General features: G+C 36.3%; 107 protein-coding genes, 1 tRNA gene, 2 pseudogenes and 1 riboswitch (1 of these 111 running past the window's edge). Of the genes and pseudogenes, 48 read left to right on the top strand and 62 right to left on the bottom strand.

Annotated features, from left to right (window positions below; translation table 11 throughout):
* Both B5X53_RS06475 and B5X53_RS06470 read left to right on the top strand, forming a co-directional pair.
* Positions 1-268: the 3' portion of a hypothetical protein gene (locus B5X53_RS06475; protein WP_143533243.1), read on the top strand. 50 nt of this gene lie to the left of the window's left edge; 268 of the gene's 318 nt are visible here — the last part of the coding sequence; the start codon falls outside the window, past its left edge; its stop codon occupies positions 266-268.
* 45 nt (positions 269-313) lie between these two features.
* Positions 314-2,653: a TonB-dependent receptor gene (locus tag B5X53_RS06470; RefSeq protein WP_079712420.1), complete on the top strand. Its 2,340-nt coding sequence runs from the start codon at positions 314-316 to the stop codon at positions 2,651-2,653.
* A 109-nt stretch (positions 2,654-2,762) separates the two neighbouring features.
* On the opposite strand, the gene B5X53_RS06465 is transcribed toward B5X53_RS06470, so the two are convergent.
* The 5 genes from B5X53_RS06465 to msrA all read right to left on the bottom strand — a co-directional run bounded on the left by B5X53_RS06465 (position 2,763) and on the right by msrA (position 5,731).
* On the bottom strand, positions 2,763-3,005 hold the full coding sequence (locus B5X53_RS06465; protein ID WP_079712419.1) for a hypothetical protein: 243 nt from the start codon (positions 3,003-3,005) through the stop codon (positions 2,763-2,765).
* Between the two features lie 135 nt (positions 3,006-3,140).
* Positions 3,141-4,034 (bottom strand): YihY/virulence factor BrkB family protein, encoded by an 894-nt coding sequence (locus B5X53_RS06460; RefSeq protein WP_079712418.1) that lies wholly within the window; start codon positions 4,032-4,034, stop codon positions 3,141-3,143.
* 197 nt (positions 4,035-4,231) lie between these two features.
* Positions 4,232-4,540 (bottom strand): hypothetical protein, encoded by a 309-nt coding sequence (locus B5X53_RS06455; protein ID WP_079712417.1) that lies wholly within the window; start codon positions 4,538-4,540, stop codon positions 4,232-4,234.
* 44 nt (positions 4,541-4,584) lie between these two features.
* Positions 4,585-5,181 carry a GTP cyclohydrolase I FolE gene (gene folE, locus B5X53_RS06450; RefSeq protein ID WP_079712416.1) on the bottom strand — a complete coding sequence of 199 codons (597 nt, stop codon included), beginning with the start codon at positions 5,179-5,181 and terminating at the stop codon, positions 4,585-4,587.
* A gap of 7 nt (positions 5,182-5,188) precedes the next feature.
* The gene (gene msrA, locus B5X53_RS06445) at positions 5,189-5,731 is read right to left on the bottom strand and encodes a peptide-methionine (S)-S-oxide reductase MsrA (RefSeq protein ID WP_079712415.1); all 543 of its coding nucleotides are present in this window, start codon (positions 5,729-5,731) and stop codon (positions 5,189-5,191) included.
* A gap of 135 nt (positions 5,732-5,866) precedes the next feature.
* Between msrA and B5X53_RS06440 the strand changes: the two genes are divergently transcribed.
* The 9 genes from B5X53_RS06440 to B5X53_RS06400 all read left to right on the top strand — a co-directional run bounded on the left by B5X53_RS06440 (position 5,867) and on the right by B5X53_RS06400 (position 16,738).
* Positions 5,867-8,305, top strand: a complete 2,439-nt coding sequence (locus B5X53_RS06440) for a DUF5916 domain-containing protein (protein WP_079712414.1) — start codon at positions 5,867-5,869, stop codon at positions 8,303-8,305.
* A gap of 141 nt (positions 8,306-8,446) precedes the next feature.
* Positions 8,447-9,121, top strand: coding sequence for an ABC transporter ATP-binding protein (locus B5X53_RS06435; protein WP_079712413.1), 675 nt, complete (start codon positions 8,447-8,449; stop codon positions 9,119-9,121).
* Between the two features lie 5 nt (positions 9,122-9,126).
* Complete coding sequence (locus tag B5X53_RS06430; protein WP_079712412.1) at positions 9,127-9,891, top strand: TIGR02757 family protein; 765 nt, start codon at positions 9,127-9,129, stop codon at positions 9,889-9,891.
* Positions 9,892-9,951: 60 nt separating this feature from the next.
* Positions 9,952-11,163 carry a sensor histidine kinase gene (locus B5X53_RS06425; protein WP_079712411.1) on the top strand — a complete coding sequence of 404 codons (1,212 nt, stop codon included), beginning with the start codon at positions 9,952-9,954 and terminating at the stop codon, positions 11,161-11,163.
* A gap of 67 nt (positions 11,164-11,230) precedes the next feature.
* A complete protein-coding gene (locus tag B5X53_RS06420) occupies positions 11,231-12,433 on the top strand; it encodes a sensor histidine kinase (RefSeq protein ID WP_079712410.1) in 1,203 nt (400 codons plus the stop codon).
* Between the two features lie 43 nt (positions 12,434-12,476).
* On the top strand, positions 12,477-14,402 hold the full coding sequence (locus B5X53_RS06415) for a BatA domain-containing protein (RefSeq protein ID WP_079712409.1): 1,926 nt from the start codon (positions 12,477-12,479) through the stop codon (positions 14,400-14,402).
* Between the two features lie 55 nt (positions 14,403-14,457).
* The gene (locus tag B5X53_RS06410; protein ID WP_079712408.1) at positions 14,458-15,708 is read left to right on the top strand and encodes a dihydroorotase; all 1,251 of its coding nucleotides are present in this window, start codon (positions 14,458-14,460) and stop codon (positions 15,706-15,708) included.
* A 43-nt stretch (positions 15,709-15,751) separates the two neighbouring features.
* Positions 15,752-16,078: a DUF4870 domain-containing protein gene (locus B5X53_RS06405; protein ID WP_079712407.1), complete on the top strand. Its 327-nt coding sequence runs from the start codon at positions 15,752-15,754 to the stop codon at positions 16,076-16,078.
* Positions 16,079-16,738: an alpha/beta hydrolase gene (locus B5X53_RS06400; RefSeq protein WP_079712406.1), complete on the top strand. Its 660-nt coding sequence runs from the start codon at positions 16,079-16,081 to the stop codon at positions 16,736-16,738.
* Here B5X53_RS06400 and B5X53_RS06395 read toward each other — a convergent pair.
* Positions 16,735-17,235: a hypothetical protein gene (locus tag B5X53_RS06395; protein WP_079712405.1), complete on the bottom strand. Its 501-nt coding sequence runs from the start codon at positions 17,233-17,235 to the stop codon at positions 16,735-16,737. The two genes, B5X53_RS06400 and B5X53_RS06395, sit on opposite strands and share 4 nt — an antisense overlap.
* Position 17,236: 1 nt before the next feature.
* On the bottom strand, positions 17,237-17,998 hold the full coding sequence (locus B5X53_RS06390; protein ID WP_079712404.1) for an MBL fold metallo-hydrolase: 762 nt from the start codon (positions 17,996-17,998) through the stop codon (positions 17,237-17,239).
* Positions 17,999-18,104: 106 nt separating this feature from the next.
* Between B5X53_RS06390 and B5X53_RS06385 the strand changes: the two genes are divergently transcribed.
* The gene (locus B5X53_RS06385) at positions 18,105-19,565 is read left to right on the top strand and encodes a nicotinate-nucleotide adenylyltransferase (protein WP_079712403.1); all 1,461 of its coding nucleotides are present in this window, start codon (positions 18,105-18,107) and stop codon (positions 19,563-19,565) included.
* A gap of 125 nt (positions 19,566-19,690) precedes the next feature.
* Here the strand turns inward: B5X53_RS06385 and murA are convergent, their stop codons facing one another.
* From murA to B5X53_RS06370, 3 genes are all read right to left on the bottom strand, one after another.
* The gene (murA, locus tag B5X53_RS06380) at positions 19,691-21,007 is read right to left on the bottom strand and encodes a UDP-N-acetylglucosamine 1-carboxyvinyltransferase (protein WP_079712402.1); all 1,317 of its coding nucleotides are present in this window, start codon (positions 21,005-21,007) and stop codon (positions 19,691-19,693) included.
* A gap of 16 nt (positions 21,008-21,023) precedes the next feature.
* Positions 21,024-21,671: a DUF4290 domain-containing protein gene (locus B5X53_RS06375; RefSeq protein ID WP_079712401.1), complete on the bottom strand. Its 648-nt coding sequence runs from the start codon at positions 21,669-21,671 to the stop codon at positions 21,024-21,026.
* Positions 21,672-21,952: 281 nt separating this feature from the next.
* Complete coding sequence (locus tag B5X53_RS06370) at positions 21,953-22,246, bottom strand: DUF493 family protein (protein WP_079712400.1); 294 nt, start codon at positions 22,244-22,246, stop codon at positions 21,953-21,955.
* Positions 22,247-22,330: 84 nt separating this feature from the next.
* On the opposite strand from B5X53_RS06370, the gene B5X53_RS06365 reads away from it, so the two are divergent.
* The 5 genes from B5X53_RS06365 (at position 22,331) to B5X53_RS06345 (ending at position 26,863) form a co-directional block, all read left to right on the top strand.
* Positions 22,331-22,864 (top strand): AAA family ATPase, encoded by a 534-nt coding sequence (locus tag B5X53_RS06365; RefSeq protein ID WP_079712399.1) that lies wholly within the window; start codon positions 22,331-22,333, stop codon positions 22,862-22,864.
* 10 nt (positions 22,865-22,874) lie between these two features.
* Positions 22,875-24,776 carry a RecQ family ATP-dependent DNA helicase gene (locus tag B5X53_RS06360; RefSeq protein ID WP_079712398.1) on the top strand — a complete coding sequence of 634 codons (1,902 nt, stop codon included), beginning with the start codon at positions 22,875-22,877 and terminating at the stop codon, positions 24,774-24,776.
* Positions 24,776-25,723: a methionyl-tRNA formyltransferase gene (gene fmt, locus B5X53_RS06355; RefSeq protein WP_079712397.1), complete on the top strand. Its 948-nt coding sequence runs from the start codon at positions 24,776-24,778 to the stop codon at positions 25,721-25,723. The genes B5X53_RS06360 and fmt overlap by 1 nt, the downstream gene beginning before the upstream one ends.
* Before the next feature lie 185 nt (positions 25,724-25,908).
* Positions 25,909-26,181: an HU family DNA-binding protein gene (locus B5X53_RS06350; RefSeq protein ID WP_006990442.1), complete on the top strand. Its 273-nt coding sequence runs from the start codon at positions 25,909-25,911 to the stop codon at positions 26,179-26,181.
* Positions 26,182-26,302: 121 nt separating this feature from the next.
* A complete protein-coding gene (locus B5X53_RS06345) occupies positions 26,303-26,863 on the top strand; it encodes a YqgE/AlgH family protein (protein ID WP_079712396.1) in 561 nt (186 codons plus the stop codon).
* Here the strand turns inward: B5X53_RS06345 and B5X53_RS06340 are convergent.
* Positions 26,860-27,705: an aminotransferase class IV gene (locus B5X53_RS06340; RefSeq protein WP_079712395.1), complete on the bottom strand. Its 846-nt coding sequence runs from the start codon at positions 27,703-27,705 to the stop codon at positions 26,860-26,862. The genes B5X53_RS06345 and B5X53_RS06340 overlap by 4 nt on opposite strands.
* 51 nt (positions 27,706-27,756) lie before the next feature.
* Positions 27,757-28,146 carry an START-like domain-containing protein gene (locus B5X53_RS06335; RefSeq protein ID WP_079712394.1) on the bottom strand — a complete coding sequence of 130 codons (390 nt, stop codon included), beginning with the start codon at positions 28,144-28,146 and terminating at the stop codon, positions 27,757-27,759.
* A 182-nt stretch (positions 28,147-28,328) separates the two neighbouring features.
* On the opposite strand from B5X53_RS06335, the gene B5X53_RS06330 reads away from it, so the two are divergent.
* Positions 28,329-28,405 (top strand) — tRNA-Met (locus B5X53_RS06330).
* Positions 28,406-28,762: 357 nt separating this feature from the next.
* Positions 28,763-29,164, top strand: coding sequence for a hypothetical protein (locus tag B5X53_RS06325; RefSeq protein WP_079712393.1), 402 nt, complete (start codon positions 28,763-28,765; stop codon positions 29,162-29,164).
* Between the two features lie 297 nt (positions 29,165-29,461).
* On the opposite strand, the gene B5X53_RS06320 is transcribed toward B5X53_RS06325, so the two are convergent.
* The 10 genes from B5X53_RS06320 to B5X53_RS19135 all read right to left on the bottom strand — a co-directional run bounded on the left by B5X53_RS06320 (position 29,462) and on the right by B5X53_RS19135 (position 36,515).
* Complete coding sequence (locus tag B5X53_RS06320) at positions 29,462-29,917, bottom strand: DoxX family protein (RefSeq protein WP_079712392.1); 456 nt, start codon at positions 29,915-29,917, stop codon at positions 29,462-29,464.
* A 51-nt stretch (positions 29,918-29,968) separates the two neighbouring features.
* Positions 29,969-30,535 carry a Crp/Fnr family transcriptional regulator gene (locus B5X53_RS06315; RefSeq protein ID WP_079712391.1) on the bottom strand — a complete coding sequence of 189 codons (567 nt, stop codon included), beginning with the start codon at positions 30,533-30,535 and terminating at the stop codon, positions 29,969-29,971.
* A gap of 158 nt (positions 30,536-30,693) precedes the next feature.
* On the bottom strand, positions 30,694-32,085 hold the full coding sequence (locus tag B5X53_RS06310; protein WP_079712390.1) for a serine hydrolase domain-containing protein: 1,392 nt from the start codon (positions 32,083-32,085) through the stop codon (positions 30,694-30,696).
* Between the two features lie 77 nt (positions 32,086-32,162).
* Complete coding sequence (locus B5X53_RS19145) at positions 32,163-33,341, bottom strand: transposase (protein WP_198550768.1); 1,179 nt, start codon at positions 33,339-33,341, stop codon at positions 32,163-32,165.
* An 18-nt stretch (positions 33,342-33,359) separates the two neighbouring features.
* The gene (locus B5X53_RS19140; RefSeq protein WP_198550767.1) at positions 33,360-33,734 is read right to left on the bottom strand and encodes a transposase; all 375 of its coding nucleotides are present in this window, start codon (positions 33,732-33,734) and stop codon (positions 33,360-33,362) included.
* 208 nt (positions 33,735-33,942) lie between these two features.
* Positions 33,943-34,698, bottom strand: a complete 756-nt coding sequence (locus B5X53_RS06300) for a DJ-1/PfpI family protein (protein ID WP_079712389.1) — start codon at positions 34,696-34,698, stop codon at positions 33,943-33,945.
* A 4-nt stretch (positions 34,699-34,702) separates the two neighbouring features.
* On the bottom strand, positions 34,703-35,143 hold the full coding sequence (locus B5X53_RS06295) for a carboxymuconolactone decarboxylase family protein (protein WP_079712590.1): 441 nt from the start codon (positions 35,141-35,143) through the stop codon (positions 34,703-34,705).
* Positions 35,144-35,206: 63 nt separating this feature from the next.
* Positions 35,207-35,779: a Crp/Fnr family transcriptional regulator gene (locus tag B5X53_RS06290; RefSeq protein WP_079712388.1), complete on the bottom strand. Its 573-nt coding sequence runs from the start codon at positions 35,777-35,779 to the stop codon at positions 35,207-35,209.
* A gap of 50 nt (positions 35,780-35,829) precedes the next feature.
* Positions 35,830-36,255, bottom strand: coding sequence for a site-specific integrase (locus tag B5X53_RS19610; protein ID WP_394365766.1), 426 nt, complete (start codon positions 36,253-36,255; stop codon positions 35,830-35,832).
* On the bottom strand, positions 36,252-36,515 hold the full coding sequence (locus tag B5X53_RS19135; RefSeq protein WP_157822124.1) for a hypothetical protein: 264 nt from the start codon (positions 36,513-36,515) through the stop codon (positions 36,252-36,254). The genes B5X53_RS19610 and B5X53_RS19135 overlap by 4 nt, the downstream gene beginning before the upstream one ends.
* A 96-nt stretch (positions 36,516-36,611) precedes the next feature.
* Here B5X53_RS19135 and B5X53_RS06280 point away from each other — a divergent pair, with 96 nt between their 5' ends.
* The 4 genes from B5X53_RS06280 to B5X53_RS06265 all read left to right on the top strand — a co-directional run bounded on the left by B5X53_RS06280 (position 36,612) and on the right by B5X53_RS06265 (position 42,512).
* On the top strand, positions 36,612-36,935 hold the full coding sequence (locus tag B5X53_RS06280) for a hypothetical protein (RefSeq protein ID WP_079712386.1): 324 nt from the start codon (positions 36,612-36,614) through the stop codon (positions 36,933-36,935).
* Positions 36,936-37,533: 598 nt separating this feature from the next.
* On the top strand, positions 37,534-37,953 hold the full coding sequence (locus B5X53_RS06275) for a hypothetical protein (protein ID WP_101023122.1): 420 nt from the start codon (positions 37,534-37,536) through the stop codon (positions 37,951-37,953).
* 376 nt (positions 37,954-38,329) lie between these two features.
* A complete protein-coding gene (gene rlmF / locus B5X53_RS06270; RefSeq protein WP_079712384.1) occupies positions 38,330-39,289 on the top strand; it encodes a 23S rRNA (adenine(1618)-N(6))-methyltransferase RlmF in 960 nt (319 codons plus the stop codon).
* Between the two features lie 931 nt (positions 39,290-40,220).
* The gene (locus tag B5X53_RS06265; RefSeq protein ID WP_079712383.1) at positions 40,221-42,512 is read left to right on the top strand and encodes a sensor histidine kinase; all 2,292 of its coding nucleotides are present in this window, start codon (positions 40,221-40,223) and stop codon (positions 42,510-42,512) included.
* A gap of 52 nt (positions 42,513-42,564) precedes the next feature.
* Here the strand turns inward: B5X53_RS06265 and B5X53_RS19130 are convergent, their stop codons facing one another.
* From B5X53_RS19130 to B5X53_RS19605, 11 genes and pseudogenes are all read right to left on the bottom strand, one after another.
* The gene (locus tag B5X53_RS19130; RefSeq protein ID WP_198550766.1) at positions 42,565-42,753 is read right to left on the bottom strand and encodes a hypothetical protein; all 189 of its coding nucleotides are present in this window, start codon (positions 42,751-42,753) and stop codon (positions 42,565-42,567) included.
* A gap of 11 nt (positions 42,754-42,764) precedes the next feature.
* Entirely contained in the window at positions 42,765-42,962 is a 198-nt protein-coding gene (locus B5X53_RS19125; RefSeq protein WP_198550765.1) for a hypothetical protein, read from the bottom strand.
* Positions 42,963-43,846: 884 nt separating this feature from the next.
* Positions 43,847-45,190: a Gfo/Idh/MocA family protein gene (locus B5X53_RS06255; RefSeq protein WP_079712382.1), complete on the bottom strand. Its 1,344-nt coding sequence runs from the start codon at positions 45,188-45,190 to the stop codon at positions 43,847-43,849.
* Between the two features lie 17 nt (positions 45,191-45,207).
* On the bottom strand, positions 45,208-46,188 hold the full coding sequence (locus tag B5X53_RS06250; RefSeq protein ID WP_079712381.1) for a formylglycine-generating enzyme family protein: 981 nt from the start codon (positions 46,186-46,188) through the stop codon (positions 45,208-45,210).
* Between the two features lie 41 nt (positions 46,189-46,229).
* A complete protein-coding gene (locus B5X53_RS06245) occupies positions 46,230-46,916 on the bottom strand; it encodes a 3-keto-disaccharide hydrolase (protein WP_079712380.1) in 687 nt (228 codons plus the stop codon).
* A gap of 101 nt (positions 46,917-47,017) precedes the next feature.
* Entirely contained in the window at positions 47,018-48,874 is a 1,857-nt protein-coding gene (locus B5X53_RS06240) for a RagB/SusD family nutrient uptake outer membrane protein (protein WP_198550764.1), read from the bottom strand.
* A gap of 28 nt (positions 48,875-48,902) precedes the next feature.
* The gene (locus tag B5X53_RS06235; RefSeq protein ID WP_079712378.1) at positions 48,903-52,169 is read right to left on the bottom strand and encodes a SusC/RagA family TonB-linked outer membrane protein; all 3,267 of its coding nucleotides are present in this window, start codon (positions 52,167-52,169) and stop codon (positions 48,903-48,905) included.
* A 296-nt stretch (positions 52,170-52,465) separates the two neighbouring features.
* The gene (locus B5X53_RS06230) at positions 52,466-55,852 is read right to left on the bottom strand and encodes a VCBS repeat-containing protein (protein WP_101023120.1); all 3,387 of its coding nucleotides are present in this window, start codon (positions 55,850-55,852) and stop codon (positions 52,466-52,468) included.
* 40 nt (positions 55,853-55,892) lie between these two features.
* Positions 55,893-56,708 carry a 3-keto-disaccharide hydrolase gene (locus B5X53_RS06225; protein WP_079712377.1) on the bottom strand — a complete coding sequence of 272 codons (816 nt, stop codon included), beginning with the start codon at positions 56,706-56,708 and terminating at the stop codon, positions 55,893-55,895.
* Positions 56,709-57,875: 1,167 nt separating this feature from the next.
* Positions 57,876-58,328 (bottom strand): annotated as a pseudogene (locus B5X53_RS06215) (phage integrase SAM-like domain-containing protein); the annotation flags it as partial.
* Between the two features lie 210 nt (positions 58,329-58,538).
* Positions 58,539-58,691, bottom strand: coding sequence for an Arm DNA-binding domain-containing protein (locus B5X53_RS19605; protein WP_079712373.1), 153 nt, complete (start codon positions 58,689-58,691; stop codon positions 58,539-58,541).
* Between the two features lie 280 nt (positions 58,692-58,971).
* Between B5X53_RS19605 and B5X53_RS06200 the strand changes: the two genes are divergently transcribed.
* On the top strand, positions 58,972-59,634 hold the full coding sequence (locus tag B5X53_RS06200; protein ID WP_079712372.1) for a haloacid dehalogenase type II: 663 nt from the start codon (positions 58,972-58,974) through the stop codon (positions 59,632-59,634).
* Here the strand turns inward: B5X53_RS06200 and B5X53_RS06195 are convergent.
* Positions 59,631-60,068: a hypothetical protein gene (locus B5X53_RS06195; RefSeq protein WP_101023119.1), complete on the bottom strand. Its 438-nt coding sequence runs from the start codon at positions 60,066-60,068 to the stop codon at positions 59,631-59,633. The genes B5X53_RS06200 and B5X53_RS06195 overlap by 4 nt on opposite strands.
* Positions 60,069-60,342: 274 nt before the next feature.
* Here B5X53_RS06195 and B5X53_RS18875 point away from each other — a divergent pair, with 274 nt between their 5' ends.
* Together B5X53_RS18875 and B5X53_RS06190 are read left to right on the top strand one after the other, a co-directional pair.
* Positions 60,343-60,555, top strand: a complete 213-nt coding sequence (locus tag B5X53_RS18875; protein WP_101023118.1) for a hypothetical protein — start codon at positions 60,343-60,345, stop codon at positions 60,553-60,555.
* A 149-nt stretch (positions 60,556-60,704) separates the two neighbouring features.
* Positions 60,705-61,661 carry an aldo/keto reductase gene (locus B5X53_RS06190; protein ID WP_079712370.1) on the top strand — a complete coding sequence of 319 codons (957 nt, stop codon included), beginning with the start codon at positions 60,705-60,707 and terminating at the stop codon, positions 61,659-61,661.
* A gap of 179 nt (positions 61,662-61,840) precedes the next feature.
* Here B5X53_RS06190 and hisS read toward each other — a convergent pair whose 3' ends face one another.
* Positions 61,841-63,211, bottom strand: coding sequence for a histidine--tRNA ligase (gene hisS / locus B5X53_RS06185; RefSeq protein WP_079712588.1), 1,371 nt, complete (start codon positions 63,209-63,211; stop codon positions 61,841-61,843).
* A 168-nt stretch (positions 63,212-63,379) separates the two neighbouring features.
* Between hisS and B5X53_RS06180 the strand changes: the two genes are divergently transcribed.
* Both B5X53_RS06180 and B5X53_RS06175 read left to right on the top strand, forming a co-directional pair.
* Positions 63,380-64,627, top strand: coding sequence for an ABC transporter permease (locus B5X53_RS06180; RefSeq protein ID WP_079712369.1), 1,248 nt, complete (start codon positions 63,380-63,382; stop codon positions 64,625-64,627).
* A 133-nt stretch (positions 64,628-64,760) separates the two neighbouring features.
* Entirely contained in the window at positions 64,761-65,216 is a 456-nt protein-coding gene (locus tag B5X53_RS06175) for a hypothetical protein (RefSeq protein ID WP_079712368.1), read from the top strand.
* A 95-nt stretch (positions 65,217-65,311) separates the two neighbouring features.
* Here B5X53_RS06175 and B5X53_RS06170 read toward each other — a convergent pair whose 3' ends face one another.
* The 4 genes from B5X53_RS06170 to rpsF all read right to left on the bottom strand — a co-directional run bounded on the left by B5X53_RS06170 (position 65,312) and on the right by rpsF (position 67,141).
* On the bottom strand, positions 65,312-65,788 hold the full coding sequence (locus B5X53_RS06170; RefSeq protein ID WP_079712367.1) for a DUF6495 family protein: 477 nt from the start codon (positions 65,786-65,788) through the stop codon (positions 65,312-65,314).
* Between the two features lie 247 nt (positions 65,789-66,035).
* Positions 66,036-66,485 (bottom strand): 50S ribosomal protein L9, encoded by a 450-nt coding sequence (rplI, locus tag B5X53_RS06165; protein WP_079712366.1) that lies wholly within the window; start codon positions 66,483-66,485, stop codon positions 66,036-66,038.
* 12 nt (positions 66,486-66,497) lie between these two features.
* Positions 66,498-66,797, bottom strand: coding sequence for a 30S ribosomal protein S18 (gene rpsR, locus B5X53_RS06160; RefSeq protein WP_075327082.1), 300 nt, complete (start codon positions 66,795-66,797; stop codon positions 66,498-66,500).
* 2 nt (positions 66,798-66,799) lie between these two features.
* Entirely contained in the window at positions 66,800-67,141 is a 342-nt protein-coding gene (gene rpsF, locus B5X53_RS06155; RefSeq protein WP_079712365.1) for a 30S ribosomal protein S6, read from the bottom strand.
* A gap of 353 nt (positions 67,142-67,494) precedes the next feature.
* Here rpsF and B5X53_RS06150 point away from each other — a divergent pair, with 353 nt between their 5' ends.
* Positions 67,495-68,208, top strand: coding sequence for a LytR/AlgR family response regulator transcription factor (locus tag B5X53_RS06150; protein WP_079712364.1), 714 nt, complete (start codon positions 67,495-67,497; stop codon positions 68,206-68,208).
* A 315-nt stretch (positions 68,209-68,523) separates the two neighbouring features.
* Here the strand turns inward: B5X53_RS06150 and B5X53_RS06140 are convergent, their stop codons facing one another.
* The 6 genes from B5X53_RS06140 to nadC form a co-directional block, all read right to left on the bottom strand.
* Positions 68,524-68,769, bottom strand: a complete 246-nt coding sequence (locus B5X53_RS06140; protein ID WP_079712587.1) for a ribbon-helix-helix domain-containing protein — start codon at positions 68,767-68,769, stop codon at positions 68,524-68,526.
* A gap of 87 nt (positions 68,770-68,856) precedes the next feature.
* Entirely contained in the window at positions 68,857-71,310 is a 2,454-nt protein-coding gene (gene priA / locus B5X53_RS06135) for a replication restart helicase PriA (protein ID WP_079712363.1), read from the bottom strand.
* Between the two features lie 80 nt (positions 71,311-71,390).
* Complete coding sequence (locus B5X53_RS06130) at positions 71,391-71,828, bottom strand: DUF2147 domain-containing protein (RefSeq protein WP_079712362.1); 438 nt, start codon at positions 71,826-71,828, stop codon at positions 71,391-71,393.
* Between the two features lie 12 nt (positions 71,829-71,840).
* Positions 71,841-72,404, bottom strand: coding sequence for a chalcone isomerase family protein (locus tag B5X53_RS06125; RefSeq protein WP_079712361.1), 564 nt, complete (start codon positions 72,402-72,404; stop codon positions 71,841-71,843).
* 26 nt (positions 72,405-72,430) lie between these two features.
* The gene (locus B5X53_RS06120; protein ID WP_079712360.1) at positions 72,431-73,348 is read right to left on the bottom strand and encodes a YihY/virulence factor BrkB family protein; all 918 of its coding nucleotides are present in this window, start codon (positions 73,346-73,348) and stop codon (positions 72,431-72,433) included.
* A gap of 3 nt (positions 73,349-73,351) precedes the next feature.
* Positions 73,352-74,209 carry a carboxylating nicotinate-nucleotide diphosphorylase gene (nadC, locus tag B5X53_RS06115; protein ID WP_079712359.1) on the bottom strand — a complete coding sequence of 286 codons (858 nt, stop codon included), beginning with the start codon at positions 74,207-74,209 and terminating at the stop codon, positions 73,352-73,354.
* Positions 74,210-74,260: 51 nt separating this feature from the next.
* Between nadC and rlmH the strand changes: the two genes are divergently transcribed.
* From rlmH to B5X53_RS06095, 4 genes are all read left to right on the top strand, one after another.
* Positions 74,261-74,734, top strand: a complete 474-nt coding sequence (gene rlmH / locus B5X53_RS06110) for a 23S rRNA (pseudouridine(1915)-N(3))-methyltransferase RlmH (protein WP_079712358.1) — start codon at positions 74,261-74,263, stop codon at positions 74,732-74,734.
* A 10-nt stretch (positions 74,735-74,744) separates the two neighbouring features.
* Complete coding sequence (locus B5X53_RS06105) at positions 74,745-75,317, top strand: non-canonical purine NTP diphosphatase (protein WP_079712357.1); 573 nt, start codon at positions 74,745-74,747, stop codon at positions 75,315-75,317.
* A 63-nt stretch (positions 75,318-75,380) separates the two neighbouring features.
* Positions 75,381-77,171: a DEAD/DEAH box helicase gene (locus B5X53_RS06100; RefSeq protein ID WP_079712356.1), complete on the top strand. Its 1,791-nt coding sequence runs from the start codon at positions 75,381-75,383 to the stop codon at positions 77,169-77,171.
* Positions 77,172-77,247: 76 nt separating this feature from the next.
* Positions 77,248-77,994 (top strand): carboxypeptidase-like regulatory domain-containing protein, encoded by a 747-nt coding sequence (locus B5X53_RS06095; protein WP_079712355.1) that lies wholly within the window; start codon positions 77,248-77,250, stop codon positions 77,992-77,994.
* Here the strand turns inward: B5X53_RS06095 and B5X53_RS06090 are convergent.
* From B5X53_RS06090 to B5X53_RS19310, 3 genes are all read right to left on the bottom strand, one after another.
* Positions 77,991-78,533: an SRPBCC family protein gene (locus tag B5X53_RS06090; RefSeq protein ID WP_079712354.1), complete on the bottom strand. Its 543-nt coding sequence runs from the start codon at positions 78,531-78,533 to the stop codon at positions 77,991-77,993. The genes B5X53_RS06095 and B5X53_RS06090 overlap by 4 nt on opposite strands.
* A gap of 22 nt (positions 78,534-78,555) precedes the next feature.
* Positions 78,556-79,215: a TrmH family RNA methyltransferase gene (locus B5X53_RS06085; protein WP_079712353.1), complete on the bottom strand. Its 660-nt coding sequence runs from the start codon at positions 79,213-79,215 to the stop codon at positions 78,556-78,558.
* 188 nt (positions 79,216-79,403) lie between these two features.
* Positions 79,404-81,368 carry a superoxide dismutase family protein gene (locus B5X53_RS19310; RefSeq protein WP_232764142.1) on the bottom strand — a complete coding sequence of 655 codons (1,965 nt, stop codon included), beginning with the start codon at positions 81,366-81,368 and terminating at the stop codon, positions 79,404-79,406.
* 149 nt (positions 81,369-81,517) lie between these two features.
* Here B5X53_RS19310 and B5X53_RS06075 point away from each other — a divergent pair, with 149 nt between their 5' ends.
* Complete coding sequence (locus tag B5X53_RS06075) at positions 81,518-82,201, top strand: SIR2 family NAD-dependent protein deacylase (protein WP_079712352.1); 684 nt, start codon at positions 81,518-81,520, stop codon at positions 82,199-82,201.
* Between the two features lie 97 nt (positions 82,202-82,298).
* Positions 82,299-83,636 (top strand): adenylosuccinate lyase, encoded by a 1,338-nt coding sequence (purB, locus tag B5X53_RS06070; RefSeq protein WP_079712351.1) that lies wholly within the window; start codon positions 82,299-82,301, stop codon positions 83,634-83,636.
* Between the two features lie 94 nt (positions 83,637-83,730).
* Here the strand turns inward: purB and B5X53_RS06065 are convergent, their stop codons facing one another.
* From B5X53_RS06065 to B5X53_RS06050, 4 genes are read right to left on the bottom strand one after another with little or no spacing between them, the layout of a single operon-like run.
* Positions 83,731-84,276, bottom strand: a complete 546-nt coding sequence (locus B5X53_RS06065; RefSeq protein WP_079712350.1) for a DUF4252 domain-containing protein — start codon at positions 84,274-84,276, stop codon at positions 83,731-83,733.
* Between the two features lie 23 nt (positions 84,277-84,299).
* Positions 84,300-84,827, bottom strand: a complete 528-nt coding sequence (locus B5X53_RS06060) for a DUF4252 domain-containing protein (protein WP_079712349.1) — start codon at positions 84,825-84,827, stop codon at positions 84,300-84,302.
* 2 nt (positions 84,828-84,829) lie between these two features.
* Complete coding sequence (locus B5X53_RS06055; protein ID WP_079712348.1) at positions 84,830-85,282, bottom strand: hypothetical protein; 453 nt, start codon at positions 85,280-85,282, stop codon at positions 84,830-84,832.
* Positions 85,263-85,778: an RNA polymerase sigma factor gene (locus tag B5X53_RS06050; protein WP_079712347.1), complete on the bottom strand. Its 516-nt coding sequence runs from the start codon at positions 85,776-85,778 to the stop codon at positions 85,263-85,265. The genes B5X53_RS06055 and B5X53_RS06050 overlap by 20 nt, the downstream gene beginning before the upstream one ends.
* Positions 85,779-85,898: 120 nt before the next feature.
* On the opposite strand from B5X53_RS06050, the gene B5X53_RS06045 reads away from it, so the two are divergent.
* Positions 85,899-87,371, top strand: coding sequence for a S41 family peptidase (locus B5X53_RS06045; RefSeq protein WP_079712346.1), 1,473 nt, complete (start codon positions 85,899-85,901; stop codon positions 87,369-87,371).
* Positions 87,372-87,457: 86 nt separating this feature from the next.
* On the opposite strand, the gene B5X53_RS06040 is transcribed toward B5X53_RS06045, so the two are convergent.
* Both B5X53_RS06040 and B5X53_RS06035 read right to left on the bottom strand, forming a co-directional pair.
* Entirely contained in the window at positions 87,458-88,546 is a 1,089-nt protein-coding gene (locus tag B5X53_RS06040) for a YncE family protein (protein WP_079712345.1), read from the bottom strand.
* A gap of 19 nt (positions 88,547-88,565) precedes the next feature.
* Entirely contained in the window at positions 88,566-90,407 is a 1,842-nt protein-coding gene (locus B5X53_RS06035) for a TonB-dependent receptor plug domain-containing protein (protein WP_079712344.1), read from the bottom strand.
* 34 nt (positions 90,408-90,441) lie between these two features.
* Positions 90,442-90,675: riboswitch (cobalamin riboswitch) on the bottom strand.
* Positions 90,676-90,821: 146 nt separating this feature from the next.
* On the opposite strand from B5X53_RS06035, the gene B5X53_RS06030 reads away from it, so the two are divergent.
* The 3 genes from B5X53_RS06030 to B5X53_RS06020 all read left to right on the top strand — a co-directional run bounded on the left by B5X53_RS06030 (position 90,822) and on the right by B5X53_RS06020 (position 93,957).
* A complete protein-coding gene (locus B5X53_RS06030) occupies positions 90,822-91,976 on the top strand; it encodes an ABC transporter substrate-binding protein (protein ID WP_079712343.1) in 1,155 nt (384 codons plus the stop codon).
* Positions 91,977-92,128: 152 nt separating this feature from the next.
* Entirely contained in the window at positions 92,129-93,160 is a 1,032-nt protein-coding gene (locus tag B5X53_RS06025) for a FecCD family ABC transporter permease (protein ID WP_079712342.1), read from the top strand.
* 2 nt (positions 93,161-93,162) lie between these two features.
* Positions 93,163-93,957, top strand: a complete 795-nt coding sequence (locus B5X53_RS06020) for an ABC transporter ATP-binding protein (RefSeq protein WP_232764141.1) — start codon at positions 93,163-93,165, stop codon at positions 93,955-93,957.
* Here B5X53_RS06020 and B5X53_RS06015 read toward each other — a convergent pair.
* Genes B5X53_RS06015 through pelF form a run of 5 tightly spaced genes read right to left on the bottom strand, consistent with a single transcriptional unit; the run spans position 93,954 to position 103,883 of the window.
* Positions 93,954-97,943, bottom strand: coding sequence for a DUF2194 domain-containing protein (locus B5X53_RS06015; protein ID WP_079712341.1), 3,990 nt, complete (start codon positions 97,941-97,943; stop codon positions 93,954-93,956). The genes B5X53_RS06020 and B5X53_RS06015 overlap by 4 nt on opposite strands.
* Complete coding sequence (locus tag B5X53_RS06010; RefSeq protein ID WP_079712340.1) at positions 97,943-99,934, bottom strand: hypothetical protein; 1,992 nt, start codon at positions 99,932-99,934, stop codon at positions 97,943-97,945. The genes B5X53_RS06015 and B5X53_RS06010 overlap by 1 nt, the downstream gene beginning before the upstream one ends.
* A 10-nt stretch (positions 99,935-99,944) precedes the next feature.
* Positions 99,945-100,736 (bottom strand): endo alpha-1,4 polygalactosaminidase, encoded by a 792-nt coding sequence (locus B5X53_RS06005; protein WP_157822123.1) that lies wholly within the window; start codon positions 100,734-100,736, stop codon positions 99,945-99,947.
* 7 nt (positions 100,737-100,743) lie between these two features.
* Entirely contained in the window at positions 100,744-102,357 is a 1,614-nt protein-coding gene (pelG, locus tag B5X53_RS06000) for an exopolysaccharide Pel transporter PelG (RefSeq protein WP_079712338.1), read from the bottom strand.
* A 2-nt stretch (positions 102,358-102,359) separates the two neighbouring features.
* Positions 102,360-103,883: a GT4 family glycosyltransferase PelF gene (gene pelF, locus B5X53_RS05995; RefSeq protein ID WP_079712337.1), complete on the bottom strand. Its 1,524-nt coding sequence runs from the start codon at positions 103,881-103,883 to the stop codon at positions 102,360-102,362.
* A gap of 175 nt (positions 103,884-104,058) precedes the next feature.
* Here pelF and B5X53_RS05990 point away from each other — a divergent pair, with 175 nt between their 5' ends.
* The 6 genes from B5X53_RS05990 to B5X53_RS05965 all read left to right on the top strand — a co-directional run bounded on the left by B5X53_RS05990 (position 104,059) and on the right by B5X53_RS05965 (position 109,628).
* Positions 104,059-105,039, top strand: coding sequence for an endo alpha-1,4 polygalactosaminidase (locus B5X53_RS05990; RefSeq protein WP_157822122.1), 981 nt, complete (start codon positions 104,059-104,061; stop codon positions 105,037-105,039).
* A gap of 81 nt (positions 105,040-105,120) precedes the next feature.
* Entirely contained in the window at positions 105,121-106,521 is a 1,401-nt protein-coding gene (gene rmuC / locus B5X53_RS05985) for a DNA recombination protein RmuC (protein WP_079712336.1), read from the top strand.
* A gap of 64 nt (positions 106,522-106,585) precedes the next feature.
* Complete coding sequence (locus B5X53_RS05980; protein WP_079712335.1) at positions 106,586-107,728, top strand: serine hydrolase domain-containing protein; 1,143 nt, start codon at positions 106,586-106,588, stop codon at positions 107,726-107,728.
* Positions 107,729-107,732: 4 nt separating this feature from the next.
* Positions 107,733-108,101, top strand: a complete 369-nt coding sequence (locus tag B5X53_RS05975; RefSeq protein ID WP_079712334.1) for a 6-phosphogluconate dehydrogenase — start codon at positions 107,733-107,735, stop codon at positions 108,099-108,101.
* A gap of 4 nt (positions 108,102-108,105) precedes the next feature.
* A complete protein-coding gene (locus B5X53_RS05970) occupies positions 108,106-108,648 on the top strand; it encodes an acyl-CoA thioesterase (RefSeq protein WP_079712333.1) in 543 nt (180 codons plus the stop codon).
* Between the two features lie 5 nt (positions 108,649-108,653).
* Positions 108,654-109,628, top strand: a complete 975-nt coding sequence (locus B5X53_RS05965; RefSeq protein ID WP_079712332.1) for a bile acid:sodium symporter family protein — start codon at positions 108,654-108,656, stop codon at positions 109,626-109,628.
* Here the strand turns inward: B5X53_RS05965 and B5X53_RS05960 are convergent.
* The 3 genes from B5X53_RS05960 to rpmH all read right to left on the bottom strand — a co-directional run bounded on the left by B5X53_RS05960 (position 109,623) and on the right by rpmH (position 113,373).
* Positions 109,623-110,015, bottom strand: coding sequence for a DUF423 domain-containing protein (locus B5X53_RS05960; protein WP_079712331.1), 393 nt, complete (start codon positions 110,013-110,015; stop codon positions 109,623-109,625). The two genes, B5X53_RS05965 and B5X53_RS05960, sit on opposite strands and share 6 nt — an antisense overlap.
* A gap of 236 nt (positions 110,016-110,251) precedes the next feature.
* Positions 110,252-113,104 (bottom strand): carbamoyl-phosphate synthase large subunit, encoded by a 2,853-nt coding sequence (gene carB, locus B5X53_RS05955; protein ID WP_079712330.1) that lies wholly within the window; start codon positions 113,102-113,104, stop codon positions 110,252-110,254.
* A 110-nt stretch (positions 113,105-113,214) separates the two neighbouring features.
* A complete protein-coding gene (gene rpmH / locus B5X53_RS05950) occupies positions 113,215-113,373 on the bottom strand; it encodes a 50S ribosomal protein L34 (RefSeq protein WP_075327124.1) in 159 nt (52 codons plus the stop codon).
* Between the two features lie 153 nt (positions 113,374-113,526).
* On the opposite strand from rpmH, the gene B5X53_RS05945 reads away from it, so the two are divergent.
* The 3 genes and pseudogenes from B5X53_RS05945 to B5X53_RS05935 form a co-directional block, all read left to right on the top strand.
* Positions 113,527-114,042 carry a hypothetical protein gene (locus B5X53_RS05945; protein ID WP_075327125.1) on the top strand — a complete coding sequence of 172 codons (516 nt, stop codon included), beginning with the start codon at positions 113,527-113,529 and terminating at the stop codon, positions 114,040-114,042.
* Positions 114,043-114,182: 140 nt separating this feature from the next.
* On the top strand, positions 114,183-114,896 hold the full coding sequence (locus B5X53_RS05940; RefSeq protein ID WP_079712329.1) for a TlpA family protein disulfide reductase: 714 nt from the start codon (positions 114,183-114,185) through the stop codon (positions 114,894-114,896).
* Positions 114,897-115,051: 155 nt separating this feature from the next.
* Positions 115,052-115,343: pseudogene (locus B5X53_RS05935) on the top strand (IS110 family transposase); the annotation flags it as partial.

Here is a 115,343-nt window from a genome sequence, read left to right as displayed (position 1 = left end):
GCTTCCGGTTGCAATAAGCTTCTCACATATTTTTAGCGGTCACGGTCACGAATTATGTGTGAATTATGCTGATGAGCATTTTCACGAAAGCAGTTTAGACTGTGAATTACATTCTTTTAATCAAAGTCCGGTACTCGCTACCGACTTTATAAATTTTGAACCGCTTGTAGAAAAGCAGATCAAAAAACAATTCTTCGATTTTTATCAATTTTTAAGTGATTATAAAAAGCTCCCTTTTGAGCTTCGCGGTCCTCCAATGCCTGCCTAACATCCAGGTTTATTTGTGAGAATTTAATTATTTAAAAAAAAATATATGAAAAGTTTACTTTTCTCATTGCTTTTTATCGCAGTGAGCCCCATTATATATGCTCAGAACAACTTCTCGGGCCAGGTTACCAATGCTAAAAATGGAGAACCGGTATTTAGCGCAAATGTTTATTTTCCTGAATTGAGTAAAGGTGCTATGACCGATCTTGATGGAAATTTTACCGTTGAAAATATCCCTAACGGAACATTTAAAATTGTAGTTTCTTCAGTAGGTTTTGGTACCTATTCTAATGAACTTGATTTTCCTGAAACTTCTACTTTAAATATTACTTTAGAGAAATCGGCTATAGAGATGGAAGAAGTTATTGTCTCTACACCTTTTCACCAGTTACAAAGTGAAAATGTGATGCGTGTAGAGCGAGAAAATGTAGCTGAATTAAACCGAAAAGGAGCCATAACTCTTAGCGATGGAATAACTCAAATTGCGGGAGTAGAAAGTTTAACAACAGGAGTTGGAATTGGAAAACCTGTAATTAGAGGTTTAAGTTCTAATCGAGTTTTGGTTTATACACAAGGTGTTAGATTAGAAAACCAACAATATGGTGATGAACATGGGCTTGGTATAAGTTCTAAAGGAATTGAAAGTGTAGAAGTTATAAAAGGTCCTGCTTCCCTACTCTACGGGAGTGACGCTATTGGTGGTGTACTTTATCTGAATCCTGAACGCTACGCAGCCGCAAATGAAACCAATGCTGAAGCAGATGTAAATTATTTCAGTAATACCCAGGGATATCAGGGAAGCGTTATGGCAAAAACTTCGGGAGAAAAAGTAAAATTTCTTGCCCGTGGTAGTTATGCTGAGCACAGTGATTATGAAACCGGATCCGGGGAAAGAGTAACCAACACCCGTTTCAACGAAACCGATTTTAAAGCAGGAATCGGTTATCAGGATGCTAAATTCAAAACAGATTTAAGATATAATTTTAATAAATCGAATATTGGTATTCCGGAGGAAATAGGAGTACAATCTAAAGATAAGGATCCCCTGCTTCCCCATCAGGAAATAGATAATCATATTCTAAGTTTAGAGAATAAACTTTATTTCAGCAATTCTAGCCTGGATTTCAAAGTGGGGTATCAATATAATAACCGTAAAGAGTTTGAAGAACACCACCACGAAGAGGAGGAACACGGGGCAGAAGAACACGAAGAGGAAGAAGAACATCTGGAAGAGGAAGAAGGTACAGACCATCCTGCTTTAGAAATGCACCTGGAAACCTTAAATTATAATCTAAAATATAATTTACCAAGAACAGGGAGATTCGAAACTATTTTGGGGGTTCAGGGTATGCATCAAACCAATACCAATTATGGGGAAGACATTCTAATTCCCGATGCTACTACTACAGATTTTGGCGTTTTTGCCACTACACACGTTCATTTTGAACGTTGGGATTTCCAGGGAGGTTTACGCTTTGATACCAGAACTATAGATACCGAAGCCGTAGAAGCTCATGAAGAACATATCGAGGAAGAGCAGGAAGGTGAAGAACACGAAGATGGGCACCAACACGAAAGCGGTGAAATTGCTGCGGTAAATAATACGTATAAAAGTATAAATGGTGCGCTGGGAGCAAAATATATTGTTACCGAAAATCTAAGCGCAAGGTTAAACCTGGCTACCGGATTTAGAGCACCAAATTTATCTGAATTAACCTCTAACGGTTCCCACCACGGTACCAATAGATATGAAGTTGGTGATCAAAATCTTGAAAATGAACAGAACTTCCAGATAGATCTCTCTTTAGAATGGCGAAATAAGCATTTTGAGGCTTTTGTAAACGGATTTCACAATACCATAAACGATTATATTTATTTACAACCAACGGGAGAATTAATAGATGAAAATCCTGTTTTTGAATACACGCAGAATAATGCGGAATTATACGGTGGTGAAGTTGGAGTTCATATACACCCGCATCCTCTAGATTGGTTGCACCTTGAAAGTAGTTTTGAAACCGTTACTGGGAAAAGAAGTAATGGCGAATATTTACCTCTAATTCCGGCGAATTCTCTCACCAATACTTTGAGATTGGAATTTGAGAATCCCGATGACAAAATCTATAGTAAATATGTTTTTCTAAGATTGAAGAACGTATTTGATCAAAATAATGTGAATACTTTTGAAACCCGTACCGGCGGATACGGATTATTGGGCGCAGGATTTGGAGGACAATTCGCTATTAATTCCAGTGAAATGAGAATCGGTGTAAGTGCAAACAATATTTTGAATAAAGATTATATCTCCCATCTTTCCCGCCTCAAACCCGACGGTATTTCTAATATTGGCAGAAATATTTCGGTTTCATTAAGATGGTTGTTTTAATAATATTGTAGAAGGGAATTAAAAATCCTGTTTACCTAAATCAAAAAGACCTCACACTTCCGCATAGCGAGCGGAATTGTGGGGTCTACTTTTTAATATCCTCAGGTACTTAAACTATAATTTTCTTTTTCCCTTTAACCTCGGGATTATTGTTTTCAATATCATCTATATGGGTTAGATCATTTTTCTTACTATTTTTTATAAAACTATAGGCTGCAATTCCCGCTCCGGCTGCTAATGCCCCTACTCCAAGAGCACTTGCCGGTTTTCTCATAATCATTTTTCCTGCTTTAAAGATCACAGCTCGTTTAAGCCATTTCATTCCTTTTTGTATTGCTGCTTGATTATTCATAATATTTTTTTATTGGTTTTATTCCGAAATTTTTCGGTTTCTATAAATATCGCAGTAATTCTAAATATCTAACGTTAAAGAGATTTCAAATAACACAGTTTTAACGCTCTTAACTCGACTAAATTCATTAGAAATCTATTTAAAAGCGGTAACTTTCTTTGCATATCTTTCTGCAGCTGAATTTAATTGAGCTCCCAAAAGCACCGTAAAGCAACTAATAAAAAGCCATAGCATCATAATAACCACTGCGGCTATAGAACCATAAACTTCACCATAACTTCCAAAATTACTTACATAAAATGAAAATCCCCAGGAAGCAATTAACCATAAAATGGTAGCAACAACAGCCCCGGGAACCACCCATCGTAATTTAGGATTTTTTCGCTCTGGTGCATATTTATAAACCAAGCACAGAAAAAATCCAACAATTAATGCCAAAATTGGCCAGCGTAACCAGCTGATAAGACTTTCAATATTCGCGGGTAAACCCAATTCCCCTACCACGGCGGGAAATATAACAATTAGCCCCATACTTAAAATCACCAGGATAATGGCGCCAAAGGTGAATAATAAAGTAAGTGCATTCTGTTTTATAAATCCGCGAGTACTGCGAGTAGCATAGGCAATATCAATGCCGGTAAATAAAGATTTCATTCCTTTATTGGCACTCCAGATACTAAATAGTATACCTATTGCCATTCCCCAACCTAATGCTCTACCTGACGTTGAAATAAATGCTTCCAGCCGTTGCTCTACAATTCCAAAAGCTTCATCGGGAATCATGGAGCCAAGTTGATTTAACTGGTATTCAATTTGTGCGGGATTTACCGCCAAACCGTAAATAGAGACTAAAGCCATTACAGCGGGGAAAATCGCTAAGAATGCGTAAAATGCTACGCCGGAAGATACTATAGTTAAGTTATTCTCCTCTATTTTATCTTTTATAATAAATGCTATTTTCTTCCAACCGGAAAAAGAGATTTTTGATGGATTAGAAAGTGTGTGTCGATCCTGGTCAAATTCTGACATATTGTGAATTTTACGTTCAGGTTAAATTACACAAAACATTTAAAAGCAAGGAGGACCGGCTGTTAAAGAGTTTTTAAATGATATACAACAAATGCAAAAAAAATGGAATCCCGAGATGGAATTCCACTTAAAATACCTTATAAAATTTTTAATGATTTTTATTCGATAATCGAGAGTATACATGCTTCGAAGCTAATTTACTCTATAATTTCAACTTCAATAACCTGTGCTTTCGGTTGCTTCTTTTTACTCCAAACAAAAGTATAGAAATACATTAATGTGAAAGTAGGAATAATATCGGTTCCTGGTAAGATCTCTTCAAGAAATACAATTACAGAAGCTACTTTACCTTTTCTACCGGGATACATTTCACCCATTTTTCTGGCGGCATACGGCGCCCATAATAAATCAAGAAATGGCCCCACTAAAGGAATAGCCATAGTAGCCATCCCAATAGCATCATACATTAAACCTTTTACAAATAGTTTATCTTTTAAAAGTTTCATTTTGATCGCTTTTAGCCAAATAAAGCAAATAAAGTGCCAATTTGTTATTTAAGATCTGAGCTAATTAGTTTCAAAAATTCATTCCTGGTTTCAATTTTCTCAAATTGACCTCTAAATCCTGAAGTTGTAGTCGCACTATTTTGCTTTTGAACTCCACGCATCATCATACACATATGTACAGCTTCTATAACAACTGCAACCCCTTTTGGTTTAAGTGTGTTGTTTATACATTCCAGAATGTCATGGGTTAGTCGCTCCTGTACCTGGAGCCTGCGTGCAAAAACATCTACCACCCGGGGTAATTTACTTAAGCCTACAATATGTCCATTAGGAATATACGCTATGTGGGCTTTCCCAAAAAATGGTAACATATGGTGTTCACACAAAGAATATAATTCTATATCTTTTACCACCACCATCTCATCATAACTCTCCTTGAACATGGCCTTTTTTAAGATGGTTTCGGCATCCATTTTATAACCCTGTGTTAGGAACTGCATAGCTTTTGCGGCGCGCTCGGGAGTATTTTCTATGCCTTCGCGGCTAATATCCTCTCCTATTCCTTCAAGGATATTTTTATAATTTTCCTGAAGTCCGTCAGTAACCTCAATATTATATTCTTCTTTAAATTTATAAGCCATCTTATTATTATTTCAGTTTATCTGAAAAGACTTCAGTTAGTTTTTTTATTTTAGGATCTATTATAAACTGGCAATATGGCTGTTGCCTGTGCTGGTTATAGAAATCCTGGTGCTCCTTTTCTGCAATATAAAAATCTTTTGCCTCAGTTATTTCGGTTACAATTTTATTCTCAAAAATTTTTTTTTCTTCAAGTTCTGCAATCACCTTTTCTACAGTTTCTTTCTGTTTTTCGGAATGATAAAAAACAGCACTGCGGTACTGGGTCCCAACATCATTTTGTTGTTGGTTTAAAGTTGTAGGATCGTGCGTAGCAAAAAACACATATAGCAAGTCATGAAAGCTTATTATTTCCGGATTAAATCTTATCTGGATGGCTTCAGCGTGACCTGTTCTGCCTGTTATAATTTCACGATAGGCAGGGTTTTTTATATTTCCACCGGTGAAACCCGAAAACACCTCTTCTACACCTTTTAAACGTTGAAAAACAGCTTCGGTACACCAGAAGCAACCTCCTGCTAAAGTTGCCAGTTCTAAATTTTCTGAATTCATAGATTAATTTTGTTTAGCAAATTTAAGGTAATAATAAACAAATTGAATATAGTTTAACGTGAATTTAAATCAAAGCTTTGTCTTCATTGAGAACTATGATATATTTGAACTTATTTTCAATCAAATTATCAATTAATGCCTGTAAAAATCCGGTTAATTTTAATATTCTTCATTTTCAGTCATCAAATTTCGGCTCAAATTGATAGTCTTCCGCGTAAAAATTATTCAGCTACTAAAACGCAAGAATCTCCTGTAATAGACGGAATCTTAGACGATAATACCTGGAGAAACCTTACGAAAGCCGATAACTTTGTTATGTACTATCCCGGGGATGGCGATCCTGTTCCCCAAAGTCACAATACTGAAGTAAAAGTAGTTTATGATAATGAGGCACTTTATATCGCAGCATATTTATATGAAGATAAACCGGAAAAGATTGTAAAACAATTTACCCAACGGGATAATTTGGAGCAGAGCGATTACTTTCAAATAGATATTAATACCTATGACGATGGGGAAAATCAAATAAGGTTTGCTGTTACTGCCGCGGGCACACGAGCCGATGCTAAAACAACCGGAAATAATGAAGATTTTGGTTTTAATATTGTTTGGGAGGCCGCTGTTTCCCAAGACGGAAATGGCTGGTATGCCGAAATTCATCTTCCTTATTCTGCGTTGCGTTTTCCTGAAAAACAGGCACAGGAATGGGGCATCCAGTTTTTAAGGCAAATTTCCCATAGAAATGAAAGTTATACCTGGAATTATGTGGACAAATCCGTGGGCTTAATGAGTCAGCAAACCGGCTTACTTACCGGAATTAAAAACATTGAACCTCCTACCCGACTTAGTTTTTATCCATATACTTCGGCCGAAGTAGATAAATTTGATGGGCAAACTGAAACTAATTTTAACGCCGGCCTGGATGTGAAATATGGAATTAGTAAAGCTTTCACCTTAGATATGACTTTAGTTCCCGATTTTGGGCAGGTGGCTTATGATGATGTGGAACTTAACTTAGGCCCGTTTGAACAAATATTTGGAGAAAATCGCGCATTTTTTACAGAAGGAACCGAGCTTTTTACCAAAGGAGATCTTTTTTATTCCAGGAGGGTGGGAAGTGCTCCTATTGGTTTTAATAACGCCCAGCGAGAAAAGCTTGAGAATGAAGAAATTCTTGAGAATCCTGAAAGAACCGATTTAATAAATGCCTTAAAAATTTCAGGAAGAACCGAGCGCGGTCTTGGGGTCGGTTTTTTTAATGCCGTTACCGCTGAAACCAAAGCGGTTTTTAGAGATACCCTGACCGGAAACAGCCGAGAAAAAATTACAGAACCCTTTGCTAATTATAACATTCTGGTGCTGGACCAACGTTTTAATAAAAATTCTTCTATAAGTTTAATCAATACCAACGTTGCCAGGGAAGGGAATTTCAGGGATGCCAATGTCACCGGGTTTCTGTTTGACGTTTTTAATAAATCTAACTCCTTTAATTTTGTAGGAGAAGCAAAAATGAGCAATGTGAATTTACCTCGCCGCAATGAAACCGGATTTGCTTCTCTGTTTTCAATAGATAGAACCAAAGGGAATTTCAGGTACGGAGTTTCCCACGAATTGGCTAATGAAACTTATGACATAAATGATCTTGGAATAAGTTTAACGAACAATTACAGCAATTTTTACTTGAATACCTCTTACCAAACTTTTGAGCCAACCGGGATTTTTAATCAGTATAACATAGAATTATATGCAAATCACCAAAGACGCTACCGTCCCGATGTGAATTTGGCAAGCGGCGGCGGTCTAAGCATTTTTGCAATGACCCGCGACCGGTTTGCCTTCGGTGGTTTTGCCGAAGTAAATTCTGCTTTTAAAGACTTTTTCGAACCTCGCAGGGAAAATACTTATATAACCTTTCAACCAAATATTGCAGCAAACGCCTGGATTTCTTCAGATTATAGAAAGAAACTGGCTTTAGATGTACGTACCACTTACCAAACTTTTAGCGAAAGTTCACGGGAAAGTTTTAATTTCATTTTTGAGCCGAGAATTCGAATAAACAATAAGTTTTTAGTGATCTATGGTTTTGAATACGATAATGAAATAAATAGACCCAGCTTTGTAACACTTCAACCTCGAGACGTGATTTTTGGAAACAGGGATATGAAAAGTTTTGAGAACTCACTTCAGGCAAACTATAACTTTACCACAAAACAAGGCTTGAATTTAAGTTTTAGAAATTTTTGGTCGGTTGCTCAATTTAAAGATGGCAGCTTTTCAAAATTAAATGAAGATGGAGGTTTAACTTCAACAGATTATAACAGGGAAGAAAATAATAATCCCGACGCTAATTTTAATATCTGGAACCTGGATTTAAGTTATCGCTGGCAATTTGCTCCCGGGAGTGAAGCCATTTTACTCTATAGAAATTCAATTTTTAACCAGGATGAATTAAGTTATCTCGATTTTCAGCAAAGTATGGATAATTTATTCAACAGGCCGGCCAGACATAATCTTAGCTTGCGTATTGTGTATTATATAGACTACAACCGGGTTAAAAACATATTCAATTCTTAGCTTGGGGGTTTTGCTGAATTTGGCTAATTTTCACGAGCCTTAATAATTACCCCTAAACGGGTTAAAAGGCATTCTCCTTAATAATAAATTAATTCGGGAAAAGGCCCGGAACTTTTAAAATCTCGTCTATCGAGCGAAAAAATGATTATAGCCAAGAATATTCATAAATATTATGGAGACCTGCACGTATTAAAAGGTCTCGATCTTCATATTAAAAAAAGCGAAATTGTTTCTATTGTAGGAGCTTCGGGAGCGGGAAAAACCACTTTGCTTCAAATTCTGGGAACTCTTGATAAGCCTGAAAAAAATAAAGATTCTACACTGGAAATTAACAACACAGATATTTATAAACTCTCTTCCCGGGAATTATCTAAATTCAGAAATAAAAATATTGGGTTTATCTTTCAGTTTCACCAGTTATTACCCGAATTTACGGCTTTAGAGAATATTTGTATCCCGGCGTTTATTCATAATACAGCAAAAGAAAAGGCTGAGGAACGTGCAAAGGAACTTTTAGGATTTTTAGGACTTAAAAACCGGGCTAATCATAAGCCGGCTGAACTTAGTGGCGGCGAGCAACAGCGAATTGCAGTCGCAAGGTCTCTGATCAATAATCCTGCGGTAATTTTTGCTGATGAACCATCAGGAAATTTAGACACCGAATCTGCTGAGAACCTTCATAAATTATTCTTTAAGCTCCGGGACGAATTTCAGCAAACTTTTGTGATTGTGACCCATAACGAGGAACTTGCCGATATGGCCGACCGGAAAATCACTATGCAGGACGGAAAAATTATTGATAAAAAGGAAATTTAAACAGTTTGAAAAAAAGTGAACTTAAATCTTTTCTCGATTTTAAAGTCGAACAATACAATACGCCAGAGTTTATAGATTCAGATCCTATTCAAATTCCGCATCAATTCAGTAAAAAAGAAGATATTGAAATTTCCGGATTTCTAACGGCCACCATTGCCTGGGGAAACCGAAAAAGTATTCTAAAAAATGCAAATCGTTTAATGGAAATGCTGGATCGCAGTCCGCACGATTTCATTTTAAATCATTCTGAAAGCGATTTGAAGAGTTTAACAGGATTTGTTCACCGCACTTTTAACGAAACCGATCTAATTTATTTTATTTCAGCATTACAAAATATCTATAAGAATCACAGAGGCATTGAAACGGTTTTCACTCAAAATGCTGAAAAAGATTTCCTTCAGTCGGCTATTCACGAATTCAAGAAAGTCTTTTTTGAACTTCCACATCCATCAAGAACCCAAAAACACGTTAGTGATCCGCTTAAGAATTCGGCTGCAAAACGAATTAATATGTACTTACGGTGGATGGTTAGAAAAGATCAGGCCGGTGTAGATTTTGGTCTTTGGGAAAATCTCGATGCATCGCAATTAAGCTGCCCTTTAGACGTACATTCCGGGAACGTAGCCAGAAAATTAAAACTCTTAAAACGAAAAGCTAATGATGCGAAAGCTTTAAATGATTTAGATATTGCGCTAAGGAAGCTGGATGCGGTTGATCCCGTGAAATATGACTTTGCATTATTCGGATTAGGAGTGTTTGAAAAGTATTAGTAAGTATTTAACAAGTTTCGCTTAAATTTGTTAAATTTGTTTTAATACAATTTTCAATATATGTTGAGTCCTCCTATTCCAAATAACGAAAGCCAACGATTAAAAGCGCTTGAGGAGGCAAATATTTTATACAGTCCTACCGAGGAGGAATTTGATAATATTACACAGCTGGCATCCTTTATTTGCCAGACACCAATTTCTTTGATTTCCCTGGTTGGTGAACACGAGCAATGGTTTAAATCTAAATATGGGACTGATATGTGTACCTCAGAACGGGATATTTCGTTTTGCAGTCACGCCATTTTGGAGCCTGAGCAACTCATGGAAATTGAAGATACCCGCTTAGATAATCGATTTTTAGATAATCCATTTGTACTTGCTGATACCGATCCTATTATTTATTACGCCGGGATGCCTCTAAAAAACTTCGATAATATGGTGTTAGGGACACTATGTGTAATTGATACAAAACCGAATAAATTAAACCAGGAACAGAAAAAAGCACTAAAATCCCTGGCGAAACAGGTAGAAATTCTTCTGGAGCTAAAACGTAAAAACGATTACCTGGAGAATATTAAAAAGCAACTTAACGAGCATAATGCAATGCTCAAAGATTTTGCCGGTGTAGTTTCTCACGACATGAAAATGCCACTGGCAAATATGATTATCACTGCAGATATTTTAAAAGCTAAGTTTGGAAATAAACTTGGAGAAGAAGGTTTGGATTATTTAAAAAACCTAAAGCAAGCCGGATTAAAGCTTAGCAGTTATATAAATGGCATTTTAGATCATTATGAGAGCGATAATATTGCCGCCTCAAATAATGAAGAATTTGATGTGCATCAATTACTTGAAGAAATTATTGATCTTTTAAATATTACTGAAGATTGTGTGATTAACCTTCCTGAAGACAATACCATTATAAGTTCTAACCGTGCCGCGCTGGAACAAATCTTTTTAAATTTATTAGGAAACAGCCTGAAATATAACGATAAAGATAAGATTGTTATTGATATTGAATTCTCTCAAAACCCCGATTTTTATTATTTCAGCATACAGGATAACGGTATTGGCATTCCTAAGGAGAAGGAAGATGACATTTTTAAACTTTTTACTACCGTGGCAAAAAGTGACCGCTCGGGTAATAAAGGCAATGGGATTGGACTTTCTACCGTAAAAAGACTCGTTGGGAATTTAGGCGGAAATTTAAAGGTGAATTCTGAAATAGGAGAGGGTACTCGTTTTGATTTTTCCATTAGGCGAAAAGCTTAATTAGTAAGGCTTTTTCATCCAAAATCGAAGATTTTTTTTTATATTATTCTACTAATCGCCAAAAGGTATGCAGCATAAAAAAGTTTCTTCAAATGAGAGATTACGTCGGGCAGCACTTGCTGAATATGCAATTTTTAAATCGGGAGAAGACAAAGACTACGATCAGCTTACATTTTTGGCGGCAAAGATATGCCAGGTTCCTGTAGCTAAAATAAGTATTATTGGTAAAAACAATATTTGGTATAAATCGGCTTACGGTACTCAACTGGCCGAACTTCCCAGGGAAAATGCTTTATGCGAACATGCCATTTATGCAGGTGAAGAAATCTTTATTATAAACAGCCGTGAGCATCCTGAATTTTTTGAAAATGCCAAGAATATCTACGATCGGGAATATCATTTTTATGCCGGTGTTCCACTTTTAAATGCAAATGGTCACGCCATAGCAGTTTTCTGCATTTTTGATACAAAAATCAGGAAGTTAGAGGAAGATCAGAAAAAATCATTACTGGCATTAGCGACCCAAAGTATGAATCTTTTTGAGTCGCGTAAACAAAAAACAAAACTTCAACACGTACAACGCAAATTAAAACAGAAATACAAGGAACTGGAAAAATTTGCCAGCCTGGTTTCGCACGATATAAAATCTCCTCTCGCCAATATTATTTCTTTAACCGAACTGCTTAAAGACGAGAACAAAGAAAAACTTGATGAACAAAGTAGACAGTATCTAGACTTTTTAGTAGAATCGTCTTATTCGCTTAGAAATTATGTAGATGAAATTTTAAGTTTTTATCGCAGCGATCACGTTTTGGAGAAAGATTATGAAGATGTTCACCTCCCTACCCTCTTAAAAAGAATTACAGATCTTTATACATTAGAAGAAAATGTAGAAATCACTTACCCCGAAAAAGGTCATCTTAAAAATATAAATAAAGCTGCGCTAAGCCAGGTTTTTATGAACTTAATAAGCAACGCCTTAAAATATAACACCAGGGAAGTTAGAAAAGTAAATATTAGTTTCAAAATCACTTCAAGTTATTATTGTTTTGAAGTAAGCGATAATGGCATAGGCATTTCTGCAGCCGATAAAGGAAAGATCTTTCAACTTTTTGCCACTCTGGATGCCAAGGACAGGAACGGAAATCCCGGAAGCGGCATTGGTCTTGCCACGGTTAAAAAACATATAGAGCAAATGAACGGCAGTATTGAGGTAATTTCTGAAAAAGGCAAAGGCAGCACTTTTAAATTCAAAATTAAACGGCCTTAGCTTAAATTCCATTTCATATATTTGAAAAACTTTTTAAAGCTTTATGGAATTTAAACAGCCGGAACTACTTTATGCCCTGTTTTTACTACTCATACCGCTGGCTGTTCATTTATTTCAACTACGCCGCTTTCAGAAAGAAGATTTTACCAACGTAAAATTCCTAAAAAAAGTAATTCGGCAAACTCGCAAAAGTTCCCGCTTAAAAAAATGGTTGGTGCTGGCCACCAGGATGTTAATGTTAACCGCTTTAATTTTCGCGTTTGCCCAACCCTATTTCCCTGCCGAGAATCCTGAAGCCTCTCAAAGCGATAAGCTTATTTTTTTAGATAATTCTTACAGTATGCAAGCCTCCGGCCAACATGGCGAACTGCTGGCGGCCGCTATTCAGGATTTGATTAAAAACCTTCCTGAAAACGAGGAAATAAGCCTTTTTACTCATAATAATGAATTTAGAAATCTTACTGCAGAAGAATTAACCACCGAACTTCAAAATCTTGATTTCGCAGAAAATTCATCAGAATTTACTACGCTGAATTTAAGAGCAGAACAACTGTTGAAACATTCTACCGGAGACAAAGACGTTATTTTTATTTCCGATTTTCAGCAAAATTTGAATCCTGAAGATTTTTCAGATGCTTCCAATATAAATTATCATTTAATTACGGCAATTCCCGAAAATACTCAGAATATCAGTATTGATTCTGCATTCATAAGCAATCGCCAAGCTTCTGAAATTAGTTTAAAGGTCTTACTGAGCAGTTCGGCAGAAATTTTAGAACCTGTAAGTATTTCAGTTTATAATGGAGAAGAACTTTTAGCAAAAACCGCTGTAAATTTTGAGGAAAATCAAAGTACTCAAACCAGTTTTAAAATCAATGCAGAAGAAATTCCTAACGGAATCGTAAGAATCGCAGACGCTTCTTTAGCCTACGATAATTCACTGTTTTTTAGCTTGAATAAGCTTAAACCCGCTGAAGTAGTTGTTATATCGGGAAATATAGATTCCAGTTTTCTAAGCCGCATCCTTACCCCTCCCGAATTTAATACTGAAACTTTTCAAGTAGATCAACTTGATTTTAATAAATTAAATACCGCCGATATAGTAGTTCTCAATGAGCTGGAATCCATTTCAGGAGCTTTGGAATCTAACCTTCAAAGTCTTCAAAACAATGCCGTACCTCTGGTAATTATTCCTTCAGAAAATATAGATCAAAATTCTTATAATAATCTTCTTAATCGCCTCAATGCACCTATTTTTTCTGAGCTACAAACCCGGGAAACTTTAATAACCGAACTCGCTTTTGATCATCCTTTGCTTACGGGAGTTTTTGAAGAAAGAATTGAGAATTTTGATTATCCTAAAGTGCAAAGCTATTATGATGTACCAGGCGAAAATAAAATACTTTCATTTCAAAATAATTCAGGCTTTTTACTGGAAAGTAATGGAATATTTCTTTTTTCCGCAGCCTTAAACTCTGAAAATTCTAATTTTAGAAATTCGCCATTAATCGTTCCGGTATTTTATAATATGGGCCTGACAGCTTTAAAAACTCCGGATCTATATTACGAAACCGGGAAAGAAAATGAGATTAATATTCCGTTTCAAACGCAACAGGACGAAGTGGTTCACATTGTATCAGAAACCGAAGATTTTATTCCGCAACAACGCGCTTTAGGCGATAATCTGGAAATCTTAACTTCCGGATTGGAAATAGCGTCAGGAAATTATTTGCTGGAATATAAAGGCGAAAACCAGGGCTACATAAGTTTTAACGCACCCAGGACCGAAAGCGAATTGGAATATAATATTCCGCAGGAAGCAGAAAACGTAAAAATTTATTCCAGTATAGGATCTTATTTTAATGAAATAAAAGCAGCGGGACAAAGCAACAAGCTTTGGAAATGCTTTGTTATTTTTGCACTGATATTTTTAACTGCAGAAATGCTCCTTTTAAAATATCTGAAATGATCGTATTACAACTGAATAGCAATTAGCAACAGATTGGGATTAAAACTATAACTAAATGAAACTACTTTTAAAATCGGCTACAATTTTAGATAAAACTTCGGCTAATAACAATCAAAAGCTGGATATTTTAATCGAAAACGGGATTATAAAAAAAATAGGAAAAGATATTTCTACCAAAGCTGATAAAGTGATTTTTCAAGAAAATCTTCACGTTTCCCGTGGTTGGTTTGATAGTAGTGTGAGTTTTGGAGAACCCGGTTTTGAAGAACGAGAAACCATTGCTAACGGACTGGACACTGCGGCAAAAAGCGGATTTACCAACATTGCTTTAAACCCCAATACCTTCCCGATTATTGATAATAACGGGGCTATTACTTCGGTTAAATCGAAAGCGGCGCATCACCCGGTTAAAATGTACCCTACAGGCGCTTTAACCATTAAAAGTGAAGGCGTGGACCTTGCCGAACTTTATGATATGAAACAAGGCGGTGCTATTGCTTTTGGAGATTACAAACGTGCAGTAAAAAACCCGAATTTATTAAAAATAGCGCTTCAATATGCCCAGAATTTTAATGGATTAGTGCAATCTTTTCCTCAGGAAGATCGTATAGCAGGCAAGGGGATGGTTAACGAAGAACAAAACAGTACTTCGCTTGGATTAAAAGGAATTCCTAACCTGGCCGAAGAATTACAAATTACACGAGACCTTTACCTTCTGGAATATGCCGGCGGGAAATTACATATTCCAACAATTTCGACTAAAAAATCGGTTTCCTTGATAAAAGAAGCTAAAAAGAAAGGCCTGGATGTTAGTTGTAGTGTAGCGATCCATAATTTAATCTTTACCGATGCATTGCTGCAGGATTTTGATACCAATACTAAGGTTCTGCCTCCGCTAAGAACCAAAGAAGATATAAAAGCGCTAATTAAAGGTTTAAAAGACGGAACCATAGATATGATTACCAGCGATCATACTCCAATAGATACCGAGCATAAAAAAGTTGAATTTGATAATGCTTTGTATGGAAGCATTGGCCTGGAATCTGCTTTTGGAGCTTTGAGCACAATTTTTTCTACCGAAGAGGTTGCAGAAATGCTTTCTAAGGGAAAACAAAGATTTGGACTGGAAGACATAGAAATTAAAGAAGGAAACCCTGCAGATCTCAGTCTTTTTATTCCGAATAAAAACTATGAATTTACCGAAGCCCATATTTTTTCAACTTCAAAAAACAGTATTTTTAAAGGTCATCAATTAAAAGGAAAAGCTTTTGGAATAATTACCAAAGCAGGGGATTTTGGCTTATAATTCCGCTCATAATTTAATACCTTTGTATTTTAAATAACCAGCTATGAAAACTGTTGCCGAAGAAGGAAAAACTCCAGCTATTGTTGCCTATCTCACTATTATTGGTACTATAATCGCTTATTTTATGAACAACGAGCATAAGAATCCTTTTGCTTCATTTCATATTAGGCAGGCCTTTGGCATTCACGTTACTTTTTACGTTTTAGGAGTTTTAGTAGGATTATTTGACAGCTGGTTAATTTCATCTGCCTTTTATATTTTTATTGCGGTTTTGGGTATTTACGGCCTGGTAACCGCAATTCAGGGCGAACAAAAAGAAGTGCCAATTTTAGGCGCGTATTTTCAAAAATGGTTTAGCACAATAAATTAAATGAATACCAAAGAACTTTCTCTCCATCACCTTATAAGAAAACCGAAAACCCAAACTGAAAAGGCACCGTTACTCATTATGCTTCACGGCTACGGAAGTGATGAAAACGATCTTTTCTCCTTTGCTGAAGAATTACCCGATGAATTATTCGTGATTTCGGTAAAAGCACCTTACGCGATGCAACCTTACGGTAACGCCTGGTACGCGATTCACTGGGATAACCAGAATGGAAAATTTAGTGACGATGAGCAGGCTAAAGAATCCCGGGAGAAAATTGCAGGTTTTATGGACGAAGCAATTGAAGCCTATAATTTAAATGCTGAAAACGTAACTCTTTTAGGCTTTAGCCAGGGAAGTATTTTAAGTTATGCGGTAGCCCTCTCCTATCCTGAAAAGGTTAAAAATATTGTCGCTCTTAGTGGTTATATAAATAAAGAAATTATAAAACCGGGATTTGAGAAAAATGATTTTTCTAAACTATCATTTTATTGTTCGCACGGTTCTCAAGACCAGGTGATTCCGGTAGAATGGGCTAGAAAAACCAAACCTGTTCTGGATGATCTTAATATTGAAAACAGTTATTCAGAATTTCCTGTGGGTCATGGGGTAGCACCACAAAATTTCTTTGAATTAAGGGAATGGCTTAAAAAGCGAATTTAATTTGCTGCCGGGTAAATAAAAGACTTTTCGGCAATTAGCTCGGGCTTCCCGTTTTCATCAATAAAATAGGTGAAAAATACTTCGCCCCAGTAGGTGCCATCGGTAAAATCGGCAATAACCCATTTATGGTTTAAAACCTTGATTTTGTTGATATGCATATTACCTTCCATCCCGTCAAAAGGCACGTAGGAATTATCAATATCTACCTTATTTTGGTTCATTAACTCATTTTCTATAGCTTCACGAACATCTTCAGCTTCAATTCCTTTATCTTCAAAATAAGTCATTGCATCTTCGTTATTGATCAAAGAGAAATAACTTTCATTTTCGTCTAAAGCAGCTGCAGATTCGGTTTCTACCTCAAGCCGTTCAACTTCCGCTTTTAATTTTTGAATTTCGGCATCCCGCGCATCGAGAATCTTTTTGTCATTCACATAAATAAAAATGGTAAACAAAAGAGAAAAGATAAAGAGGTACAGCAATAGGTTTTTACGCATCTTAAATGGTGATTTTTAGGTTATCGTAGGCTACGAATACATTATCGGGAAGTTGCTTCTGCACTTCATCATGAAAGCCCAGTAAATGACTAATATGGGTTAAATAAGCTCTTTCAGGCTTAACCCTTGCTATAAATTCTAAAGCTTCCTCGAGGTTTAAATGAGAATGATGCGGTTCTATTCTTAAAGCGGTTACTACCAGCACCTTTACGCCATCCAGTTTTTGAACCTCTTCTTCTTCAATAGATTTAAGATCCGTAAGATATGCGAAATCTTTAAGCCTGAAGCCAAACACCTGTAAGCGGTTATGCATATAATTTATGGGAGTAATTTTTAAATCTTTAAAGTAAAAATTTTCGTTTACAATTTCATTCTCCTGCACTCCTGGTGCACCGGGATATTTATTTGTTGAAGTAAATATATATTCAAATCGCTTTCTAAGGGACTCCAGCACTCTTTTATGAGCAAAAACCGGTATATCTCCCTGGCGGAAGAAAAAGGGCCTAATATCGTCTAAACCTGCAGTATGATCGTTATGTTCGTGGGTATATAAAATGGCATCAAGGCTTTCTACAGGGTTTGCCAGCATTTGCATCCTAAAATCGGGGCCGCAATCTATCAGGATATTATATGCTTCCCATTTTACCAAAACAGATACCCGCAAGCGTTTATCTCTGGGATTATCACTAAGGCAAACCGGGTGTTTACTACCTATAATTGGGATTCCCTGCGAGGTGCCTGTACCTAAAAATATTACTTCCAAGAATTATATGTTTTAGGCAAAAGTAAAGATATTTTTTTTCAATACCTTACTGTTTTTAGTACCTTTGGATTAAGCAAAAAAAGAATCCACACATAAAAGAAAAATTATGCCAATTACAATAATGGGCGATAAGGAATTTGAAAATGTTCCTTCAATTAAAAGCAAAGCACTTCGCATTAATTTAAATGAAAATATCTACGGAACTTTTTCTGAAATTGGTGCCGGCCAGGAAACGGTAAGAAATTTTTTTAGAGCCGGTGGCGCCTCCGGCACTATCGCAAAAGCCATGAGTGCCTATGATAAAGATTTTAGTGATGCAATTTACGGAGTGGAAAATGACAGGAGATATGTTACTGAGGCACGCTTAAAAAAGATGCTTTCCCACGAAATTGGCCTGATTGAGCAGCGAATTTCCCGTGAAAAACACCCTAATAAACTTTTCTTTAGTTACGCTAACACCGTTGCTACCATAGATTTTGCTAAGAAATATAAAGGCCACGGTTGGGTAGGAATTAGATATCAGGTGAGTCCTGAAGAAGATTATAACGAGATTAGCCTGCACGTTAGATTTCACGAAAACGATGCGCGCCATCAACAAAATACCCTTGGAATACTTGGTGTAAACCTTATTTACGGAGCTTATTATAAATATGACAATCCGAAAAAACTTTTACGTTACCTCTACGATCATATAGATAAAGATCAAATAGAAATTGATACCATAAATTTCAGCGGACCGCGATTTGAAGGTGTAGACAACCGTTTAATGAGTTTACAACTGGTTAAAAATGGAATGACAGATGCCGTAATGTTTGCTCCAGATGGTAATAACGTACTGCCTGCTAAAATACTTTATAAAAAGAATATTCTTGCCCTACGCGGAAGTTTTAGACCGGTGACTAAGGTGAATATGGACATGTATGAGCGTTCGCTTGAATTATTCCTGAAAGAAAGTAAAGTAGAAAAAGAAAATACCGAAGTTATTTTTGAAATAACGCTTTCTAACCTTAGGGCGGAAGGTGAAATTGATGAACGCGATTTTATGGACCGGGCAAAACTTTTATGTTCCCTGGGACAAACCGTAATGATCTCTAATTTCCAGGAATATTACCGAGTAGTAGAATATTTCTCCAGATATTCTAAGCAAAGAATGGGCTTAACTATGGGTGTAAATAACCTGGTTGATGTATTTGATGAGAAATATTACAGGCACCTAAGTGGTGGTATTCTGGAAGCTTTTGGTAAATTATTCTTTAAAGATCTTAAGGTTTACCTCTACCCACTTAAAGATTCAGAAACCGGTGAAATTACTACCAGCGATAACTTAAAAGTTCATCCAAGAATGAAAGAATTGTATAAATTCTTTAAGTATAACGGAAGAGTTGAAGATATTGAAAATTACAATCCTGAAATTCTGGACGTTTATTCAAGAGAAGTTTTACAAATGATAAGCGAAGGAAAAGAAGGCTGGGAAGATATGCTTCCTGAAAAAACTACAAAAATGATTAAAGAGCATAATCTTTTCCATTATAAAGAGAACAAGAAAAAAGCAAAAACCGAAGTTTAGTTTCTGAAGCTTTTCCTATAAAAAATCCGGATGATTCATATTCATCCGGATTTTTTTATGTTCATTCGTCAACCTGCCCCGAAGGTTCGGGATTATTCCAGGATATAGGTGGTTATATTTGAATTTTAAGCAATCCGCTCTATTTTAGCACCTAATGCTTTAAGGCGTTCATCTATATTTTCGTAACCTCGGTCTATTTGTTCAATATTATGAATGGTAGAAGTTCCTTTGGCTGAAAGTGCCGCGATTAACAAGGAAATTCCGGCTCTTATATCGGGAGAAGTCATCGTTGTAGCTTTTAACTGCGACTGGAAATCGTGTCCAATTACTGTAGCCCGGTGCGGATCACAAAGAATAATCTTAGCGCCCATATCAATTAATTTATCTACAAAGAACAATCGGCTTTCAAACATTTTTTGGTGAATAAGTACACTTCCTCGAGCTTGTGTAGCTACTACCAAAACAATACTCAATAAATCGGGTGTAAAACCTGGCCATGGAGCATCGCTAATATTCATAATAGAACCATCTATAAAACTTTGAACCTCGTAGCCATTTGTATGCGCAGGAATAAAAATATCGTCTCCCTTGCGTTCAATAGTAATTCCTAATTTTCTAAAAGTTGTTGGAATAATCCCCAACATAACCCAGTTTACATTTTTTATGGTAAGTTCGCTTTTAGTCATAGCGGCCATACCAATCCAGGAACCTATTTCAACCATATCTGGTAAAATTCTATGCTCACAACCTGTTAGAGAATCTTCTACTCCTTCAATAATTAAAAGATTAGAACCAACACCGCTAATTTTGGCTCCCATTGAATTCAGCATATTGCAAAGTTGTTGCAAATAAGGTTCGCAGGCAGCGTTATAAATAGTCGTAGTTCCTTTCGCAAGAACAGCTGCCATTACAATATTCGCTGTACCGGTAACTGAAGCTTCTTCAAGAAGCATATAACTACCTTTCAATCCGTTTGGAGCTTCTACGCCGTAAAAACGTTCTTCTTTGTTGTATCTAAACTTTGCACCCAGTTTAATAAACCCTTCAAAATGGGTATCAAGTCTTCTTCTACCAATTTTATCGCCACCCGGTTTCGGAACAAATCCTTTACCGAATCTTGCCAGTAATGGACCCACAATCATAATAGATCCTCGTAACCCACTACCGTCTTTTTTAAATTGGTCACTGCTTAAATAATCTAAATCAAGATCATCGCTTTTAAAGGAATAACTTCCTTTCCCAAGCTTTTTGATCTTCACTCCAAGATTTTCAAGAAGCTGAATTAATTTATTTACATCCAGGATATCCGGAATATTGTTAATCACAACTTCCTCTGAAGTTAATAATACGGCACAAAGAATTTGCAGGGCTTCGTTTTTGGCTCCCTGTGGCTGAATTTCGCCACTAAGTTGCTGCCCGCCTTCAATTTGGAAAGTTCCCATGAAAGTAATATATTATTTAGTAGCGCTTACGGCCACCTCCACCTTTGCGGTTGGATTTTTTAGGATTATTGTTTTTACCGGTGTGCTTCTTCTTATTTCTAATAAGGCTTGAAGCATCACTAAGATCTTCATCGGCATTTTTTAAATTAATTTTTCCGCCGCTAAGTTCCCGAAGATGTTCAAAAATAATTTCATCTTCAACAGTATCACGATTCCAATTTAGGTAAGATTTTTTCATATGATTGGCTATCGTTAAAACCAAACCTTCCTTTAAAGGACCTTCTTCCCAGTCTTTAACCTCATTGATCATTCGGTTAATATTATTTCCGTAGAAACGATATTTTGGAAAATTTTGAGGATAATCTAACATTTCAGGACGCTCTTCCAGCATTTCCCGCGTTGGTTTAGGAAAAGGTGATTCTACATCAAGCTTAAAATCACTTATTATAAATAATTGATCCCATAACTTATGCTGAAAATCGGGTACATCCCGAAGATGCGGTTGCATATTACCCATAACGGCAATAATAGATTTCGCAACCTGGTTTCGTTCTTTATCATCTTCTATCTCAACGGCTTCTTCCACCATTTTCTGAAGATGTCTCCCATATTCGGGAATAATTAAGTGTTTCCTTTCGGAATTATATTCTAATGCGTGTGTCAAAATTGAAATTTATAGGTGATACTTTACTCGATAATCGAGTCTTAAATATACTGAGATTTGTCTCAAAATTAAAAATTCTTCCATTTAATGCCCCGTAGGCTCAGCCCGAGGTAGTTCCTTGTAGAAGTTAATCGCTGCAAAATACTAAATATTATCGGGATAAGGTAAAATTTTGAGAAATTAAAAATCTAGTATTTAATCGCAAGCACTTTAGTTATTCTTCTTAAAGAATATTTGTACTTTTAAGAAAAGACTAAGGTGAATTAAAACCTCTGGAGAGTTTAAAGAGAAATTACACCCTCCACTTTTTCAGCCACTTCTTTATATTTTTCTATTACAGCATCAGGATTTTTCATTCGTACGTTAACCGATGTACTTATATAAGTTCCTTTTTTAGATTTCCTGGTAGTTATAACCGCTCCCATATTATCAAAAATCTCATCGATAATTTTTACCTGATTCGATTTCGCAGGAACTATAAATTTATATAAATATTCAGATGGCCAAAGGGATGTATCCTCTAATTGCGCTCTTAATTTGTTATAAAACTCTTCCTGATCTTTCGCTCCACTCATAATTTTCTAACTTAATTTTAGGGTGCAAAGATACATGGATTGCATACATTTTTATAATCAATTTCAAATGTCGAAATTTGCAGCGTGAAAAAACAGAAAATAGTAATTACCGGTGGTCCCGGTACCGGAAAATCTTCTATAATCCGCCAATTGGAAAAACATGGGCACGAATGTCTTCATGAAATTTCCAGGCAGGTAACTTTAGAAGCCCAAAAACAGGGAATAGACCAGTTATTTCTTGAAAAACCTGTACTTTTTAGTGAAAAACTGCTGGAGGGCCGAAAAATTCAGCATCGTGAAGCCGATATACTGCCGGCTTCAACTATATTTTTAGACCGAGGCCTCCCAGATGTACTCGCTTATATGGATTATTTTAAAACTGAATATTCTACTTATTTTACCGAAGCCTGTAAAGAATATTCTTACGATAAAATATTCTTTTTACCACCCTGGGAGGAAATTTACCAAAGCGATAACGAGCGCTACGAATCTTTTAAAGAAGCCAGCCAAATCTCTAAATATCTTTTTGAAACCTACAAAACTTACGGTTACACCCCAATTGAAGTTCCAAAAACATCGGTAGTTGATAGAACCGCATTTATTTTAAATCAAATTTGATCCACGCTATTTGCAGGACGCGCATTACATATTAAAAAAATACTGGGGGCATTCGTCCTTCAGGCCACTACAGGAGCCCGTAATAAAAAAACTCCTGGAGCAAAATAATGTACTGGCGCTAATGCCTACCGGTGGTGGAAAGTCACTATGTTTTCAAGTTCCCGCGCTAATTCAGGAGGGAATTTGTATCGTAATTTCTCCATTGGTTGCATTAATGGAAGATCAGGTAAATGCGCTTCAGCAAAAAGGCATTAAAGCAATGGCTTTAACCGGCGGGATGGCTTATCGTGACCTGGATGCCGCTTTGGATAATTGTATCTACGGAAATTATAAATTCCTGTATTTATCTCCTGAAAGGCTGCAACAAGATTTGATTCAGGAACGCATCAAATTGATGAATGTAAACCTAATCGCGGTAGATGAAGCGCATTGTATTTCGCAATGGGGCCACGATTTTAGACCGGCGTACCGAAACATCTCACTCTTAAAAGATCTGAAACCGGGAACAGCCTTCATTGCGCTTACTGCAACGGCAACCCCGGCGGTGGTAAAAGACATTGTAAAAGAATTGGAACTAGAAGATATTGAAGTTCTAAAAGATTCTTTTTATCGACCGAATATCGCCTACAATGTTTTAATTGCTGAAGATAAATATTACAGGGTATATCAAATGCTGAATAATAAGAATGAAGCGGCGATAATCTACGTTCGAAGTCGAAAAGCAAGCCTTGAAATTGCTGATTTATTGAATGAAAAAGGCTACAAAGCCGATGCTTTTCACGGAGGATTGCAGCCTAAGGAAAAAACGAGAAAGCTTAGCAGTTGGTTAGAGAATAAGCATCACATTATGGTGGCCACAACCGCTTTTGGGATGGGAATAGACAAACCGGATGTTAGACAGGTAATTCATTTAAACCTTCCGGAATCATTGGAGAGTTATTTCCAGGAAGCCGGCCGTGCAGGGAGAGATGGAAAAAAAGCGTTCGCAACTATGCTTACTAATAAAAGCGATATTCCGGTTTTAAAAAATCAGTTTCTCGCTAATTTACCCCAACTGGAAGATGTAAAACTGGTTTATAAAAAGTTGAACACCTATTTCAGGATCGCATATGGTGAAGGCGAGGAAACCGAACACAATTTTAGTTTTTCTAAATTTTGTGCCCAGTATGAACTTCCGTTTTCTAAAACTTACCAGGTGCTTCAGCTTCTAGATAGGTGCAGCGTACTAAAACTTTCAAAGGAATTTCATAAAAGAACCAGTATTCATTTTACCATTTCCGGAATACAACTTCAGTATTATTTAGAGCAAAATCAGAAATACGAAAGCTTTGTAAAAGCGCTTTTAAGAACATACGGGGGAATCCTGGAAAATAAAACCGCGATAGACCTTGCTTCGGTTTGTAAAAAATCTAATATAGATCAGGGCAAAGCGCTTAAATTTCTTGAAGAGCTGGAAAAAGACCAGGTGCTGGAATACGTTTTTGCCGAACACGATGCAACTGTTTTATTTTTGGTCCCACGGGAAGACGATTTGGTTATTTTTCCGCTGGCACCTTATATAAGGCAGCATAATGAATCCAAAAAGAAAAAAATTGATTCGGTTTTAGCTTACCTGGAAAATGATAAAGTCTGCCGTAGCAAACAATTACTCGCATATTTTGGAGAAGAAAAAGCCGAAAATTGCGGAATTTGTTCGGTTTGTCAAAAACAAGCCGTGCCGTTAACCAAGGGGTTAAAAAATACGATCTACAAAGAAATAATGAAAACTTTAAAAACCTCTGATGCTTCTTCGCGGCAACTCACCGAAGCCATTAATTATCCTGAGGAACAGGTTTTAGAAGTTTTACATTTATTAATAGACAAAGAATTAATTGCCCGAAAATCCGGGAATATTTACAAAATAAATAAATGATGAGATCATTAAGAATAGTATTTATGGGCACGCCAGATTTCGCCGTAGCCAGCCTGGAAAGTATCCTAAACGCCAATTATAATGTAGTTGGCGTAATTACCGCACCCGATAAACCGGCGGGACGTGGGAGAAAATTACAGGAGAGTCCGGTAAAGAAATTTGGGGTGAGCAAAGGTTTAAAAGTTTTGCAACCTACAAATTTAAAAGATAAAACTTTTATTGAAGAATTAACTGCACTCGATCCCAACGTACAGGTAGTGGTAGCTTTTAGAATGTTACCAAAAGTTGTTTGGGATTTGCCTAAATTCGGCACGTTCAACCTTCACGCTTCCCTGCTTCCGCAATATCGTGGCGCTGCACCAATAAACTGGGCTATTATTAATAATGAAACAAAAACCGGCGTCTCAACCTTTTTCTTAGATGAAAAAATTGATACCGGTGCAATGATCCTTCAGAAGGAAATTAATATTGCTCCTGAAGAAAGCGTGGGCGAATTGCATGATAAACTAATGGAACTTGGCTCCGGTTTGGTGGTAGAGACGCTTGAGCTTATAGAAAAAGGCAACCTGACTCCTACTCCTCAACCTTTTGATCCATTATTAAAAGATGCACCAAAATTAAATCGGGAGAATACAAAGATAAACTGGGACGTTTCTTTAGATCAAATTTATAACCTGATTCGTGGGTTAAACCCTTACCCTGCCGCCTGGAGTATTTTGTTTAACGATGGAAAAGAGGAAAAAGTAAAGATCTATCACTGCAAAAAAGAAATAGTCAGTCATTCTTTAGAAAATGGAAGTATAACTATTGAGGATAAAGAGCTAAAGGTAGCAGCACCGGGCGGTTATCTAATTATTAAAGAATTACAACTTCCCGGAAAGCGAAAAATGGATGTGAAATCACTTTTAAACGGATATAATTTTACGAAAGGGGCTAAATTCCGCTAAGGCCTTATGGTTGCTGAAAGGGATAAAAATCAACTAAATTTAGACTTGTTTATTAACAAAAAGGCCGACTTATTAACAAAATCCCGCATTTCCCTTGATATTACTTGCACGGCCGAGAATTCCATATAAATTTGTAAAGCAATTTAACAGAATGTTTAACCAACAATTTATTTAAAATTCAAATTATGAACAAAACAGATTTAATCGATGCAATGGCTGAAAACGCTGGAATCTCAAAAGCAGCAGCAAAAAAAGCCTTAGAATCTTTCTTAGAAAACGTAGAAAAATCTCTTAAAAAAGGAGATCGTGTTTCATTAGTAGGATTTGGATCTTGGTCAGTTTCTAAAAGAGCTGCCCGTGAAGGAAGAAACCCACAAACTGGAAAAACCATTAAAATTGCTGCTAAAAATGTAGTTAAATTTAAGGCCGGTGCAGATTTACAAAAAGCTGTAAACTAATAATTTATATTAGTAAAAGATTGAAAGCCTCCCATCTGGGGGGCTTTTTTAATGAAAATAATTTAAGTTTTAATTTGATTTTTTTTTAAATTAATGGTAGCTTAGATAAAAACATGCTAAAATGATTGCTTTAAAACCAACCAAAGGCCATCTATTGGTAGCAGAACCATCTATTATTGGAGATGTGGCATTTAACCGCTCTGTGGTTTTGCTTGCCGACCATTCTGAAGCAGGTTCTGTGGGTTTTATACTCAATAAAGCATTAGACTTTACTCTAAAAGACCTTGTCCCCGACCTTTCTTCAAATTTTAAAATCTACAATGGCGGCCCCGTAGAACAAGACAATCTTTACTTTATTCACAAAATCCCAGATCTTATTCCGCAAAGTGTCGAAATTGCCAATGGTATATACTGGGGTGGTAATTTTGATGTGGTTACAGAACTAATTAATCAGAATTTAATTAGCGAAAAAGAGATTCGGTTCTTTTTAGGATATTCGGGCTGGGATGCCAATCAACTAGATGAAGAATTAAATTCACACGCCTGGATTGTGACTAACAACGAGAATCCAAAAGACATCATAGAACGTCCCTACCACTCTTTTTGGAAGGATAAAATGATGCAACTTGGCGGGGAATATATTTTATGGTCTAACGCACCAGAAAACCCCAGCTATAACTAATCCAGTCTCGCTTTTACGTTTAATTTTGAGAGCAAATCTTTTGCTACTTTATTTACAAACTTCTTTTTACGGTATTTTGTTACCGGCTGAATTCCCGTAATCACGTTAGTAATAAACAATTCATCAGCTTTTTGAAGTTCAAAAGGAGAAATTGAAGTTTCTTCTAAAGTTAGTTCAGGCAAAGTTTTAATAATTTCTAATAATTTCTTCCTGGTAATACCATTTAGAGCTCCATCGGTAAGCGGGGGCGTTTTTATTTTATCTCCTTTTACAAGAAATAAATTCCCATTCAGGGCTTCAACTACATTCTTTTTTTCATTTATAAGAAAGCAGTTTTCATACCCGTTTTCCGAAGCAAAAATACTTCCCAGCACATTTATTGCACGATTGTTAGATTTAATCGTAGAAAATAAACCGCTGGTTACATAATGATCTTTAAACAGCTCTACTTCGTAATCGTCTTCATTCAGCAGATAAAAAGCTTCAGAAAGTTCTTCAGTAGTAATTATGAATCCTATTTCACGGGTAGCAGGTCTATAATAACCTCCTTCTTTTCGGTAAGCCGAAAATTTTACGCGGGCCGCGGTAGTATCTAAGCCATTCTCTTTAACCAGGTCCAGGATCTCGTCTTCCAAAAATTCGGGAGAAAAATTAGCCGGAATTTCCATACGCATAATACGCATAGAAGCCATAAGCCTAAAGTAATGGTCTTCCCAAAACATTATTTTTCCGCTAATTACGCGAATGGTTTCAAATACCGCATCTCCATAGGCAAATCCGCGATTGGTCACCGAAAGTGATGCCTGGTTGTCTTCTACTAAATTTCCGTTTAGATTTATCATAAAAAAGCCCCGTTTTAGAACGGGGCAAAGGTAATATTTATCTTAGGATTATTAAACCGATCCCAGCACCTGTTTAAGGTTTGAGATCATATTTTCCCAAAGCATTTTGCCTTCTTCAATTTCATCTTCATCTTCGGCAAAATCGGTAATCATTATAGAAACATCTTTGGTAATTTCGTCTACCTGAATTCTTATTTCAAAAAAATATGGAGTGTCTTCGTCATCAAGCCATTTAAATTTTACGCGTTCGTCACTCTTTTTGCTTACCAATTTGGCTTTCTCTTCACTTCCTTCCCAAATAAAAGTAAACAATTCGCCCCGTGAATTTACATTATCTGCATACCATTCACTTAATCCTGAGGGGGTTGATATATATTGGTATAACAATGAAGGAGAAGCCTGAATGGGAAATTCCATTTCGTACTTTATCTTATCTTCCATTTTTAGATTTAATTAGTTTCGGGCAATATAGATATTAATTAGAAACATAAAAAGAAAACAAATTAAATATTTTAGAAAATAATGTTTGCGCCAATACAAAATGTTTATATATTTGCACCCGCATTCACAACCAGCAAGAATGCTTGTAAAGTCAGGCCAACAGGCAGTTTACACAAAATTATGGCGAGGTAGCTCAGTTGGTTAGAGCGTCGGATTCATAACCCGGAGGTCCCGAGTTCAAATCTCGGTCTCGCTACCAGGAAAATAAGGGGTTTCTAAAAATCGAAATCCCTTTTTCTTTTCCCAGGTACAACATAGGTCCAACTTTTAGCATATTTTACTTATACATTTAATTAATTCTTCTTTAGTTTTATTGGAATATAAAACCTATGATTTTACCTAAATCTTCATAAAAAATTAAGTATTTACTGAAATAGGTGTTCTTAAGTTTTTTTGTTTCCACTAATCAAAATGGAGACTTATACCCTACTTATATTACCTCCATCATCCAACCTAATTAGGATTTTTTCCTTTATTTTGGAAATACTCCTGTATTTGGAGTAATTTTGTAATAAACAGTCTTATTGCAAAAAAGAGTAATTCTATTCTAGCAATCATGTATACTTCACCATTAAAGGAATTTTCTAGAAATGATTATTTCGACCAATCTGTTATTAATGATGATATGGCTGATTTTAGTTTTGATTTTTTCTTCTCAGGGAAGCGAATAGGATCTAGGAAAGAACTTATTGATTTATTTGTAGTAACCTGGATAATGGATGATATTGAAAACATTTTTATTCGTTACTGTATTTATTCGGGTGATAAAGCAAATTGGAAAGAAAAAATTACCGACCAGTTAAAAATACTCATGCAGGATATAAATGTGAGTAAGGAAATTATTAGTGGACGATTGCGGTATTTTGAAGTAAAATCAGAAAAGTATTTACCAACGGAAGCTTTTGAAAAAAAATTCCTGGACCTCAAATCTAGAATGAAACGATTTCAAGAATATTAAACTACTTCCGAAGCTATTAATGGTACCTCATATGGAAATGCAAATTTAGAATGATCGGTGCCATTTAACCAGGACTGATGATCCTGTTGTTTTAGCACTCGGTATTCTTTTTTTATTGTTATGAATTTCAGACATTAATTCATTTGCTTCCGTGGTTACTATATAAACTGGGCGAGCTGGAATGCGTGAGTGTCCCCAGGACAATGATGTTAAGCAGGCGAGCACGGAATTTATTTCCGACAGGTTTAGAGCATTGTTTCTATATTTTGTAGCAACTGGCATTTTCCGAAATTACTTTTATTTTATTCTGATTGTAGAAAAGTATATCCACAATATAAATAAAATTTGCAAAGGAATTCGGAACCACAGATACATTAATCCGTTCCCGTCATAAGTAGCTTTTTGATAATCCAATCCTTCAATAGACGCTTTTATGTTTGCCGGTAAAACCGCAAGAAAAAACAGAATCAAGAGCCAAGCGGTTAATATTCTGAACTGCGGAATATGTAAACCGATTGCTCCAAAAATTTCAATTAAGGCAGTAAAGTAAACCAGGCTTTTTTTGAACGGTATAAAATCTGGAATCATCAATACCATTCCCTCCGGGAATATGAAATGGCCCATTGCCGTAAAAAGTAGCATCACCGAAATTCCGATTCTTGCAGATAGAGGAAAATTGTAAATTCCGGTAATGACCCTAACTGCAAAGATTGCTACTAAAAAAAAGAAAATTAGAACGATTAGTGGTTTCATCTTTTTTTTCCAAAGTTGCTCAAAATATTGATTTGCAACAATGAACCTAGGTTAAGAAATCCGTGTTCGGATTCGGCTAAGTGCCTGTGGTGTTATACCAATGTAAGAGGCAAGATATTTTAGCGGAATTTCCCTGATTAGGTTCGGACGTTTTTTAATCAGTGCCAAATATCTTTCTTCTGCTGTTTCATTCAAAAGCGATTGCTCCCTCTCGGATTTTATCAAGAATAGATTTTCTGCGGTCAACCTGCCGATTGTATTGCCTATATCGCTTTTTGCATAAATTTCCTGTATGTCCTTATGTGAAATTCGCCAAAGCGTAGTTTCAGTCAACGTCTGAAGTTGATAAGCACAGGGCTTTTGAGTCAAAAACGAGTCGTAGGCACTAACAAACTGGTTTTCAAAACAAAATCCGAAAGTTGAGTCATTTTCCAGTTTGGGTATATAAAATCTGATTGAACCTTTTGCTATAAATGATAAATGCCTTTCCGTTTGTCCAACTTCTAGAAGTATTGCCTTTTTGGGATAATCGCTTCTCTCTAGCTTTGAAGAGAATAACCTCCAATCGCTATCATTTATCTCAACGATATTTTCAAAATATTCTCTTATTTTATTCATTGAACCAATGTTGGTTTTGCTTGTCGCTTACGTCTTGCATAAGAGCAGTAGTGTTTTTAAGGCTACAGCTTTTTCAATAAATACTTTCTTTATTTTGTATTACTTCTGCTTTAGCACTTTCCACACCATTACTTTTATACTCTATTATTTAATGGCATTTATTCCACAGCATTCAAAATATATTTTGGAATCATATCATTAGGTGGTGTGCTTTTTCCATACAAAACATATGAATTATAATTTCCGCCAGTAAAGACCGTGATCATATCAAGTTCTGGCCAAATATTAATTTTTTGTCCACCATTGCCCGATGCTAAATAGGAATTATATTGATGCCCGTCAATTACAATATATTTATGTTCCCACAAGTAACCATAGTCGCCATCTTCCATATCAAAAGTTTTGTCAACCCAACTTTGAGAAATTATTTGTTCCCCTTCCCATTTTCCGCCGTCTTTATACATTTTAGCCAATTTGATTAAATCTCTTGGTCTAATGCTCATCTGACTAAATGTTTCGCTACTGGCTTGGTTGGGTTCAAACGTCCAATCATAATTCTCAATACCCAATGGACCAAAGAGGTTTTCTTTGGCGAAATCTTCTATATTTTGTTTTGTTCCTATCTCAATTAACCTCCCTAATGTCAGTGCACAACCAGTGCAGTAGGATGAAAATTTTCCTGGCTCTGTAAACATTGGTAAATCAAGTGTGTATTTTACCCAATCATTGCTTTGCATCATTGCCTGTTCATTTCCTTTGCTTTCTGGGTTATTGTTTTCACAGTCCATGCCGTGCCTATACATTAGGAAATTCTCTATTGTCAGCTTTCTTTTTCTATCATCTAAGTTGGCAATTTTATCGTACCTATTTTTAAAGAAGGGCAGCAATTTTTCTTTTTCGCTTTTAATAAACCCTTTGTCTACTGCTATACCTAGAATTCCACCAATGAAAGGTTTGGTGGCAGATCTTAATTGATGTGGTGTGTCTTTATGGTAACCGTAAAAATATTCTTCAAGCACCAATTTGTTATCCTTGTAAATCAAGATGCTGTGAACATCAGGATAATTTCCTTTTATAGTTTCCTTTACCATATTAATTATTGGTTCGGGGTTTTTGAATGCTTCTTCTAATCTTCCCGTTTTTAGCCCATCCGATATTTCTTTTGGTTTTTGATATATGTAATTGTCAGGCTTGTGAAAAAGTTCTTTTCGTGGGAACACTTCCATTTTTTCAAAATCCGTCGTGATTTGTTGAAAAGACTGTCCACTGGTTTCATAACCTACGACCTTGTTAGATTTATCTCTTTTAAAAACAACAGGAATGTCCTGAATATTTGTAAAGCTGTCTAGGGAGATATGATTCAAAGGGTATTTTGCTTTCTTGACTACAGCATAGAGTGTAGTGTCAAGTTCTGAAGCTACAATATTAAGCGTACTTTGATTAATGTATTCATATCTTCCTTCATAATCCAAAAGATGTTGGTATTCAGTTTTTTCTTTCGTTGTAGAACAACTGATAAGTATAGGAATTAATAAAAGTAATTTTTTCATTCGTTCTGTGTTTTTAGAGAACTGGCTGGTTTTTATTTAGCTTGCACATAACGTCAGTCCGTCTAAAAACCTAAGTTTTATTGCTGATTAGCGACTAAAATAAGCATTTTCGGATTGGGTTTACTATTCGTAAGGTAATTTAGGTTTACAGTAGTCAAGCTGTTTAATGTCATTAAAATGCCTCTATAAACCTGAATGAAGACGTTAAAACACAGTTTGAAGTGGCCATACATTTCCCTAAAATCTTTTTTACCGATCAAACTTAATATACGTTTGAGATTGTATGCGATGAAGATAAAGCCTACATCAGCGGAGGCTCGTTTCTTGCCTTTTTTGGAAAGAATGTGATCAAAACCCCATTGCCGCTTTATAGTTCCAAAGGGATGTTCCGCAATAGCCTGCCTTCGAAGATAAAGTTCCGGATCTTCCTCCATATTCTTTCGGTTCTCATCATACATAGGGGTGAAAATATTACGCTCAATGACCTTTCCATTTTTTGCTTTAGTGCATAAATCCTTCACCGGACAGCTTTTGCAAGCCTTGGTTCTATATTGTTTAAATTCTGTTTGGTTGGATGTTCCACGGTATTTCAGGTAAAGCTTTCCACTAGTGGTGAGCGGGTGTCCCTCAGGGCAGGTATAGGTGTCATTATGCTGATCGTATATGAAATTTTTAACGTTGTAATTAGGGTCCGGTGCCTTTGAAGCTTGGTCAGGAATGGCCACCAGGGTTTTAATCCCTAAACCCTGGACAATTCCCAGTTCAGTTCCGGTATAGTAACCTTTGTCAAAAAGAGCTGTAAAGTCAGTGGTTCCAAGAATAGACTTTGCCCTTCGAACCATAGCGCCCATCGCTTTTTTATCATTCTGGTTAGTGACTTCATATACGATGGGAATACAGTTTTTGGCATCTACGGTGGATTGCACATTATAGGCTACTTCTGTAGTGTTACCGCGGATAACCATTTGACGGCTCTCCGGATCAGAGGTCGATATTTGTGGTGCTCCGGTTTCTTTTAATTCTTGCTGCAATTTTTTATAGCCTTCTTTTCTGGTGCTGTGAAGCTTGATATTATTTTGAGTTTCTTCCTTTTCAGCATCTCCATCGGCATTGGCAATATCCTCATTATACTGCTGCAGCTTGTTATCAATATACTTAAGATGCCTGTCAATTTTTTTTGTGTTGAAATTGTTTTTCTTGCTCTTCTGCGCACGAAGTTTGGTGCCGTCACCGGCGATGATTTTGCCGCCGATCAAGTTAAAGTTCTTGGCCAGCTATACCGTGGCACGAAAAACCCTTTTAATGGCATCGGGATTATCCTTTCTGAAATTGGCTATGGTATTGTGATCCGGGGAAAGCTGTTCCATAAGCCACATCATTTCAATGTTCCGCCGGCATTCTTTTTCCAATATCCGGGAGGAACGAATCCGATTCAAATATCCATAGATGAATAATTTGAGTAATACAGACGGGTGGTAAGCTGGTCTTCCACCTTCAGGAAAGCACACTTTAAAATCCATCTTTGCTAAATCAAGGCTATTGACAAAGAGGTCAATGGCACGGACTTCATTTTCTATCCCGATACTTTCTTCTAAAGAAACAGGAAACAAAGCTGATTGTTTACGATCTTTTCCTATAATAAATCTCATAACATGAAGATACGCCAATGTGCTAAAAATCAAATATTCACCTTAGAAAAGAAGTCAACAAAGTTATTAAGATAGGGAAGGTTTTTAGACAGTCTGACGTCCAATGTAAAATCTGTGACCGGGAGAGCACGGACTTTGCATATAGAGCCGATTTCGAAGAAGAAAACGAGAAACGAACAACACAGTGACCATTATTGACCAAAATGGCCTATTCTTTTTTCCATTCCTGAAGTCGGTCGAGATATAAATAAGATTCGACAAATTCTCGATGTTGGCGACTGGTCATTTTTTCCGATAATTCCAGAGCAGAAACATAACTCGCCAGGTTTCCGTTTGAGGAAAGGAATTTGCCGTCTTCGACATAGGTCACCGAACTATCATCTTGCACTTTCAAATTAGGATAGTCCTTTTGAAGTTGTTCGCCGCCGCCAATCCATGTAACTATTTTCTTTCCGTCTGCAATCCCGGAAGCCCCGATAAGTTGAGCTCCTGCACAATTGCTAACTACATATTGAGTTTCGTTATTCCTTTCTCTGATAAAATCCACGATGTTTTCATTATGTACTTGCGCGTACATGTCATAAGCGCTGGGTACGAAAAGAGCATCTAATTTTGGACAATCCTCAAAAGTATAATCGGGTAGAAATCTCAGTCCTTCTTCGGTGGTAATGGGTTTTTCGCTTTGCCCTATCGTCACTACGTTAAAAAGTTGTTTTCCGTCTTCAGAAGGTTTTGAAAAAACGTCCGATGCTGCAACAACTTCGCTCTGCAGTACTCCATCATACATTAAAAGGCCTATAGTAGGTAAATCTGATTTAAAAGACTTCAGGTGCTTTGTTAAGGTGTCTGCTTCGCTTTCATTTTGGGCACTAATTTGAACATTGGGATTAGTCTTTGATTTATCTGTATTACAACTCATCAGGGTGACAGATAACAAAATTGCGATTAAATGGCTCTTGTGCATACTATTAGTTTTGTATTTGTTTATTAGTACTTATGGCAATTCTATTCCAGGCATTTATCACAGTAGCGGCCATGATTAATTGTGCAAGGTACGTTTCTGAAAAGATCACCAGTGCCTTATTGTACGTTCTATCTGTAAGCCCGTTTTTATCTATGAATGTAATTTCTTCGGTAATTAATAGAATTACCTTTTCCTCTTCAGAAAATTGATTTGATTCGTTCCAGGCATTTAACAGAAAAATACGCTCATGACTTTCGCCAATTTTCAGGGCTTCTTTGGTGTGCATATCTATACAAAACGCACAGCCATTCATTTGGGACGCTCTTATTTTAATGAGTTGTTTGTGAATTTTTGAAAGTTCACTTTTAGCGAGATAATCTTCCAGTGCATACATTGCTTTGAAAGCTTCCGGTTGTAGTCGATCTATTTGAATGCGTTGTTCCATATTCATTGTATTTTGATTTGGAACAAATTTATAAGCCTTTGACCTAACTAAAATTGAACTGGTTCAAGAAATGCTTTTCCGTCGTAATTTGCTAACATATTCGGGAGATAGCCCTAAATAGGTTGCTACTAAATACTGAGGCACGTTATTAACAAAATTGGGAAAAGCATCCTTAAATTCAAAATAGATATCTTCTTTTGAATAACTGAAGATGTATTTAATCCGCATCATGGCCGCGCCATAAGCTGTCTGATAAACCTTTCTGAAATAAGTTTCCATTTGCGGAAATCTCCGAAGTAGTTCTTCCTGATCCTGATAAGTTATTTGAAGAATTTCTGATTTTTCCACCGCCTGAATACAGAACTCAGAGCTTCTGTTATTTTGAAAGGCTAAATAGTCGGTAATCCACCAGTTTTCAATTGCAAATTGTAAGGTTTGCTCCGCTCCTCGATCATTAATAAAGTACAAATGAATGCAGCCGTTTAAAACAAAATAATGGTGTAAAGCCTTACTTTCTGCTGTGTAAATATTTTCTTTTTTACTGACCGATTTTATAGTGAAAAATGAGATGATTTCTTCAAAGGCGGCAGTGTCTATAGAAGTGTATTTGTTTATATGCTCGAATAATTTTTGCATTTTGGTGATGTTTGGAGTACTACGGTTTCAATTTGCGGCGTATAATTCATTCACTTTCTCAAAATCGGGCGGCTAGGAATGGTTTTAAAGCGTAGCTTTTTTCTCTTCCCGAAGATAAATCCAACTACTAATAAATTAAAATTTGCCGACTGCTCTCTATGTTTTGATGAATAAAACCTATTGGGCATTTCCAGTACCACTTCATAATAAAATTTAATAGCATTAATGGCCTGGTTAATATAAGAATGAGAGAAATTCTCTCGTATCAACTTTTGAAGGTACAATCTTATATCTTCTTCGTTCAAATCCTTTATCTCCCTATCACTGTAATGATTTATGAAAGTTTCGAAACAAGAAACATAGGTTTTGATCGTGCTATTGGCATACCTCTTTAATTTTAACTTACTAAGGTAACTTCCAGGACAATATCGCCTTCCTCTTACCTCTTCCCTATTTTGCAGTTTTTGAACGTTCACAGGTTCTTCCTCGCGTCCAAAACTGGCCCTGGAATAGAAATGATTGCAATTGATCCAGGCCACCCACGTAAGGTTTTAAAAATAAGCTCCAGGTTCTCTGGTGTGTTTAAAATATAATTCATGCGAAACTTCTCACTCCATTTTACCTCGGGTAAGTAGTTTACCATAGCCTGCACTACTTTATCGGTAAAGAATTTTAAACCTATACATTTTTCCTTATCAAGGATTAAATTCTTTAATGTAATATACTTCCTATCCATATGGCCTGCTCATTTATTGCTATCTAAATGTAAACAAACTTAAACCCTAAAACGTTTATTATCCGTATATTATACGACTAAAACGGCTTGATAGTTATGGATACTAAAAAAAATTGCCTGGCCTGCAATAAAGAACTAGAAGGGCGACCTGATAAAAAATTTTGTGACCCATATTGTAAAAGTGCCTGGCATTATCAAAAAACCAAAGGAGGAGCTGCCGGATTTTATGCAAAAGTAGACCGCCAATTAAAAACTAATCGAAGAATTTTTAAAAGCTTCAACAAAGCAGGGAAAGCCACGGTTAGAGTTGACATTTTAAAACAACACGGTTTCGATCCTAATTTCTTTACGCACTATTGGAAAAACAGCAAAAAGGAAGTTTACCTTTTTGTATACGAATTTGATTTTCTAACCCGGTAAGAAAACGGAAAAAAGAAATATATCCTTGTAACCTGGCAAACCTATATGGAGAAAAAACTTAAACTCTATCCTTATATATTAAAATGCAGCCTGTTTATTCCCTTCCTTACAGCCATACATCTTAATCAAAAAATTACATGGCTTCGCCACCTTCACTCCCATTGGTCTTTCTTTTAAGAAATTACGAATTACTTACAGCTATCAACCTCAAATTGCCTTAAATTTAATTCGAGATAGCTTTAAAAATAATGAATGTATAAAGTAACGTTGGTGGTCAAAAAATGAGTAGGGACTCCAAATTTAAAAAATATCTACTTTTAGGTTTATATTAATATCTATAGTTATTAACAATATATTAAGAAAAAAGACACTAATTACATAATTTCCATATTCCATTGGTCAATCTAACACAAAATCCAACACTAGAATTTTTGATGAATACAAGAAAAGAACTGCTATTAAAATGATATATGGAATAGTAAAGATTATTCGGGGTAGTGTAAATAAAAACCAGAAAATGTTCCATTTTTAAAAATCACTTTGCATTTTTTTATGAATTGCAACCTTCTAAATGATTAAATATTATAACTTTAAGAGAATGAAAACCCTTTGCCTGGTATTTATATTTATACCCTGTTTCCTTATAGGGCAAGAAGTTTATAACTCTACTTTTACTGAAACTTATCCTAATATTTTCAGGTCGCAATTCGAAAAAATAAACCGTAGAATTGTTTTTGAACCCAATGATGTAACCATTGTAACTGAAACTAAAGAAGGCAAGGATATAGAAGTTTTAAATATTCAGGAAACTCGATATATTGATGATAGGCTTATACTATTATGTCAAAACAGAAGTAAGCGTAAAATAACCATTGCTTTACCTGCAGAACACGAGGAACTGCTATATATAGATTATTATTATCGTTCCCTTACCACCAATGAAGAGGTACAAATAAGGTTTCACGTTGAAGAAATGCAAATTGACTACGGGGATCAGATAAAAATTGGTTATGGTTAAGATTTATACCTGCAGTTAATTAATCCTTTAAAGAGTAATTTTTGCCATCACTTATTTTAACTACAAATGGTAGTGTATTCATTAATGCTCAGTAGTGGCCACACTTCGAAATATTCTATCCATCATTTTTTCCTATCTGACGCGCGAGCCACGCAACAAAAAAGGTTCACCCTTCAACCGATGATAGCTCTGTAATTGTTGTAATATTGGTGATTCTTTCCTTTATCTGAAGTGTGAATTAGTAAGAAAAGCATACCGAAAGGTGTAATTATAATATTCACCTCATATAAAATAGTATTGGCATATATTCAATTCTTATATTGAGCACTTTCCAAGGAAACTAAACATTTGCATATTTAAGAAACCGCAGAAACCTATGCCATCAAAAAATAAACCACACAAAACCAGATTACATAATCGGAATAGAAACAGGGAACCTTATGACTTGGAAGCCTTGATTAATGCTATTCCCCAATTAAAAAACCATATTAAGCTCAATAAATATGGAAGTGATTCCGTAGATTTTTCAAATCCATTTGCCGTAAAACTTCTAAATAAGGCGCTCCTAAAGCATTATTATGGTATAAACAATTGGCAGTTCCCTGATGAGAATTTATGCCCCCCCATCCCGGGTAGAGCTGACTACCTTCACTATATTGCTGACTTACTGAGCGAAAGCAATGCAGATAAAATACAAAAAGGGAGTCAAATTTGTGGTCTTGATGTAGGAGTTGGAGCATCTTGCATCTACCCTATTATTGGCGTTACAGAATACGATTGGAACTTTATAGCTACTGACATTGATCCCAAATCAATTGACTCAGCTGAGCAAGTTATTAATTCAAATCCATCCCTAACAGACAAAGTTGATTGCAGATTACAAAAAGATCCGACTGCAATTTTCCAGGGAATAATCGAGAGAAAAGATAAAATTGATTTCACGATGTGCAACCCACCCTTTCATTCCTCCATCGAAGAAGCTCAAAAAGGTAGTCGACGAAAATTAAGGAACCTCTCAGGGAAAAAAGCACCTGAAGCTAAACTAAATTTCTCAGGAGCCAGAAATGAACTTATCTACGATGGTGGAGAATATCAATTCATCAAAAACATGATTCGCGACAGTGAAGAATTTGCTAAAAGATGTTTCTGGTTTTCAACTTTGGTATCAAAGCAATCTAACCTTAAGGGTATTTATAAATTATTGGACAAAGTAAAACCCACTAAGCTTAAAACCATTGCTATGGGAACCGGCAATAAAAGCAGCCGAATTGTAGCTTGGACGTTCCTTTCAAAGGAAGAACAAATGTTATGGAAAGAAGAGTGGAAAGCTAATTAAGCTATGAATTTCCTTCCTAACAGCTGAAAGGCTAACAAATATCATTTTTATCCAGGGAAAAGTGCAATAGCTTATAAAACTATAATATGAAGCCTCTCCTCAAAGCTGTTGAATCTAAATAGTTTATTACCTGTAAGACGAATTCAATATCTGAATTTGTCTTACAGGAAAGTTAGCATCGCTGCTAGCGAGGGCTAAAAAAGCAAATATTCTGAATATATTTTTATCGATAAACGATAGTTTTCATTCTTCCCAAAACTTGCTTTTTGAATTCTGATTACAACTGTAATGATTATAATAGAAAAAAGCAAAGGTGTTTATTCATAGTTTTCGTTTAGAGGAAACTATAACATTTTTCAATTCTTAATCCCGAATACTGACGTGCCTGAAGATGCCAATAAAGAGTGAAGATCTCAGAAAAAACCGCAGGTTTACGGAAATCCGGAAAAGACTCCTCCTCTCTTGTTATAATTTGGATTTTCTATGCAAGAAGAGTTTCATAAATATTAAATCCCAAATCTTTTATAAAGAAGGAAATAAGACATGATTTTCTGATGGGCTTTATTATTGGGGTTAGTCTAACGCTTTTAGTTGTAGTGATAAGCTCGGTTTTCTTTTAAAGTTCCAATATTAGAACCTTTAGAAATATTAATGTCTTGGTAGAGTAATTATCAAAATTATACCACTTTTACCAGTACTTTTACTTTTATTTGTCCTTATATGGCCATTCCCTATTTGCTTTACAATAAACAGGCTAAGAATATAATTAATATGTATTAGGCACCATTTAAAGGAGTTTTTGGTTTTAACACTAACCGCACAATTTTTAATCATATTGACAGGTTCAAAAGTTCTATATTTTAAAAGCCTATATTCGTTTGAATTAATTAACAATTGTTTAATTATTGTTTCAGACAAATAGTCCCAATCTATGCTTGAAGAGAAAATTGATTTTAAAAACTGGTCACACAATGATCACGGTTTCCTACTATTGGTAAATCTTGAGAATTCTAAAATTGAATATATAAACAATATTGCAGCGGCATATTGTGGTGTTGAACCTACCGTATTCAATGATCTTTGCTTTTATAAGGAATTTCTTCATCCTGAAGACTATCCGGGCTATATAGCCCATTTGAAGTCTATGAAAGAGCTACTCCCCGAAAAAGAAATTATGAGGTTTGCACGACTAAAGGGTAAGTACGGAAATTATAAAAAGTTTCGGTTTAAAGATCGCCTGTATAAAGGCAGTACTGATAAGAAGGGGCAGGTAGTATTAAGTCTTATAAATGATGTGGATCCCGAAAATAAAGATAAAATTAAAAATACTGAAAAGGCAATTTTGAAAGATAAAGGTATTGAAAGTGAATACCAACAGTTGTTCAACTCTATGGATGATGCTTTCTTTATTGCTGAAATAATTTATGACAGTCAGAAAAATCCAGTAGACATATATTTTGAAAAGACAAACCCTGCATTTGAAAAGCAAATAAACCTCAAGGATGTTTCCGGTAAGACGGTTAGGGAGTTATTTGAATCCCCTCGTTTAGAGTGGTTAAAAACTTATGGAGAAGTGGTAGAAAGTGGAAAACCTATTCGTTTCCAGGATACTTCTGCTAATTTGAACGATTCTTGGTTGGATATATATGTGTTTAAATTGGGAGATTCCAATTGCAAAAAAATTGGAGTGCTTTTTAGAAATATCACTGACCGAAAAATTGTAGAGAAAGACCTGGAGCAAAAGGCAATTAGGCGACAAAGAGATTTAGAAGTAAGCAACGAGTTGCTCCAAAGTGTTTTTGAAACCACAAATCTTGCGATAGTTGTTTTTCAATCGCTTTTTAATGAAGCTGGAGAAGTACATGATTTTAAATTTTTGAGAATAAATCAAGTTTTACGCTCTTTATATATGGAACAAGATCCAATAGGAAAAACGTACCTGGAAGTTTCCAAATATGGCGTAGAAATGGGAATGTACGACGCTTTGAAAGAAGTGGTGAAGTCGGGGAAACCTATGGATAAAGAGCTTTATTTTGACAAAGATACCTACAACCACTGGTTTAGGCTAACCGCAAGGAAGCAAGGAGAATTATTAATAGCAACTTTGGAAGACATTACTGAGCGGAAAATTAAAGACGAAGAACTAAAAGAAAACATCAGATTTAAGCAACAATTGGTACGGACCTCTCCTGAAACTATAATTATTTTTAACCTTTCACAATTTAACGTTAGGTACATAAATAAGGATATTTTTAAAGAAGGTGGGATCACAAAGGAAAAAGTACAGGGGATGCCATTGGAAAAATTGCTTCCTTTTATTCATCCTCGTGACAGGGAAACAGTAATGGATATGCACAGAAAATTATTAAAATCATCTGATGATGATATCCATGATATAGAAATTCGTTTAAAACTTCAACGTACCAGCTGGGAGTGGTTTAATGTTCGCGGAAAAGTATTTCACCGTAGAGATGAATCCTGGGTTGAGGAGTATGTTTTGTTAGTGAGAAATATTCATAACTTAAAAAACACCAAAAAAGCACTTTTAAAAGCCGAAAAGCTTTCAATTCAGGGTGAACTTGCTCGTACCTTTGCACACGAATTACGAAATCCCCTTGCCAGTATTGGAATGGCAACAAAAGTAATTGGTACTAAACTGGCTGGAGAAAAAGAAAATTACAACACCTACCTGGAGATTCTTACACGCAGCACTAAAACCCTCAATAACCTGGTAAATAATTTGCTTAATTCCGCTAATTACACCCCTGCAGTTTTGAAAAAACAGAATCTTGCTGAAATTCTAGATGAAACTATTAATATGGCTTCAGACAGGATTTATCTTTCTGGAATTAAAGTTATCAAAAACTACATTGGCCCATATAGTATTATGGCTGATGCAGCTAAACTTAAAATTGCGCTTCTAAATATAATTGTGAATGCAAGTGAGGCCACGATTCCTGAAGAAGGCATTATTACAGTGGAAGTAAAGAAACACAAAACCGATTTCCAGTTGAGCATTACCGATAATGGACACGGACTTGAACAGGAGGAAATTGATAGGTTATTTGAAGCTTTTTATAGCAAAAAAGAAACAGGGATGGGTGTGGGTTTAAGTTCAGTAAAGAATATTCTTGAGGAGCATGATGCACCTATAAAAGTAGAAAGCAAACCAAAGGAGGGAACTACATTTATTTTTTATTTCCACAATGCTTCAATGGAATAAATAATTTAAAACTACATGGATAAAAAAGACACTATCCCGTAAAGTGTGTAAACTAGTATCCCAATCTGCTCTCTTGACATTTTTCCAAAAAAGTCGTGGATGAATTTAGAATTACTATAATTTCATTAAGTAATGAAATCCAATTAGATTTTTCGGATTCCAAGTTAGCATTTAACTCCTTTGCTTTGAACTGTTCAGAAGTAGGAATATTTTTATCAAAAGGTTTTTCCTCCTTTATCATTCTTTTTAATGCTATTTTGCCAAATATTCTTTCAATATCTGTTTATAAGTATGGTCTTCTTTCCCGAGAATCCATCCATTCCAATAGGTAGTATGTTTGAGCATTTGATAAACATTCATTTGCCCCCATTTGGCTTTATCGTTTTTATTGACCTTCTTTATACACTCTATTAATTCGTATCTAATACTAGTTCTAAAAATCGTTTCCATGGCCAAATTTGTTTAGGGGTTATGAAATGTAATTGGCTGAACTGAAACAATGCCTCGGTTTCGTAAAATTTTTGAGTGGTTCTTTTGTAAATTCCAATCGGAATTCAGTTTCCATAGTGAAAGTTCAGCTCACCAAAGGTTATTTCAAAATTACAAAATGGTTTGTAAATTTAAATAATGCATTGCTGTGTTTATATTGCTAGTTTCTAATGAGCCATAACCCCTTCTAGTACCATAAGCTGCTTATCAGAATTGATTTATTTGGATTAAATGAAAGCTTTGTAATTGTTTTTTCCAGTTCTAAACCATTCAATATGTAGCGCTATTTTTGTCTGCGATTATACCTCAATGCCTATTTGTGTTTCAAGATTTAGTTTGTTCAAATGTTTACAGATAGTAAAATATCCGTTTGAACAAATTTACCAGGTCGTCATTAGAATTTTAAAGGTTAAATGCGACAATATTTAGAGGGATAACGTCACATCAGTTTTCTATTGTTTAGTTTTATCCAACGACCTCAAACTAGTAAATATTTGCATAATCATCTTGCTTTTTTCCTTTTCTTCCAGCTAATAAGCTGCGATTAAATTTACATTAATATATAAAATCGGACTCTCACCATTTTCATTAACTATAAAATTGAATCAGATTCTACAAGGGACCTGGAAGCGTATAAAATTTTGAAGATTACAATAGGGTTGGGATGGTAACATATATCACTATTTACTTCTGAATAAGAGCCTTATGAATCACTCTAGAAAAAGAATGGAGGAAAGGTAGAATGATTTTAAAGATAATACGAGCATAGAAAAAATTTCTCGATGCTCGTATTTTTTATTAGACAAACAGTATCTGTGTTAAATAAGAAACTGCCAGCATAATATTTATATCACCTTTGTTTTTCCGGGGGTTGGGATCGGATATAATCCATCTTCTCCCGGTACTGTTGGAGGGGTAGATTCCCAAGTTACCTCTTTTGGCATTAATACTTGATCCGATTTTAAGGCTTCCTCCCAGTTAATTACTTGACCTGAGTATGTTGCCATTCTTCCCATAATAGCGGTCATAGTACTTTTAGCTCCGTTTTCCGCATCACTTATAACTCCCTTATTTCTTATAGAAGCAAATAGTTTGTCGTGTTCTACCTGATATGGATTGGGATCCCTGCGGTTTCTATATTCAAAAATATTATTTCCTTCCAAATCTGTGATATTGGCTGCTCCTGCGTCGTTCATGTCAATGATACCCTTGGTGCCCTGGAATGCTTCACCCACTTTGGTCCACGTTCCAGGTTGATGGCGACACTGGCTGGAGATCACCGCACCACTTGGATACTTAAATTCTACAAAATGATGGTCAAAGATCTCCCCGTGTTCCGGTCCTGTCCTTACCAAGCGCCCCCCCATACCTTGAGCAGAAACGGGATACTCCCCAATAAACCAGTTAGCAACATCAATATTATGTATGTGTTGTTCCAGGATATGATCTCCGCATAGCCAATTAAAATAGTACCAGTTTCGCATTTGGTATTCTATCTCACTTTGTCCCGACTCCCTTGGATTTACCCAAACCCCGGCACCGTTCCAGTACACCTGACCGGAAAGTATTTTCCCCACTTCATTCTGTTTAATCTTCTCTGCAATGGCAAGATAATTGTTCTGATAATGTCGCTGCAAACCTACCACTACATTGAGCTTATTTTCTTTAGCAATTTTTGCCATTTCCAATACTTTTCGTATACCTGGTACATCGGTAGCCACCGGTTTTTCCATAAATACGTGTTTTCCCGCATTAACAGCATATTCAAAGTGATACGGCCTGAAACCAGGTGGTGTGGCCAAGATAACTACATCGGCTTGGTCTATTGCCTTTTTATATGCATCAAACCCTACATATCGATGTTTATCCTGGACATTTACTCTTTTACTTCCCTCAAATTCTTTTTGTAAGCTTTGTAAGCTACCACTCAACCTATCTTCGAAAGCATCAGCCATAGCCACAAGTTCAACATTCTCATCTGCTTTCAAAGCTTGGTTGGCCGCTCCAGTACCGCGACCTCCGCAGCCTACCACAGCAAGCTTTAAGGTTTTGTTATTGAAAACATTGGCCATAGTATCCATTTTCATCCCGGGTAACATCACTCCTGCTGTAAAGAGGGCTGTATTTTTACAAAAATCTCTTCTAGAAGATTGCAAGATTGGTTTGTGTTTATTTTTAGAATTATTCATGATTTTTAATTTTAAGATTAAAGGGATCTAGGACCCCAGAAAGTTTCATAATCAGTTGTTTTCGGAGGATTTGGAACCCTAATGATCCTAAATCCTACATAGGGCGCATCTGTATTCCACCATTTGCTTTTAGGAAATTGGGGATCTCGCATTTTCCAGTTCTCACTTGATCCCAAACGTGCTGCGCTTCGAAGAAATTCCGCGTCGTCGTAATAAGAGCCTCCCCTGACAGATCGTGGATAATCTTTTTCAGGTATTTCAAATGGATTATCAGTGATGGAGTCCCTGCTGCCATAAGCTTCAGGTAGGTATTGATCCAAGGTCCATTCGGCTACATTCCCATACATATCATAAAGTCCCCAAGGATTCGGTTTTTTTTGACCTACCTTCTGATAAGAATCATCGCTATTCTTATAATACCAGGCGTATTTCTCCAGCAGGTCTACATTATTACCGAAATGAAAAGCTGTGGTAGTTCCTGCTCTGGCAGCATATTCCCATTCGGCTTCAGTTGGAAGCCGATAAAAATGGCCAGTTTTGGCTGAAAGCCACTCACAGAATTTAGAAGCTGCATATTGGGTGACATTACCAACCGGCAGATCTTCACCAGTCCCCATACCCAGGCTCATATCAACATAAGGAATAGTAGCGCCCGAAACGGCATCAACATCTATATCAACATCAGAGGCTTTAGAAGATTGTACTTTATCTATGGCCCTGTTCACAAATAAATTGTATAATTCCCAGGTAATTTCATATTTAGACATCCAAAAGGCATCTATTTTTACTTTGTTGGCAGGACCTTCATCCTCTAAACGATTTTCTTCTTTCTCAGGGCTGCCCATTGTAAATGTTCCGGAAGGGATAGCTACCATTTCAATAATCAAGTCTGAACCTGCTATTTCCTGGGTGTAATTTTCTAGTTCTTGCTGTTGAGAAAATCCCTCCGTTACAGAAAACACGAGTAGTATAATTATCAGCCTATTTTTAAAATTCATATTTTATATTCTAATTAAAGTTTAAATATCGCTTGCTCACGCTATAAATTTGTAAGTTTTAATTTTTTGAATTCAACTTCAGCACCTTCTGCCTGGAGTGCGATATGACCACTTTTTGTAGTTAGATTAAAACCTTCATTGACAAGGTCGCCATTCACCCAAACTTTAATAGTATCATCACGGCATTCAATGACCATATTGTTCCACTCCCCTAAAGGATTCTCAGAATCATCCGTAAGATTCTTTACTCTGCGCTCCTTACCTTCGGTGATCCCCCAGTCTTCTTTAGGTCCCCGGCGTTCTTCCATATTAGGAACCTCAACGTTCTCCACGATACACCAGAAATCTCCTGCATTCTTATGCATCATTTGCACTTCTATGGATTGAGGAAACATCTCATATAAAGCACGTGGAGTAGAAGCGTGCACCAGTACCCCGCAGTTTCCGGGTTCTCCAGGAAAACGGTAATCCACATCCAGTCTATAATTTTTATATTCAGCATCTGTAATCAGATGCCCCTGGGGAGTTCCAAGACTTACCAGCATCCCATCTCTAATTATAAAAGGATTCGGTGCATTTGAATTCTTATCCATATCAGGAACATCAACATGCCAACCGGAAAGGTCTTGCCCATTAAACAAACTAAAGGTTCTCGATTCTTTCTCTTCCTGACCTTTGCAGGAAAATATTAAAAAGGATAGCGCAAAAATTGCTATATAATTTTTCATTTAACTCTCTTAAATTAATTAATGTATAATTGAAATGCCGGGAATAGATTTTATGTGTATAAAATCTTACTTTCCCGACATTTTCCATAAATTATCCGGAATTAATGTCCAGGGTTTTGGACCAACTGATCATTTCTGTTCATTTCATCTCTGGGAATTGCTATGAAATACATCTTATCTAGCCATTCACGGTTTTCTATTCCAGGTGAGAGATCTCTGACTTCATATTCATAATCATAACTGGAGGGATCATATCTATATACCTCAATATTGGCCCCCGGTTTAAGAAAACCTTCAACATCGATAATTCGTACCTGTTCTCCAAGGGTCTGGGGAGCGATCATCCATCTTCGGGCATCATGAAAACGATGCTCCTCATACACCAACTCCACCAGACGTTCCTGTCTGTATTGCTCCTTCAAGTTTTGTCCGGATGCAGTAATCGCTGGCATACCTGCTCTGAAACGAATTTTATTAAGCCATTCTTTAGCTATATCTTCTTCCCCTAGCTCGAGAGATGCTTCAACATAATTTAGTGCAGCTTCGGTATATTTAAGAAAGGGAAAAGGAATCTGCTGACGAACATTCTGGTCGACGATGGCAGGATCGGGATCTGTAAATTTTCGTACATAATAACCAGTATGGGTTCCATTCCAGTCTTCTATGGCACTATTCCGTGTATCTAAACCATTATGAGTTATGGTTTCACCGGTACCGGACTTTACTTCATAAGTCCCGGTTTGGATCTGATCAAAGGGATCACTACCTGCAACATCTGCAGTTCGGGGTTTCCAATCAGCGCCATCATATAAAACAGTAGCATAGAACCGTGGATCCCGATTATCATAGGGATTATTGGCATGTTCCGAATTGTTCCAGTTAAACTCATTACCATCTATCAGTTCATAGTTGTCCACCAAGTTCTGAGTAGGAGCATTTCCCGCCCAATTATGATATCCATTTGGACCATTAAAGAGACCTATTTGCTGTCCCGATTCATTTTTTGCTGCTACAAAATAACGTGCAAAAAGCAATTCTGTAGCTGCCGCTGGATCTGCCATAACACTTCCTCCACCAAGGGAGAGTGCCATATAGTTTTCTTCCCCTTCTTCCGCAGATACAGGTTCGATAAGGTCTAGTCTATATCCTCTATTTAGATCCACAACCTCTTTCGCTGCAGCTTGTGCTCTTCTCCATCGATCTTGTTGATTTCCAGTTACATAACCAAGATATTCTGGATTAGAATAACCAGCAATATCAGACGAGTTAACACTGGCTGTTGGAATATGGTGAAGATCGCTCGCCGCGTATAATAACACTCTAGCTTTAAGGGCAAGAGCCGCTTCCATACTAGCCCTTCCATCTACATTTAAACCTTCCAGTAAAGGTTTGGCATTGTCTAAATCCGAAACAATAAATTCGACAGTTTCTTCGAATGTATTTCTCGGAATCTCCAGGTCTTCGGAATCTAGTGTATAAACTTTGTCAACTATAGGTACTCCTCCATGCATCCTTAAAAGATTATGGTAGTAATACGCCCGTAAAAAGAGGGCTTCTCCTCTAAGCCGATCAGCCATATCTGAATCATCAAAACCAGGCTCTTCCAAATTTTCTAGGGCAATATTAGTAGCACGAATCCGACCATATAAGTCCCCCCAGTTATAAGTATAATTAATAAATCCTCTATCGGCAGGACCGGAGCGGGATTCGGTAATCGTATTAATTCCTCTACCAGGGTGTGTAAACAAAGCTTCGTCGGATAGTGAAGCCATCATTTGTTCATCAAATCCTCCCTGTCCTAATCCATTGTAAATTTCCAGTACAAAGGCCTCTGCCAGGGCTGCATCTACCCAAACATCAGACTGCGAAAATTCATCCAAAGGTTGGGTATCTACAAAATCGTCATTGCAACCTACTACTGCAAAAAGTAAGAGCAGGTAATATCCTATATTTTTCATTCTATAATTTTTCATATTTCGAGAATATTTAAAAAGTTACTGCTACCCCTAAATTCAAAATTCGAGATTGTGGATAATAATGGCCAATGGAATTGGTCACTTCGGGATCATAGGCAGTCATGCCACTCCATGTAATGAGGTTAAAACCGCTTGTGTATACCCTTAGACTGCTCATTCCAATCTTTTTTCCAATTTCTACTGGAAGTGTATATCCCAGTTCTACATTTTTTAAACGGATATAGTCTGTACTTTGAAGCCAGTAGGTATTATTATAAGAATAATACTGATCCCCACGATCGGTAATACGAGGATGCACGGAACTTGGGTTCTCTACGGTCCAACGGTTATCATAATGTTCTTCCAAGTAATTACCAATGGACCCGGCCTCATCAGTACCAACTCTTATTTCTCCTCCAGCGGCACCCTGAAAAAGTACGGAAAGATCAAAGCCCTTATATTGGGCTCCAAAATTAAGCCCCCCCTGGAAAGTTGGAGTGGTATTTTTATCCCGACGAACCCTGTCATCCGGTGTAATAGCACCATCTCCGTCATAATCCAGGTACTTCATATCCCCCGGTCTGATGGTATTAGTAATATCACTGTAGTCAAGATTATTATTAGCTATCTCTTCCTCATCTACAAAAACACCATCATAGATATAATACAAACCAGAGTTTATTGTTCTTCCGGTTGTACGTTGCCACTCTGGTGCCCCCGGTGCCTCATCCCAGAATATAATCTTGTTTTTGGCATATCCTCCATTAACATTTACATTATAGGTAACTTCTCCGGCTTTACCGCTGTGTCCAATATTAAAATCAAATCCTCTGTTTTCAATTTCTCCAATATTTTCTGCTGGAAGCGTCATCCCAGCTGATTGGGGAATAGAGGCGTTTCGTCTCCAAAGAATATTAGAACGTTTGTTAAGAAATACATCAAATTCAAAATTAATCGCTCCCTCAAACATTTGACCATCCAGTCCCAGGTTATAGTTATTAGCAACCTCCCATGTAATTAGCGGATTAGGAACTCTACTTTCGAATAGGGTTTGATTTACAGCTCCTCCAGCAACATAGGATCCTAATCCATAAGTGGCAAAGTATTGGTACTCCTGAAGCACGTCATCATAGTATACATTATCATTCCCCATTTGACCCCAGGATCCCCTTAATTTCAAAAAGTTTACAACAGAAATATTGTCTTTCCAGAAATTTTCTTCAGAGATACGCCATCCGAGCATAAAACCAGGAAAAAATCCATAGCGGTTATCTGCTGGAAACATATAGGAACCATCATATCTCCACAAGAATTCAGCTAGGTATTTCTGTTTATAATTATACCCTACTCTACCAAAATAATTTAGCCTTGCTCGCTCCCAAGCGCTTCCAGAATTGTTGAGTTCCTCTCTTCCTCCGGCGAACATTTGATCGACTGAGTTTGATAGGAAATACCTTCGGAAAGCACCGAAAGTCTCATTTTTAATAGTTTCACGGTTTACCCCTGCTAGAAGGTTAATCTCGTGGTCCCCAAAATCTCTGTCATAACTTAAAACTCCGCCTAATAGGATATTCAACTGATCTTCATTTCCCTGATTTAAGTTTGGCTCCGCTGGCCCTCTTTGGCCTCTTATTAATGCAGGAGTTTCCCCATCATCCTCATAATCCCCTTGCCACGTATACAAATACCATGGCGTTTGCCAAGTTTTATTCTGTCTAACGTATTTATCTACAGCAGCGGTACCCGTAAATTTAAGTCCTTCTACCCAGGGGGCTTCAATTACAACCTTTCCATTGGTCTGAAAATAGTATCTTTTATCCCGGTCATATCCGGTTTGATCTGTTGTAATTACTACAGGGTTTTGTCCATTCTCTATATCAGGACCCGGCAATCCATTCGGCCAATAGGCATTAGATACCGGACTTCCTCTCATTAGCATCCGGAAAATATCTGAGGCAGCCTGAGTGGGATAATTTCTATCTTCCTCTCTACCTAATACACCAATTTGGGTACTGATATAATCACTTATTTCAGCGTCCATATTAACACGGATTCCGTATTGTTGATAATTTGTCGCCGAATTTTTATAAAATGCATCTTGATCCTGATAATCAATCGAGGCAATTAGATTGACATCCTCACTTCCTCCACTAATTTGTAAATTATGTTTTTGCTGGGTAGACCAATCTTTTAGGGTTTCTCCGAACCAGTCCGTGTTGGGATAATTCCATGGATCTTCTCCGCTTCGAAAGAGTTCAAATTCTTCCGGAGTAAAGGGTGCTAGCACTTCATTTCCGTCAGGGCGGGTATATACGCCGGATGATTGAAAAGCACTACTTGCAGATTCCCATTCATTAACCGGGAGTTTATAAACTTCCAGATCATTTCTCATTTCAGCGTATTGGACGGCGTCAGCTAAATCTGGAATTACTGTAGGTTGTGTAAAGCCCATATTATAATTATAGGACAATTGAGCCTTGCCTTCTCTTCCCCTTTTAGTTGTCACTAAAATAACACCATTTGCTGCTCTAGCTCCATATATAGCTCCAGAAGCATCTTTAAGAACCGAAATATCAGCAATATCCGCCGGGTTTAATCGCTCAAACCCGCCAGCTCTGGCAGGAATACCGTCAATTACAACTAATGGGCTACTATCCCCCAACGTATTGGTTCCTCGAATTCGAATATTAGAGCCATCATAGCCTGGTTCACCACTACCTTGAGTAGCAACCACTCCTGGAATCCTACCTGTTAGCGCATTAGAGACATTTAGGTTTGCAGATTTTTGGATTTCTTCACCACCCACCGTGGCAACTGATCCAACTATATTTTCTCTTTTTTGGGTGCCATATCCGACGACGACAACCTCATCCAATTGAGCCTGATCCTCCTGAAGTTCTACTTCCAAAGTAGATTGTCCATCTACACTCATCTCCTGAGTCAAAAAACCCACATAGGAGAAAATTAAAACAGCATCGGGAGCAACGGTAATTTCATAATTTCCATCAAAATCGGTGACTACTCCATTTGTAGTTCCTTTCTCTATTACATTGGCGCCGGGTATTGGCATCCCGGTTGGGTCTGTTACGATACCCCGTACGGTCTGTTGTATCTCAGGGGGTGTTATTCTAGAGGAATGCTCCAGTGGTTCTAATTCATTATTATCTATAAGTTTTAAATCCGAAACGAATTCTTCCCGGTTTAGCGTTTCTACACCCGGACTATCTCCTGTTGCAAAAACTACCTCCGGAGAGATAATAAATGGTAAATAAAAAAATAGTATTAGTAGTTTATTCATATTTAAATTTAAATTTCAAAACGTACCTGATTTTATCTCCGGTCGCGTTTCTGGTTAATTAAATGAATGAATTTTCTTTTTCTGATTTTTTTCTTTTACTCACTTGATTTTGGTGATTTCATTTCATTGGCGTAATTGTTTTAATTAATAATCATTCTAAAATTTTAATATCTATATTCAACTATTTGCAACACGAGGTTTTAATCAATCGTTTTCGTAATAACTGATTAAAAAAGCCAGTTTTAACCAATTCCCCGAATTTTTCGAACAGCAATGTCTTTTACTTACTACCTTCTCTAATTATACTTATAGAGACTTGCCTTGTCGTCATTCCGCGAGAGGATTATCCTTTTTGCCCCGCTATTAAATTCCATAATACTGACGTCACGAATATCACCGCTTAGCCATAAATTCGAAAACTGGTTATCTACGGTAACTTCATTTTCCATTACATTTAAAAGAACACCCATTAAGGCATCAGATTTTCCAAAATTCACCCTATAGGGAGAAAAATTACCTACCGCTACGATATCACTAACCCCGTTCCCTGTAAAATCGTCAAAAGCAAAAGCATTTATCATGGATATCTGGGACATCCCTGGTAAAGGCGACAAATTAAAATTACCATCACCAAGATTATTGAGGTACAATGATCTTAGCTCATTAATCTCCAGAATCGATGTAGTTGTAACATTTCCTGCTTTAAGCAAATCTTCCATAGTTGCTTTAGCATATTTATCATAAGAGGTATATTTCTTGCGCAATGATGCTACCTGTCCAAGCATTTCATCTCTACTAGGAAGAGGATAACTTTCTCCGTCGATATAATAGGATAGTACTGGATCAAAATTCCCGTCCTTATTAAAATCCTGGACGTAATATACCATAGGTTCTGCTTTTGAGGCAAACAGTTGTGTATTAAGCCCAGCATTTCCCAGAAGAAAATCAACATCCCCATCCCCGTCATAATCCTCTGCATCTATACTACTCCACCATCCCTGCGTTGTGTCCAGGTCTAGTTCTTTAGTTTTATTGGTAAGAATTCCCCGGTTGTTTTTAAGTAGGGTCAGGGGCATCCATTCGCCCACTATAAAAAGTTCTGGCCAGGAATCCTTATCTGAATCCGTCCAAACCGCATCAGTTACCATTCCTAGTTTTTGCAGTGCTTTTTCTTCGGTATTGGTAAATTTCACTATACCATCCTGGGTGTCATTTCTCAGTAAAATACTTTGTGAAGCAAATGGATAATTCTTCGCTTTATGCCGTCCGCCTACAAAGAGGTCAATATCTCCGTCCTTATCATAATCGGCTGAAACCACCACACCCCCACTGAAAGAAGTATGGGGCAGTGAGTTTAATGTTTTTACAAAGTTCCCTGTTCCATCATTGAGATAAAGCCGATCTTTATAAAAGGAAGATCCTGAAGGTTTTTCATTTCCACCACTAACAACATACATATCAAGATCATTATCAGAATCAGCATCAAAAAAGAGTATGTCTATATCCTCTCTCGCTACATCTTCTGGTGCTGTCCAGGGCTGTTCCCTTGGTCCTTTTACCAAAGTTCCATCATCTCTGCCAAGATATAACTGTCCTGATTGACCAGCAGCCCCTCCAAAAAAGACATCATCATTACCGTCTCCATTTACATCCCCAACAGCTAATCGGCCTCCTAAGCGAGACAACTGATACGGCACCAGTCCTTGGTGCAGAAAGTCCACGTAATCATTCTCCCTATGAACAAAATCTAATCCTGAAACTGTAGTCACATCCTCAAATAAGGGTGGTTCAATTTCTATTAGTGATCGGGACCTATCGACCGCATCAACCTGTTTAATAATTAATTCTTGATTAGCTTCAATGTTGTGGTGAACAGATACCCCTCCATCGGGCCAGACAACCTCAACCTTTTTAAGAATTTTCTCCTCACCTATCCCTATGGTTAATAGAGGTTCAACAGCAGATAAATATCCGCGGGTGTAATAGGCTTCATGATAAAGTTGCTTCTGATCTTCTAAAGTAGTGATGATTTTTGCACCCAGACCGAATGTATTGTTGCCTTCACCTTCCAGTTTTATTTTAATATAATTGTTTTTGTAAAAATCCTGCTGATTGTTCTGAAAAATAGTGGCAGGAGCATTTAAATTGCTAACTATTAGGTCCAGGTCCCCATCATTATCCAAGTCTGCATAAGCTGCTCCGGTAGAAACAGAGGGTTTATCCAATCCCCAGTTTGATGTTCTGTTCTCAAATTGAATTCCATTGGTGTTTCTAAAAGAGTAATTTGAAATTTTAGTAGCTGGCATTTTGCTGATTAATGGTAACAAATCAACTTCTTGATTTTTCGAATTAGCTTGAGATATTTCTTTACTGGTAGTGAAGTTTACAAAATCAAGATTGGTTACATCCCGGAGATAGCCGTTAGTAATAAAAAGATCTTTCATCCCATCATTATCAAAATCTGCGAAGAGTGTGGCCCAGCTCCAATCGGTATTCGAAATTCCAGAAAATTGTGCGATTTCACTGAACCGCGGTATTGAATCCTTTGCCAATCCACGATTAAGCTGAAAAGTATTTCTCATATATTGGTGATGATAACCGCTATCCACCGCTTTGGAGAATTTATTATATTCATCGGGTCCTTTCAAAATTTTTTGTCTATAATTATCTTCAGGAAGCATATCCGCTACATAAATATCAGGAAGGCCATCATTATTAACATCAGCAATATCTGATCCCATACCGTATTTTGAAAGGTGTCCCATAGCGATATGGGAAATTTCCATAAAAGTACCATCTCCGTTATTTAAATAACAAAAATCCTGTTCCTCGTAATCATTAGTAACATATATATCTGGCCACCCATCCTTGTTAATATCAGAAATTGATGCACTTAACCCAAAATTAAGACCACTGCCATGTATGCCAGTTGTTTCAGTTACTTCCGTAAATCTTTGATTGTCATTTCGATACAATTTATTACCGAAATAAGGGTGTCTTAGACTTCTCAATTTTTGCACGTTAAAAAAGGCCGAATAAAACATATTTGCATGGTTCAAAAGGAACATATCAAGGTCACCATCCAGGTCGTAGTCAAAAAAGTAGGCTTGCGAAGTAAATGTACCCCTGGCATCAATACCGTATTCCTGAGCACGCTCCGTAAATGTAGGAATTCTACCTTTTTGCCCACCGTCATTTATAAAGAGTTGGTTTGACCTGGCGGAATATTCTTTTACAATGCCCTTATTATATCCTTCTGAAGGGGCATTTCCAGAATATGAAACATAAATATCTAACCAGCCGTCTCCATTTACATCCACCATGGTGACCCCGGTTTTCCAGTCACTTCTTCCTTGAACACCTGCCTGGAGGGTAATTTCCTCAAACTTCCAGTCGCCTAGATTAAGAAATAATTTATTTGGTACCTGATTGCCTACAAAATAAATGTCTGTCAAACCATCATTATTCACGTCTCCCACCGCCACTCCTGCTCCGTTATATGTATACTCATAAGTCATAATATTATTATGACCATCTTCTGTAATAGTATTTGAAAACTTTATTCCCGTTTTATCGGGGGTCAATTCAGTAAACATAGTAGGTTTCTCACAGGCCTGTATGACCATAAATAAGAGAAGAGTAATACTTAATGCTGTTTTTCTTATAAATATACCTGATTTCATATGGCTCTTTGGGGAGTTAATTTCCTAACGGTTTCTACTACTATTTGACTACATTCTTTTCGTTGATAATTCTGTTCACCATTTTTTGAAGTTTCCCTGGCTTATCTTCATACGCACTTAAATCAATAATTTCCACTTTTCGAAAATCGGTAGGATGACTTTCACTTTGTAAGGAAATAGTCCCTTTTCTTATAAGTTTCCCATCATCTCTTTGCGGCTGACCATAACGCATTACTTCTTCCCCGTTTACAAAGTGAACCAGTAATGAATCTCTTAGAACCAGCACTTCTACTCGGACCCATTGATTTCCGTGATAGGTTTTAGAAGAAGACATACTACAATGAGTTTTAATAAGTTTCTCATCCCTTACATATTGGGTCCCAGGAGTACAAAGATTAGCTGTGGGGCGATCATATTCACCATTCCCCCCAAGCAATTGTACTTCTAAGGAATGAGGAAAATCCTGATCTTTATCCATTGTTTGCGGATCCTGCCCATGTAACATGATTCCATTATTTCGATGAGCCCAGAGACCAGGATTGTTATTCACTTGCTCGCCGCTAAAGCGATATTCTACTCCTAGAAGATAAGATGAGAAAGGATCCTTATAAAAAATATGTCCAAACCTATTTTCGAACCCATCCTTATATTGGTCATATCTAACTTGCATAATCCCATCTTCCACCCTAAAAGTGTTACCATAATTATTACCAAGCTTATATCCTCGTATTTTAAAATCCCAATTATTTAGGTCCTGTCCATTAAAAAGAGGATTCCATTGAAGATTCTCTTGTGAAGAACATAGTATGCATCCTAATATAAGGCCAAATGTTAGGGTTATAGATGTTCTAAACATATTTAAATTTTTAATTGGTTAAAAAACTTGACCGGGAATTCGATAAGCCAATTTCCTATTGTATTCAAGCCTAACTCGAGTGAAGGGAAAAACAAGAATGAAATAATTAGTACTATTCCAAAATGACTTGTAATTATCAATGTATAAGCTAAATTTATTCTGAAAATTTTGCCTAAGTATACAATAAGAACTGGTTTTAAAACACATTTAATATTAAGTTAACATAAATTTTAGGAAATGAATATATAAATATTATTTCTAAATAAATGTACATTATACATTTTTTTTCCTTTCTTTAGAAATATCATATCAGAATCTAAGAAATCCTAAAAATTATTTAATAAAAAATCTCGATTTACCTCTCTATAAAAAATTCAAAATCCATCTCTCCAGGTAAAAAAAAAAATATGAAAGAAAGTTTCTATTGGGTGAGAACTAGTTAGAGTAAATAGTAATCAGAGAAATTAACAAATATTTTAAAGGAATTTGGTAAAGGAATAACGGCCGAAAGGCTCAGCCGCGAATTTAGCTGCATTCTACAAGCAGCGGGAATACTATGTCGTTTTGAATGGTAAAATTCTTATCATCTAATGATCTTGAAAAGAAAATCCGAAGGCAGAAGCAGATGTCCGCCAACCTATCCCTTGGTGATCCAATGGTAAAAGAGATCATCAAAAGGTATTTATGTGTCTTGACCCTAATCAGTGATTACAACCAGGAAGCATACCATGCAGAAATTGTTATTTTCTGTCTAGCCACGTACCGTTGTGGTATTGAACCAATTGATTAATCGCAGGTGGAAACTCCTAAAATGCTTATATTATTACCAAAACCCAAAAACCAAATATTAAGAGAGCAGCCTTTTACACCGGAAATTTGACCGAATTGGTAGAACAACTAAAATCTGAAAACAGAAAAAATATCTTTTGGAACGGCGGAATCGATTAAATAGCTTCTTCTCAATCCCCAAATATTTTGCAATTCGACCTAATTGTCTATTAAAATTACGTGTTATGGATTTTACTCTTGTTCAGACTTCTATTTCATCATCCAAATTAGTACCCCCTTAGTTCTGGAAAAACTAAATCACTGGTGGTACTTTTCTTTGGCAGGTACAAGTTTAAAATTTCCTGAGCTTTAGTAGGAATTTGCAGAGACACCAGTTTATCATTTTTCTTCATCCGATAGTATAATCGGTAATCCTTTAAGTCGGTCCATTTTAATTGAATAATATCTGTTATCCGTACTCCTGAAAAATAAACTAAGTAACCACACACTTAAAACATGTTGATTAGCCTCATTTAAATCCTTGGCGTTTTCTAACTTCTTCAGTTCTTCGATTGTTAATCCTATTTTTTTAGCATCAGGTATCTTAATTTGATATTTCCCTTTTCCAAATGGATAATCATTTCGATCAGCCTTATTAGCAACTAATGCTAAATTATAAATGGCCCGAATACATATCATATAATTAACTACAGTCCGCTTAGCTCTTTTCTTTTTAAACTCAATATAAGCCGCAAAATTCTTAAGTAAAGGAACATCGATCTCATGAAATTCGATGCTATTACCCGCATAACTGAGAAATAGGTCCACCCTATTTTTTTCGGTGAGGTATTGATTTGATTTTTTTTCTGACTTTTATATTATTTAAATAGACATCTGCCATAGATTTAAAATCACAGGAGTTTTGCCTTTGTATAGATTCTTTAAGTTTTCCAACTGAAAGTTTTCTTTGAGTAGATTCATTCTCAAGAAGTTTTTCACTGGCTTCGGTAAGCTTTGTAAGAATAAGGTGATTTAACCGCATGTAAATAAGGTGAGAAAATCTTACATTGTTTTTTTACCATCCCTATATTTTTTTTCAATATACTGCCCGGTATACAAATAAATCGAACGTCTGTTTCGTGAAATTCTTATAGCAATTGGAAATTGACCAGATTTGTTTACCTTATTTCTTAAAAATACATTTACCGACGACATTTGTATTTATTTAAAAATAAAGTACATAAAGAAATTAGGTACGACATTTTAGCTATTTTTAACAATTTTTTTGAAATCAAATGCTATTAAAATATTTAAATTTAATTGATCTTGAGACTTGTATGAGTGTTTTAAGTTATCCTTTTAAATTTTCATAACCCGGAGGTCCCGAGTTCAAATCTTGGGCTCACTACTAGAAATTCCATCTTTTTCAGGAGGGATTTTTTTTATGTTTTTATCTAAAGAAAACTTATCTTTCTTTTTCTAACAATGATTAATAATGAAACCAAAAATCATAATTTTTGATGTAAATGAAACCCTTTTAAACCTTATTCCGTTAAAGGAAGAGGTAAATGCGGCGCTGGAAAACGAGATGGGTTTTGATGTTTGGTTTCCAGAATTGCTGCATTATTCCCTGGTGGAAACAATTACCGGCAACTACCAAAATTTTAGTGAAATTGCCGCGGCTACTTTTAAAATGATCTCAGGGAAATTTGACAAGGAATTCTCAGATTCCGAAATCAAGAATATTCTTTCTGAAATTACCAGACTTCCACCCTATCCCGATGTAAAACCGGGCCTGGAACAATTAAAAAATGAAGGATATACGCTTATCGCATTTAGTAACGGGAAGCCCGATGTTCTCAAAGCACAATTGGCATTTGCTGAAATCGATTCTTATTTCGATGGAATCCATAGTGTGGAAGAAATAAAAAAGTATAAACCACATCCCGAAAGTTACAAGTATATTCTCAAAAAATACGATGCAATTCCAAAAAGAGCAATTATGGTGGCAGCCCATGCCTGGGATATTATTGGGGCACACGGGGCAAACCTTCAAACCTGCTTTGTAGAAAGACCCGGAAAAAAGCTTTATTATTTAGCAGAAAAACCTGATTTTTTGGTTTCAAAAATTACTGAAATTTTAGAGAAAATCGGTTAAAGATAGGCATATACAATAGCCGCACTTAATCCGAATAAAATATGCGCAATGATTAATTGAATATAAAATTGGCTGAAATCTATCTCTGGTGGATTTTGATTTAATTTAAACATCGTTTTCCAACCAAAAATACCAATAATTCCCGCTGCCAAACCAAGTACAGCCCCAGAAATTATATTAGTTGAAAATTGAGTGTATTCCCATATTAAACTAAAAACTACGACAAAAAACCAACCGATTAAATAATGTATAACCCATCCCAGAAAATGATTTTTCGAAGGTCTCAGTTCAATAATTTCAGAGCGTGAAATTAAAGAGTTTAGCAACTCCGGTTCCCGGAATTGCTTAGATTTAAAATTAGATACCAAATAGCTAAACAAGGTCATCGACGTTGTGGCAACTAATCCCGAGATTAAAATAATAAATACTTCCATTACTTTTTCTTTGTTTCAATACCAATAAATGAAATTAATCCACGGCCGATGGATTCATCTAAATATCTCCCTGAAATCTATATAAAAAGTAAGATAACCATTGTTTCGAAAATGAAATCGAGGCTTAACAATTAATTGACTTTAAATTAACCTTGCGCTAAATCTTATCCTTTATATTGAATTCTCTATTTAAGTGATAATTAAGTCGAGAAATCTGGTCTAAAGGGAGCAAAAAAATACCAGCGTGTTTATAAATTTTTAAAAATAAAACCCTATGAAACTTATAGCAAAAATACTATTGACACTCGGCGTTTTAGCAGGAAGTTTCATAATGATTGGTTCTTTTACCTTTGACCAGGAAAACATTGTAGACGCGCCTCCCAAAATTTTTGCTTTAGTTTTAGGTCTGGGAACAATTGCTGCCATTTACATAATATGGCGCCGAAAATCCCTAACTACTGAAGATGAAAATAGTACCGATTATTAAACTTCTCAACTTTCTTTCTACTTCCCTTCTTCCAAAAAATTTTTTTTAGTTATTCCTTCGATTTTTTACAAAGTTAAATCTTTCTAAAACCCGTATTAGAATTCTCCTTTCTCCCAACTGATGGCTAATTTTAAGCAAAAAGTATAGCAATGGAAAAAGTAGAATTAGGTAAATCTGGTTTAAAATCGGCACCAATTATATTTGGAGGAAATGTTTTTGGATGGACTTTAAATGAAAAGGAATCTTTTAAAATACTGGACGAGCTTTTTGAGCTTGGTTTCAACACCATAGATACCGCAGATGTTTATTCCCGCTGGGCAAATGGCGTTCCGCATGGTACTTCAGAAAGGATTATTGGTAAATGGATGAAAGAACGAAAACTGCGGGATAAAATCACTTTAATCACCAAGGGCGGTTCCAGTTTACAACCCGGCGGACCTAAAAACAATACTCGCGATTATCTTACCGGAGCGGTGAAAGATTCACTTTTAAGACTTCAAACCGATTATATAGACCTCTATTTCACCCATTTTGATGATGGAGAAACTCCGGTAGAAGAAGCCCTGGAAGCATATCAGAAGTTTAGGGAAAACAGGGAAATAAAGCATATTGGGGCTTCAAATTTTTCTTCGGAAAGATTACAAAAAGCCCTTGATATAGCTAATGAAAAAAAAATACTGGCTTATGAAGTTTTTCAGCCTGAATACAATTTAATGGTACGATATAAATTTGAAGGCGAAATTGAAGAAATTTGCACGAAGAATAATTTAGGAGTCACTCCCTACTTCTCCCTTGCCAGCGGATTTCTAACCGGAAAATACCGAAAAAAGGAAGATTTTGAAGGTAAAGAACGCAAAATGTTTGCCGATAAATTCCTGAATAATCGTGGTGAAAAAATTCTGAAATCTCTAGATAAAATTTCAGAAAAACACGGTATTTCTCAGGCTGGGGTTGCACTTGCCTGGCTTATGAACAGGCCTGGAGTAAGTGCTCCAATTGCTAGTGCTACCAAGTCTTCCCATCTTAAATCTTTTACCGAAGCGGTTAAAGTTTCGCTTTCTAATGAAGATATGGAGGTTTTAAATAAAGCCGGTGAAACTGAGTAGATGTTTCCAGGAGATTGCTTCAACCAAAAGCTTCGCAATGATCAATTAAATACAAAGCCATGCCTCATTGCGAAGCCACGTTTTTTGGCGGCTGAAGCAATCTCTTCCAATTTATCTAACAAAAAGATTGCAACCTCTTAATTCCCCACAAGTCGAATTATTTCTTGCAAGGACGATTTTTAATCTAAAGCTTTCACCAATTCGGCGAAATCAACTTTTTGTTGCTCGCCAGATTTCATATTTTTAAGGGTAAATTTTTCAGCTTGTATTTCTTCGCCCCCGGCAAGAATCACAAATGGTATTTCGCGTTTGTTAGCGTAATTCATTTGTTTTTTCATCTTCGCGGCATCAGGAAATAATTCGGCAGTCACATTTTCTGCTCGTAAACGATTCACGGCTTTTAAAGCATACAGCGCTTCCTTGTCCCCAAAATTGATAAAAAGTGCTTTGGTATTTTGGGTCACGGCTATCGGGAAAAGACCGAGTTCCTCCAGGACCAGGTAAATACGGTCCAGGCCAAAGGAAATTCCCACACCGCTCATATCCTTTAATCCAAAAATTCCGGTAAGATCGTCGTAACGGCCACCGCCTCCAATAGAGCCCATATTTATATTTTCTGGCGCAGAAACTTCAAAAATCGCTCCTGTATAATAATTGAGTCCGCGGGCCAGGGTAACATCAAGATCCAGTTTCGCGGTTTTTAAAGGCATCTCCTGAATAGCTTTTTCAACAAATTCCAATTCTTTAATTCCTTCCATTCCGGTTTCTGATGCACTCAAGATTTCTTTGATCCCTGCAATTTTTTCAGCGAAATTTCCCTGTAAACTAAAAATAGGCTGGATTTTTTCGATAGCACTTTCAGAAATACCTTTTTGCAGCATTTCTTTTTTCACGCCCTCTTCCCCTATTTTATCCAGTTTATCCAGGGCAACGGTAAAATCTATGAGTTTATCTTTTTCCCCAATCACTTCGGCAAAACCGGAAAGAACTTTTCTATTATTGATCTTTATAGTGACACCTTCTAATTTTAAATTTGAAAAAACTGCATCATATAATTGTACAAATTCTACTTCCTGCCAAAGACTTTTACTTCCAACCACATCGGCATCACATTGAAAAAACTCTCTAAAGCGACCTTTTTGTGGTCTGTCGGCTCGCCAAACCGGTTGAATTTGATATCGCTTAAACGGAAAATCTATCTCATTTTGATGCTGTACCACGTACCGGGCAAAAGGCACAGTAAGATCGTAACGCAAAGCTTTTTCGCTAATTGAAGAAGTGATCTTTAAGCTATCTTTTGCTTCATAAGCTTCCAGACTGGCTTTTTTTAGAAAATCACCAGAGTTGAGAATCTTAAAAATTAAACGGTCACCTTCTTCCCCGTATTTCCCCATCAGTGTATCAGAATTCTCAAAACTTGGCGTCTCGATAGGCTGAAAACCAAACTTTTTAAATTCGGTTTTAACAACATCAAAAATATAATTTCTTTTGGCAACTTCGGCCGGGTTAAAATCTCGAGTTCCTTTTGGGATAGAAGGTTTTTGTGCCATAAAATTTTTGGGAGTACTTTCCGTTTTTGGTTTAAATTTAGCGCCGCAAACCGGCTTAAATAATGCTGCAAATATCATAAATTTTACCCGAACCCAAACAAATTTCAGATTTTAAGTAACATTCCGGGACTTATGAAGTCTAATTAAATAGCACTGAAAAAACATTCTATGTTCGGGTTATTAAAAGAAAATATAAGCATCGCTTTTAATTCCATTAAAAGTCAGCTACTTAGAACCATTCTTACAGTTTTAATTATCGCTATTGGAATTACTGCATTAGTTGGGATTTTAAGTGCGGTTACTGCGCTGGAAAACACTATTAGCAGCGATTTTGCCTCAATGGGCGCCAATACTTTTAATATTCAGCGGTACGAATTTAATTCCCAGCGACAAGGCGGCGGGGAAGTCGAAAAAATTAACCCGATAATCAGCTACCGGGAAGTGAAAAAATTTGAAGAAAATTTTCAGTATCCCCAGGCACAAACCGCGGTTTCTTTTACCGGAACTTCTGCGGCAGAAGTGAAATACATTAATGAAAAAACCGACCCCGAAGTAAGTGTAATAGGTGTCAACGAAAATTTCATGGAAAATTCCGGTCTTAATGTTGAAGAAGGACGTGAATTCAACATTTTTGATATTCAGAATAACAATAACGTGGTAATTCTTGGAGCCGATTTCGCCAAGCCTGAAGGACTCTTTAAAGGGTCAGATCCTATAGACAAAATTGTTAGTATTCGTGGGGCGAAATTCAGGGTTATTGGCGTCCTGGAATCAAAAGGTTCAACTTTTGGAAACAACCAGGATTTACGCGTTTTAATGCCTATACAGGTGGCGCGTTCTATGTTCACCCAACCACAGATAAATTATGCGGTAAGCGTTAAAGTTGACGATAAGGAATTACTGGAAGGCGCACAGGATGAAGCGATCCTGACTTTCAGGAATATCAGGAAACTAAATCCTATGGAAGAGAATAATTTTGGCATGGAACGCAGCGACGATCTTATTAACCGAATATTCTCTATTACCAGTTACCTTAATTTTGCAGCCTGGATAATTTCTATAATCACCATTTTTGGTTCATCAATAGCTTTAATGAATATTATGTTGGTAAGCGTAACTGAAAGGACTCGTGAAATTGGAGTAAGAAAAGCCCTGGGGGCCAAGCGAAAAACTATCGCTACCCAATTTTTTATGGAAACCCTTATTATTGGCCAGATTGGGGGAATTGTAGGTATTATTTTCGGAATATTAATCGGGATGGCAGTCTCTGCCGCAGCCGATTTTGACTTTACCACGCCCTGGGTCGCAATGATCTGGGCAACTGCTATAACGATTTTAGTAGCTATTCTCGCAGGAAGTTATCCCGCAGCTAAAGCTGCCAGGCAGGATCCTATCGAGTCACTTAGATATGAGTAAGAATGTAAGGTATAGTGTAAAATGTAAAAACAGAAAAAGTAAACTGAAGTTATTTAGAACTGAATTTGTAAGCTTTTTTACGCAACCTTTTGATCATTTTTGCATCTAAATAATACTAACCTAAGTCCCAAAAATGAAAAAGACACTTTTCCTCCTGATTTTCAGCTTTTTTATAATTTCATGTGAAAAAGATGAACCCACTTATTGCTGTACAATAATTGACAGTTCTATAGATATTAAATTTATAGATAGTGAAGGAAATAATCTTTTAGGAGAAGAAAACCAATTTGAGGAAACTGATATATCGGTTTATAATAAAATTGATGGGGAATGGAAAATTAGTCCGGAAAATACCTTTTTGGTTGAAAGAGAAAATGAAGATTATTTAAGGGTATTTGCCAACCTTGAAAGTACTGATACCCAAATTTCAGAATTAAAATTAGAGTTTCCTGATAATGAATTCGATATTCTTAAAACTGAGATTTCAAGCCAAAACGCAAATACTTTTGTAACCAAAGTTTGGTATAATGACGAATTAAAATGGGAAACCGATAATAATTCAGAAAGAATTATTGAAGTTATAAAATAATTATAGACAATAAGGTAAATGCCGTTTCTATCAAAAGGCAAACCATTCGCATGTCTCCATCTAAGTAGCTATCAACAGGAAAGAGTCAGATTAAACTATTTACTCTCCACCATATTATCAAAATAGCGGTAAAGATCTCCTTTAGTTATATTCGCTCCTTGTTTTATAAGCGCAAAAATATCCTTATTCCTGTCTTCACTTAAAGCTTTCGAGGACGTATAAATATTAACAGATTCATCCAGCAAATTAGTTTGTAACCAGCTGTATCCTTTTCGGGTGGTTAGATCTACCCCTTGGTGTTCTACTTTTATCGCTATAAGATGAATAGTAACTTCGGTTATATGAAATAAGTAGATTTGATTTGGAGAAAAGTGTTCCAGGTATTCTACTTTATTAAGAACACCTTCCCAAATAAGGTCGCTAAAAACATCCAACTCCTGCTCTGCAGCTTTTGGTTGGTTTTTCTTAATATCTTCCCACTCTTCAGCTGTAATAGATTGTGTAGCGAGGAAATTAATAAATTCCTGCTTCATCTCTTCAAACTGTTCTTTGGTTAATCTGGAATATTTCATTTTGGTAAAATTAAATAAAATCGAAAAATCGTTATCCTTAATCTATTTCAGGAGCTAAGTTGTTAATGTATCCAAACATGTTAGAAGCTGAAACAAGTTCAGCTTGACGAAAATAAGGATCCTAACCTGGGTCGGGATTAGTTCGAACAACTAATTTATGTGTGGCTTCGTCACCATACATTAGGTTCTCACTAAAATAAGAAAAGCCCACTACTGGAGCGGGCTTTTAACTTTGTAATAAAATAATTTAAGCTTCAGCTACAACATCAAAATTGTAAGTAGAAATTACTTCACGATGAAAACGTAAAGTTGCTTCGTACTGTCCTAATCTCTTGATGTTTCCACCAGCTATAGTAATAAATTTCTTATCGATTTCAATGCCTTCTTTAGCAAGGGCATCGGCTAAATCAGCATTAGTGATAGATCCAAATAATTTGTCTCCTGCACCAGCTTTAGCAGTTAACTTAACTTCTACATTGTTAAGTTTTTCAGCTTGCTTTTTAGCTTCGTCGATATGTTTCTGTTCTTTATAAGCTCTTTGTTTCAGGGTTTCAGCCAATACTTTTTTAGCTGAAGGGGTTGCAAGATGTGCATATCCCTGAGGTATAAGATAATTTCTGCCGTAACCGTTCTTCACGTTTACTAAATCATCTTTAAAGCCTAAATTATCTACGTCTTGTTTAAGTATCAATTCCATAATTGCCTCTTTTTATTTTAGTAAATCACCAACATATGGCATTAACGCAAGATGACGTGCTCTTTTCACAGCAACAGCCACTTTCCTTTGGTATTTTAAAGAAGTACCGGTTAGACGACGAGGCAATAATTTCCCTTGTTCGTTTACGAAACTCATTAACCAGTCTGGATCTTTGTAATCTATATACTTAATTCCAGATCTTTTAAAACGACAATACTTTTTCGTTTTACTGGTCTCTATATTAAGAGGAGTAAGATACCTGATCTCTCCGTCTTTTTTTCCTTTTGCTTGTTGTTCAATAGATGTAGCCATACTTACGCTTTTTCTTGTTGTCTTCTATTTCTTCTTTTCTCAGCCCAGGCGATAGCGTGCTTGTCTAACCTTACTGTTAAATAACGCATCATACGCTCGTCTCTTCTAAAAGCAAGTTCCAACGGCTCTATAGCCTCTCCTGGAGCTTTGAATTCAAACAGGTGGTAAAACCCGCTTTTTTTGTGTTGAATTGGATAGGCTAATTTTCTAAGCCCCCAATCTTCTTTCGATACCATCTCGGCCCCTTTAGAAACAAGAAATTCTTCGTATTTCTGAACTGTCTCCTTTATCTGCTCATCAGATAAAACGGGATTCAAGATGAAAACAGTTTCATAAGTGTTCATAAAAATTTACTTTAAATTTATTTGGCTGCAAAAGTAACTCAATTATTTCTATTATCAAAGCTTAAAAGTAAACTACTCGAAGCAAGCTCGCAACCTATTAATAGAGAACATTTGTTTAATTCTTAAGATATTCCTTGAAGTACCTAAATCTCAATTATTGAATTAACCAACACAAGTTTTCACAATCAGTATTTGAAATACAAAAATTAGAATATTTTAATACCAGGGTTGAAGGAATTCATTTCTTACCGTATTATTGAAGGATAAGGTTGTAATTTCACAGATGAATTTAAAGTTTATCTTGTGATTTAAGTATTTTATGTTTAATATTGTTATTACTTAACCTAACTACTGTGGAAGAAATTTTACTCAAATGTATTGTTGTTGATGATTCCAGCTTGCAACGATTATCTATCGTGAAGTTGATTAAAGACCATTCTAATCTTAAATTGGTTGCTGAGTACAATAACGCTATTGAAACAAAAAATGGCCTTCTCGATAATGAAATAGATTTGATATTTCTTGATATTGAAATGCCGGTCCTAACAGGTTTTGAACTTCTTGACGATTTACCCAATAAACCACAGATTATCTTCGTAACCGGGAAAACACAGTATGCTTTTAAAGCTTTTGATTATGATGCCGTAGATTATATTCATAAACCGGTAACTAAAGAGCGCTTTAATAACGCGGTAAATAAGGCAATAAATCTATACAAGTTAAAGCACCAAATCTCTGCTCCACCAGAAGATGAAGATTATATTTTTGTAAAAAGCAATCTTAAAAATCGAAAGGTTTTCCTGAATAAACTGAAATATATCCAGGCTTTGGGAGATTACGTAAAATTTGTTACAGAAAAAGAAAATTTTGTAGTTCTCGCTACAATGAAATCTTTTGAAGAGCAACTACCCAACGATAAATTTCTTAGAACCCATAAATCTTATATTGTAAATCTTGATAAAATTGAGCGATACAATTCCAAGAATATAGAAATAGATAAACAGAAATTACCACTTAGCCGTCACAAGAAAAGCAACCTGGTTGAGGCTTTAAGTGCGATTCAGTAGTTTTTTAGTCTTAAAAATTCATTTTCGCTTAATCATGAAAATAATTGGGTAAATCCTGTCTAACTATTATTGTCATTATTTCTACTTTCCCTTTTCTACAATAAATACTATCGGAACCACAAACGCAGCGTCTGTAACCTTCTCGTATAAAATTTACAGCTTCAAAAGAATATGGCTGATGGGCAATTATATCAAAATATTCAAAAAAGGAATTAAAAAATTTATCAGCTTGAGCCATCCCATTGAGCCATCCCAAATTTATGCACACCGTAATGGTGAATTCTAATTAAATCTTCTTTAGCTACTTCACTCAGTTTATAAACAGCCCTCAAGTTGAGACTTTGATTGAGTTAAAATATCTTCCTTACCATCCAGCGTAAATCCACTTTTTTCAGCTCTATCCAGTTTCGTATTAATCCAGTCTACTTGAACTTGTTGTTTTCGCGCCTGTCTTATTAGATCATTAACCAATTCACTTTTACTTGAATATTCTTTATTCCTGATTTGATCCTTCAACCATTCATTATTTGGTTCTGTAAAAGAAATACTTTGTCGAGTCATAGTTTTTATTGATGTAAATTTACACCAAATATGCATCATCTTCAAATAAAGAATTTTAATCTAAACCTGTGAAAAATTAAATCAAACTTATATGGGATCTACATTAATCACCACTTTCACGCTTCTAAAAGCGCCAATAGCATTAAAACTTCTCATAATTCGCTGCAGTACTTCTTTTGTTTTTCCTAATGATTGTTGCTGCGGAATTTTAAGCAAAATATTCTTATAATACTCGTTTCTTATTCTCGCTACTGGAGGAAATTCCGGACCAAGGACGTTTTCCTTAAAAACATTTTTCATTCCTACTGCCAACCAATCTGCAGCGTCATTGGTTTTGGAAAAATCCCGGCATTTTAGTGTAATTCTTATCAATCGATGAAAAGGCGGGTATTTATAATTATAGCGCTCTTCCAATTGATCTTTATACATTCCTGCATAATCACCCATGGAAACCTGCTGGATAATCTGGTGATGCGGATTATAACTTTGAATTAAAACTTTCCCTCTCTTTTTTGTTCTTCCTGCTCTACCAGCAACCTGAAGCATCAGTTGAAAACTGCGTTCGTGCGCTCTAAAATCGGGGAAATTCAGTAAATTATCGGCATTCATAATTCCTACCAGGTTCACCTTTCTAAAATCAAGACCTTTGGTAAGCATTTGGGTACCAATTAAAATATCTATTTCCTGTTGCTCAAAAGAATTAATCAGTTTTTCGTAAGCATATTTTCCGCGGGTGGTATCCTGGTCCATTCTCGCAGTCTTATATTCGGAAAAAATGGCTTTCAATTCGGTTTCAATCTGTTCGGTTCCAAATCCTTTGGTAGTAATTTCTGAACTATCACAGGCCATACATTTCTTTTGCATCGCAATATGATAGCCGCAATAATGGCAGCGCAACTGGTTATTATGGCTGTGATAAGTTAAGCTCACATCGCAATTGGGACATTGAGGCGAGTGACCACAGGTATTGCACTCCAGCACAGGAGAGAAACCTCGACGGTTTTGAAATAAAATTACCTGCTCCCCAGCATTCAGGGTATCTTTAATTTCGGCTAGCATTCTGTCAGAAAAATGCCCCTTCATCTCCTTCTTTTTATATTTCGTTTTTATATCTACAATTTCAATCTCCGGTTCCAGAACGTCGCCATATCTTCTGTTTAATTCTACCAAAGCATATTTATGATGCTGCGCGTTAAAATAGGATTCTAAAGAAGGAGTGGCCGATCCTAATATAGTTTTAGCTTTAAAGAAATTCGCTAAAACCACGGCAGCATCACGCGCATGGTATCGCGGTGCAGGATCAAATTGTTTAAAAGAGGTTTCATGTTCTTCGTCTACAACCACTAATCCTAAATTAGAAAAAGGAAGAAATATTGAAGATCGTGCGCCAATTACAATTCTCGCTTTTGCTGAATCTTCTAAAATATGCCGGTATACCTCTACCCTTTCGTTTACCGAATATTTACTGTGATAAACCAGAACTTTATCTCCAAAATAAGCTCTTAATCGTTCAATTAATTGGGTGGTTAAGGCAATTTCAGGCAAAACATAAAGTGCCTGCTGACCTTGATTTATTACTTTTTCAATGAGTTTAATATAAATTTCGGTTTTTCCGGAGGAGGTTATTCCGTGGAATAAACAAACATCCAATTCTTTGAAACCGGCTTCTATTTCTGAAAAAGCTTTCTGCTGAATTTCACTTAACTGAATCCCGCTTTCTGAAGCATCTCCGGTAAAAGTTACCCTATCGGTTTTTTCATAATATTCCTCGAGAATTTTCTTAGTGATCAGGTTTTTTATAATCGCTGCAGAAACTCCCGATTTTTCGCTTAAATCTTTTACTTTTAAAGGCTTTTTATGTTGTGCTTTAATGCTGAAAAAGCTTAGCAAAGCTTCTTTCTGCTTTGGTGCTTTTTCTAAGTCATCCAGAAGACGGTGCATTTCGGCTTCATTATCATAAACCGGGTTTAATTTTACGAAGCGTATTTTTTTCGGCTTATACTGTTCATAAATTTCCTGATTAAGAACGACCAAACCTTTTTCTACCAAAGCATTTATTACCGGTAATACTGCTTTTTTATCCAGGATTTTCATCACTTCCTGAATTTTCACCGAAGACTGTCGCTGTAAAGCTTCAATCACCAGAAACTCTTCATCTTTAAGTTGATTTTCATCAACTTCAGCATCTTTAATTAGCTGAACAATACTTTCACTTTCCAATAAAAACGCGCCGGGTAATGCAGCTTTTAGCACATCTCCTTCGGCACACATATAATAGGAAGCAATCCACTTCCAGAATTTTAACTGGTACGCGGTGACCAGCGGACTTTTATCTAAAATCTGGTTAATAGGCTTGGCCTCGTAAACCTGCGGCGGATTTTGATGAATTTTACCAACAATAGCGGTATATACTTTCGATTTTCCAAAGGGAACTGCAACACGCATTCCTTCTTCCAAAAATTCTGCTTCAGCTTTAGTTATTGAATACGTGAAGCGTTTTTGTAACGGCAACGGCAAAATTACATCTATAAAATAGGCCATATGGAAATTGAAAGTTTAATCAAAAATAAAAACCATCCTTAAATAAGAATGGTTTTTAGTGTTTTAAATTTTAGAAAGTTTTATTCTGCTCTTTCCCAAATTTTCGTTTTGTAGAAAAAAGCGATATAACCTCTAACATTTAGTTTATCGGGATTGTTTTCATCAACCCAAATTTTACCTTTATATTCTTTCCCGGACTTCGGGTCTATTAAAGTTCCATCTATATATTCATCACCATCTTTTACAAAGTCACGAATCACATTTAGGCCCTCTATAGGTTTATTTTTAAGCTCTCCCGGGCACTCGGTACATTTTTGGTCACGATCTTCTTCTTTGGTAATCTTTATCACTTTACCGTGGACTGCATCGTCTTCTTCGTAAATCTCTATTATAGAATTCACACGGCCGGCATCGTTTACTACCTTCCATTTACCAAATACCCCTTGCGCGTGGATTCCTGAAGAAATCAGGATAAATCCAAAAAGTAGTAGGTTAAGTAAGTTGAATTTGGTTGTCATTATCTTATTGTTTTATTGTTTACCCAGCATACCTTCTTTAAGGTCATCGTCTGCAGGTTCATTAGAAAGCCATATTCCAAATAAAGCCTTTTTAAACTCCATTCCCTCAATTGAGCCACTTTCTTTTCCATTTTTATAAATTACTGAACCTCTTGATGGCAAATAAACGATATCAAAAACATCTTCTTTATTAATTTCCTCTTTAAAAAAGCTAATGAATTTTTTAATTTCTGCTGAAATTGGTGCGGTATTTCCCCCGGTTGAGCTTTCAAAACCTTCAGTAACTGCGTCAATCATTCGGTCGCTGGTAATCATTTTTGAAACTATATGCAATCTTATTGCCATAGCTTCATCTTCATTCATTATTTCTGAAGCATTTCCAGATTTATTTTTAAGGTAAAGTCCGCCGGCATACATATCCATCCAGAATTTTTCTCTTACCCCGGCCCCATTAAGGGTCATTTCTTCAGAACCATATTCTAATGTTTGAGGCAATGTAGCACCACCAATTTCGGTTTGCGCTGAAGTTAAATTTAAGCCGAAAACGGCCACTAATAGGACTAATAGTTTTTTCATTTTCAATGTGGTTTTAGGTTGTTAAGTTATTTAATTTTTTTCTTCATTTTTATTAAAGAAGCATTTAATTCAAATCCTAAGAGCAATATATTAGAATTTAACCAGATATACACCATTAAAATTAGCAATGCTCCAATAGAACCATATAATTCGTTATACGCTGAAAAATTTTCTATATACAAGCCAAAGAAATAAGTAGTTATAATTATCAATAAGGTTGTAAAAAGGGCTCCTATAGAAAAGAATTTCGCCTGCCTGGCTTCCTTGGTTCCAAAATAATAAAGCATTGCAACCACAATATATATTAATAAAACAAAACCGGCATATTTCACAAAAGCAGAGCTTCCATCGGTGGCCAGCCCTAACTCCTTTAAATCGTCCATTGCATAAGTTAAATAAACGACCAGTATAATGGTAAGAAGCAACAACAATGCCATAATAAGTGATATGCCCACCGCTACAAGGTATTGCCTAATTATAGATCGGTTGGCATTGGTATGGTATGAAAATTCAAACCCGGTAAAGATTGCATTTATTCCATTTGTCATTAAAAATATGGAAACGAGAAAAGCTATAGAAAGTAGTCCACCCCTGGGTGTATTGGCAATATCCAGCAAAATATCGTTAAAATATTCCTGGGTATCTGGCGGTAATAAAGATTCCATAAAAAGCAGGAACTGCAGCTGGAAATCGTCTATAAATTGGATATAGGGAATTAGGTTAAGCATAAACAGCAAAAACGGAAACAGTGCCATAAAGAAACTAAACGCAATAGCACTAGCCCTGGTAGAGAAAGTTCCTTTTATAATTCCACCGGAATAAATCTCCCAAAGATCATATAGCGATAACCCATCAAAGCCGGGCAAAATTACTGCCTTGGTTTTTCTCTCCCACCAATTTGAAAATTGTTCTAATTTAGACAGAAAGGCTTTCTTTGCAGCCATACATTATATTGCTTTTAAGCTAAGATCTAAGTTATAAACCGAATGCGTTAAAGCACCACTGGAAATATAATCTACCCCGCATTCTGCATATTTACGTGCGGTATCCAGGGTGATTCCACCACTGGATTCCGTTTGGCATTTTCCATTTATAAGCTTTACTGCTCTACGCGTATCTTCATAATTAAAATTATCTATTAGTATACGGTACACACCTTCACTTTCAAGAATTTCTTCAATTTCCTTTAAATTTCTGGCCTCAACAATTATTTTAAGATCAAGTTTATTGCTTTTAAGGTAATCTTTAGTTTTGTTAATTGCCTTAGAAATCCCGCCGGCAAAATCTATATGATTGTCCTTTAACATGATCATATCGTACAATGCGAATCTATGATTCTCTCCTCCACCAATCTTTACCGCCCATTTTTCTAATGCGCGAATCCCGGGAGTGGTTTTTCGGGTATCCAAAATCTTGGTATTGGTACCTTCCAGTTTTTGAACAAACGTGTTTGTTTTTGTCGCAATTGCACTCATTCTTTGCATCGCGTTTAATACCAATCTTTCAGCTTTTAAAATTGATTGTGAACTCCCTTCAACAAAAAAAGCAACATCTCCCCTTTCTATGGTTTTACCATCTTTAAGAAAAACTTCTATTTTTAATTCAGGATCTACTTTTTCAAAAACCTGCAGGGCAAAATCTACACCCGCTAGTATTCCTTTATCTTTTACCAGGAGTTTGGCTTTTCCTTTAGCATCAGCAGGAATACAGGCTAAGGAGCTGTGATCACCTTCTCCAACGTCTTCCCTAAGCGCATTTTCAATAATAAGATCTATTTCTTTTTCAAATTGTTCTTTTGAGATCATTTGCAATACTTATTTTTGTAAATGTAGCAAAGTCTGCGTTAAATATACCGAATGACCATAAAATTACTCTGCATAGGAAAGACCGATAATAGGGAGCTAAAACAGCTAATTGAGGTTTATAAAAAACGACTTCAGTTTTATAATAAATTTGAAATTGAAATTATTCCCAACCTTAAAAAGACGAAAAACCTTGATGAAAATCAACAAAAGGAAAAAGAAGGGGAATTAATTCTGGCTAAAGTGCAGAATTCAGATTTCCTGGTGCTTTTAGATGAAAATGGAAAAGAATTTTCTTCCGAAAAATTTTCAGTATATATTCAAAAACGATTAAATAGCGGCCTCAAACAGCTAATTTTTATAATTGGCGGTCCTTATGGTTTTTCTAAAACTGTTTATACAAGAGCTGATGCAAAAGTCGCGCTTTCACAAATGACATTCTCTCACCAAATGGTGCGATTATTTTTTACCGAACAATTATACCGTGCTTTCACTATTTTGAAAAACGAACCCTACCACCACCGCTAAAACCCAATCTATGGAACTTGTATTCGCTACGCATAATAAAAATAAGCTAATTGAAATTAAAGCACTTTTGCCACATTACATCAAACTACTGTCTTTGGACGATATTGGTTGTAAGGAAGATATTCCCGAAACTGCCGATACAATAGAAGGTAATGCAATTTTAAAAGCAGAATACGTGAAAAACCGATATGGCTATGATTGTTTTGCCGATGATACCGGGCTGGAAGTTGAAGTGTTAAACGGTAAACCCGGCGTTTTCTCTGCCCGTTATGCAGGAGAAAATAAGGATGATGCAGCAAATGTCAGAAAATTGCTTAGCGAGTTAGAAAATAAAGAAAACCGAAATGCTCAATTTAAAACTACCATTGCTTTAAATTTAAACGATAGGCAAAACCTCTTTACCGGAATTTGTAAAGGAGAAATAATAAAAGAAACACGCGGCGAAAAGGGTTTTGGCTACGATCCTGTATTTAAACCAAATGATTTTGAGAAGACTTTTGCCGAAATGAGCCTGGGAGAAAAATCAGAAATAAGTCATCGCGGGAAAGCCTTTAGAGAGCTAATCGCCTATCTTTCAAAATAAAAGAAGTAGATAGGTATATATTGCTATGTAAGCCGTACCTTTGCCGCTTATTTAATTTTTTATATGAACAAATTTGAACAATTAGGTTTAAACCCTTCTATTCTTAAAGCAGTCGAAGAAATGGGTTTTACAGACCCAAGTGAGATACAGGAAAAAGCGATTCCTGTTTTATTAAACGAAGATACCGATATGGTGGCATTAGCCCAAACCGGTACAGGAAAGACAGCTGCTTTTGGATTCCCGCTTATCCAGAAAATAAACGTAAGTAAAAAGCATACCCAGGCATTAATTCTTTCACCCACACGTGAACTTTGCCTGCAAATTACCAACGAAATAAAGAATTACGCGAAATTTGAAAAAGGTCTAACTCCGGTTGCTATCTATGGTGGCGCCAGCATTACAGACCAGGCACGTCAAATAGAACGTGGAGCGCAAATTATTGTAGCTACTCCCGGGCGTATGCAGGATATGATTAATCGTAATCTTGTAGATATTTCTAAAATAGAATACTGTGTTTTAGATGAAGCCGATGAGATGCTTAATATGGGTTTCTTTGAAGACATTAAGGCCATTTTATCGCATACTCCAAAAGAAAAGCATACCTGGTTATTTTCTGCAACTATGCCAAAAGAAGTTGCAACAATTGCCAAGAAATTTATGCGTACTCCTATTGAAATTACCGTAGGATCTAAAAACCAGGGTACATCTAATGTTTCCCACGAGTTTTACCTGGTAAATTCAAGACAACGTTACGAAGCTTTAAAAAGACTGGCAGATGCCAATCCAGATATCTTTTCAGTAATTTTTTGCCGAACAAAAAGAGATACTCAAAAAGTAGCTGAAAAACTTATTGAAGACGGTTATAGCGCTGCAGCTTTGCACGGTGACCTTAGCCAGAATCAACGTGATTTGGTTATGAAAAGTTTTAGAAATAAGCAAATTCAAATGTTGGTAGCTACAGATGTTGCTGCCCGCGGAATTGACGTAGACGATATTACTCACGTAATCAACTACCAGTTACCCGATGAGATTGAAACGTATACTCACCGTAGTGGTCGTACCGGTCGTGCTGGTAAGAGTGGAGTTTCTATGGTTATTGTTACCAAAAGTGAAATGCGTAAGATCAAAAGTATAGAGCGTATTATTCAGCAGAAATTCGAACAAAAAGATATTCCTGATGGGATGGAAATTTGCCGTGTACAGTTGTTTCACCTGGCAAACGATATTAAAGAGACTAAGATTAACCACGATATAGATGCTTATCTACCCGGGATTAATGAAGTTTTGGAAGATTTTACCAAAGAAGAGCTTATAAAAAAATTCTTTTCTGTAGAATTTACCAGATTCTTCAATTATTATAAAAATTCTGAAGGATTAAGTTCTCCATCCGCTCCTGCAGATGGTGGTGGTTCTGGAGATTCTACACGATACTTTATTAACGTAGGTTCTAAAGACGGATTCGACTGGATGAGCTTAAAGGATTTCCTTAAAGCAACCCTGGATCTTGGTCGTGACGATGTTTACAAAGTTGATGTAAAAGACAGCTTCTCCTTCTTTAATACCGATTCAAAAAATACCGAAACTGTTTTAAGCACATTTAAAGACTTTAAGCATCAAGGTAGATTTATAAATGTTGAAGAAACTACTGATACCGGCGGACGTGGAAAACGCGGTGGCGGCGGTGGCGGTGGCCGAAAAGGCGGAAAATTCAACAAAGGCGGCGGAAAACCAGATTTTAAAAGTGGTGGCCGTAGGCGTTCAGAAGGTTTTGGTGATTCGGGAAAAGGAAAAAAATCCGGTAACCGAAGCAAAAACATTGAAAGCTCTATTAAAAGAAGACGCAGCAAAAATTAAATTCACATCTGGCGCCTAAATTTTCAATTATGGCATTGTTTTTTATAAGTATTTTATAATTTAGGCGCCAATTGTTATGAAGAAATTCCTTTTTACCTTTTTACTACTTTTTTTAAGTCTCCAAGCCTTTTCACAGGATGTTGTATCTGGTACCGTTATGAATGCGGCCGATGACAAACCCATTGAAAAAGTTCATATTGTAAACCTAAACCAGGTTAAAGGTGCCGTTAGTGAAGAAGACGGATCTTTTGAACTTCAAGCTACGGTTAACGATACTCTCTATTTTTCCTATCTTGGGTTTAGACCTATAAAAGTTAGGGTAACCAATGACTGGCTTAAATATGGAAATGTAAAGGTTAAAATGACCGAGTTGGGAATTGCTTTGGAAGAGGTAGTTCTAAAACCGGTAACACTTACCGGTTATCTTGAAATTGATGCGCGTAATATTCCTATTTATGAAAATAACCGCTATAGTATTTCGGGCTTAAATTCCGGCTATGAAGGAGGAGAGAGTTCCATTTCCCGAACTATTGGAGCCATCTTTAATCCTGCTGATTTAATGCATAATATTTTTGGTAAGAAACCAAAACAAATGCGAAAATTAAGGCAGATGAAAGAAGATGATGAAATTAGAACCCTACTTAGAAATAAATTTGACAGGGAAACTCTTATCGCCCTACTTCCGATTAATAAAGTTGAAATTGATGAAATCTTACAGCGCTGTAGCTATTCTAAAGATTTTTTAAGATCTGCAAACGACCTGCAAATTTTAGATGCTCTAAGCGGCTGCTATGAAGAATACAGGGTTTTACAGAGAAACTAGACCTTTACTCCTTTTTCCATTTTGGTTTTTAAATTAATAAGTCCTTTTTCAAGATCCTGCCCCAATAATTTATCGGCACTATAAAACAGGCTTATTACTGAAAGCGGAAAAGGTAAATTACCGCGAATTCCCCACACTACTTTAGATTTTCCCGGTTCCAGTTCTTTTGCCGCAAAATAAGTAAGCATACTAACTTTTACCGGTTTCACAAACAACACCCTTGTTTCAAAAACTCTTGGGTGTTTTACTTTTATAATCTTTTGAAGCCCTTCCCCTATTTCGTTATTTTTACTTTTCCAGTAAATAGCCGCGCCTAATTTTCCATCTTCACCTTTATGTTTTAAAACAGCTTCAGGATGTTTTGCAAACCAGGGCACCCAAAGCGGATGTTTCTTTAACTGCCGTACATAGCTAAAAACCACGTCGCGCGGAGTATTGATCACCATTGTTCGGCTAATGTCATACCTTTTCTTTGCCCAGGCGTGCAGAAAAGCTATAAAAGTGATAAACGCTATAAGTAGGTAAAAAAAGAGGGTCATTAGAAAAAAATATTTAACTAATTTAATGATTTTCTGTTTTGAATTGCGCTATAATTGAATCTGAATTTTTAATACATTTTTTTAGCCATTCATATTTCAGCTTAATTTTATCTTCTTCAGAAAGTTGCCAGTTAATTTCACTACTTTTTAGTCTTGAAGTAATGCTCTGTAGAATAATAGCTGCAGAAACCGAAATATTAAGACTTTCAGTAAAACCAAACATCGGAATATTTAATCTGCAATCGGCTTCATTCAAAATTTCATCGCTTAAACCATCTTTTTCGGTTCCGAAGAAAAAAGCCGAAGGTTTTTCTATATCAAAATCTTTAAGGGCAGTGCTTTCTCCATAGGGTGTGGTGGCTACAATTTGATAACCTTTAGCTCGTAATTCTTTTATGCATTCTTTTGAAGTGGAATACCTGTTGACATCTACCCATTTTTGGGCACCCATTGCAATCTCACGGTCAATTCGCTTAGGCTTGCGTTCTTCTATTACGTGGACATTTTGAATTCCAAAAATCTCACAGCTCCTAATTACCGCGCTGGTATTATGTAATTGATAAACATCTTGCGTTGCGACAGTAAAATGATTGGTTCGTGCTGCAATCACCTTATCGAATAAAGCAATTCGTCGTGGTGTAAGAAATGTTTCAAGATGATCTATAAGGCTGGTTTCTTGCATAGGCTAAAATTATAAAACCCGACTTGAAGTCGGGCGTTTTGAAAGGAAATATTTTATTTTTTTTCTACTGAAATGTTTTAAAATCCAATGGACTGATCAATATACTTTTAGGTTAAAAAAAATATCGAAAAAAGAAAACCCGGCCTCATCGGGACCGGGTTCTTCACTCTAACATTAACATTTAAGTTCTAAGAATTAGAACCAACATTTCCTTGAGCTACAAGGGTTTCTAAATCGTCTGCACTTAAGTGCACATTTAGATAACCGTTATATTCCAAAAGTCCGTTATAGTCAATCATATCTGCATCTTCCCCATCAAAAGCTGATACATTGGTCATACTCATTCCGGTATCGCCATCAACTGAATTTAAAGAAATAGCGATATCTCCGGGTGCATCTTCAACAGATCCAACGTGAATATGCGCCGGATGCGTTCCACCGTCAGGAGTTCCTTCTAACATAATAGTTACCAAAGTCTCTCCGTTAACACGTTCTTCAAACATTGCGGTTCCCATTATTCCATCAACATCTACGCCTGCAAGATCATACGAAGCAGATTCACCGGTTAATTCATTTTGGCCTATATCACCCTGAGCTACAATAACTCCAAGTTGATCTGCATTTAAATGAACATTTACATAACCATCATAATTTAATACATCTTCGTAACCGAATTCTGTATCATCATCAAGCATTCCTACGTGAGTCATACTCATTCCGGTTGCTCCATTTACCGGATTAAAAGTAAAGGCAATATCACCACCTTCAGATGCAGTTCCCATATGAATATGAGCCGGATGCATTCCATCTTCGGGAGTTCCATCTAACATAATAGTAGCCAAAGCTTCTCCACTCATTCTTTCTTCAAAAATTACAGAACCACTAATTCCTTCAACAGCTCTTTCACCTAATTCGTAGGTTTTGCTTTCTCCGGTTAATTCATTTGCTCCTATATCTCCTTGTGCAACAACAGTTCCCAAATCTTCGGCACTAAGGTGAACGTTAACGTAACCGTCGTAATTCAGCACTTCTTCGTAACCAAATTCGGTATCGTCGTCTAACATTTCAACCTGAGTCATACTCATTCCGGTTGCTCCGTTTACAGGGTTAAAAGTAAATGCGATATCGCCGGGACCTTCAGAAAAAGAACCCATATGAATATGTGCAGGGTGCATTCCATCTTCAGGAGTATTATCTATCATTATAGTTGCGAGTGCAGCACCGCTTACACGCTCTTCAAACATTACGGTTCCACTAATTCCTTCAACAGCTCTTTGGTCAAGCTCGTACGATTTAGTTTCACCGGTAAGTTCGTTGCCGCCAATATCATTTTGAGCAACTAGAGTTCCAAGGTCATCTGCGCTTAAGTGTACATTTACATATCCATCGTAATCAAGAACATCGCTATACATAAATGCAGTACCATCGTCTAGTGCAGCTACATTTGTTTTACTCATTCCTGTTGCTCCGTTAACCGGAGTAAAGGTAAAAGCAATATCTCCAGGTGCTTCAACCACAGATCCCATATGGATGTGTGCCGGATGCTCAACGTCTTCTGGAGTTCCTTCAAGCATAATAGTTGCCAAAGCCTCACCATTTACTCTTTCCTGAAACATTACATTTCCGGAAATTCCTTCTACCGCTCTTTCTTCAAGCATGTAGTTTTTAGACTCTCCGGTAAGTTCATTTTCACCGATATCTCCTTGTGCCACCAAAGTACCAAGATCGTCGGCACTAATGTGCACATTGATATATCCATCAAAATTTATAGCTTCTTCATAAGTAATACTTGTTCCATCATCTAAAGTAGAAAAGGTAGTAGTACTCATCCCGGTAGATCCATCTACAGGTTCAAAAGAAACTGCGATATCTCCACCTTCAGCAGCTGTATTATAATGAATATGTGCCGGGTGCATTCCTCCATCTGGAGTTCCGTCTAATTCAAGTTCAACGGTGGTACTGTTATCTTCATTTTCCATAAAAGTAGCTGTACCTGAAATTGCAGGATCGGCAACAGAGTAAAGTTCAAAAGATTTTGTTTCACCTTCAAAGTCATCACCATCGCCATCGGAATCAACTGCATCATCATCGCTGCTGCAGCTCATAAACATAAACGGTAGTGCTATAAAAATAGCAAGTAAGAATTTTTTCATAAGTTTAAAATTTTTAAATTATTAGTAAATTAGAGATAAGAAAAAAGCAACAAAACGCTTTTTACCTTATCAAATCTATATATAGATACGAGGGAGCTGGATTTAACGGATGTTAAGGTTTATAAAAATAGCACCCAAACTATGTTAATATGAAAAAAATAGTAATTCTTACAGGTGCCGGGATAAGTGCAGAAAGTGGTATTCAAACCTTTCGGGACGTTGATGGCTTGTGGGAAGGCCACGACGTAATGGAAGTAGCCTCACCTATGGGGTGGGAGAACAACCAGAAATTGGTTTTAGATTTTTACAATAAAAGGCGCCGGCAGTTACTAACGGTACAACCCAATGCGGCGCATATAGCTTTAGCCCGGTTGGAAGAAATTTTTGATGTCGAAATAATTACGCAAAATATAGACGATTTACATGAAAGAGCCGGAAGTACTAAGGTTACCCATTTACATGGTGAACTCTTAAAAGTCAGGAGTACTTTTAATGAAAACCTGGTGATGGACTGGAAACAGGATCTAAAACCGGGAGATTTCTGTGAGTTTAATTATCAACTCAGGCCCCACGTTGTTTGGTTTGGCGAAGCAGTTCCGATGTTTGAGAAAGCTATGGAAATTGTAGCTGAAGCCGAGATACTTATCATTATTGGTACTTCTATGCAGGTCTACCCGGCGGCCGGCCTGGTGGATTTTGCTCCAAACGGAATTCCGGTTTATTTTATAGATCCTAAACCTAATATTTCAGAAAAAGGAAATCTTCATATTATTGCTGAAAAGGCTTCGGTGGGAGTTCCAAAACTGGTTGATGATTTAAATAATTCCGCATAAAATTTTCATACTACTGAGAGAAAAAGAAATGCTGCAGCGGTTTTAAAGAATATTTGGAAGCAGTATATTTACGGTTTTTAATTTCTAAATCAAATACATGACACCGCTAACCGCCATTTCTCCAATAGACGGAAGATATCATTCTAAAACCAAGCAGCTATCGCAGTATTTTAGCGAAGAAGCGCTAATAAAATATCGTGTAAAGGTTGAAGTTGAATATTTTATCGCACTTTGTGAATTACCACTACCCCAACTTAAAGATGTAAATCATTCGGTTTTTAGTGACCTTCGTGCTATTTATAAAAATTTTACTACGATTGATGCGCAGGCGGTAAAAGAGATTGAAAAAACTACCAATCACGATGTAAAAGCGGTAGAATACCTTATAAAAAATAAGTTTGATGAATTAGGCCTGGAAGCTCATAAAGAATTTATCCATTTCGGCCTCACATCTCAGGACATCAACAATACCGCGGTTCCATTAAGTTTAAAAGATGCAATTGAAGCCGAGTATATTCCTGAAATAGAACAAATTATTTCAAAACTTACCCAACTATCACAGGATTGGGCAAATGTGCCTTTGCTGGCAAGAACGCATGGGCAACCGGCTTCCCCTACTCGCTTAGGAAAAGAATTAGAGGTTTTTATCACCCGTTTGGAGGCTCAACTGGATCTTTTAAATAAAGTACCTCACGCTGCTAAATTTGGCGGTGCTACCGGAAATTTTAATGCGCATAAAGTAGCTTATCCAAATACAGACTGGAAGGAGTTTGGAAGTAATTTTGTTCAGGAAAAACTTGGGTTGCACCATTCTTTCCCCACTACTCAAATTGAGCATTACGACCATATGGCTGCTTTATTTGACGGGTTAAAAAGAATCAACACTATTTTAATAGATTTAGATAGGGATATCTGGACCTATGTTTCTATGGATTATTTTAAGCAGAAAATTAAAAAAGGAGAAATTGGTTCTTCGGCAATGCCGCATAAAGTAAACCCGATAGATTTTGAAAACAGTGAAGGAAATTTAGGAATTGCCAATGCTATTTTTGAACACCTTTCAGCGAAATTACCACTTAGCCGTCTGCAAAGAGATCTTACCGATAGTACGGTTCTAAGAAATATTGGTGTACCCATGGGTCACACAAGTATTGCTTTTAAAAGTACCTTAAAAGGCCTTGATAAATTGTTGCTGAATGAAGAAAAACTCAATGAAGACCTGGAAGCAAATTGGGCAGTGGTAGCCGAAGCAATTCAAACAATTTTACGCCGGGAAGGTTTTAAAAATCCTTATGAAACTTTAAAAGGTCTTACCCGAACCAACGAAAAGATCAATAAAAAAAGTATCGCCGATTTTATTGAAACGTTAGATGTTTCAAAAGAAGTAAAAGAAGAGCTTAAAAAAATAACCCCGCAAAACTATACGGGGATTTAAAATAAAAAAAGAGGTTGTTTGAAGGTAGACCCTGAAACAAGTTAAGGGTGACGAATCACCTTCAAACAACCTCTTCAATAGTTTCAACTAAAAACTATTCTTCAATTTCTGTTTTAAACATTCCGGTAATTCCTTTTAGACCATCTACGTCTACATCTCCTTTTTCAAGCGATTTCATTAATTCCATCAATTTCTTCGGATTCATATCATCACCTAATACACGAGCTACCCCCACACCTTTGGTGTCATCATAACCATACACAATAATTTCGTCTATAGCTTCTTCATCTCCGGTAAAATAAATTTCGGCTTTACGATCATTTGATCCGTATTTCATTAAAAGCTGGTACTTTTCATCCTGGAGTATACTATTTAGTTTTGTCTTTTCAGCTTCATATTCCTCTTTGTTTTCTTTAACCGGTAAAGCCAAAACATTTATTTTCTTCACACTTTCCAGCGTAGCTCTTTGATTTTCGTCTAGTTCTTCAGCGTTGGTAAACATACTGGTAGGTACATCTAAAGCGATGAATTTATTGTCCTGCTGATTTTCTACATAGTATTCCTGTAAACTCGGCTCGTTGGAACAAGAAACAAAAGCTGCAGCCGCCAGTGCCAGGCCTAAAATTTTTATTGATTTCATTTTTTTATTGATTTTAAGTTGATCTAAGATTTATTTTCTACATTTTTAAGCTCTTCAGCACCCGGAATTTTAAGGTCTGATGTTAAACGCGATAATTGCGAAAGGTCTATTTCTCCCGTAATACTTAAGATCACAGAAATTAATTCTCCTTCTTTTTCACCTTCCATAAACATAAACAGCTCGCTTACGTAATTATCGTTTTTTCCTCCTTTGGAATAAAACCGAATGTTCTTACCGTCTTCATTTACGCGCATTAATTGCTCTAAAGAATTTGAGTTTAAATAGCTCTCCACATCTTTTTGCATTTCATTTCTTACCGAAGCGGTAGTGCTGGTAAACATCTTAATCTCATCAAGGTTTTCAATGAGTTTGAGGTATTCCCGGGCTTCAGGGTTATCTTCGCTTAAATCTACTTTTGCAAGCATTTTAAACATCTTGCTGGTCATTACCATCGCATCTACATCCTTCATATTTTCGTATTTGGCAAACGACTGGGCCTGTGTTATTACTGGTAAAAGGCCAATAATAATTACTATTGCTATCTTTTTCATGGTTATTCGGTTTTTATAAATTTATCTTTGGTGTTATTAAATTCTTTTAGGTAAATAAGGTCTTCTTTGCCCTCGTTCATTAATTCGGAAACCATTTTTAGAGCTTCCATGCTTTTTTGCAAGGCTTCTTCTTTATCCTGAACAGTACCAAGATCGCTGTGATTCATTTCCAAAGGTTTATTCTGAAAAAAGAAAAGTCCCACTACTACAATTATACTTGCCGCAATGGCCGTCCAAAGGTATTTTTTCCCCTTCGTTTGCGACGGAAGTTCCACTTCCCGCTCCATTTTTTGTCTTCCGGTTTTTTCTGAAAAAGTAAATATTAACCGATAACTTTCTAAATCAGCTGGTACCTCGTTATGCTGAAAATACTCCCGAAGCGTGTTTTCTTCAGCCAGAGATGTTTCCCCTGCATCATATTTTTCGAGTAATCCTCTAATTTTTTGTAATTCCATAGTTGTGCTTGTTTGTTAAGCTCTCTCTTATTTTTTTTCTTGCTCTGGACAATGCTACCCTAATGGCAGTAGATTTCATTTTAGTTATTTCAATAATCTCGTCAAACTCCAGTTGCTCAATATCTCTAAGCTGAAAAATAATTTTTTGCTGTTCTGGCAGGTCATCCACAATTTGGTTTATCAACAACATTTCATCTTTAACTTCCAGTTCTCGTTGGAGGGAAATTGAATTATTTTCGTAATTCTGGTGGACAATTCTTAAATTATTATTCTTTTTCGCTTTTAATTCATCTAAACAGTAATTTTTTGTCGTTGTCATTGCAAAAGCTTCAACATTGGTATAATCCTTGAGTTTATCTTTCCGAGCCCATAGTTTAAAGATTACTTCCTGGGTAGCATCTTCGGCAGCTTCTTTAGAAATAAGCAGTCTCAATGCAAGTCGGTACATTTTATCTTTTACCGGGTTTATTTTTTCCAGGAAGGCTTGTTGTTTCATGTATTGCTGGTTTAATAACCTTCTTACCTTTAAAACGATTAGCGGTAATATTTGTTACAATAGGATTTTAAATTTAATTTAATGTGGGTATTTTTAGCAGTCTAAAACAAACTTAAATTTATGAAGATTAATAAACTAATTTTATTTTTATTTCTGGCTACCGGAATCTTGAGTAGCTGCTTCAAAGATGATGATGATGAACGCTTCCCGGTTGAGCCCGGTGGTGAAAATCCTAATTTGGAAATCGAAAACTATATTTATGATGCTATGAGCTTATGGTATGTCTATGAAGCAGATGTTCCTGAATTAGGCGATGATTATTTTGATTCTGAAGCCGATAAAGAAGAATGGTTGGCTAGTTTCGATTCTCCTGAAGATCTTTTTGAAAACGGACTTAAGGTGCCGGAACCAAAAGACCGATTTAGTTTTATTCTAGATGACTATACAATCCTGGAAAACAACCAGAGCGGTATAAGTACTACAACCGGTATGGATTATGGTTTGGTAAGATTTGGTGACAATGGTGTTTTAGCCTATGTACGTTATGTAATTCCCGGAAGCCCTGCCGATGAAGCAGGTGTAACACGCGGTGTAATTTTTACTGATATTGATGGAGAATCAATGACGCTTGATAATTATCAATCTCTTCTAGCAAGAAATGGTTATGACCTAACAGTAGCTGAAATTAATGATAATATTGTTAGTAATACCGATGAAACTATATCACTAAATAGAATAGAAATCACGGAAAATCCTGTTTTGTTAAATACCACTATTAATGCTGACGGAATTAATGTAGGTTATATTGTTTATAATAGTTTTACCGCAGATTTTGATGGTGAATTAAATGCTGCCTTTGGAGAGCTAAAAGCTGAAGGTATTGACGAATTGGTATTAGACCTAAGGTACAACGGCGGTGGTAATGTTGAAACTGCAGTTGATCTTTCCAGTATGATTACCGGACAATTTGATGGTGAAATATTTTCTAAACAAACCTGGAACAATTTCTTACAGTCTCAATTATCTGAAGATCGATTAGTAGATAGATTCAACGATGAGATTAGAACTGGCGAAATGATCAATAGCTTAAACCTTAGCAAGGTTTATATTATTGGTACGGCTTCCACGGCTTCTGCCAGCGAGTTAGTAATAAATGGTCTTGCTCCTTATATAGAGGTAGTACACGTGGGAAGCAATACGGTTGGAAAATTTCAGGCTGCTGCCCCTTTATATGATTCTCCTGATTGGGACAGACAAAATAGAAACCCAAATCATAAATATGTGATTCAGCCATTAATTTATGAATCTGTTAATGCGAATGAAGATGCTTATTCTGAAGAAGGTTTAATTCCCGATATTGAAGCGGAAGAAAACATTGTAGCATTAAAAGAATTTGGTTCTCCTGAAGATCCTTTACTTGCCACAGCTTTAGCCGATATTACCGGTAATAGAATGGCAATCCCGGCAATTTCTCACGATTCTCGCTTTACCAAGATTGGTGAAAGTGGCGATACTGATATTGATTATCAGAGAATGTACGTAGATGAGATTCCTGAAGAAATAAGGAAAAAAGCTGCTGAATTAAAACAGTAATTTTAAAAGGATATTTAATGCAAAAGCCCTGTTTCTTAAGTGAAACGGGGCTTTTTATTCAAATTTAAATAAACAGAAAAACGGTTTTAATCGTTAAAGTAGAAACCATTTGGGCTTACGCCTCCTGAATCAAATTCTGAAATTATTTCTCCTTCAAAATTATATATTCTTACCACCCCATTTGAGCTATAATCTCCTGCATCCCCAGTATATAAATATCCATTCTCGATTTCAAATCCATAAAAAGAAGTAATACCAGTAAAAGTGAAAAGACTCTCCTCAGGTAACTCTGTGGCCGATTCCTCCATGGAGTAGACAGATCCATTGAGAGTATAATAAATAGTATCATCTTCAATTTCAAAATTTGAAGGATGATCTGTTGAATTCGGAAAAATAAACTCTTCGGTTATTTCATTGGTTGATAAGTCTACTTTAGAAATACTCCCAGCTGTTTCATCAATTCCTTCAGCATAGCTAGGTACTCCTCCAGACATAACCCACAAGTAGCCATTTGATATCTCTATTGAATTAGGAGCATCACCAATTTCTATACTTGTCTCTACGGTATTGGAAATAAGATCTATAATCACAATCTTATCATTATAATTATACCCGCCCTGTAATGCCACATATACTTTATTGTTATCACTAATAATCTTTTCTGGCCCTTCTCCTACACGAATAGTTTCCGTAGATTCATAGGTATCTGCATTATATATAGCGATATAATCATCTGTATCATTCGATGCATCTCCCCAATTGGTAACATATATATTATCATCTACCAGAGTAAGATAGCGTGGATTACTTAATCCCTCCTCAATTGTATGAATATGCTCAAAAGTATACCTGTTAACAATTTGAACTATATTAGAAGCATTCATAACAATATATGCATAACTATCATCAAATGTGATACTCTGTCCTGTATCACCTAAAGGAGAACCATTTACTGTGGAAAATATATCGGACTCTAGATTAGAAAAATTATTGTCAATATATGATATTGAACTATTATTTTTACCAAAACCACCTTCATTAAGCACGAATAATCCCTCAGCGTAGCTTTCTTCCGGCTGTGGTTCAGGGTCAATATTGTCATCGTCACTGCTACAGGAATTCAAAAAAAAGCCAATTAGAATGGCCATTGTTAATAATTTACTGATTCTCTTCATTGGTTAGAATTTATTCTGGTTAAAAATTAAGGTTTAGATATATATTAAAATTTCTGCCGGGCATCCACCGGTTTTCTACACTTTGGTATTCTTCATCAAAAATATTGAGCACTCTTCCTCCAATTTTATAAATGTTCTTTTCACCCAAATCATAAGCTATTCCCAGGTTTGAAACCATATAGGCATCCATATTATAACGGGAATTATTATCAGATCTGGTAAAAACTTCGCCATTATATAGCAATTGATAATCTATACTGAAATCTTTAAAAGCATAAGTAAGTGCTCCTGTAGTTTTATGGAAAGGCACATAAATTAGCTGGTAACCGGTATTCATATTTTCTGAAACCGTATAAGCATAAGTACCAGAAAATCTTAGCTGGTGATTTTTCAAAATTTCCCTTTCCCAGCCGCCAAGGACCTCAAGGCCGTAAGTTTCTACCTTCTCTTCGTTTATGGGGCGCCAAACCCCTCCTTCTGATGGTAACCAGCGTATCATTTCATCAATATGAATATAATAGCCGGTGAGACTAAACTTGAAGTCTTTATGCTTAAAATGGTTTCCAAGCTCAACCTGATTGGAAGTTTCAGGACGTAAATTCAGGTTTCCGGCTCCTGCCCAGTAAAGATCGTTGTAAGTTGGAATTCTAAAATTCCTGGAAATATTCATTTTTAAACTATAGAAATCGGTAAAATCATAATTTGTTCCTGCAGAAAACAAAAACGGACTCTTATAATTATTGGTTATCTCTTTCCTGATTCCCAGTTCGTATTGAAATTTCTGAAACGGTTTGTGCTTCATTAATAATGCTGAAGAAAATATATTTCGGGTATTTTCTTCAATTCCTGACCCGGTACCATCTGTATAAGTATTGGTCAATACGGCATTAAACTCCAGGGTTTTGGACACCGAATAATTTAAATCATATTTGCCAATCAGGGTTTGTGCTTCCCCAAAAGAAGGATTGTCGGAAGCTATATTTCCGTAGAACTTATAATTTTCATTTAAATGGGCTAACCTCGCCACAGAAATGAAATCATCAAACTCACCTACCCATTCCAATAAATTTCGGGTATCAAAATTTTGGTATTTTGTTTTGGTTTCAGACGGGCGAATCAAGGAGAAATGCCTTTCCCCGTCAAAAATTTCGCTGTAAAATTTTAAGGTGTTTTTTTTATTTAAACGATAAGCAAACCCCAGGTTTAAATTGCTATTGTAGAATTCACCATTTTCATTCTCTCTACCTTCAATGGGCCATTCATAATCATTATCTGATGAATTTCTTGCCGTCGCCACACTCAAACTCCACTTCTTTCCAGAAGTTTTAATTTTATACCGGGCATCTAGGGTATTAAAACTCCCGTATTGTACGAAAATATCCTGGGTTGTTTTTTCGGTAAAATCAAGATTGGTATTTAAGTGAACGGTTCCACCAATAGCTCCCGTGCCGTAAATTACACTTCCGCCTCCTCCACGAACACTTATATTATCAAAACCGCCGGCATTCAGCGTATTAAAATCGGTTTGCCCATTAAACTGCGAATTAATATTGATTCCGTTCCACAATACCGCGGTTTGCGAAGCTGTTGTTCCACGGAAGGAAGGTGAGGAAACCATCCCAAGGCCATTTTCCTTAAAATAAATATTGGTATTAAAATTTAAGGCTGAAGTAAGTAGTGCCCCGTTTTTCTTTAAAACTGAATCATTTAAAACAGTAACCTGCTGGCCGGTAGAAAAATCTTTCAGTTTTTTATCGGTCAGGAATACCTCATCTAAAACGTTAACTGTATCGTTTTGAGCAAGGGAGGTCAGGCTGCATAGCAGACCAAGGAATAGTATATAAAATTGCGTTTTTTTCATCTGCCCTCTGACTTTTATCCCGAAAGTCTAAGAATTTATTGGTTATATTCTGGCAGGTCTCCTGGCTCGCGTCTTGTTGTTTACCTTCCCATCCCAAAAGGAACAGTGGTTTTTGAAGTGATAACAACAAACATTCCGATAAAAAACCGGAACTTAGCTTACAGTTGCGGGAACAGCTCAGGCTTTGCGAAGTGAAAAACAACTTCTTCCTGATTCCCTTTTAATCGGCGTGAAAAAACACATCCGAACCAAAAATTTCAATGCGAAATTAAACATTTATTTGGGTTGCGACTATAAAATTCTAATTAATCTTACTTTTGAAAATTCCTATTAAAAATTTTCATCGGGTCGAATTTATTTCGCGTAGTTGATGAAGGCGACATTCCAATAAATTAATTCATTAATATTGTAAAAATGAAAATAAAGACTTTAAAAGCACTTAACTTCTTAATCCTTCTTTTAGTATTTTCCGCCTGTAAAAACGGGCAAAAAGATCAAAATACTGTTTCAACAACATCTGAAAAAACGGTTAAATTAAACCACGCTGCTAATTTTAGCATCAGTGATTTTGGCGATTATTATCTCTTAATAATTGAAACCCCCTGGCCCGATGCCGAAGAAGCGTTTACTTATCTTCTCGCAAAAGAAAATGCTGAAATTCCTTCCGGTTTAGAATATGATCAACAAGTTCAAATTCCTGTAGAGAAAATGGTGGTCACTTCTACCACGCATATTCCGGCTTTAGAAGCTTTAAATGAAGAAAACAGCTTAATAGGATTTCCCGGCCTCGATTATATTTCTTCAGAAAAAACCAGGAAATTAATTAATTCAGGAAAAATTAAGGAATTGGGCAAAAATGAAAATATAAATACTGAGGTTCTTATTGATCTCGATCCAGAAGTGGTAATTGGCTTTGCGATAGACGGAAATAATAAAACATTTGAAACCATTCAAAAAACCGGTATTCAAGTTATGTACAATGGTGATTGGACCGAACAAACCCCGCTGGGAAAAGCCGAATGGATTAAATTCTTTGGCGTATTTTACGATAAATTAGACGAAGCTGAACAGATTTTTAATCAAATAGAAACCGATTATTCAGAAGCGAAAGAATTAGCTAAATCATCAGCAGAAACTCCAAAAGTATTGAGCGGTGCTATGTATAAAGATCAATGGTATTTACCATATGGGAATTCCTGGCAGGCGCAATTTATTAAAGATGCCAATGCGAATTATATTTATGCTGATACAGAGGGCAACGGAAGTATGGCTCTTTCTTTTGAAAATGTCCTGGATAAAGCCCAGGATGCGAAATTTTGGATAAGCGTGGGACAGTATACTTCTTTTACTCAACTTTTAGAAGAATCGCAACATTATGAGCAGTTTGAAGCGGTACAAAATAAAAATGTCTACAGCGTAAGCCTAACCAAAGGCGAAACGGGCGGTGTACTTTACTTTGAGCTCGGGCCCCAACGCCCAGATTTAGTACTGAAAGATCTGGTTTCTATTTTTCACTCGGAACTACTGCCAGATTATGAAAACAGGTTTTTTAAGGCATTGGAAGAATAATGAAGAATAATATGGTGTGTTTAAGGATTAAAGTTTAAGGTTACAAATCATCTTTATAATTATGGATCTTAGCTATAATTTCATTATCGTTCTTCTTTAATTTTATCTACTCAATTTATTTTAGATATTTACACAGAAATAAATCACCGGCCTTGTTGCAATCCCAAAAATATGCACTTCCACTTCTACTCCTTTTTTTAGGAGTAATTATTCTGGGTTTTTTAAATATTAGTTTGGGGTCCGTCAACATTCCGTTTAAAGATGTTTTTGCCTCAATTTTTAACCTTGAGGTTTCAAAAGAAACCTGGCGTTATATCATTGTAGAATACCGGCTCCCAAAAGCAATTACAGCAATAATTACAGGCTCGGGACTTGCCATTAGTGGACTTTTAATGCAAACCTTATTTCGTAATCCCTTAGCGGGACCCTATGTTTTGGGTTTGAGTAGTGGTGCCAGTTTGGGTGTGGCAATCGTTATTATGGGTGCTTCAGTTTTTGGAGGTGCTTTCGCCGGAATTTTGCTTTCAAAATGGAGTTTGGTTATTGCTTCCAGTTTAGGGAGTTTACTTGTACTTATCGCCGTTATGCTGGCTTCACTCCGACTTCGAGATACTATGGCCATACTTATCATCGGGTTAATGTTTGCCAGTTTAACCGCTGCCGTGGTAAGTGTACTTTCATATTTTAGTCCGGCGGCACAGCTTCAGCAGTATGTATTCTGGTCTTTTGGAAGTTTGGGCGATCTTTCTTGGAACGAGGTGGGGATTCTCGCAATGTTTTGGTTTGTGGGAATAATTTTAGCCATTTCCTGTATTAAAAACCTCAACACCTTGTTACTGGGTGAACAGTACGCAAAAAGCCTTGGAGTAAGTATTCGAAAAAACAGGTTGATTATTATAATTGCTACCAGTTTACTTGCAGGAAGTATTACCGCCTTTGCAGGACCAATTGCATTTGTAGGTTTAGCTGTTCCGCATTTAATAAGGCAGATAATTCCCGTCAATAATCACAGTATTTTGGTGCCTGCGGTTATTTTAGGTGGTGCGGCCTTAATGCTTATTTGTGATATTGCGGCACAAATGCCGGGACAGGAATATACTTTACCTATAAATGCCATAACTTCGTTAATTGGCGCGCCGGTAGTAATTTGGCTTTTGGTGCGTAAACGTAAATTTTTATTCTGAAGTTGAACCCACCTGAAAAACATAGCATCCTTAAAACCATTGATCTCGATATAGGGTACAGTAATAAAACCGCGAAAACTATTATTACTGAAGCTATTAATATTGAAGTTCACGAAGGGGAACTGGTTGCTGTTATTGGCGTTAACGGAGTCGGAAAATCTACATTTTTACGAACCCTAAGTGGCGTTCAGGATGCGCTGAAGGGAAAAGTTCTGGTTAAAAATGAACAAATTCAGCAGATAGATTCTTTGGAACTTGCTTCGTTAGTGAGTCTCGTGCTCACAGAACAACCTATTTCTAAAAACCTAAGCGTTTTTGAACTGGTAGCGCTTGGCCGGCAACCCTACACCAATTGGATTGGCAGGTTGAGCAAAAACGATTTGCGGCAAATCAAGAAGTCTTTGCAAAATGTTGGAATTGAAGATTTGCAAAACAAAAAATGTTATGAATTAAGTGACGGTCAGCTGCAAAAAGTATTAATTGCACGGGCAATTGCACAAAACACTCCGCTGGTTATTTTAGATGAACCCACCACCCATTTAGATCTTTATCATAAAGCTTACGTGCTAAAACTGCTTAAAAAACTCACCCGAAAAACCAATAAAGCCATTGTTTTTGCTTCGCACGAAATCAATTTGGCAATTCAGCTTTGTGATAAGATTATATTAATGCAAAATAAAAAAGTGACCACCGGTTCTCCAAAAGAATTATTGGAATCAGGTGCATTTTCTACTGTTTTCCCGGAAGGATTAATCGTTTTTGATAAAGCTTCAGCTTCATTTAAAATTAATCCTTAATTATCTTTCAAAAAATATTTTAATCCAAAAGTGAAATTATTGGAGTAAAAGTTTTTAAGTGTAAAGAATTCGGCCTGGGTATTTAGATGAAGATACTTCGTGACTGGCCATACCACACTCCCGCGATACCGTTGAAATTCATCTGAAAAAGTATCCAGAAAATACCCGGCGTCAAGATTAATCTTCCAAAAATTATTTTCATTTACATATTCGTAAGCCATCCCCAATCCGCCATAGAAACGTTCATCTAAAGTCCAATACGGAAAGCCATTAGACCTGTTAGAATTACCCAACATTCCTGAAAATTCGGTATAAGGTCTAAATTTCGCCATTTTATTCAGCTTAAAATCCATAGATAAACTGGTAAGCGCCTGCACATCCATTATATCTTCATCGTTATAATGGTTTCCTTCTATATAAAAAACTGCCTGGAATTTCTCTTTAAACTGAAGTTCTTCATAGACATTTAATTGCGTTTGATAAATATCCAGAATATAGGCGGGACCGGTTATTGCTGGTTTTCTAAAAAACTGAAAAGAACTGTATAAACTATCTTTTGCAATAGACGCCGAAGCTTCGACATGAAGATATGCCCTCCCTGTTTCATTAAACTCCAGACGGCTTCCCAAACCAAAATTGAATTTTTCAATTCTCTCCCTGGTTTTAAACCTGTAAACCAGCCCGTGTAACTCCATATCTTCATTATTTTCCTGTTCCCCCTGAAACGGAATTGAATAGGCATTATAGCGGCTTAGCCCAAATTGATGTTGATTTAATTTCTTATCTCGAGTGCCAAACACCGCTTCTAAGCCAACAGAGGTGGGGTCTAACCTATCACTAATAATATTACTTCCAATTTGCACAAAATCCCCTTCGGTTATTCTTAAGTTTTGCTTTATTTTAGAAGAAACTTCAGGGTAAAAAATTGAAGGATATTCTTCTAAAAGTTGTCTTTTTAGTTTTGTATTAAGAAAAACCACAGTGTTATTTAGTTGCCTTCTTAATCGCTCTTTATTGTTTGATTCCGGCAATTCTGAAGCGAGTTCCCAGGATTTGAGCATTTCGCTACGACCCAGGTAATATTCGGTCATAAAAATCTGAATGGCTTCTTTTTCTTTTGGATTATCTTTCTTAGAATAATTAGCATATAAACGCTCTACCTCACTAAAATTTTCCAGTGAATAGAACCATTGCATACGTTCGGCCAATGGGAAATCTGGCACGCAGGAAGACCATTCCAGGGCTTTTCTATAACTTCCCTGGTCGCTATAAGTATAGGAGATTGTTGCAGCCAAATGCTTTAAATCTTCCCGACAAGCTTCTATTTCCAGAAGTTTCTGGGCCGCTTTTTTATTATTATCGGCAATAAGATATTCTATATAAAGCGGAAAGTTCCCTTCTTTTAAAAATTCATATTCTCCCATTTGCACACGCCAGTAGTCTATTGCACTTTCGGCAATATCATCGCTGCAAGTAGACCATTGAAGCGCCTGGCTGTATTGTTTAGCATCGGCAAAAATCCAGGAAATAGTAGATGCTGCAAGCCGAAAATTCTCCCAGCAGGGTTCTATGCCTTTAACTAAATTTAAAGCTGCTTCCGGATGTTTCTCATTTAGCAAGGATAAATAACTGGAAAGCTCCGCATCTACTTTAGTCCTTTCAATTAAGGTTAACAACTCTCCTTTACTTAACTGCACCTCTGAATTGCTTCCAAAATAATCAATAAAATCCTTTCTAAGTTTTAGGTTTTCAGGTTGCAAATCTATTTGTCTCAGCATCCAGCGTTTCCTGATTTCCAAATGTGGATAATCATTCTGGGTGGTGAATTCTGAAGAAAGATTTACGTAGACAGAAGATTTATTTTCACTGTATTTTCTTTCCAGCAACGGCCAAATTTCATTTTGGCGATTATTCCAACCTAAATATTGAAATAATTTCAACCAATCTTCACGTTCAAATATGCTGCTTTCAGCAATTTTAGATTTTAGCTCATCAATTTCTTTGTCAATATCTCCAAGATCTTCTGAAGGTTCTATCAAAAGATAAGATTCATAGATATGGGTGATTTCGCTAAAATCTTTAGAATAATTATTTTCAAATTTGGGTAAACTTAATTTTTTCTCCCGGGTTTGAATGTTGAAAAGATAACCGTCTAAAAAAGGAGTTTTTGTAAATTTAAATTGCTTACTTTTCAGAAAACTTTCAGCCTCAGTAGTATTTTTTTCTGAGATATAGGCGAACCAGAAGTTTTGATTTTCGGTATTCTGAATACTTGCAGCAACTTCAACTTCACTATCATTTTCAGTAAAATTATAAGGAATTTCCCTCCAGTTTTGAGTGATTTTTGCTGCTTCGGAAACTTTTAAAAATCGAATTAAAGGGAAGGTTTTCTTTACATCTTTAATATACTGGCGAAACCTTGGAAACAAGCCCGGAGACCCATCTTCTGAAACTCTCCACCCATAAGAATTTATATTCCTTAGAGTATAATCACCCGCACTTTCCCGAGGTTCTTCCCCGGGAATCTGGTAAATATCATCGGGGTGAATAAAATGCGTCCACACTCCCGTATAGAGATATAAAGATTGCTGATTGAATTGCCTGGTAGAAGTTAAAGAAAAGCCGCTGGTAATTCGTGGAAAATTGAAAAAATGATTGTTATAAGGTTCACTATCAAATTCTCTATCGCCACCGTCTTCAAAATTTCCCAGGTAAATACTGGCATTGTATATAATTTCGGGGATATTTTCTTCCAGAGCCACAAAACCGGTACTGTCTATAATATTTGAAGGCGGCACATAAGAAACCGGTAATTGGCCATAATTACGCGCTGCCCAACGTTTTTTAACTGCCTTAAGACTTAAGCCCATATAATTTTTATTGGGCCATACTTCACCGGTCAGCGAAGCGTGATTGTAACCGTGCAAAGCTACCTCATGCGTAGAATTTTGAAAATCTACCATAAGTTTATCTGCTGCATTATTACCATTAGAACCGGTTAAAACAGACTGTTCCCATTCGGGGAAATTAAACGGGGGCGAGGTACGGTTAGAATAATCAAAACATACATAGGCCGAATATTCCAGTCCTTCTTCCCTGGCCAGTTTAAGCATATCTTTCCACCAAACTTCAGTATAAAAACGCGCCTGACTGATATCCATTTCTGAAGTGACAGGTTCCATCTTTACATTATAAAGCGGCGCGGGAAAATCGTCTAACATTATGCTTGAAGCATTAGCCACTGGATAAGGAACCCCTTCTAAACCCTGTAATATCGCCGCAAAGAAAAGTCCGCGTTCTTGCTTCTGAGAATATTGATCGGTATTAAAAGTAATTACCGATCCATTCCCTATTTTATTTTTTATAATTAAAGGATAATTTTCTTCAGAAATTGAAGTTGCCAGGATTTCTATATTTTCTCTATAATTGTCTGCTTGCAGGCCAAAATGTTTGTTTTCATTTCTATATTGTTTCCCTTTTAAGGCCGGAAGAAAACTGGACTGAAATTTAAATCCTTGGGATATCGTATCTATTTCAAAGTTTGCATCTCCCCTTACTCCCGCTAAAAAACCAAAATTTTTATTAGTCCCTACCGAAGGAATAAAAATGTGACCGCCTTTTACAACAAATTCAATTAAAAAATTCATTGCATTTTTATTTAAAGGCTCAAGATCATAAATCACAATTACTTTAACCGAATTGCCTACTTCCGGTTTTTTATTAAAATCAAATCTATTTATTTCATTGTAAGGAATTTTAGCATAATTAAGGGCTTTTCTAATATGGTTACTGTTTTTGAAACTTAACTCATTTCCCGGTTCTACCAGATAAACTACCCACGGGTTCTCACTCAAGTTATCATACTCTACCCTGGGATTTGCCCCTTCTACCTCTTCATTTTCAATATCTTTTTCGCATCCTGTTAGGAAAAAAGAAAACACTACGAAAACCGCACTGAATATTTTAGTTGGTAATAATTTTTCCATCAAAATAATAGTTGATTAATATTACTGGCTCGTTCCCTGTTTTCAATCTGGTACACTTCTAAATTTCTATCCTCATAATATACATCAACATTTCTTCCTTTCAATTTTAATAATTCAATCCTTTCCAGGGTTAAATCTCTTTGCTTCTCTACTACGGCTTTTTTACCCTGATTACTTTCCTGTATCTGCTTGTATACAAATACAAACATAGTTTCAGGTAAAATAATATCCTGGTTATTTTGCAGGTATTGTAAATTATCTTTATACCTGTTGAATCTTCTGTCGCGCTCTATATAAGTGTTATTAAAATAATCGTAGTTATAGTAATAATGACTGTTCTTGCTAAAGCTGAAATACGGCAAAGCATTCACCACCGCATAGGAGTATGGCAAATTCCCCGATTGAATCTTTGAATAGGCTTCAAACACCATATTTTCTGTTTTATTCTCTTTAAAATTTAATGTTGCCACCCGTGGAAATGTAGAAATGGTAAGCACGGCAATTATTATGGTACCAATTACAACTTCCAAACGCGTGCCTACTTTAGGAGAGAAATTAAATACTGAAAAAAGGTTAACCATTACATTGACAATTATTCCGAAGAATATGGGAATAAATATGCAAAGTACCTGGCTCAAAATATCCAGGTCAACAAGACCGGTGTCTAATTGATAGATCCCAATCATTAAATTGATAAAACTGAGAAATACAAGGCTGGCCAACCATTTTTGCGATTTTTTGATATAATTATAAATTATAATAAGTAAAAAAACCACCGCGGCTATCTGGTAATAATTCATTAGGTCTCTAAATGGCGCGACCAGGTGAGGATTGTAGGTGTAAGTATCAAAAGAATAGAAGTTAGACAAAATAAATGCGCCAAAATCTTCTTTAGTAAGCAAGGCAGCTGCTCCGTATATTATTCCTATAAAGGCTACCGAAAAGAAATAGGCCAGGAAAATTTGAGTGATCTGTCTAAAATTCTTCCGAAATTTAAAAATGAAAAGTATAAGCAAATAAGGAAACACAAGTAAAACACCTACAAAAAGATCTAATAAAAGAATTGCGGTAAACAGGGTGAGTAACCAATAAAATTTCGCTTTTCTGTTAAAACTAAAACTTTGCGGATAAATACAGAAATACATAGTTGGCAAAGCAATAATTAAAGAGGTAAATACCGATTTATGCTCTGCAATTAAATCGATATTGATTGGCAGGAATGCATAAAATAGTGCAAAACTTAAACCTGCGAATATACCGGGCGCTTGCTTTCGTGAAATTTTGAACACGAGCCAGTAAATTATTAAAGAAAGTAATGCAGATTCTAACAATCCAAAAGATTGCAAAGCTTGCGCATTGGTTATATGGGTTAATTTTGCATATAAATTAATGAGTAAATAATCCCCCATCATTTCCCCGGTTTGGAAAAACCAGGTATGGGCAGAAATCCCATTTATAAAATTAAGCTTACTAAACCAGCTTGAAGAAAGCGTATAAACATCTTCTTGAAAAAGTGAACTTCTTGAGATATAGGTAAGGACCGGCAACAATAATCCTATGGCCAATTGCCAGTTTCTATGATATTGTGAAAGCCCGTGTTCGGGATGTTTATGTTTTGGTTTTATAATATTATCTCTATCCAGGAATTTCTGTCCTTTTTCCAGTTTTATAGTAATGTACAAAAGGGAACGAGTATATATTTTACGCAATTGTGTTTTTAACGGCTGATTAAAATTAAGGTTCATAAAAGCCAAAATAGCCAGGCCAATTATAATACTTATAATAACAAAGAGATCAAATATGCCGATTAGAATTAAAATAAAACTACCGAGTAATACCGCAGCCATAACGAGTGTTATGGTTGGAACCAGAAAATTTAAGGCAGATTGTGCCGAAATTCGGGTAGAAACTATTCTATGTATTAATAAAATTAATACAAACAACAGGATAATCCTCAACGGGCCGGTTAATAGGTAGGGTTCTAAATACATATTATTTAATTCAACCTTTTTCGGGAATACCCTGCAAATCTATTTTCCCAATAAAATAAGGCCAGGGGGTTTGTGCTAATCTATGTTTAATATCTTTTTTTAATTTTCTTGTTTCGGCATATTCAATTAAAACAACCGGGACTTCATATTCATCATACGCTTCTTTAAGCTCCTTTAAAAGTTGCTGAAAGATCGCTTCATCTCTTAATTGATATTTTTTCTGCTGAAAATTATAATCTGAAGCAATACTCTCTTTTGCTACTGACTTTATAAATGGGTGGGTATCTTTTATAATGGAAACACCTGCATTCTGCATTAAATGAATATTGGGATAAACTACATTTAAAAACTGTAGAAAGTCTATTAAAGCCTCTTTCTTTCCTGGCGTGGGTCCAAATTCAGTATAGTTGTCTATATTGTCTAAAAACATCCCATCCAGGCCTTTTTTTATATTGTAATCAAAAATACCCATTAGAGTTTCCCGGGTTTCATCATTTGCAATATCTAAAATATGGCTGTTCCAAATTTCATTTTTTCCGAAGGTGAAATCTTTTATTTCAGGAAAATGAGCAGCAGCTTCATTAACTTCTCCCAGACTTATATAACCCAGAACAGTCGTATTGTTTTGTTTTAAAACTGCAATGTCTTCACTATCAAAATGAGCGCTCTCTATTACTAAAATTTCGTATCCCGAAACTTCTGCGGGGTAAAAATCGCCATAGGTAAATAGTATCTGCTTTTCCTGAGTTAGTTCCTGTGCGACTGACTGTGCAGTATTTAAACAGATTGCGGCTGTAACCATAAATATTTTAATAAGATGCATAGTAGTAATAGTCCAGTTTTTTAAAGAAACTGTATGTTTCTCTTGTTGTAAGTATAGCAAATAGCAAAGACCCCACTAACATTCCCATAACACTGTATTCATAAGAAACCCATCTGCTTAAAAGTACGCCTATAATAAAATTCACCAGGAAAGCACTTATAATTGCCACAAGTGGTTTTCTATGTCGCCCCAGCGTATAAAGATATAGTACATTTAACATACCCAGGCTAAGAAATAAGTAACCAATACTACCAAGAATACAAACTTTTATGCTCAAAGGACTAAGAATCTCATCAAAACCTCTGGAATACCCCCAGGGTTGGGTAACAATAAGATATAATAACACTGCAATTCCGGCGGCACTAACCGCAAACAAACGTAGATGCTTAAAGTACATTCTTTTCATCTTGTCATTGAAATCCTGAAAATCTGAATATTTTGTTTGAAGTTGATGAAAATCCATATGTCGTATGTAAGAATGAATAGCATATTCCATTACCCCACCAAGCAAGAAGAAAATGAGGATAGCGAGATCCATTCCGATTTCATAATCTTTTTCGTAATAAATTATATAGGGAATATCCCGGTTCAAGGTAGAAGACCAGGCCACCATCCTATCTAGGAAAACAAAAAGAAAAATAAAAGTACCGTATAAAAAGTAGTTGAAATTTCGATATAAAGAAAGCATTACTTTAGGCTTCTTTTTTACCGTTGTCTGATTTTTCAGTTTAAAATGAAAGAAAGCATAGATATAACCAACTGATATTAATGAAGCAACGAGAATCCCCGTCCAATGGATAAAATAAGGATGTAAATCTGTATAAAAATGAAGTAAAAGTGCTAAAACCGTACCGGCAAAAACGCTAAATGAAAGCATCCACCTTTGTTTTAACGCATATAAAGGCGCTAAAACCAGTAACAAAAAACCTATAAACAAGGCGTAGATAAATGTTATAACCACAAAAAGAAAACTATAAAGCGGAATAACAAAATTTATAAGTATAGAGAATATAAAGAAACCTAAGATGGCAATAGTTCCGTTTTTTATAATTTGAATGGTAGAATGCCTCGCCATATGGTAATCTTTGTTATACCAATAATAGGAGACCTGCTTTCCCAGCACCTGTACAAATCCCGCGCTGCTAATAAAACCAATAATTACACCCAGCACTACTGCGGTAGATTGCAGGTTATTAAAGTGAGAGTATGTCCACAATGAAAATCCAAATAAAATTATAGCTACCACCTGTAGAAAAACCGGAAATAAATGTAAAAGCCCCGAAGTATAATCTACAATAAAGCGCTTGGTATTTTTTGTGGTAATATATTCGGTTAAAGCGAGCCTTTTATAAGTTTTTGCTTCAGCAACACGCTGGTTATTATTTTTAAGGTTTGCCAGGGTTATGGCATCGTAAGCCTTATAAATATAATTTGAAAGATGTATTATACTTTCAAACCCATAATCTTCTTTTGCATCTATTTCCCTAATTCCAAAAGATTCAATGGTAGCGGCTACTACATAAACATTCACGGGCTTACCGTTACGTTCTTTAACCGCAACCACAAGTTTTGCAATAGCTTTAATTTGATCTTTAGTCATTATCAGGAAAAATCTTCAATCTTGGTAAGCTTTTTTTCGGCCTTGGGTATTTGTACAATATCATCATAAATTGCTTCATATTCGCCAATAAATTTGGATAAGGTGAAATTATTTAAGACTCTTTCCCTTGCATTTCTACCCATACTCTTCCGCAAATCTTCATTCAGAAGCAATTTTAAAACATTGTTGCCAATTTCTTCAGCATCTTTTGGTTTACAGGTAAAACCGCAGCTATCGTCAAGCGCTTCTTTAACTCCGCCCACATCGGTAGAAACCACGGGAATTCCACAACCCATGGACTCAATTACGGTATAAGGAAATCCTTCAGAAATAGAAGTCAGAATAGAAATATCACCTTCCAGAAAAACTTCCTGAGGATTATTCCTTGGCCCCATGAGTTTAAAATTGTTTTTCAACCCTAATTCGGCTATAAGCTCAAGACATTCTTTGGTATATTCAGGTACCGCATTATTATCCCCGTATACAAGATATTGCACTTCCGGTATAGTTTTCTTAACTACCGCACAAGATCTAATCATAGTGAGGATATCTTTTAACTCAAAAATTCTTGCCAATGCTACTACAGTAGGAATATCTTTTAAATGCGCAGGTTTTGGGCCTGGTTTAAAAACTTCTGGGTCAATCCCGTTATAAATTATTCTGAATTTATCCGGATCTGCACCATACCATTTTTCCCATTTTTGATTGAATTTATTTACAGAAATAATAACCTCTGCCTTATGATAAACCAAACGGGTAATAGCTTCAGAAAACCTAATAAGTAAACTCTTTAAAAAATATGGATATTCTGAATTATTAATAGCCAATAACCTTTCCCTGATAAAAACTCCGTGTTCGGTTAGGATTATCGGGGTACCGTATTTGTAATTGGCAATAAGCGCCGGGATTACCGGGAAACCACTCAGAGTTAGATGAGATACATCTACTTTCGGAATATTGACAATCGCAAGAGGTATTAAAAACCTGTAAATCCAGCGTAGGCCTATGGTGATATCTATTAAAGATGCGTCAGGGTTGCGCTCACCAATAATAAATTTGGCAAGGGTATCTCTGTAAGTTAGCCAAACCCGTTCATTCCTAATGGTTTCTTTATAATCGTAGTCTTCAAAATAAAACCAGAGCTGGTGAAAAATTATATCCAGGTCTTCAATATCACGGTCATCGCTATAAATAAATTCCAGCAAGCTTTTAAAAATAGGAATAAACTTTTGAGCAACTATATCATCATTAGTCCACTCTTTTTTAGCCACAGTTTTATAATATTCCTCGCCGTAACTTATATAGTCATAAGGTTCATCTGGAGTCCAAAGCGGCACCTGTATCACTTCGCTAATATTATCGCTTAAAGTGTACTTATACTCCTTCTCAAAGGAAGCATTTATAGAATATAGTTTAAAATCTACATTGCTAACCCTGTTACATAAAATATGTGCCCAGGTAGAAACGCCGCCTCCATTAAAAGGATAGGTGCCTTCCATAATAAGCAATACAGATGGTTTCGCCATTTAAAATGTTTTGGGCCAAAAATATGTTAAAAATCAATTACTTAAAAAATTCGATGTCATAAAATTTTGAACAAATCCAAAATTATAATTGTTTAAATAGAATAACAATCCTGCCATAAAGCGTAATTTATAGAATGTAATTTAACTTATCTTTGCTTAAAATTGCCCCATAAATATGAACTTCTTTAGAATAAGCACTTATATGCTTTGCTGCTTATTGTTTTCCTGCGGCGAATACGAGGCTCAGGAATCAAATAAAAATATTGATTACCGCCAAGAAATGCGGGAGTTTGTTATTGAAATAAGTGAAACCGCGAAAGCTGAAGACCCTAATTTCATAGTAATTCCGCAAAACGGGGTTCAGCTGCTCGCCAGAGATTGCAGTTCACAGCAAATTCCTGCTTTAGAATATTTAAATGCCATAAACGCGGTAGCCCAGGAAGACCTTTTTTATGGTTATCCTAAGTTAAATAAAATCACCCCAAAAGCCGATAATACCTATTTAAGAAAGTACCTTGATCTGGCAAAAGACAAGGGCAAGCAAGTATTGGTAACCGATTATTCTTCCAACTTTAAGCTTATGAAAAAATCTTACCGGCTTAATGAGGAAAACAATTATATTTCTTTCGCGGCACCCAGTCGTAAACTGGATCAAATTCCTGCTTATCCTGTTTTTAATGAAAATAATAAAGATATAACCGAGCTTGCTGAAGCTAAAAACTTCCTCTACCTTTTAAATTACGCTGAATATTCTTCAAGACAGGATCTTCTGGCTGAACTAGCTTTCACTAACTACGACCTGATTGTTATGGATCTTTTCTTTCGTAACCAACCTTTTACTGCTCAAGATATCAAAAAATTAAAGAAGAAGAAAAATGGTGGGGAACGTTTAGTTATAGCTTATATGTCTATTGGCGAAGCCGAAGATTATCGCTTCTATTGGGAAGAAAGATGGAGTTCCGAATATCCAAACTGGCTTGTTGAAGAAAACCCCGATTGGAAAGGAAATTTTAAAGTAGAATACTGGAACCAGGATTGGAAAGATTTAATCTACGAAAACAATAATGCCTATCTTAGTAAAATAATTAATGCCGGGTTTGACGGAGTTTACCTGGATATTATAGACGGTTATCAGTATTTTGAGGCCCAAGAATAATTAAAACCTCTGCTAATCTAAGGCTTAAATTCTTAAACAATTCGGGCAAATAAGTATCTTTGGGAAAACTCCTGTTTCTCAATGAACGATTATTTACTCTTTGCTTTAATTTTTATCGCACTCCTACTCGGACTTTACCTCGGAAAACTTATTTCAGGATTAAAAAGTAAAAATAAAGAAGCTATTCTTGAGGAAAAAAATAATCAATTTTCACTTCAAATAGATGGTCTTAAGAAACAGATAAATAATAATTTAGAAAATTATAAATCTGAATTATCGGATTATAAAAATACGCTCCACCTGCAAACCGAAAAACTCGAAAAAGAACGGGAAGAAATTAGAAGAGAAAAAGATTTTTTAAACACCGAACTTACCCGAAGGAATGCCGAATTTGAAAATTTAGAGCAAAGAAATAAAGAACAAAAAACCGAAGTTGAGCAACTTCAGAAGAAGTTCGAAAAGGAATTTGAAAACCTCGCCAATAAAATTTTAGAGCAAAAATCTGAGAAATTTACCCTTCAGAATAAAGAAAACATTCAGAATATCTTAAATCCGCTACAGGAGAAAATCCTTCATTTTGAAAAACGAATCGAAGAGGGAAATAAAGAAAGCATAGACCGCCACGCGATGCTACGGCAGCAAATTATTGGTTTAAAAGAGCTTAACGAGCAAATGAGCAAGGAAGCCACCAATCTCACTAAAGCGCTTAAAGGCGATACCAAAACGCAGGGAAATTGGGGCGAAATGATCCTTGAGCGTGTACTGGAACGCAGCGGACTTCAAAAAGGCAGTGAATATACCGTTCAACAAAGTTTTACTAACGCCGAGGGCAAACGCGTTCTTCCCGATGTGGTAATTAACCTGCCCGGTGATAAAAAAATGATCGTAGATTCTAAAGTTTCACTTAATGCTTACGAACGCTATAGCAACGAAACCGAAGAAAATGATAGAAAACAGCATTTAAAAAATCATCTTGCAGCAATTAGAAACCGAGTAAACGAGCTCGGTAACAAAAATTACCATCAATTATACCAGATGGAAAGCCCCGATTTCGTCTTGCTTTTTATTCCGATTGAAGCAGCTTTTGCAGTGGCTTCCAACGAATACCCAGGTCTGTATTCTGAAGCTTTTGACAAGAATATTATCATCGTTACGCCTACTACCCTGCTGGCCGTGCTTAAGACCATAGACAGTATGTGGCAAAACGAAAAACAAAAACAAAATGCCATTGCCATTGCGACCCAGGCCGGTGCTTTATATGATTCTTTTACCGCTTTAACCGAAGAATTAACTAAAATCGGGCGGCAGTTAGGAACGGTCCAAAATTCTTATGAAGGTGCGATGAAAAAACTCACCGGAAAAGGTAATTTAATACGCCGGGTAGAAAAACTTAAGAAACTTGGCGCTAAAGCCAGCAAACAAATAGATCCTAAAATGCTTTCAGCTATAGACGAAGAAGAATTTGAAGAAAATAATGTATAATAATTCTTTTGCGAGGTTTTAAAAACCTTGTAGATATATTTCCAATAGTATAAAAAAACCATCAATGAATATCAATACAAAATCATTTTTGAGCCTTTTCATTTTCAGTTTATTTCTGCTGAATCTTTCTGCACAGGAAATTTATTATCCGACAAGTGGAACCTGGGAAGAAAAAGATCCCTCGGCTTTTAATTTAGATTTTTCTGAAGCAATAGAATTTGCTGAAACCAACGAATATTCAGAATCTAAAGATTTACGCCAAGCAATTTTAAAAGGCTTTCAAAACGAGCCCTATCACGATATATTAGGACCAACAAAACGCCGTGGTGGTCCGGCAGGAATAATTTTAAAAGATGGCTATCTCGTTGCAAAATGGGGCGATACTAAACGTGTGGATATGACTTTTAGCGTTACTAAAAGTTTTCTTTCTACCACTGCCCTGCTCGCGCGAGATAGAAGTCTGATAAAAGATATTGAAGATCCGGTAATTAATTATGTTTGGGACGATACTTTTGAAGGTGACCACAATTCAAAAATTACGTGGAAACATTTGCTTGAGCAAAATTCTGATTGGAGCGGGGAACTTTGGGGTTCTTACGATTGGGCCGACAGGCCATCCCGGGAGGGCGGAATTGACGATTGGAGAAATCGGCAACTCAACGAACCCGGAACACACTTTGAATACAACGATGTTCGGGTAAATGTGCTCGCCTATTCATTATTAAATGTTTTTAGAAAACCACTTCCCACAGTTTTAAAAGAAGAAATTATGGATCCTATCAATGCTTCTTCCAGTTGGCGCTGGTTTGGCTATGAGAATTCCTGGACTACCATAGATGGCTTGAAAATGCAATCGGTTAGCGGTGGCGGGCATTCCGGCGGTGGAATTTTTATCAATACCGAAGATATGGCGCGCTTTGGTTTGTTGTTCTTGAATAATGGAAACTGGAATGGAAAACAATTAATTTCAGAGGATCTTATAGAAGAAGCGGTGCAGCCTTCAGTAACAAATTCTAACTACGGATATATGTGGTGGTTAAATGTCGATGGGCCCAGACAATGGAAAAACATAGATAAAGACATTTTTTATGCGGCTGGTTTCGGCGGAAATTTTATTATTGTAGATCGTAAAGAAAACCTGGTAATTGTTACCCGCTGGCTGGAGCCTTCTAAAGTAGAAGAATTCGTGCAGAAAATTTATAACTAGAATTATGAGAAAAACACTTTTTGGTATTTTAGGAGGTATTTTATTACTCTTCATTGCCTGGTTTGCTTTTATCTACTTTGTGCCTTATAGCGAGGGTACACGAAGTGGCGAACTTATTAAATTCAGTAAAAAAGGTGTGATTTCAAAAACCTGGGAAGGAGAAATTAGCCAGGGAATTAGCGGTGCCCAGATCTTTCAATTTTCTGTCTTAGACAGTAACCAGGAAGAAATTGAAGCGCTTCAACAAAACGAAGGAAATTACGTAAGAGTTCGGTATGTGGAGCGTTATGCTACGTTTTTCTTTTGGGGCGACACCAAATATTTTATAACCGAAGTAGAAAAATCAGAATCCCCTCATTTTAGAGATAGATAATTTTATGACCCAATTTAAACACGTAAAAGACTCACAGGTAGACATTTCAGAATTAATGCTGCCTTCTCATTCAAATTTTAACGGAAAAATTCACGGGGGCTACGTGCTCTCCCTAATGGACCGCATAGCTTTTGCCTGCGCCTCCAAACATTCTGGCGCCTATTGTGTAACCGCCAGCGTAGATACGGTAGATTTCCTAAAACCAATTGAAATTGGCGAACTGGTTACTATGAAAGCTTCTGTGAATTATGTTGGAAACAGCTCTATGGTAATTGGGATTCGTGTGGAGGCCGAAAATATTAGAACCGGCGAAAAGAAACATTGTAATTCTTCTTATTTCACGATGGTAGCTAAGGCTGAAGACGGAAAATCACTACAGGTTCCCGGGTTAATTCTTACAAATGAACACGATATCCGGCGGTTTGCGAAGAGCATAAAACGTAATAAAATGAAGCTGAATCGTAAACAGGAATTTCACGAAACCGATTTTTCTTCAAAAGAATATGTGCATCTTTTGGAAAAATATAAGGTTAAAATAGAGCAGTAAACAATTTGAAGTTCAACGGATTTATAGCGACTATTTTTGTAGCGATAATTATCGCCTATTTATTCCCTGAAGGAATTGTGCTCTTCCCGCTAAAAACCATTACCGACATCGGGATTGGCTTTATTTTCTTTTTCTACGGATTAAAACTATCCCCCGCAGAATTCAAATTGGGCTTTCTAAATTATAAGGTTCATATTGTGATTCAGTTAACCACTTTTGTTGTTTTCCCCCTATTAGCATTGCTATGTTTACCGCTTTTTGAAACAGGAACAGGTTCAGATTTGTGGATTGCTTTATTTTTCCTCGGAACATTGCCCTCTACAGTTTCTTCTTCTATCGTGATGGTTTCCCTGGCAAAAGGGAACCTTCCAACCGCCATTTTTAACGCCAGCCTTTCGGGTTTAATCGGGATATTTGCCACACCCATCTGGTTAAGTTTTTTTCTGAGCGGAAATGCAGATTTTGAATTCCTGGATGTACTTATAAAATTATGCTGGCAGATAATTATCCCGTTAATTCTAGGATTATTTCTACAGAAATTCCTGGGTGATTTTGCCAGAAAACATAGTAAAAAATTAGGATTATTAGACAAAACCACCATTATACTAATTGTTTACTCCAGCTTTAGTAACTCATTTACATCCAATATATTTAGCAGTGTAGAAACAGTAGATTTACTTAAACTTACCGCGATAGTTGTTTTAATATTTTTCGTGGTTTATTTTGGACTTAATTTAATCTGTAATCTATTAGGCTTTGATTTAAAAGACAAGATTACTACCCAATTTTGCGGTACTAAAAAATCCTTGGTTCACGGTTCGGTAATGGTAAAGGTGATTTTTGGAAATTCAGCAAATACCGGGCTTTTATTACTGCCTATAATGATCTATCATTCGTTGCAATTAATACTAATCGCTTTTTATGCCGAAAAGTATAGAAAACGTGTGCTTAGTGTTGAAGCTTCAGAAAAAGCTTTATAAGTAAATTGCTATTTCAGCAATATTTTTAGTGAAAAATATCCAGCCAAGAATAAGTAAAAGTCCGCCAAGTGGCGTGATTGGTCCTAAAATCTTTATTTTCTTTCCTGCTGAAGCACTTAAGGTCAGGCCATAGATACTAAAAGAAAATAAGAAAATCCCAATAATAAAAAACCAGGCAATAAGTTGCTGCGAAGTTCCAATAAACGGAAAAACAATGCCGGAAATTATTAGCATAATCGCGTGGTACATTTGGTATTTTAGGCCGGTTTCAAAACTTTTTAACTGATCCTCAGAAAAGCGTTTCTTTAAAGCGTGCGCCCCAAAAGCACCGAAAATAACCGCTAGGGTGCCGTAAATTCCTCCAATTATAAGTACCAGTTCCTTCATAAGTTTATCAATTTGCTGCGAGGTTTCTTTTAACCCCGTAGGTATATATTAAAATAGAAAAAACCTACAAGATTTCGAAAACCTTGCAGGTTTTTTAGTTTATTAGGCTTTCTAAAAAAGTAGATAAATCGTCATTCTGAATTTATTTCAGAATCTAAGATATAAACAAGTTAGAAGCTGGAACAGCTTGACGAAACGAGTGCTTTCCAAGAGCCTCACTCTTTTATATTCAATTCCTATTTACTCAAATACATTTTCCTTCTGCTGTAAAGATCGTAAAAGGCATCATCTTTTAAACTATCTATAAAGAGAATGCTTTCTCCTGTACTTTTCATTTCAGGACCAAGTTGCTTGTTCACTTTATGAAATTTATTGAAAGAAAACACAGGTTGCTTTATCGCGTAACCTTCCAACTGTGGATTAAATTTAAAATCTTTCACTTTTTTATGTCCCAGCATTACTTTGGTCGCATAATTCACATAAGGCTCTTTATATGCCTTTGCGATAAATGGTACCGTTCTAGATGCTCTAGGATTGGCTTCAATGATATAAACCATATCATCCTTAATAGCGAACTGGATATTGATTAAACCAACCGTATTAAGCGCTAAAGCGATCTTACGGGTATGATCCTTAATTTGCTGCATCACAAGGTTTCCAAGGTTAAAAGGAGGTAGCAAGGCATTAGAATCCCCCGAATGGATTCCGCAAGGCTCTATATGCTCCATAATTCCGATAATATGAACATCTTCCCCATCGCAAATTGCATCGGCTTCAGCTTCTATGGCACCATCTAAATAATGATCCAGTAATAATTTATTATTCGGAATTTTTCTAAGCAGGTCTACTACGGTTTCTTCAAGCTCATCTTTATTGATCACGATCTTCATTCCCTGGCCTCCCAATACATAAGACGGTCTTACCAGGATTGGGAAATCAAGCTCGTCGGCAAGTGCTAAAGCTTCTTCTGCAGTTTCAGCGGTTCCAAATTCAGGATAAGGAATATCGTTGGCCTGAAGTAATTTAGAGAAACTACCGCGATCTTCAGCAAGATCTAAGGCTTCAAAGCTGGTTCCCATAATTTTTATTCCGTAGCGATCCAGTTTTTCAGCTAATTTCAGCGCGGTTTGTCCACCAAGCTGAACGATCACTCCTTCGGGTTTTTCGTGGCGAATAATGTCATAAATATGTTCCCAGAAAACCGGCTCAAAATAAAGCTTGTCGGCTATATCAAAATCGGTTGAAACCGTTTCAGGGTTACAGTTAATCATTATAGTTTCATAACCACATTCTGATGCGGCAAGTACGCCGTGAACACAGCTGTAGTCAAACTCAATTCCCTGTCCTATTCGGTTAGGTCCCGAACCAAGAACTACAATCTTCTTTCTATCGCTTACTTTGCTTTCGTTATCTACATACCGTTTTCCATCCGGAGTTTCAATATCGGCTTCAAAAGTGGAATAATAATAAGGAGTTTCCGCTTTAAATTCAGCAGCACAGGTATCTACGAGTTTGTAAACCCGGTTTATTCCTAAATCTACTCGTTTATTATAAACTTCACTTTCCAAACAATCCAGCATATGTGCTATTTGCCTATCGGCAAATCCCTTTTGTTTCGCTTCCAGCAAAAGATCTTTAGGCAGGGAATCTTTATCGTACTTAGAAATCTCTACATCTAATGCGTAAAGCTCCTCGTATTGTCTTAAGAACCACATATCTATTTTGGTGATCTCGTGAATGCGGCTTAACGGAATTCCCGCCTGTATCGCATCATAGATTACAAAAACGCGATCCCAGCTGGCGTAGGTAAGTTTTTCTATAATTTCGTCGTACTTGGTGTAACTTTTTCCATCAGCACCAAGTCCGTTTCTCTTAATTTCAAGGGACTGGGTAGCTTTATGAAGCGCTTCCTGGAACGAACGTCCAATTCCCATCACTTCTCCCACAGATTTCATTTGAAGTCCTAAAGTGCGATCTGCGCCCTCGAATTTATCAAAGTTCCAACGTGGGATTTTTACGATCACGTAATCTAATGTAGGCTCGAATAAAGCTGATGTAGATTTAGTGATTTGGTTTTCTAATTCATCTAAATTGTAACCAATAGCCAGTTTTGTTGCAATTTTTGCAATTGGATATCCGGTAGCCTTTGAAGCCAAAGCAGAAGACCTGGAAACCCTTGGATTTATTTCAATAGCAATAATGTCTTCTTTTTCATCTGGACTTACTGCAAACTGCACGTTACATCCCCCGGCGAAATCACCAATGCTGCGCATCATTTTTATCGCCATATCACGCATACGCTGGTAAGCGGTATCGCTTAAGGTCATAGCCGGTGCTACCGTGATAGAATCCCCGGTATGAATTCCCATAGGGTCCATATTCTCAATAGAACAGATAATTACCACATTATCGTTCTTATCTCTTAAAAGCTCAAGCTCATATTCTTTCCAACCTAAAAGCGCTTTATCAATTAGCACCTCGTGAATTGGTGAAGCTTCCAGCCCGTGAGTAAGTTTCTCATCAAACTCGTCTGGGCCGTGTACAAAAGAAGCGCCACTTCCGCCTAAGGTAAAAGAGGCACGAATTACTAAAGGAAAACCAAATTCCTGGGCAACTTCTTTTCCCTGAAGGTAAGAAGTTACGGTTTTGGCTGGAGCTACGGGAATTCCAATTCTTCCCATAAGTTGTTTAAACTTCTCACGATCTTCGGTAATATTAATAGCGTCAATATCAACTCCAATTAATTTTATTCCGAAATCTTCCCAAATTCCTTTCTCATCGGCTTCAATACAAAGATTTAGAGCTGTTTGCCCTCCCATTGTTGGTAAAACGGCATCTATATTAGGATGCTTTTTAAGAATTTCTACAATAGATTTTGTAGTTAAAGGTTTCAGATAGACGTGATCTGCCATAGACGGATCAGTCATGATAGTAGCCGGGTTGGAATTTAGCAGGATAGTTTCTATCCCATCTTCACGCAATGAACGTAAAGACTGTGTTCCGGCATAATCAAATTCGCAGGCCTGGCCTATAATAATAGGTCCTGAGCCAATAATAAGGATACTTTTGAGGTTGTTGTTTTTGGGCATTTTTATCAGGATTGTAGCATATGAAACATAAAAGTAAGGAAGCGATTGGATATAAAAAAAGGCGTTACTAAAAAAGTAACACCTTTAAATATTTTAAATCCTAATTCTCATTAGTGCTTATGTCTGTTTTCAGAAGAGACAGATATTTTCTTTCTTCCTTTAGCCCTTCTTCTGGCGAGGACTTTTCTTCCGTTTGCACTAGCCATTCTTTCTCGAAAACCGTGCTTGTTCTTTCTTTTTCTCTTAGATGGTTGAAACGTTCTTTTCATTTTAAATATCTTTAAATCTTCTGAATAATCGTTTTTTTAGCTCTCTGTAAAACTGCGTGCAAATATACAAAGCTTTTTAACTATTACAAGAGGTAATTTAAATTATTTTTAATTGTTTTTCTTACCTTTGCCGCTTCCAAAATAAAAGCATTTATGTTTAACAAGAATATCAAATTAGTTTTAGCGGGAGCTGTAATAGGTCTTGCCATTTGGCAGTTTATAGAAGGAAACATTGGAAATGGTATTATGTACATCCTCCTTTCCTTAATTTTTATATTCCTGTATTTTAAAAATGAAATGATATTGCTTGCTTTTCTAAGACTTAGAAAGCAAGATTTTCCCGGCGCAAAAAAGTGGTTAGATAAAATTAAAAATCCGGAAACTGCCCTTACACAAAAACAACAGGGTTATTACTGGTATTTACATGGGCTAATGGTTTCCCAAACCAATATTACCCAGGCCGAAAAATTCTTTAAACGCGCTATTAAATTGGGCCTTGCAATGGATCAGGATTTGGCAATGGCTAAATTAAACCTGGCAGGAATCGCAATGACCAAACGTCGAAAAAGGGAAGCTACCAACTTACTTGCTGAAGCTAAAAAACTGGATAAGCACGGAATGCTTAAAGACCAGATTAAGATGATGAAGCAACAAATGAAGAAAATTTAATTTTTTCATAAATTGAGTTAATTTCATCTTTCTTTAATTTTTCCGCAACTTTTAGCCGAAATATTGACCCTTCAGCGATAATATTTCAGTGCTAGTTTCTTCCGAAGTATCTTTGTTTTCAAATGAACACAACAAAGTGCATGAAGAGACTTTTACTCCTCTTTTTTATAATTCTTGGCCTAAATATTCAGGCCCAAACAGAGAAAAGCGACAAGCTTTATTTCTCTGATGCACTTGTTATGCACTTACCTGAATATAACAAAGAAGCTAAAGCGGCGTATAGACACAGGCGATTTGAAGAAGCCGACCGGTTATTTGAAAACTTTGTTAGAAATAAAATTCAGGGAACTTATATAGACAATTTTAAATTTCTAAATCTTAAAGGAAAAAAAGTTGCCTTATACGATTATAAAAAACCTGTTTATTTATTAACTTATGCTTCCTGGTGTATTCCTGGAAAAGGCGAAATACCGGCGCTTAATGAATTAGCCGATAAATACAGAGATAAAATTGATTTTGTGATTGTATTTTGGGACAAAAAGGAAACCGTAAAAGAACTGTCTAAGCAATTCAATTCGCATATAAATGTGTTATATGTAGATGAAACCAGGAACAACCATGCTTATGTTGTAGAAAACCTGAAACATTCTTTAGGTTTACCTACTTGCTATTTAATTGCGGGTGATAGGGAAATTATGGATATTAAAAGAAGTATTTTTCATCCTTATAATTTATCTAAAGAGGAATCTTTTGAACTGAATTACGAAGCGATTAATTCGGCGATTACAAATAATCTTATTGGAAATTCAGAAAAGCAGGCACAGGTACAATGGAGCGCCATTACACCTGACTAATTAGAGCAACGGAGCCCAAAGCCTTGCCAGAGCTTCTCTTATCTTTTCTAAAGCAGGTCTTTGCATCCACTCATTTAAAGTTAACTGGGTGGTTTCTTTTAGCATCGATGAAAAAGCAGTAAATCAAGTATCTTAAATAAAAAAAACGATAAGATATGGACACTCAATCTACTGCTTCAATTCCAAAGTTATACGTTGGTATTGATATTCACAAGAGAAGCTGGAAAATACATTGCAGCACCGATCTTTTTGCAGGTAAATCCTTTTCCATGCCACCTTTTCCTGAACAATTGTTTCAGTATGTGAACAAACATTTTCACGGGTACGAAGTTTCCACGGCTTATGAAGCTGGATGTTGTGGCTACTATGCCCATCGTTCTTTTGAAAGCTACGGCTGGAAATCTTTAGTAGTCAATCCTGCAGATATTCACCGCAAAGGAAAAGAAC

The organism is Salegentibacter salinarum, from assembly GCF_900168115.1.
In the GTDB taxonomy this organism is placed as follows: Bacteria; Bacteroidota; Bacteroidia; order Flavobacteriales; family Flavobacteriaceae; genus Salegentibacter; species Salegentibacter salinarum.
The sequence above is the reverse complement of the archived record's forward strand: the minus strand, read 5'-3'. Positions and strand labels throughout refer to the sequence as shown.

Coding starts and splice junctions, on each gene's coding strand:
- B5X53_RS06125 (WP_079712361.1), bottom strand. CDS start 72,404: ATGAAAAAACTATTAGTCCTATTAGTGGCCGTTTTCGGCTTAAATTTA.
- B5X53_RS06405 (WP_079712407.1), top strand. CDS start 15,752: ATGAAAACTGTTGCCGAAGAAGGAAAAACTCCAGCTATTGTTGCCTAT.
- B5X53_RS06290 (WP_079712388.1), bottom strand. CDS start 35,779: ATGCAAAAATTATTCGAGCATATAAACAAATACACTTCTATAGACACT.
- B5X53_RS19605 (WP_079712373.1), bottom strand. CDS start 58,691: ATGTCGTCGGTAAATGTATTTTTAAGAAATAAGGTAAACAAATCTGGT.
- rpmH (WP_075327124.1), bottom strand. CDS start 113,373: ATGAAAAGAACGTTTCAACCATCTAAGAGAAAAAGAAAGAACAAGCAC.
- B5X53_RS06335 (WP_079712394.1), bottom strand. CDS start 28,146: ATGGAAGATAAGATAAAGTACGAAATGGAATTTCCCATTCAGGCTTCT.
- B5X53_RS06030 (WP_079712343.1), top strand. CDS start 90,822: ATGAAAATAAAGACTTTAAAAGCACTTAACTTCTTAATCCTTCTTTTA.
- B5X53_RS06425 (WP_079712411.1), top strand. CDS start 9,952: ATGTTGAGTCCTCCTATTCCAAATAACGAAAGCCAACGATTAAAAGCG.
- B5X53_RS19125 (WP_198550765.1), bottom strand. CDS start 42,962: ATGGAAACGATTTTTAGAACTAGTATTAGATACGAATTAATAGAGTGT.
- folE (WP_079712416.1), bottom strand. CDS start 5,181: ATGGCTTATAAATTTAAAGAAGAATATAATATTGAGGTTACTGACGGA.
- B5X53_RS06235 (WP_079712378.1), bottom strand. CDS start 52,169: ATGAATAAACTACTAATACTATTTTTTTATTTACCATTTATTATCTCT.
- purB (WP_079712351.1), top strand. CDS start 82,299: ATGACACCGCTAACCGCCATTTCTCCAATAGACGGAAGATATCATTCT.
- B5X53_RS06440 (WP_079712414.1), top strand. CDS start 5,867: ATGCCTGTAAAAATCCGGTTAATTTTAATATTCTTCATTTTCAGTCAT.
- B5X53_RS06435 (WP_079712413.1), top strand. CDS start 8,447: ATGATTATAGCCAAGAATATTCATAAATATTATGGAGACCTGCACGTA.
- B5X53_RS06050 (WP_079712347.1), bottom strand. CDS start 85,778: ATGAAACAACAAGCCTTCCTGGAAAAAATAAACCCGGTAAAAGATAAA.
- B5X53_RS06065 (WP_079712350.1), bottom strand. CDS start 84,276: ATGAAATCAATAAAAATTTTAGGCCTGGCACTGGCGGCTGCAGCTTTT.
- pelG (WP_079712338.1), bottom strand. CDS start 102,357: ATGACTAAAGATCAAATTAAAGCTATTGCAAAACTTGTGGTTGCGGTT.
- B5X53_RS06410 (WP_079712408.1), top strand. CDS start 14,458: ATGAAACTACTTTTAAAATCGGCTACAATTTTAGATAAAACTTCGGCT.
- B5X53_RS06395 (WP_079712405.1), bottom strand. CDS start 17,235: ATGCGTAAAAACCTATTGCTGTACCTCTTTATCTTTTCTCTTTTGTTT.
- B5X53_RS06415 (WP_079712409.1), top strand. CDS start 12,477: ATGGAATTTAAACAGCCGGAACTACTTTATGCCCTGTTTTTACTACTC.
- B5X53_RS06040 (WP_079712345.1), bottom strand. CDS start 88,546: ATGAAGAGAATCAGTAAATTATTAACAATGGCCATTCTAATTGGCTTT.
- B5X53_RS06300 (WP_079712389.1), bottom strand. CDS start 34,698: ATGCACAAGAGCCATTTAATCGCAATTTTGTTATCTGTCACCCTGATG.
- B5X53_RS06310 (WP_079712390.1), bottom strand. CDS start 32,085: ATGAAAAAATTACTTTTATTAATTCCTATACTTATCAGTTGTTCTACA.
- B5X53_RS06420 (WP_079712410.1), top strand. CDS start 11,231: ATGCAGCATAAAAAAGTTTCTTCAAATGAGAGATTACGTCGGGCAGCA.
- B5X53_RS06400 (WP_079712406.1), top strand. CDS start 16,079: ATGAATACCAAAGAACTTTCTCTCCATCACCTTATAAGAAAACCGAAA.
- B5X53_RS19130 (WP_198550766.1), bottom strand. CDS start 42,753: ATGATAAAGGAGGAAAAACCTTTTGATAAAAATATTCCTACTTCTGAA.
- B5X53_RS19135 (WP_157822124.1), bottom strand. CDS start 36,515: ATGGATAGGAAGTATATTACATTAAAGAATTTAATCCTTGATAAGGAA.
- B5X53_RS06010 (WP_079712340.1), bottom strand. CDS start 99,934: ATGTATTTAGAACCCTACCTATTAACCGGCCCGTTGAGGATTATCCTG.
- pelF (WP_079712337.1), bottom strand. CDS start 103,883: ATGGCGAAACCATCTGTATTGCTTATTATGGAAGGCACCTATCCTTTT.
- rpsR (WP_075327082.1), bottom strand. CDS start 66,797: ATGGCTACATCTATTGAACAACAAGCAAAAGGAAAAAAAGACGGAGAG.
- B5X53_RS06175 (WP_079712368.1), top strand. CDS start 64,761: ATGAAAAAGACACTTTTCCTCCTGATTTTCAGCTTTTTTATAATTTCA.
- rpsF (WP_079712365.1), bottom strand. CDS start 67,141: ATGAACACTTATGAAACTGTTTTCATCTTGAATCCCGTTTTATCTGAT.
- B5X53_RS18875 (WP_101023118.1), top strand. CDS start 60,343: ATGAAACTTATAGCAAAAATACTATTGACACTCGGCGTTTTAGCAGGA.
- B5X53_RS06035 (WP_079712344.1), bottom strand. CDS start 90,407: ATGAAAAAAACGCAATTTTATATACTATTCCTTGGTCTGCTATGCAGC.
- rlmH (WP_079712358.1), top strand. CDS start 74,261: ATGACCATAAAATTACTCTGCATAGGAAAGACCGATAATAGGGAGCTA.
- B5X53_RS06140 (WP_079712587.1), bottom strand. CDS start 68,769: ATGACTCGACAAAGTATTTCTTTTACAGAACCAAATAATGAATGGTTG.
- B5X53_RS06095 (WP_079712355.1), top strand. CDS start 77,248: ATGAAGAAATTCCTTTTTACCTTTTTACTACTTTTTTTAAGTCTCCAA.
- B5X53_RS06320 (WP_079712392.1), bottom strand. CDS start 29,917: ATGAAACCACTAATCGTTCTAATTTTCTTTTTTTTAGTAGCAATCTTT.
- carB (WP_079712330.1), bottom strand. CDS start 113,104: ATGCCCAAAAACAACAACCTCAAAAGTATCCTTATTATTGGCTCAGGA.
- B5X53_RS06455 (WP_079712417.1), bottom strand. CDS start 4,540: ATGAAACTTTTAAAAGATAAACTATTTGTAAAAGGTTTAATGTATGAT.
- B5X53_RS05990 (WP_157822122.1), top strand. CDS start 104,059: ATGAACTTCTTTAGAATAAGCACTTATATGCTTTGCTGCTTATTGTTT.
- B5X53_RS06130 (WP_079712362.1), bottom strand. CDS start 71,828: ATGACAACCAAATTCAACTTACTTAACCTACTACTTTTTGGATTTATC.
- B5X53_RS06090 (WP_079712354.1), bottom strand. CDS start 78,533: ATGACCCTCTTTTTTTACCTACTTATAGCGTTTATCACTTTTATAGCT.
- B5X53_RS06240 (WP_198550764.1), bottom strand. CDS start 48,874: ATGAAAAATATAGGATATTACCTGCTCTTACTTTTTGCAGTAGTAGGT.
- B5X53_RS06015 (WP_079712341.1), bottom strand. CDS start 97,943: ATGGAAAAATTATTACCAACTAAAATATTCAGTGCGGTTTTCGTAGTG.
- B5X53_RS06325 (WP_079712393.1), top strand. CDS start 28,763: ATGTATACTTCACCATTAAAGGAATTTTCTAGAAATGATTATTTCGAC.
- msrA (WP_079712415.1), bottom strand. CDS start 5,731: ATGAATTCAGAAAATTTAGAACTGGCAACTTTAGCAGGAGGTTGCTTC.
- B5X53_RS06085 (WP_079712353.1), bottom strand. CDS start 79,215: ATGCAAGAAACCAGCCTTATAGATCATCTTGAAACATTTCTTACACCA.
- hisS (WP_079712588.1), bottom strand. CDS start 63,211: ATGGCACAAAAACCTTCTATCCCAAAAGGAACTCGAGATTTTAACCCG.
- priA (WP_079712363.1), bottom strand. CDS start 71,310: ATGGCCTATTTTATAGATGTAATTTTGCCGTTGCCGTTACAAAAACGC.
- B5X53_RS05960 (WP_079712331.1), bottom strand. CDS start 110,015: ATGAAGGAACTGGTACTTATAATTGGAGGAATTTACGGCACCCTAGCG.
- B5X53_RS06470 (WP_079712420.1), top strand. CDS start 314: ATGAAAAGTTTACTTTTCTCATTGCTTTTTATCGCAGTGAGCCCCATT.
- B5X53_RS06105 (WP_079712357.1), top strand. CDS start 74,745: ATGGAACTTGTATTCGCTACGCATAATAAAAATAAGCTAATTGAAATT.
- B5X53_RS06350 (WP_006990442.1), top strand. CDS start 25,909: ATGAACAAAACAGATTTAATCGATGCAATGGCTGAAAACGCTGGAATC.
- B5X53_RS06005 (WP_157822123.1), bottom strand. CDS start 100,736: ATGGTTACAGCCGCAATCTGTTTAAATACTGCACAGTCAGTCGCACAG.
- B5X53_RS06225 (WP_079712377.1), bottom strand. CDS start 56,708: ATGTTTAGAACATCTATAACCCTAACATTTGGCCTTATATTAGGATGC.
- B5X53_RS05945 (WP_075327125.1), top strand. CDS start 113,527: ATGTTTAACAAGAATATCAAATTAGTTTTAGCGGGAGCTGTAATAGGT.
- B5X53_RS06280 (WP_079712386.1), top strand. CDS start 36,612: ATGGATACTAAAAAAAATTGCCTGGCCTGCAATAAAGAACTAGAAGGG.
- B5X53_RS05940 (WP_079712329.1), top strand. CDS start 114,183: ATGAAGAGACTTTTACTCCTCTTTTTTATAATTCTTGGCCTAAATATT.
- nadC (WP_079712359.1), bottom strand. CDS start 74,209: ATGATCTCAAAAGAACAATTTGAAAAAGAAATAGATCTTATTATTGAA.
- B5X53_RS06120 (WP_079712360.1), bottom strand. CDS start 73,348: ATGGCTGCAAAGAAAGCCTTTCTGTCTAAATTAGAACAATTTTCAAAT.
- B5X53_RS05980 (WP_079712335.1), top strand. CDS start 106,586: ATGAATATCAATACAAAATCATTTTTGAGCCTTTTCATTTTCAGTTTA.
- rplI (WP_079712366.1), bottom strand. CDS start 66,485: ATGGAATTGATACTTAAACAAGACGTAGATAATTTAGGCTTTAAAGAT.
- B5X53_RS05975 (WP_079712334.1), top strand. CDS start 107,733: ATGAGAAAAACACTTTTTGGTATTTTAGGAGGTATTTTATTACTCTTC.
- B5X53_RS06060 (WP_079712349.1), bottom strand. CDS start 84,827: ATGAAAAAGATAGCAATAGTAATTATTATTGGCCTTTTACCAGTAATA.
- fmt (WP_079712397.1), top strand. CDS start 24,776: ATGAGATCATTAAGAATAGTATTTATGGGCACGCCAGATTTCGCCGTA.
- B5X53_RS06340 (WP_079712395.1), bottom strand. CDS start 27,705: ATGATAAATCTAAACGGAAATTTAGTAGAAGACAACCAGGCATCACTT.
- B5X53_RS06195 (WP_101023119.1), bottom strand. CDS start 60,068: ATGGAAGTATTTATTATTTTAATCTCGGGATTAGTTGCCACAACGTCG.
- B5X53_RS06200 (WP_079712372.1), top strand. CDS start 58,972: ATGAAACCAAAAATCATAATTTTTGATGTAAATGAAACCCTTTTAAAC.
- B5X53_RS06170 (WP_079712367.1), bottom strand. CDS start 65,788: ATGAAATATTCCAGATTAACCAAAGAACAGTTTGAAGAGATGAAGCAG.
- B5X53_RS06190 (WP_079712370.1), top strand. CDS start 60,705: ATGGAAAAAGTAGAATTAGGTAAATCTGGTTTAAAATCGGCACCAATT.
- B5X53_RS19140 (WP_198550767.1), bottom strand. CDS start 33,734: ATGAGATTTATTATAGGAAAAGATCGTAAACAATCAGCTTTGTTTCCT.
- rmuC (WP_079712336.1), top strand. CDS start 105,121: ATGAACGATTATTTACTCTTTGCTTTAATTTTTATCGCACTCCTACTC.
- B5X53_RS06370 (WP_079712400.1), bottom strand. CDS start 22,246: ATGAGTGGAGCGAAAGATCAGGAAGAGTTTTATAACAAATTAAGAGCG.
- B5X53_RS06465 (WP_079712419.1), bottom strand. CDS start 3,005: ATGAATAATCAAGCAGCAATACAAAAAGGAATGAAATGGCTTAAACGA.
- B5X53_RS06250 (WP_079712381.1), bottom strand. CDS start 46,188: ATGAATTTTAAAAATAGGCTGATAATTATACTACTCGTGTTTTCTGTA.
- B5X53_RS06265 (WP_079712383.1), top strand. CDS start 40,221: ATGCTTGAAGAGAAAATTGATTTTAAAAACTGGTCACACAATGATCAC.
- B5X53_RS06245 (WP_079712380.1), bottom strand. CDS start 46,916: ATGAAAAATTATATAGCAATTTTTGCGCTATCCTTTTTAATATTTTCC.
- B5X53_RS06295 (WP_079712590.1), bottom strand. CDS start 35,143: ATGGAACAACGCATTCAAATAGATCGACTACAACCGGAAGCTTTCAAA.
- murA (WP_079712402.1), bottom strand. CDS start 21,007: ATGGGAACTTTCCAAATTGAAGGCGGGCAGCAACTTAGTGGCGAAATT.
- rlmF (WP_079712384.1), top strand. CDS start 38,330: ATGCCATCAAAAAATAAACCACACAAAACCAGATTACATAATCGGAAT.
- B5X53_RS06345 (WP_079712396.1), top strand. CDS start 26,303: ATGATTGCTTTAAAACCAACCAAAGGCCATCTATTGGTAGCAGAACCA.
- B5X53_RS05970 (WP_079712333.1), top strand. CDS start 108,106: ATGACCCAATTTAAACACGTAAAAGACTCACAGGTAGACATTTCAGAA.
- B5X53_RS06045 (WP_079712346.1), top strand. CDS start 85,899: ATGAAGATTAATAAACTAATTTTATTTTTATTTCTGGCTACCGGAATC.
- B5X53_RS06100 (WP_079712356.1), top strand. CDS start 75,381: ATGAACAAATTTGAACAATTAGGTTTAAACCCTTCTATTCTTAAAGCA.
- B5X53_RS06075 (WP_079712352.1), top strand. CDS start 81,518: ATGAAAAAAATAGTAATTCTTACAGGTGCCGGGATAAGTGCAGAAAGT.
- B5X53_RS06385 (WP_079712403.1), top strand. CDS start 18,105: ATGCCAATTACAATAATGGGCGATAAGGAATTTGAAAATGTTCCTTCA.
- B5X53_RS06460 (WP_079712418.1), bottom strand. CDS start 4,034: ATGTCAGAATTTGACCAGGATCGACACACACTTTCTAATCCATCAAAA.
- B5X53_RS19310 (WP_232764142.1), bottom strand. CDS start 81,368: ATGAAAAAATTCTTACTTGCTATTTTTATAGCACTACCGTTTATGTTT.
- B5X53_RS06055 (WP_079712348.1), bottom strand. CDS start 85,282: ATGGAATTACAAAAAATTAGAGGATTACTCGAAAAATATGATGCAGGG.
- B5X53_RS06315 (WP_079712391.1), bottom strand. CDS start 30,535: ATGAATAAAATAAGAGAATATTTTGAAAATATCGTTGAGATAAATGAT.
- B5X53_RS06180 (WP_079712369.1), top strand. CDS start 63,380: ATGTTCGGGTTATTAAAAGAAAATATAAGCATCGCTTTTAATTCCATT.
- B5X53_RS06230 (WP_101023120.1), bottom strand. CDS start 55,852: ATGAAATCAGGTATATTTATAAGAAAAACAGCATTAAGTATTACTCTT.
- B5X53_RS06255 (WP_079712382.1), bottom strand. CDS start 45,190: ATGAATAATTCTAAAAATAAACACAAACCAATCTTGCAATCTTCTAGA.
- B5X53_RS06275 (WP_101023122.1), top strand. CDS start 37,534: ATGAAAACCCTTTGCCTGGTATTTATATTTATACCCTGTTTCCTTATA.